Raw genomic sequence first — 115,343 nt, 5'->3', positions numbered from 1 at the left:
AGTTAAATGGTTATAAACAAGTTGCTGGTGTATCGTCGGTAGTTTGGTAAAATGCCGAAAAATCAGTACTACTCTAAAGATAAAATTAATCAGGATTAAACATGCTACGTATTTACAATACATTATCCCGCAAAAAAGAAACCTTTAAGCCAATCGAAGAAGGCAAGGTGGGCATGTATGTATGTGGTATCACGGTCTATGACTTGTTACACATGGGACACGGCCGTACATACGTTGCATTTGACGTAATGCAGCGTTATTTCCGTCATACTGGTTATGACGTCACGTTTGTTCGTAATATTACTGATGTTGACGACAAAATCATTCAACGTGCAATTGAAAACAATGAAACGTGTGATCAACTTACCGATCGCACTATCGCGATGATGCACGAAGACTTCGAGTCATTAAAAATGTTACCAGCGGATATCGAGCCGCGCGTAACAACCCATATGCCAGAAATTATCGACGTAATCGAGCGTTTGATCAGTAAAGGCCATGCCTATGTTGCGGATAACGGAGATGTTCTGTTTGAAGTGTCTACTTTTGAAAACTACGGCGCGTTAGGCAAACAAGACCTAACTCAATTAGTTGCGGGTGCCCGCGTCGACGTTGAAGAGACAAAACGCGATCCACTGGACTTTGTATTGTGGAAGCTTGCTAAACCAGGTGAGCCAAGCTGGCAATCGCCATGGGGCGACGGCCGTCCAGGATGGCACATTGAATGTTCGGCGATGAACTCAAAACATTTGGGCACGCACTTTGACATTCACGGTGGTGGTTCAGACTTGACGTTTCCGCACCACGAAAACGAAATTGCTCAGTCATGCTGTGCATTTGACACGCCGTACGTTAATTACTGGATGCACACTGGTATGGTACAGGTTAATAACGAAAAGATGTCTAAATCTTTGGGCAACTTCTTTACCGTGCGTGAAGTTTTGAAGACTTACGATGCGGAGACAGTTCGTTATTTCTTATTGTCGGGGCATTACCGCAGTCAGTTAAACTATTCGGATGACAACCTAAAACAAGCTAAGTCGAGCTTAGAGCGTATGTACTCTGCGCTTCGCGATGTTGAGCCAAACTTATCAGTGGATTTATCGACGCTGCCACAATCAGCGGACTTTTATGCTGCAATGGACGATGACTTTAATACACCAGAAGCTCTGGCGGTATTATTCGATTTAGTGAAACAATTGAATATCGCAAAATCTGATTCTGCAGAGCAAGCCGCAGACTTAGCAGGTGCGATTGTATTGTTTGGCGAAGTTTTGGGAATTTTACAAAGCGCGCCTGAAGCATTTTTACAGGGTGATCAAGACAACGACGAAGTTGCTAAAATCGAAGCATTAATCGTGCAACGTAACGACGCCCGTGCAAACAAAGATTGGGCCGCAGCTGACCAATCTCGTGATGCTTTAACGGCATTAGGTGTTGTGTTAGAAGACGGTGCGAATGGCACGACGTGGCGTAAAGTGTAGGACCTTTTAGTTTTTGCACACGAAAAGAAAAGCCGACGGATGTCGGCTTTTTTTTGTGCTTATGTCTTTGCAGACGATTTATGAATTAGTGTCTAAATACTGGTGCGTAACCTGAGCTCCAGAACATAGCGAATGCCGTCATAATACAAACCAGTAGAATAAGACCACAAGTCACTACCGAGCTTGCATAGATAAATCCACGCTCTTCAGGAATATGCATGAGAATTGGAACGCCAGCATAGAGTAAATAAACAGAGTAGGTCAGTGCCGCAAGTCCAACACACATTACAAACCAAACTTCAGGGTATAAAGCAGCAAAACCAGCCATGTACAGCGGCGTTGCGGTATACGCAGCGAGTTCAAGGGTTTGGGTATAAGTTGGCTCAGCGCCAAACGTGTGTGCCATCCAGTGGGCTAAATAACCCAGCATAAATACACCGCCAATTAAGGCAACATAGGTACCCGAAAAAACAATTAATGCTGCGTCAGAGGTCATACGCAGGGGTTCACCCGCGCCTATACTCCAACCCAGTTCTGTTGCAGAAAAATATCCACATATTGCCGGGATCAGTGCAATGATCATGATGTGGGACATTGAGTATTTGAAGCTTTCATGACGGTTGTCAATGGTATGCCATTCTTCAACCGGATGCGCGTACAGACCCCATAGGTGGTTTAGTATCATAATTATGTTCCTTACTGTCTAGTGACCGCTTAATTGCGCAAAAGTTACACAACCTTGAATAAGTTATGATCAAAATTTAATCAGAGATCAAGAATAGAATTGCTTAAAAATTAACCCATTTAGATTATAAGGTTATATAAAAATTAATTAACCATAGAGTAAAAATTCTAAAAATATCAGTAACTTCAACAAAACCAAACACCTACCAATATCTTGTTAGTTTTGACGTCATAGCTAAGATATGGAAATTTTTTGTACAAATATTAATCATTTGAGTGGTGTCTGCGGAATCTTAGGATAAAAACCGTTCGACACGTTCAAAGTAAATAAGAACAAATCGCAACAAGGGTTGTTAAACAGGCAACAGAAATATGCTAATCTTGCGCATTGTTTTTATTCCTAATGACCAAAGTCAATTTACTCAATACCATGACAGTGCAGTTTCAATCTTTACTTGAGCCAATTAATCAATTTTTACAATGTGAAACCCCAGATGATTGGGTCACCGCAGCAGTAGATGAGAAAAACCTAGAAGTGTTACTCATTGACCATATGATTTGTGAGTTAAAAGCGGCTCAAACGGCAATGTGGTTGATCCGTAAATATGCCGTGGATAAAGAGAGTGGCGAGCAACTTTTGGCTTGGTTAAAACCATACGAAGATTTTATTTACCGCCGAGAGGGCAGTTTGGCTGACCTTGGTAAATTGAAAGGCTTGAACAAGAAGCTGCAAGTAAAATCGGGCAGTCGTTATGGCCAAGACTTAGTCGATAAAATGGTATTGCTGATAAAAGAAGAGCTTCATCACTTTTACCAAGTTTTAGAAATTATGGAAGAAAAAGGCGTTGAGTATCGCAACATAACATCGAGTCGTTATGCTAAAGGAATGATGCGTCATGTGAAAACCCATGAGCCAGAAACACTTATCGACAAGCTGATTTGTGGCGCTTATATTGAAGCGCGTTCTTGCGAACGTTTTGCCAAACTTGCCCCTCATGTTGATCAGCGTTTGGGTGACTTTTATGTTTCTCTATTGCGCTCTGAGGCTCGTCACTTTGAGGACTATTTGACGCTTGCGGGTAATATCGCAGGCACTGACATCAGTGAGCGGGTCAGGTATTTTGGCGAAGTTGAAGCTGCCCTAATCACCGAGCAAGATAACGACTTTAAATTTCACAGTGGTGTACCAATTACTTAGTATTAGGTACAAGTCGCTGAATTTAATAAATTAATTGCAAATTGCGTCTTTTTTCTGTGCAGCAAATGGCGTATGATTGCGCGTCTTTTTTTTGAGCGCCTTATCCGGTTACCTAAAATCGTTAATAATAAAAACAATAGCTTACGAATATGAACTTTGCACAGAAAGCCAAACATTACACTCAAGAAATGGAATACTTGGGGATCTCAAAGGACATCGCCGCTCCGTTGCTCTATCGGATTTTGTGGGCGTTACATGTAGAAGAAATCCCGCCGTTGTTTGCGGCTCGTAATCGAGTTTTTGGTATTTTAAGTTTTTATTATTTGAGTTTGTTGACCACGGCTTATGCGGCAATTTCGATGGTTGTGGGTTTTAAGGCACTAGATTATTGGAATATTTACCTTTTGGTTGGCTTGTTGTCGGTACTCTTAGCTTTTTTAAAGTCTATTCGTTACGAACAAGAAGCTGACGCACTAGAACTGCCCGATTGGGACGTATATTTGTCAAATCGGACAGAGCAACAATAAAGCTTATAACGCTAAAAAATATCATTCACCGCGATACCCAATCCAAACTTTTGTTGTTTGTGATTGTAGTCAATTAAGCTCTCACCATAGCCAGTAAAATATTGAGCAAATCCGACTAATCGTGACGAGCCCGGAAAAGGGAAGGTGTAGTTTAGTTCCAATGCGCCTTTACCTGTAGCAAAGTTCTGGCGGATCAGTGCTGATAACTTGTGCTGGTCGTTAAACGCATAGGCTGCCAAAATTTCATAATGGCCCAAGTAATCATCAATATCTGGGTTGTCATCTCCCTTGGGATCTAGAGGGTACTCTTTTGGTTCTTCTTCAAAGCGATACCAAGGTTTGAATGCAAAGGCGTAATCATTCTTTTCGTAAATCACCGAAAATAACAGGCGGTTCCAGCTTCTAGAAAGCTCTTGTGATTGGCCGTTTGATTGATGTTCTAAATGCACGGCAAACGCCATGTTTCCGTCGAATGGGTTAAACGGCAGTGGCGCAATATAGAATATCTCGGGGGTGTAGTTGGTTTCTCGGAATGGTTTTGAGATTTCATCTGCGTACAATTGCCACCAAGCTTGAATTGTCATCGCAAAATACAATCCATCGCCAGGAATGAACAACGAGCTACTTCTCAATGGTACCTTGATACTCACTTGATACTTAGCTTCTACGTCTTTCATTTGTTCGGCACGTTCTGGTTCAAACATGTAAACGTCCCGGTTAAAGCTATCAGTGATAGTTATCGGCAGGATGTAACTTTGTTTGTGTGGCGTGATAACAAACGGGTTTAGCTCAGTGGTTCTTTCATTCAATATTCTTTTGGCAAGTCGCCCTGGGACGATACCACGGCTGAGAATACGTGTTTCACAGTATCGATAGATTAACTTGTCTTCACCCGTTACAAACCCAGTTTCTTTTAGGGTTGCAACACAAGACTTAATCTTTTGCTCCAGAGCGAGTTGCTCGGGTGTTTTGATTTCTTCAAGTGGTTGGTCTAAATCATCCTCTAAAGCATGAGCTGTGGGAATTAGGCTTAGAGAAAGGAATAATAAGGTGGCTAAATATTTAACATTAAAATACGACATTCGTCTCTCTTTTATACTAGAGCTTCCAAACAATTGGAAAAATCAATTAGTTAGAAATAATTAAGATGAACCCCATTGTAGTGAGTTATGAAAAACTTGCACAGTGACTGTGAAAAATTTTTAAATCACAAGCCTTAAAATGTTATTTAAATCATCATCGAGTGACCACCAAGTTGAAAAGGTTGTGGTTTAAACTGTTAATAATCAATGATTTTTTGATTTTTTTCTGACTATTTTTAGGTTTTGGCACAAGCTTAGCAACAGACTAAAGGACTAAACTTAAAACGGAGGTCTCTATGTTAGGCTGGATAGTAACATTTTTATTGATTGCAATTGTTGCCGGTGTTTTAGGTTTTGGTGGTATCGCCGGTGCTGCGACGGGAATAGCGAAGTTTTTATTCTTTTTGTTTTTAATTGGATTAATTGTCTCAGTTGTTATTGGCATGACAAGGGGTCGCAAGCCGAACGTGTAAGGCAAGCGCTCTATTTCAACAGATTAAACAATCAAACAACAACTTTTTGGATTTTAGGAGAAACAAATGAAAACATTTAAGCTACTATTAATGACGTTACCATTGGTATTTTCTGCTTCGTTTTTAACAGCATGTGGTGATGGAGAGGCTGAAGAAGCGGGTGAGAAAGTGGACGAAGTATTGACTGATGCAGGTAATGCAGTAGAAGACGCCTGTGAAGAAGTGAAAGAAAAAGCAGATGCAAAAGACACAGATTGTTAATCTTGTCTCTTTGTTAGTGTGACCAAATCCTCTGGCATCCTACCGAGGTATTAAGAGAATCGTTTAATCCAATAACGATGTGAATGCGCTGTATGGATTAAACGATTTTTTTATTGTCTGAAGCCTTTTATATCACTAAATAACCATTTGTAGCGTTGCCACTGTCCAACGTACTTTTCGGAAATACCTTCTCTGACTTGCTGTGCGCTGGCCGTAGAATATATAGGTGCAGAATAGATTGCTGTTGAAGTACTTTTTTTTGCTGAATTTATGCGATTTTTTAACCCTAAAAAAGCATAAACATTGGTTAATTCAGCTTCTGTATTGGCAACGAACTGTTCGTATTCAACTTCTATAATTCTTTGTGGAAAATGAGCTTTGAGCCATTCAACTTGTTGATGGTAGCAATCTATGTATGACTGAATATTTTGTAAGTCGTAGGAATAAAAAAAGCGACTATCCTGTGGGTTAAATAAGTATTTGTAATTGCCCCAAGCTAAATCACGGTCGTTTTTCTTAACGGCTATGATTTTGGCTTTTGGGAACAACGCCAAAATCAGCGGTGTATACCAAATGTTGAGGTGCATTTTATCAATGGTATAGGTTATGCGCTTATTCTCTTCGGTTAGAGAGTGCTGCGCATGAGCGCAAAGTTCCAGTCCTTCTAAACGTGCGGACGTTAAGTCCTGGTAGTTGACCAAAATGCTTTGTAACCGTCGAACTAACTCAGGTGATGGCTGGTCAAAATACTCCTTATCTATTGCCTTCTGTGACTTGAGTATTGGCGAGATTAAACGTTCTATGTCGTCACGCTCACCCAAAGAAACAATCTGCTGATGTTGGGTTAGTTTTGAATCTAGTAGCGTAGAGCCACTTCTCGGCAGACCTACTATAAACAACTCAGATGGTTTACTTGCGTCGTTGTCGATAATCAGCGACGTACTTTCTGTTATTACTCTGGCGAGTTCTCGAATGACCTCGATGTATTTACAATGAGCCTGTAAAGAGAATGCTTTGTTGGAGGATTCTAACACCTCTTGATACATGGCGTTCGCTTTGTGAAGAACATTACCAGCTTGTGCATAGTCCTGCTGTTTTTCTAACTCGTGAAATAAAGCATTAGCGCAGTACAAAGCGTCATTGTCTTGTTCGCCCAATGGCGAGATAAGTTGGGGTTCAAGAAACGTTTGTAATTGCGCGACTCGCTTTTGCTCTCCAGTAGGGTTGAGTCGTGATAAGGCTGCATGAGCTTTTCCTAACCTAGGCTCACAACTCAGAGCTTTTCGGTAGTATTTAATTGCATCTGAGATCGTACCTTGATACGCACAACTCGCTGCGACATTGCAATAAAGATTAGCTTGTTGCTCTGAGGTTAAATTCAAAAAGGTCGGTGTTTTAACTGAGCGTTCAAAAATTGGCAGGGCAAGTGCGTGCCATTCAAAGCGAGTTAAAGTAACCGCGATTTTTTCTAAATCGAGGCATTCCAACTGCGCTGTATTGTTGGAATGGGGTAAAAAAACACTTTGTTTAAATAACGCCAAGGCATCTTTGGCTTGGCCAGTTATTCCAAAACATTGCATTAGGCGCGCAACAATGGAGCCAACTAGCGCCTCGTCTGGTTTACACAAGCTGAGGGCTTTTTGTAGGATGGGTATGGCTTTGTGAAATTGTTGAGCCTGCATTGGTATTTGGGCTATGTAAAAATAACCGATAGGCTTATTTGGGCTCTGCTGGATCAACGAAAGGGCCCAATAATGAGCCCCTTTTAAGTCCTGTTGTTGGAGCGCAGCTCGACACTGCGCGCTTAAGTGTTCAATGTCCACTAAAGTCTCATTTCCTTTGCCTTTGCTTTTTCCTTTTTATTTAAAGGACCGTGCTACGAGTTTACATGTCAAATTCGTAGTTAACTCTGACCCCTATGGTTCTTGGCTTGGTTACATAATGACCATACACTCGGCCCAGCTCTGGTAAGTCTTTGTTTTGACTTTCGAACTTGGCTTGTCCTGCCCATGATTTATCACGACGAGTTGACGTATACGAATACTTGTTGAACATGTTATCAACGTAAGCGGTCACAGACCAGCTATCTAACATCAAGGTCGCTGAGAGGTTACTTAGCGCATAACCTGGTAATGTTTCACCGTCTGCACGCAGGCCTACTTTAGTGATCACTTCATCCTGCGCCGTTAATCCATAATTAATCGATAATGGCAGATCGTCCATCACATCAGTTTGATAAGTAACACCTAATGAGAACTGTTGCTGTGGTGCGCCAGGTAGGCGATCGCCACCTTTACCATCATAAAAGTCTTGAAGGGCAGTGCCAGCGTCATCTTTAACGCCAAACAAGAAAGGCGCATCTTCGGTAAGTTCGGCCTTTGCGTATGAATAACTGGCAAAAAGTGTCCAGTCTTGAATCAAGGTCGTACGACCTGACAATTCGATACCTGTGGAATTTGCTTTACCAGCATTAAGGGTGATCAATTCTGCACCATTAACCGATGCGGCACCAATTTGTGCATCATCCCAATCAACGCTAAACAAGGCAGCATTGAGGTGTAACTTGTTTTTCATCCAGCTACTTTTAATGCCCAGTTCGGTGTTTGTTGTGGTATCCGGCTTATAATCAATCTCGTTTGGCAATGCGCACACTTGTGTCGTCAATGGATTGGTACAAGCGACAAGACCATTACCACCACCAAGTCTAAATCCTTCGCTAATAGTAAAGTAGGTCAAGACCTGTTTGTTGGCTTGGTAACTAAGGTTAAATTTAAACAGGCTACCGCTGTCCGATGCACTGACCTCTTCGTAATTAAGTTCATCTGTACTCGCGATTTCACCATCGTAAAACGGTGCGGTTGCCGCTGACCAAGTTGCTACGTCGTATTCGTAAAAACGGGCACCGAGGACCATGCTTAATGAATCAGTAAACTGATAACCTAGCTCACCAAAAATGGCCGACTCTTCGTCTTCGGCCCAACCCTTAGCAATGTACTCTAGGTCGTACTCAATGTTGACGTACTCACCATCAAACCAGTCTCGAGTCGCACCTGGCGTGTACTCACGGTCGTCATTTTGAGATTCAACTTTGTTGTAGTACAAGCCAACAATCCAATTAAAATCAGAATCAGCGTTTGATACTAATCTTAACTCCTGACTGATGGTTTCTGAACTGCCAGAGTCGCCCGTGTATGCCGGGTAATCGGCATAACCAGACCAAATGTCCTGCATTAACAAGTCGGTCTGGTCACGTTGGCCAGCTTGTTCGTATTCAGCATAACCTGTTGCTGAAACTAAATCGGCAAACCCTAAATCCAACTCCATTTCTAAGCTAAGTAATTTGTCGGTTTTTTCATTTGGCTCTTCATAACGGGACGCATTTTGGTATTGGCCAATGAGTCCAGAAATAGGGTTGTCTTGGCTTAGAGATTGATAATTATCAGTCGAGTTACCGCCATTTTTTTGATTTTGATAGAAGTAGTTAAGCGTCGCACTGAAAGTATCATTAGGCGCCCACTTTGCTGCTGCTCTAAACGTTAACACCTGTTCATCGTTGGCGTCACTTACCTGTCGTAAATTGGCTTGAACCGCACTCGGGTCGTCCCAGTTTGGGTCAGCCTGAGACACACCAGGTTCGCGAAGAATGTAGTTGTAATCAATAAATCCAGGGGTGTCATATCGGTTGATACTGACGCGCAAGGCAAGTTCATCGTCAATGATTGGCGTGTTAAATACTGCGCCGAGCTCATTACCTAGGCCACTGCTATGCGCTAGGCTAAACAGATCCGCTGACAGACTTGCACTGGTGTAATCTAATTCGGGGTCATTTAGGATATATCGAATAGCACCACCTAACGTACCTGCGCCGTATAATGTCCCCTGAGGGCCAATTAACACTTCTACGCGTTTAATATCAGTCAATCTAATGTCAGACTTTAAGGCAATTTCGCCGATATAAGTCGCAACGGTACCGCCATCGGCGATACGGTCTGAAGTATTGGTGTTTAAGCCACGAACGATAATTGCAGCGTCTTCTCGTCCACCTTGGTCAGAAATGGTTAAACCAGGAACCCAACGAGCCACGTCCTCTTGTGACAAAATGTTTTGAGTTTTCATGATATCGCCATCAAGAGCGGAGATATTCATTGGCACTTCTTGTGCTGTGCCTGTGCGTCGAGTTGCAGTGACCTCGATTGTTTCAATCTCTTTTTCGACTGCGGCTTGTGGTGCAGATGAAACTTCGGCAACACTACTCGCGCTGTGCATCGCTGCATAAATAGCAAAAGATAAAGCAGAAAACTTAAACAGGGCAGTGGACTGTGAATCCATGAAGGTGGCTCCTCGGTATTAAAAACGTGTAAATCGACGAAATTGTTAATTAAATTATTAAAATAGGTTGAATATTCATAAATGCCCAATATATCTAACAGCCTAAGCTATATTAAAAACAACCGTTGAATGGCGCTTATTTGTTCAAAATGACTGGGTGAATAAGTATTTATAAATTTTGCATATTTATATTGTTTTGTTGGTTCTTCGTCAAGTAAAAGGCGGTTGTATACAGGCTAATTTTTTTTATCGGTTGAATTAGTTTTATTAACAATTAAAGGAAAGGTTATGGCTAAAAATGTTGCGCTTCATCTAATCAAACGCCCATCGGGTGGTCCCATCAATCACGACATGTTCGAACGCAAAGAAAGCGAAACTCCGGCGTTGAAGGACAATGAATTTTTAGTCAAACAAACTCATATGTCATTAGACCCTGCAATGTTTGGCTGGATGACGGATGATCGCGAAAGTTATATTCCTCCTGTCGAGCTTGGTGACGTTATGCGTAGCTCTGGTGTTGGCGAAGTAGTCGAGAGCAACAACCCAAACTTTAAAGTTGGCGACCGTGTAATGGGGATGATGGGTTGGCAACAATATGCTATCAGCAATGGCCAAGGCTTAAACAAAATCGAAGCGCCAGTTAGCGATGAGCAAGTATTGTCGGTATTTGCATTACCTGGGCTGACTGCAACACAGGGCTTGTTAAAAGTAGGTCAGCCAAAGTCAGGTGAAACACTAATAGTGACTGGTGGTGCGGGCTCAGTGGGCTCAATTGTGGGTCAACTAGCCAAAGCAGAAGGCCTGCGCGTCATTGGTGTTGTCGGCTCCGATGAAAAAGCAGATTGGATAGTCAATGAGCTGGGATTTGATGCGGCGATAAATTACAAAACGGACGCCTTAGAGGCCAAACTGGACGAACTGGCACCAGATGGTATTGATGTTTATTTTGAAAATACAGGTGGTCCTATTCAGCATCACATTTTTAGCAGAATGAATGCCCATGGTCGCATCGTTGTCTGTGGTTTAATCGCTGATTATTCAAAAGCAGAGCCAGCGCCGGGCCCAAGTTGGTTAAACGTGATCAAAAAGCGTCTTCGCATTGAAGGTTTTACCATGCCAGACCACTTTGGTGAGATCCCTGAATTACTCCAGCTTCTTACGCCATATGTTATGTCGGGTAAAATCAAACACCGCGCACATGTCCTAGATGGTTTGGATTCGGCAGTCGAAGGTTTGAATATGTTTTTTACTGGAGAAAATAAAGGGAAGTTGATGGTTAAACTGTAATCATCGTTACTAATTTTAACTAACTTAGTTAATAACTCAGTAAAAAAGAAAAAGGTCAGTTTTAAAAACTGACCTTTTTTGTTGTTCTTAACAAATGTAATTAAGAGCGTATTACCAAATTCGAACGCGTTGTTCTGGTGGTAAGTACAATGCGTCACCTGGTTTAACATCAAACGCTTTGTACCAAGCATCGTGGTTACGCGGCGCAAGGGCACGGAACTGACCTGGTGCGTGAGTACCGGCACGTAACTGCTGAAGCATGCTTTGTTCGGTACGTTTTTCACGCCATACTTGTGCCCAAGCTAGGAAGAAGCGTTGATCGCCAGTTACACCGTCGATTACTGGTGCTTCTTTACCGTTTAGGCTTAGCTTGTATGCGTGGTAAGCCATTGCTAGACCACCTACGTCACCAATGTTTTCACCTAAGCTGTTACGACCGTTAACAAAGTTACCCGGTAGTGGCTCGTATTGGCTGTATTGATCTGCAAGCATGTCTGCTTTCGCTTCAAATGCTGCACGGTCTTGGTCTGTCCACCAGTTGCGCTGAACACCTTCTGCATCTGATTTAGAACCTTGGTCATCAAAGCCGTGGCCCATTTCGTGACCGATAACCGCACCGATAGCACCATAGTTAACCGCTGCATCTGCGTTTGGATCGAAGAATGGTGGTTGTAAAATCGCAGCAGGGAAGGCGATTTCGTTAAACGATGGGTTGTAGTAAGCGTTAACCGTTTGTGGCGTCATGCCCCAACGGTTGCGGTCCGTTTTCTTCATTTCGTTAGCGATGCTGTCTTCGCGGAAGAACTGACGAATATTGCGCAAGTTACCGACTAGGTCGTTTTCGGCGATTTCAAGGCCGTCAAATGTGATCCAGACATCTGGGTAACCGATCTTTGGCTTAAACGCTTTAAGTTTTGCTTGCGCTTCTTGTTTGGTCGCTTCGCCCATCCAGTCAAGGTTGTCAACGCGTTCGCTCAATGCTTTACGAAGGTTTTCAACAAGCTCTGCCATTTGAGTTTTAGAGCTTTCAGGGAAGTAACGGTCAACGTAGATTTTACCAATGGCAAAACCAAGAGACTGAGTACCTGACATAGCCGATACTGCACGCTTCCAGCGTGGACGAGGTTCTTGCTGACCGCTTAGTTTTTTACCAAAGAACTCAAAGTTAGCTGCATAAATCTCTTCAGAAAGGGCACCTGAGTTATTCGAAATTGCGTGGTAAGTTAAATAGTCTTTCCAAACGTTCAGCGGCTCGTTGTTGATGATTTCGATTGCATCTTTAACTGGCTGAGGTTGTGACACGTTCAAGTGTGGAACTTTGTAACCTGACTCAGCAATGAATACGTCCCAATCAAAGCCAGGGTATTCTTTATTTAAGTCTTCGCGCTCTAATTGGTTAAGGGTAAGATCACGGTTGCGGCGCTTTTCACGAGGCCATTGAATTTCTGCAATCTTGGTTTCTAACTCAAGAATGGCTTGTGCTTTTTGATCGGCATTTTCAACATTGGCAAAAGACAACATTTGCGCGATGTGCTTCACGTATGCGTCACGAATATCTTTAAAACGATCGCTTTCTTCCAAGTAGTAAGAACGGTCAGGTAAGCCTAAACCACCCACGCCTACAGTCATTTGGTATTCGTCAGGGTTTACACGGTTAGAACCCATATAGCCATAAATCGGTGCTGTTGTGCTGTCTAACCAAGCGCTACCAAATACTTTTGTTAGTGAAGTAACTGAATCAACCGCAGCAATTTTATCCAAAATTGGTTGAATAGGCTTGATGCCTTTTGCGTTTAGAGTTTCTGTGTCCATGTATGACGCATAAAAGTCAGCGACCATTTGCTCTTCAGCGTTAAGTTCTTTGGCCGTCGCTAAGCTATCAATGATTTCTTTAACTTGTTTTTCAGAGCGCTCGCGAAGACTATCAAAAGCACCGTAGCGCGTTTTGTCTGCTGGCATTTCAAAATTGTCGTACCAAGTACCTGACGCATACATAAAGAAGTCGTCGCCTGGTTTTACTTGTTCGTTACGCGCAGATAAATCAACACCAAAGCTACCAAGCTCAGCTTGACCCTTAACTTCAGCTTGTTGAGCAACTGGTTCTGCGTTTTGGGCAGTGGTCGATTTTTCACAGCCTGTAAGTGTGACAAGCGCACTTAGTACTGAGACCGCTAATAGTGACTTTTTCATACATTCCCTAATTTAGTTTATTGTTATTAATTGTTGGAATACGGAAGCGTTCGTCCTCGATAAAGACAACACGTCCATTTGGGTTACGATAACCTAGCAAATTCAGATTGGTACTGGAACCTGTCCAGCACAAAAATCGACGAATCAAATGAATTGTCTGGTTATTCGCACTTACATTAATTGAGCAATAACAAGGTTGATAGCTTGAACCCGCTGTCATATGTACGCTCTAGGAGAGTTGTTTGCTGTAATTTACTTACATAGGTTCTAGTTCATGATGATTTTTTGTTTATTAATTCATCGAAGTCTGGGCGAAAACTCGAAATTGTTGGTTTTTCTTGATAGGTTAGATTAATAACTCTACCTTGTTTTGTAATTTTATTTCACGTTTGGGTTGGTTCAATGCGATGTTTTGTTATTGATGACAAGCAACGTACAACAAATTGAACTATAAAGAATAATGCACACAAACGTGTCGCAACAAATCAAGTCGAGACGATTTAAAAAACAATAAAAGGGAGCAAAAATGGCTACGTTTTCTGATCCAGCGTTACAACAACGAATTCGTGATTTAGGTAACACCTTAGGTGAGACCATCGCAAACGAACTCGGTGAGGACTGGTTATCCCAAATTGAAGAAATTCGCCTAGCGGGACGCAGCTCGGCAGAAGGAGAGTCGAAGGCGACTCAAGCACTCCAGGACAAATTAGCGAGTCTCGACGAGTCCAGCTTGTTGATTGTCGCTCGAGCCTTTAGTCAATTTTTAAACTTAGCGAACATTGCAGAACAAGAATTTAATAGTTCGCATGTAATGACAGACGTGCTAACTGAGCTATCGACTAAGTTAAATGGCGAAAATATCGCTCCAGAACAAGTTAAAAAGGCGGTTGATAAACTCAATATTGACTTAGTACTTACCGCCCACCCAACGGAAGTTATCCGTCGAACCTTTATTCACAAATACAGTGAACTAACGGCTTGTTTGGCAAAACTTGACCACGGTCAGTTGTCTGAATTTGAGCGCGAGCAAGTTAGTCAACGCATTGCGGTATTGATAGCACAAGCTTGGCATACGGATGAAATCCGAGCTGCCCGTCCAACTCCTGTTGATGAGGCCAAGTGGGGCTTAGCGGTAATCGAAAAAAGCCTGTGGCACGCAGTCCCTAAATTTATGCGAGAGCTGGACCGCCAGCTAGACAAAAACTTTAATGTTTGTTTACCGATTGACTCAGTGCCTGTGCAAATTAATTCTTGGATGGGCGGTGACCGAGACGGTAATCCTTTTGTGACGGCAAAAGTCACTCAAGAAGTTCTCTGGTACGCAAGGCACAGAGCGGCAGAGTTATTCGCTCAAGATTTAGAAACACTTTGTGCCGAATTATCTATGTCGGCCTGTACCGATGAGTTGAAGGAATTAGTTGTAAAACAACAACTCAAGCAAAACAACAAAGACAACAAAGGTAATGCAAGCAAAGAATACGACTTAAAAGAGCGCGGTTTAAAAGAACCCTACCGGGCATTGCTTAATCCTTTGCGCAAGTCTCTACTAGAAAGCCAAGCAAGTTTGGCTGAGTGCTTAGCTGAATTAAACGAAGAAAACACGCACCTTTCATCGACAAACCTAGAAGATGGTGTATCACCAGAGCGTCAACCTATCTTGATCAGTCAAGAAAAGTTACTCGAGCCACTGTTAGTTTGTTACCGAAGTTTAGTTGCGTCAGGCATGGCGTCGATTGCCAATGATCGATTGCTCGATACCATTCGTCGAGCCTATTGTTTTGGTGTTCACTTATTAAAGCTAGATATACGTCAGGATTCTGAACGTCATGCAGATGCGATTGCAGAAGTGACTAAGTATCTTGATATTGGTGATTACAACGCTTGGTCTGAACAAGAAAAACAAGCGTTTTTGGTCAAGGAGTTACAATCAAAGCGTCCTTTATTTCCAAGCAAATGGCCATGCTCTGAAGAGGTACAGGAAGTACTAGATACCTGTAAAACAATCGCACAAAACGAAGCGCATGCGTTTGGTATTTATATTATTTCTATGGCGACTTATCCATCTGATGTGTTAGCAGTGAAGTTACTGTTAAGTGAAGCAGGTGTTGATTGGCCAATGCCGGTAGCACCGCTGTTTGAGACGCTCGATGACTTAAATGGTGCCGAAGCTACTATGGCCGCTTTATTTGATATTGATTGGTACAAACAGCAGTTATCTGCTGAAACCAGCTTTGCCAACACCGAGCTCGACGCGAATGCTAACAACAAAGCCAAGCAGTATGTCATGATTGGTTATTCAGACTCAGCAAAAGATGCAGGTGCATTAGCGGCTGGTTGGGCTCAATACGAAGCGCAAGAAAAGCTGATTGCCCTTAGCGAACGCAACAATATTGGTCTGACCCTGTTCCACGGCCGAGGCGGTACGATTGGCCGCGGTGGTTTACCGGCGTATGAAGCTATTCGCTCACAACCTCCGGGTTCGTTGACCGGTGGTTTTAGGATCACAGAGCAAGGTGAAACCATTCGCTACAAATTTGGTAATTCTCATTTAGCTAATCAAAGTCTGACTTTATACGCTAGTGCTATTTTAGAATCGATGTTGCTGCCGTCACCTAAACCAAAACAAAGCTGGCGTGATGCAATGACTGCTATGGCAGCAAAGGCCAGAGACAATTATCGAGGGTTTGTCCGTCACGATCCTAATTTTGTGCCTTACTTCCGAACCGCTACGCCAGAACAAGAGCTTGGTAAATTACCGCTAGGTAGTCGACCGGCTAAGCGCAAACCACAGGGCGGGGTTGAGAGTTTACGTGCTATACCTTGGATTTTTGCATGGGCACAAACCCGATTGGTATTGCCATCCTGGTTAGGTGTTATGCCAGCAGTACAAGACTATATCGACGAAACGAAAAACCCAGAAGGCCAATCACTAGGACTCGATACCATTAACGAAATGCTTGATGAGTGGCCGTTCTTTAAATCTCGATTGTTAATGCTCGACATGGTATTTAGCAAAGCGAACAGTGACATTAGCGCGGCATTTGATAAACGTTTGGTTCCTGATGATCTACTGCCAATTGGTGAGACTTTACGTGCTCAATTAAAGGACAGTATGAGTTTGTTGTTAACCTTATTGAAGCAAGAAGAGGTTATGGAAAGCGATCCTAAGGGTAAAGAGTCGATGCAAATAAGGTCCGCATATTTAGAACCATTACATTATTTGCAAATCGAGTTATTAAGCCGAATTAGAGCGAATGATGAGGAATTACCGATAAGTTCTGACCTTGAGCAGGCTATGATGGTAACCATTGGTGGCATAGCAATAGGCATGCGAAATACAGGTTAATCACTTTGCTTTTGGAACTTTTGTTTTAAGCATCAGTCAGAAGGCTCTATGAAAATAGAGCCTTTTTTATCAGATACGGAAATCAATAATACTGACCTCACTGACACAGAGGCAGTAAAGCCCAATGTGCATAAAAGAGGTGTATGGCGGTATGTTCCGTTTGTTCTGGTTTCATTAGTGATCCATCTTGTTGTTGTCTATGTCATGGCATCAAGTCAGGCTAGTTTTGAAAATAAACGTGATAGCAAACCGATTATTCAAAGCTATTTGATTCAGGAGCTGCCAAAAGTCACAACAGAACAACCAAAAATAATGCCGGTTGTAGCGTCAGGGCAAACTACACAGCCAGAATTAAAAGCAGAGCCCAAACCAGAGCCCAAACCGTCGTCAGACGTAGAAAAGTCATTAGAAAAGCCACTTACACAACCTTCAGAACAATCACTTCAGCAGCTTGAGCCGACAGAAGTTTTACCCGCAGAGCCTTCACTCACAGAACATTCGAGTCAAACTAAGACAACTCCTGTCGAAGCCTATTTACAGCAACTCAACAACAACGCCTTGGAACAAATGGCCACTGATGCCGCTCGAGAATATCGTTTTGGCTCACCTGCACCTATTTCATCATCATCTCAGCGCTCAAATAATAGAAAGCGACAATTGCAACACAAGCCAACCCCGGATAGCGCGGCGCTCGATAATATCGAAGAATTCGAGACGCCTTTTCACAAAGAAAAGATCGTCAGCGTAAACGGCCAGTGCTTTTTACTGAAGAGCAACTTTTTTGAGGCGAGTCATTCGACCGGCGAAAAGGTAGGTGCACAGTATTGGCAACCTTCAAGTTGTTATGGAGGAGTCTCTAACGGCGAGCTGTTCCGTCAGATACTCCACAATAATCTAAATAAAAATGTAAACAAAAAAGACAATAAAAACAGACTGTCCCAACAAAATTAAGTTAGACTTTTAGGACAAAATACAGTCACGGAACGAATAATGATGCAATTAAATTCAAAACGACTAAAGATGATCACAATTGGGCTGCTGTTGGGGCTAGGTGGCAGTTCTGTTGCAAGTGCTGAGGAACAGACGAGAATGACCGACGTTACACCAAAATCTGCAGCTAACCAGGTACGTGTTGCGACTTTTAATGTCAGTATGGAGGCAGATAATTACAAGAGTGATAATCAAAAAGTGACTAGTAGGGAGCCTGCGGCTGCATTAGTTGCAGCCTTACAATCTGGGCAACATCCTCAAATCAAAAACATTGCCGAGATCATTCAGCGTGTGCAGCCCGATGTCATTTTATTAAATGAATTTGATTACATTAGCGATCCTGATTTGGGCATTAACTTGTTTCAAAAGGATTACTTAGGTGTATCGCAAAATGGCCAAACGCCAATCCAATATCCTCATGTTTACTTAACACCCGTCAATACGGGTGTTAAAACGGGGCTTGGTGAGCAGCCAAACCAGAGTCAAAAGGTACGTCTGAGCCATTATGGTTTTGGTAAATACCCTGGCCAGTACGGCATGGTCCTGTTGTCAAAGTTTCCAATTGATACAGAAAACACGCGTACGTTTCAGACGTTTTTGTGGAAAGACATGCCAAATAACTTGATGCCCGTTGAGACAGATGGAACTTCTTGGTATCGCCCAAATGAAGTTGAAATAATGAGACTCTCGTCAAAGTCACATTGGGATGTACCTGTTAAAATTTGTGATACTACGTTGCATGTATTAGCTAGCCATCCAACACCGCCAGTGTTTGACGGTAAAGAAGATCGCAATGGTCGCCGTAATCATGATGAGCTTCGATTTTGGAAAGATTACATAAACGCCAAACCTGACAGCTATCATTTTGATGATAAAGGCAAAAAAGGGGGAATGAGCTCAGCTGATGCGAAGTTTGTCATCGTCGGTGATTTAAACGCCAGTGCAGTAGAAGGTGACGCTTATCCAGGTGCTATGGAGCAACTTTTGTCGCATCCAAAAATTAACAATTACCCGGCCCCTTTGTCAGTTGGTGGATTAGAAAACAAACCTAAAACTCGCAACAACAGTGACTTTGCGGCGACACATACGGCCGGCTGGGGCATGAGAGCGGATTATGTATTGCCTTCAGCCAATTTAGACGTTGCCAACAGTGGCGTGTATTGGCCAAGTTCTAACAGCGATCAAGCAAGATTGGTCAAGGGTAGGTCGGCATCATCCGATCACCGTTTGGTTTGGGCGGACTTAGTTTTTCCTAAAGATATAAGCTGTAAAAGTCAGGAGTGAAGTCGTTTCGCGTGGTGGTTCCCAGAGTGCCGATGAAAACCGAACCCTTGAACAACCGACGTGTTCAAGGCGGATGCCATATTCCCACCGTAGGCTTCTCGATTCGTGCCATAAGGCAAGCCGAGCCTGCGCAATAGTAGGAAGGATGGAATCCTTACAAAATAGTATCGGCTCAGGGATATAAGTTCTCTGTCAAACACCCCAGGTAACCATTGCATACGACTTTAAAAGATAGTCCACAGTGCGGTTGAACTCCAATAATATCTGGGTATCGATCGCTAACTATCTAATTCGCTGCGAAATATAACAGCTTTGTCAGACAGTACAACGATAAACCCAAATTAGATCGGTCGTTTGCCCAGAAATTTTACGAACTGCAGAAAAATTAGACTTTTACACCGATACCCTTGGTCAAAACGACCGCAACACTTCTGATTTTATCTAACTTCTATTACACTGACGTAAAATACAATTTGCCGAGCTTTTTATGACCCACCAAGAATTGATGCAAGTGCTAAACGAACACGACTTTACCTCAACCGCTAGTGAACTACATGGTTTGTTAACCGGCTTAGTTGCTGGTGGTATGTTTCGCGGTTCAAATGATTTTTTAAATCACATGGAAGAGTTGTTTAACAATGGTTTAACCATTAAAGGGTCGCTGAAATCAGCATCGACCAAGTTAGTTGACGAGATATTCTCAAAGCTAGAATCCGATGAATTTGGCTTTGAGTTACTATTGATTGATGAAGACGAAAGCCTCAGTGACCAAGCACAAGAGTTGATCAACTGGGTTCAATACTTCTTGGTTGGTTTTGGTTTAAACAAGCGTGATTTAAAAATGGCGAGTAATGATGTTCGCGAGATCATCGAAGATATGACGAGTATTACTCGCATGGAACCGGAGATGGAAGACAACAACGAAAACCAAGCGGACTTTTATGAAGTCGTTGAGTTTGTACGTGTGTCGGCCATTTTGTGTTACCAAGAGTTTGGCAAAAAGACCCAAACTGCAACCGAATCGAACAAAACACTTCACTAAAATCGATTGATTGAGAAGTACCAAACGACCGTAGTGATCTCTAGGGGCGTTTTGAACATGGCTAATATGACCAATTAAACAAGAGGTGAAAATGAAACTGACTATTCCTATGACTGAGTTTGTCGCTCGCAGAGAAAAGCTTTTAGAACAAATGAAGCCAAACAGTGTCGCTGTTTTTCCTGCATCAAGAGAGTTAACCCGCAGTCGTGATACTGAGTTTCCTTTTCGCCAAGACAGTGATTTTTTCTATTTAACTGGTTTTCCAGAGCCTAATGCTTATTTAATCATCGAGAAGTTGAGTGACTCGGCAGTGGGTGCTGAACAAGCGAGCATCACTACCTTAGTGTGTCGAGTAAAAGACAAAACGGCCGAAATTTGGCAGGGCCGTCGTATTGGCAAAGACAAGGCCAAAACTGAGTTTATGTTTGACCAAACGGCAGACGAAACTGAGTTAGAGCAAACCTTACAAACGGCAATTAACAACAAAGCGACCTTGTACTTCGGACAAGGTGAATATGATTATGCTGATGAGTTGGTGTTTAAAACCCTACAAACTTTGCGAATGGGTCCTAAAAAGGGCTGGTCGGCACCAACAGAGTTATTGGATGTTCGCCCAATTGTTCACAATATGCGCTTGTTTAAATCTGACGCCGAAATCGAAGTGATGCGCCAAGCCGGCAAAATAAGTGCCGAAGCACACGCTCGAGCAATGAAGTTTGCTGCACAACAAAGCCAAAAAGGCGAGCCCGTATTTGAATATCAACTCGAAGCCGAAATTCATCATCACTTTGCGATGAATGGCGCACGTTATCCTGCATACGGTACTATTGTCGGTGGTGGCGAAAACGCCTGTATTCTTCACTACACCGAAAACCAAGATGAAGTGAAAAGCGGTGATTTGGTATTAATTGACTCTGGTTGTGAACTACAAGGTTATGCAGCAGACATCACCCGAACGTGGCCAGTAAACGGCAAATACAGTGAAGAACAAAAGGTAATTTACGAAGTAGTATTAGACGCACAACTTGCTGTACTAGAGGCGATTTCTCCAGACGCATCGCTAAAGTCATTAACTGACATATCTATTCGTAAAATCACCGAAGGCTTGGTGAGACTTGGGATCATCAAGACGCCAGAGTCGCAAAACGGAGTGACACCAGAACAAATTGATGATCTTATTGCGAACAACGCACACCGTGCGTTTTATATGCACGGCTTAGCACATTGGTTAGGCCTTGACGTCCACGATGTGGGTGATTACAACCAAGCCGGTGCGCAACGCGGATTACAACCAGGAATGATCTTTACGGTTGAGCCTGGTATATATATCGACAGCGAAGCCGACTGCGATCCTAAGTGGCATGGCATTGGCGTTCGTATCGAAGACAATATTTTGATCACCGATAATGGCTACGAAAATCTTACAGCAGACGTACCAAAAACCATTGAAGAAATTGAAGCTCTGATGCGTTAGTGAGTTGACGCGTCAACAAGACACAAGATAAAAGTAAAACAGAGGATAAAGCGGTGGGTTTGACGGGCAGCGCTGACGTTACTAGTGATAAAGTGCAAGACCAATGCGAAAGCCAAACTAACATGGCATGTTTTGATGTCGTTGTGTCTGGTGGCGGTCCAACGGGGCTGTTAACTGCGATTGGGATCAAAACAGAATGCCCACATTTGTCCGTTGCTGTTGTCGAGCCATTTCAAGACGCCAAGCCTCAAAAAGGCAATTTAGGGTCAGCCATTCAATCCAACTTTGACCAGCGTTGTCTCGCATTGTCTTACGGTTCACTAATGCTTTTAAACCATTGGAATATTTGGTCAAAGTTAAAAGCGAACGGTTGGCCCATTCAGTCCATAGTGACATCGGATCGTGGCCATATCGGTAAAACCATAATGCGAGCAGCAGATTATGGGCTACACGCCATGGGCCAGGTCGCTTCAATGCACAACTTGGGTTTGGCATTAAAACAGGTCGCAGTGGACCTAGAGATTAACTGGTTTTGTCCAGATAAAATTGACAAGCTTAGTAACAACAATACGTTATTGACCTTAACCTCGGGTCAACAGCTAACAACACAGTTGTTAGTTGTTGCCGAAGGCGGCCAATCAAACACCCGAGACTTGTTAAACATTAGCAGTACAACCAGCGATTACCAGCAATCGGCTGTGATCGCCAATGTAAAAGTCAAAGGCGGGACCAAAAAGCTACAAAGCCAATTTGATCAGCCAAATAACGTGGCATTTGAGCGTTTTACTTTAAATGGCCCAATCGCTTTTTTACCCATTGGTGAGCAAGAATATAACGTCGTTTGGACTCAAACCCCTGAGCAAGCCAAAGAAGTGCAAGGCTTGTCTGACGAAGCCTTTTGTCAGCGTTTACAAAACGAGTTTGGTTTAGCCGCAGGTCACATCAACCAAGTCTCTAAACGCGCATGTTATCCCTTATCAATGACAAGAGTGGAACGTTTAACTGCCGCAAATACAGTATTGTTAGGAAATACAGCACACACAGTACACCCGATTGCAGGCCAGGGTTTTAACCTTGGGGTTCGAGATATTGGTGTGTTGGTGTTTGCTTTAAAAGCTAACCTTAGCGAAAGTAACGAAGACAATAAAATAGAATCAATACTGCGCCATTACGAACAAAACCGCATTGAAGACATAGATAGAATCGTCACGTTTACTGACTTTTTGGTCCGTATGTTTGGTTTGCCAGGTCGCACTGCGGCATTTGCACGAACGACCAGCTTAATGGCACTACAAGCATCAGACTTTTTACAGCAGTGGTTGGCACTACACTTTATGGGCAGTCACAAACAGTTTAATTTAGGTAAAGAATTAAACCGCCCGCTCAATAGCAGTTCACAAAAGATCAAAGAAAGAGTAAACGGATGATTAATACCGATGTAGTTATCATTGGCGGCGGAAGCGTTGGCCTGACTGCAGCTTTGGCATTAGCCAAAAACGACTTTAAAGTCACTGTTATTGACCAAGCCTCAGGAGTTCAGCCATTAGAACAACCGCAGTCTCGCGTCAGTGCGATTTCGTTGGCGAGTCAACAGGTATTAACTCAACTCGATGCATGGCAGCACATGGACCTATCTCGTTGTTTGGCTTATGACACCATGCACGTATGGGAAAAAGAGAGTTTTGCCGACATTACTTTTGATGCTAATGACCTAAACGCGCAACAATCCGTTGGTCACCTTGGCCATATTATCGAAAACCACAATATTCGAAATGGTCTTTTAAAAGCAGCACAGCAACAAGACAACATTACTTTACTGCTCGAAACTGGCGTGACTTCCATTCACAATGACGACGAACAAGTGCTGTTGACCCTAAACAATGGTCAGCCGGTTATCGCAAAGTTATGTATTGCTGCAGATGGTGCAAATTCTTGGGTTAAGCAACAACTGCGAATTCCTACTACGTTTTCTGATTATGATCATCACGCCATCGTGGCTAACATCAAAACGACAGAACCTCATGGGCAGTGTGCTCGACAGGTATTTTTGCCAAATGGGCCGTTGGCATTACTCCCTATGTATCACTCTTCATCAAAGACAGCATCGGTAACTCCAAATAGAGAGCCGGGGTCTATTTGCAGCATTGTCTGGTCTACCGAACCACAACACGCAGAGCAATTGATGGCAATGTCCGACAGTGACTTTAATAAGGCGCTTACTGCAGCGAGTGACAGTGTTTTGGGACCACTAGAGTTGACGACAGATCGTATTAAATTTCCACTTACTATGCGATACGCGCAAACATGGCTCGAACAACGAGTTTTATTTATGGGCGATGCAGCTCATACCATCCACCCACTTGCCGGACTGGGGATGAATTTGGGCTTAATGGATGCCGCGAGTATAGTCGATTGTATCGACCTAACTGACTTGCAAAATCCAGCAAAATTACAAAAAGGACTACGCCATTTTGAGCGCTGGCGCAAAGCTGAGGCACAAACCTATATTGTGGCAATGGCTGGATTAAAGAATTTGTTTGACGGTAATCATCCTATAAAAAAATTAATCCGTGGTGTCGGACTCAAATTAACCGATAAAGCAGGCCCAATTAAACGCCGAATTACCGAGCAAGCCGTTGGTATGCAAGGTGAGCTACCAACTCTAGCCAAACCAGTAGATCCTCTAAGATAATCTAATCACTGGCCTTGGTTAAAATTACTCTTTTAATCAAGGCTCTTTCCAGCCTGACTCGCACAAATTTGGTGCTTTTTGATATTAGAATTACTAATCGTTATGGCGTAGAGATATGCCATTCTTTGCGATATACTCACGGCCACTTATTTTGGGTCCAGGCTAAAAATTGCACGATCCAAACGATAATCGCACCAATAAGCGAACAATTACTAAAAAGGTAATGCTATGAGCAACAGAACGGTTCTTTTTGATAAGCACATCGAAGCCGGCGCTAAGATGGTTGACTTCCACGGTTGGGAAATGCCAATCAACTATGGCTCTCAAATCGAAGAGCATCACGCGGTTCGTCAAGACGCGGGTATGTTTGATGTTTCACACATGACCATCGTTGATATCAAAGGTACCGATGCCAAAGCATTCCTTCGCAAATTAGTCACGAACGACGTTGCCAAACTTCAAGAAGAAGGCAAAGCCCTGTACACAGGTATGCTAAATGAAGAAGGTGGGGTGATTGATGATCTTATCGTTTATCACTTCAACGAAGAGTTTTACCGTTTGGTTGTTAACTCTGCAACGCGTGAAAAAGACCTAGCTTGGATCACTAAGCAATCTGCAGCGTTTGACGTAACAGTTACAGAACAGCCTGATTACGCGATGATTGCGGTACAAGGTCCAAATGCTAAAGAAAAAGTCGCAAAGGTTATTTCAGCTGAACAACAAAAAGCAGTAGAAGGCATGAAGCCGTTTTATGGTGTTCAAGCGGGCGACTTATTTATTGCAACAACAGGTTACACAGGTGAAGCCGGTTACGAGATCATTCTTCCTCCTGAGCAAGCCGCTGATTTTTGGCAAGCACTAGTAGATGCGGGTGTTAAGCCAGCTGGCCTTGGTGCACGTGATACCTTGCGTTTAGAAGCGGGTATGAACTTGTACGGTTCGGATATGGACGAGACTGTTTCTCCTCTTGCTGCAAATATGGGCTGGACGATTTCTTGGCAGCCAGAAGACCGTGATTTTATTGGTCGTAACGCATTAACTAAATTAAAAGAGCAGGGCACAGACAAGTTAGTTGGCCTTGTAATGGAACAAAAAGGCGTTTTACGCGGCGGCCTTAAAGTGATCACAGACGCAGGCGAAGGCGTAATCACTTCGGGTACTTTCTCTCCGACCCTTGGTTTTTCAGTGGCGATGGCTCGTGTGCCAGGTGGTGTAGAGCTTGGCAGCACAGTGCAAGTCGAAATGCGCAAGAAGCTAGTCGAAGTAAAAGTCGTTAAAGCAGGCTTTGTTCGCAACGGTAAGTCGGTACTGTAATCGCGTAGATATTGATTTTTTGGTGAGCTGGGTTGACCCCTGTCTAAACTGCCATTATCTTTTTGAGTGGCTAAACAGACAATCACCCCGTTCATCGAACGGATACACCAACATATAACATTAATAAAGAAAGATCCCTTAAGGAACTTAACATGAGCAATATTCCATCGGACTTAAAATATGCTTCTTCGCACGAGTGGGTGCGTAAAGAAGAAGGCGGCATCGTAGTGGTAGGTATTACCGAGCACGCTCAAGAACTTCTTGGCGACATGGTATTTGTAGACCTTCCAGACGTAGGCGATGCGTTTGCAGCGGGTGACGACTGTGCCGTAGCGGAATCTGTAAAAGCCGCTTCTGACATTTACGCGCCTGTAGCCGGTGAAGTTGTTGAAGTTAACGAAGACTTAGAAGACGCGCCTGAAAACGTAAACTCTGACCCATACGGTGACGGTTGGTTATTCAAGCTTAAAATTGAAGACGAGTCAGAATTGGACGACTTGTTAGACGCGGAAGGTTACGCGGAATCTATCGACGAAGACTAAGTCGAACATCTTAGAAGCCTCGCAGGTTAGCCTCTGCGAGGTTTTGTCTATTTAAACTGTAGGAAGTCTGTTAGCCATGTCAGAAAAATCGAGCCTAACTCAACTAGAGCAAAACGAAATTTTTATTCGCCGCCACATCGGTCCTAGCCAAGAAGAACAGCTAGAGATGTGTAAGACCCTTGGCGTAAGCTCAGTTGAAGAACTTATCGACCAAACGGTTCCAGGTAAAATCCGTTTAGAAAGCGACTTAAACATCAATGACGCGCAAACGGAAGAACAAACCCTTGCGTACTTAAAATCAGTGGCCAGCGAAAACCAAGTCGCTAAGTCATACATTGGTTTAGGTTATCACCCAGTTTCTGTTCCTAACGTTATTTTGCGTAACGTATTGGAAAATCCAGGTTGGTACACGGCGTACACGCCATACCAGCCAGAGATTGCTCAGGGCCGATTAGAATCACTGCTTAACTTCCAACAGTTGACGATTGACCTTACTGGTCTTGACTTAGCAAGTGCCTCGTTATTAGACGAAGCGACTGCAGCAGCAGAAGCGATGGCACTAGCAAAGCGTGTTTCAAAAGCTAAAAAAGCTAACACCTTCTTTATTGCTGACGACGTATTCCCACAAACAGTAGACGTAGTTAAGACTCGCGCTGAGTTATTCGGTTTTGAAGTTGTTGTTGATAAAGCAGAAAACGTAGGTCAACACGATATATTTGGTGCCTTGTTCCAGTTCACGGGTCATGAAGGTCAAGTAAATGACATTCAACCGTTGGTAGAACAAGTTCATGAGAAAAAGGCCATCGCTATTGTCGCGGCTGACATCATGAGTTTGGTGTTATTAGAAGGCCCAGCTAAATTTGGTGCAGACGTAGTACTTGGCTCAGCACAGCGTTTTGGTGTACCTATGGGTTACGGTGGTCCACACGCTGCATTCTTTGCAACAACTGATAAGTTTAAGCGTTCACTACCTGGTCGTATTATCGGTGTTTCTAAAGACCGTCGCGGTAACAAAGCACTTCGTATGGCAATGCAGACTCGTGAGCAACACATCCGCCGCGAAAAAGCCAACTCAAATATTTGTACGGCTCAGGTGTTACTAGCTAACATGGCGTCGTTCTATGCGGTTTATCACGGCCCACAAGGTCTTAAAGCCATCGCACAACGCATCAACCGTTTCGCTGACATCTTTGCATTAGGCCTAAAAGAAAAAGGCGTTGAGTTAGTTAACGACACTTGGTTTGACACTGTGACGTTTAAGACTGACAGCAAAGATGCAATTTTGGCAAAAGCCGCTGACAAGCTTGTTAACTTCCGCGCTGATTTAGACGGTAAATTAAGCGTATCAATGAACGAAGCGGTCACTCGCGCTGATATCATTGAACTATTTGACCTAGTACTAGGCGAAGGTCATGGTTTAACTGTTGAAGACTTAGATGCAAAAGCACAAGGTTTTGATTCGTTACCAGCTGCTTACACGCGTAAGACAGACATTCTGACTCACGAAGTATTTAACTCATACCAGTCAGAAACTGAAATGTTGCGTTATATTCGCAAGTTGGAAGGCAAAGATTTATCGCTTAACCACTCAATGATCTCGTTGGGCTCTTGTACCATGAAACTAAATGCTACGGCTGAGATGATCCCAGTGACGTGGCCTGAGTTTGGTAACATGCACCCATTTGCGCCGATGACGCAAGCACAAGGCTACCGCAAAATGATCGGTGAGTTGTCTGACTACCTCATCGAAATCACAGGTTATGACAACATCTCAATGCAGCCTAACTCTGGTGCACAGGGTGAATATGCAGGTCTACTAGCAATTCGCAAATACCACGAAAGTCGTGGCGACCATCACCGTAACATCTGTCTGATCCCTAGCTCTGCGCACGGTACTAACCCTGCATCAGCGCAAATGGCAAGCATGAAAGTAGTTGTGGTTGACTGTGACACCGAAGGTAACATCGATATGGCAGACCTTCGTGCCAAAGCCGAAGAGCACAAAGACGCCTTGTCGTGCATCATGGTTACGTACCCGTCAACACACGGTGTTTACGAAGAATCGATTCGCGAAGTGTGTGACATTGTTCACGAAAATGGCGGTCAGGTTTATATGGACGGAGCCAACATGAACGCACAGGTTGGTCTAACTGCACCTGGTTTCATCGGCTCGGACGTTTCACACCTTAACCTACACAAAACATTCTGTATTCCACACGGTGGCGGTGGTCCAGGCATGGGCCCAATTGGTGTTAAGTCTCACTTAGCTCCGTTCTTGCCAAACCACCAAGTGACAAAAGTAGAGTTCTTTGGTGACAACGCAATCGAAAATGTCGGCTTAGATAACGGCGCGGTATCTGCTGCACCGTACGGCTCTGCAGGTATTTTACCGATTTCTTGGGCATATATTGCGATGATGGGTAAACACGGCTTACGTCAAGCAACAGAAGTTGCAATCCTTAACGCTAACTATGTTACTGAGCGTTTGAGTCAACACTACCCAATCTTGTATCGCGGCCGTAACAACCGCGTTGCTCACGAATGTATCATTGACTTACGTCCACTTAAAGAAGCCTCTGGCATTTCAGAAATGGACATCGCTAAACGTCTAAATGACTATGGCTTCCACGCGCCGACTATGTCGTTCCCAGTTGCGGGCACACTTATGATCGAGCCAACTGAATCAGAAGCAAAAGTAGAACTAGACCGCTTTATCGACGCAATGATCGCCATCCGTGAAGAGATTGCAAAAGTCGAAAACGGCCAGTGGACCCTAGACAACAACCCGTTAGTCTTCGCACCGCACACAGCCGAAGACGTACTTGACCCAGAGTGGGACCGCGCATACGCACGCGACTATGCCGCATTCCCATGTGAAGCTGTGAAAGCCAACAAGTTCTGGCCAACAGTTACTCGTATCGACGACGTATACGGCGACCGCAACCTTGTGTGTAGCTGTCCTACGATTGATACGTACAGGGACGAGTAGGGGTATTGTCTACGTTAAATAAAGTTTGTGACAGAGTTAATTAAGATTGTGACAGCCTTACCAAGGAAATGCGAATCTACTACGGTTCGCATTTTCCTATGGTTGTACGGAGAGTTTTATAATTCGCGATGTTAATTAGGTATAAATTTACTATTAGTGCGTGCGATATAAACGAGATTAAAGTTAGTTTGTGTCCGATATATGCTTTATGTGAAGGCTTATAGGTTTCATTTGAATGGGGGGCGTCACCTCAAAATTTTTAGATACTCTTAAAACTAATTTTCTCTTCATCGTTAATTGGATGTGGCTCGAGCTCTGCGTAACATTTTACAATTTTATTTTCAGGGTAAATGGCGATGGTTTTTGTTAATTTGCATGTTTCACATGCACTTCTCTTGTAGTCCACATAATTCTCTTTAATTTTTATACCATTTCCTATCTTTTCCAGCTCACCCTTCATTTTTGCGAGTGTAGGCTTGTTTAATTCGCTGATTACTGTGTTTATCAAAACTCTATGTCCATCTTCAACATATTTGTAGATGTTGTTTATGGTCTTTTTGTAAGTTAAACTGAGCCTCTATAAATTTCATGCTCTTTTTGAAGTCCATCCACACTTATATTGATGGACTGGATGCTATCTAACATGAAACTAGATAGTTTTCTTTTGTATATAGTTCCATTACTTGATACTGATATTTGAATGCTAGGAAGTTTACTTCTAATAACTTTCACGAAGTCTTTAAACTGCTTGTGCAAAAGTGGTTCCCCTCCAGTTATGTTAACTTCTTCAAGATTTGGGAACGCGCGAATTCAACTTCGAAGTGCACCACTCTCATTTAGGCGGCCTGTCGTAACTCTTCGAACACCACTGCAGGATGTCTGAACCCGAGGCATTTCCTAGGCCTCAGGTTAATTGCTCTCTCTATTTCGGCCAGTTGCTGGTTGGAGACCGTTCGCAAATCCGTGCCTTTACCGATGTACTGACGGAGCAAACCGTTGAAGTTCTCGTTCAATCCGCGCTCCCAAGATGAGTAGGGATTGGCGAAATAGATATCTGTTTTCAATTGCTTAGCTACCCGCTCATGGTCTCAGAATTCAGCACCATTATCGGCGGTGATGGTGTGCACATGGCGGCGGTATCGCCACAACATACCAATCATGGTTTTGCTGACGTCTTCGGCGCTTTTAGCGGCGGCTTTACGCACTAGGAACAGCTTACTTGTGCGCTATACCACGCTGACTATCGCACCGGTTCCCTGCTTACCGAGCACTGTGTCCACTTCCCAGTCACCAAAGCGTTTCTTCTGAGCTACGACTATCGGCCGATACTCAATGCCAACCCGGTTAGGGATGATGACGCGCTTAACTCGGCTACCTTTGCGGTACTTTTTGCGCCCATGGCGTAGCTGCTTATATAGCTGCCCGCCACGTAACTTATCTCGCTGTACGTGCACGTAAATCCACTCGTGGCTGACGTCCTGACCAATTTGTTTACCAACACCTGCAATCTGCTCAGGACTCCACTTCTGTGAGAGGCCAAACTCGACGAGCGTGATGGTAGCCGCAGAGATACGCTTCTTGGCTGCCTGGCAACGTCGCTTTAACGCGTATGCATGGGCAAACTCAGGCATATAATGACTGCCCCTGAGGCGGTTTCTGCGCACCTCACGGCTAATGGTGCTGTGGCTTACTCCTAACCGTTGTGCGATTGCACGGTAACTGAACCCCTCGCGCAGATAGGCGTCAATCTGGTATCGTTGACCCTCGGTCAACTGCTTGTAACTCATGGTAATACTCTAATTGTTTGGCGACTTTAGAATACCACCTACAGGCAGTTGATCGTCTGTGACCCATTAACCATGAGTGGTGCACTTATTATCTGAATTTGCGCGTATTACTTTGTAAAAAAAGCTCAAGCTCGGTAATAGTGAGCTTTTCCTTCCTAGTGGGGGACGATGAGACATTGCAATGAATACATTTTAGGTTACAGTATAACCCTATATAGACTTAAACTTTCTTAACGTTTGGGTAAAAATATTCGTCATACATGATTGGTTTGCAGTTCAAAAATATTACATAAGCCATAGATTTAAAAGGAATGATAAAATGAAAAATATAAGGTTTTTCATAAATACAACTGCATTTCTAAAGTACACTTTATTTTTATTTTGCGCAACATTCTCAATGCTTGCATCATCCCAATCACAGATTATCAGTGCCGATTCAAGGAAGTTAAGAGAATGGACTATTACTAACGAAAATTATGAGGCACTGAATCAAAGTAAGCGCCTTAAGGTAAGTGAACGCGCACGACGTCTGTATGAAAACCCTCATTTTTACAATCTATTTAGGGTCAATTTTAATGGAGGACCTCATGCTGGAAAGAAAGTTTTAAAGGGTTATCAAAACAGCGTTAAAGGAATAAACGAGCGTGATATTGCAGTGCTATTACTTAATAAAGTCCCAATATATGGTGAGGGTTTGGCGCTGGCCCAGAGGTACCATAGTAACCCTGATAACTTCAGTGTAAGCTTTGGTGAAGATGAGTACGACTCTTATGCCTATTTTGGTAGTCATACTAGATTTGGGAAAACGAATGGAGCTTACCAAGAATATTTGTTAAGACCCGAAGGAGCAGCTTCACTTGCAAGAATTGCGTACTTTTCAATCGAATTAGGAATTTTATCATCTAAAAAGCATTCAACAAATTTCGATACCTTATCACGAAAATTTGCGAACACATTTAAAATTGATGAAAGTGAAGTTAAAAATCTGGTAGCCAATTATGATGAGGCAGTGAAAACTTTACCCAACGGTGACCAAATAAGATCTACTGATATTGAAATACTCCCGCCCCAAGACAAAACAAAAAAACATAAAAGAAAGACTACCGAAAATTCAGACAACTTGGAGGATGCGTTTAATGAGCTATCAGACGACGATAAAGCTAAAGTCATAGATCCTAAGATACCAACTTGGCAAAAGAAAAGATTACTTAATATAGATGATTCAAATTCCGGCAACACTCTTCAAAAACGAGCAATTCGCTTGTTGCAGTTGGAAAAGAAGGTAGATGATTATCACAAGGATTTAAATGGTTTCGTATCGATTGTTGCGTTGGTTGATCAGGAATTCGCATTTAAATTTAATCGTGCAGGGAAGGCATATGGAAAAATAATGAGTGCTTTCGGACAATATGATATTGAAGGTGAATTGAATGTAAGGATGTTAGGCGATATGGCGAGTGGTATCGGAATTGTACTTACTTTAATGAGTAAAAATAGTGGCCCCACTGCCGATGAAGTTATTATGGAAATGCTTGGGGAAGTGCTTGCTAATCAAAAGTTGATTCTGGAGCAGTTAGCAGAAATAGAACACAAACAAGCAATTTTAGAGTCCGATTTATCCTACATAATCAGTATTTCAGCACAGCAACACAAAGAAACCTTAAGAGAACTTACCAATATTATAGAGCGACTCGATAAAATAAGCGCCGCCAGATATCAGGAGATGAACTATACAAGAGAGTTATTTGAAGAGGGCATATTAAACGATCTGAAGACTCGTACAAACGTTTTGACTAAACGCGTTTTAGACCCATCCTCGGCGATTTTTGAAGATATAATTTCGTGCAAACAAAATAAGGGGATGTGCAGCAAGCAAGCGGTAACTCACCAAAAAGAAGTGTTTGACCAATTGAGTAGGATTGTTTCATATGCAACAGATCCTGACATTTATAGAGGTAAAATATTTTCGAGTCCCACGCCCATTAATGACACTAAAATTATGGATTGGGATTACATCTTTAATGAAGTTTCAGCGGCAGCGCGTATTGACCAATTAGAGGAAATTAGCAAATGGATGAATTCTGAATACTTGAAAGATGATACTCTACGACAAAAATATAGAAATCCTTCAATCTCATATGTACGGACCGTAGATACAGATGTTTACGAGAATCTGATTAATCCAAATTTATTTATCAATGTATTACTGCCTGAATATCTAAAAATGGCGGTATTTTACGACAGATTTGATGAACTATTCATCGATTCCGCACGACTGAAGGCACAGTTTTCAAAAATAGAGGATTCAGCAAGGGAATCCCGTGAAGCCATCCCTTTGGCGAGAGTTCTTTTGGAAAAATACGGTAATAAGGTTTATGACCACATGATGAATTACCTAGAACTTGAACCACTAGCTATCGAAGGTCACAAAAATCTTTTAGAATTTATCCAAAAGCGAATTACAAATAGTTTATATCGAAAACTCGAACAAAAAGAAAAGGTTGTCAAACACTTAGATCCGACTGCCAACCAAGATACATTTATTGCTCAAAACTTCCCCTTACTAATATCATTGGCTGCTGAAGACTTAAACCAGCTTATCGATTTAGAATTAATGAAAAACTTATCAAACGAAAAGAATAAAGACATTGTTCAGTTAGGTGAGCACTTTGGTCTTTGGAGAAAAGTAGAGGAAGGTAGACCTCTAAGTGATATATATTATTCATCACGCACTGTTTTTAAAGGAAAAATAGAAGATAGTTCAATCTCATGGGGGGGGCGACTTTCTCAAACTCGGCACGTCACCTATTTAGAACTTAGCGCTAGAGCAAAAAGCTTAATCCCTAAATCAATTAGATATATTCCAGAAAAAACAATTGAAATTAAGGCCCGCTACTCTATTAAGGCACTAAAACCAAATGACTTCTTTATTTTCCTAAACAAGGATAGAGAGAACTTTATCTTCACATATAAAGATGATTCGGATATACGTTTTAGAACCAAAATCGATGATCCTAATTACATGGGAGATAAACCGGAAGAAAGACCTCTTCAATCTGAACGAAATTCAGCCATATTAGCTCTAATATTATCACGAGAAATTGTAAAAAGAATTGATGACTGGATAAATGAATTTGGTAAAAAAATACAGGGGAATGAAAAAACTCATCAAGACTTTGCAAATTGGGAAAAGGCTAGAAACGCTCTTTTATGGCATATAGATAACGGTTACGGTAATTGCATAAACCAATACAGCGGTGGAGTTAATAAAGTACTTAATACAAGACTTATTGAGCTTGTGTATCAGAGTGCAAAAACTATTAAATATGAGCACTTGATGCGAAAAATGAGCCATAAAGAGTTTATTGATGCAAAAAGAAGCGTCATTAAGACCTTTAGAATCTACTTCCCCTTGATTCCTCAGCGCCCTTATACTGACAAAGAGAAAAAACAACTATCGCGTATGGGTGTAACATTGGTTTCCGATATTAAGCCTGCACAAACAAATCCAATAGAATATACAAAGAACAAATGGGGCGACTATTATGGTCAATTTCTTGATGCAGACGAGTTACCAAGACCTGTTGACCCAAATATATATGGTGTTACTTGCGATCTAGGGGCTGGGAATTTATCGCATGCCAAAAAATTAGTAAAGCTCCTTCCTAAAACATAGAATATTGATTAGGTTGTATTGAATAATTCCATCGGGTAAGTAAAAATTTTTCTTAGGAAACGCGTACACCACGTAACAGAAATATAAGCTAGAAGTATTTTTACAAACGCTCTGTCAGCAATAAAAAAATAAAATGCAAAACAATGTTCTTAATCTTCCTCTCCCGACCAATTCGAATTATGCATGCCTGAATAATTAGCGGGATAAGCAGGCCATATCTTTTCAGTGGTTTATAAGGCTACTATAAGGTACGTTATTAGGATGAGTCGAGTCAATAACTGCCCATTTTGATAAAAGGAAGAAAACTTTAGAAGCTGTCTTAGTAATACCTAGCGCTAGTGTAGTGGCATAGTGATTCGCTGTCTGCCTGGGAGATTGAGAGGAAATTTAGAAGTTATTTGGCTGACCTTGGTATCATGCCTGCTAGTGGTAAGAAAGATCACTTTAACCAATACTTTTCAGATGTATTGAGCCTATTCGACTGCTTTATCAATAGCTCCCCTGAAGTAGAGCCTGCTTGGTCACACTCATTTGTATGTGCAGACTACGAATATACTCTGTAGAACCTGATATAGAACTCATCTAGCTAACCAGCCTTCTTCGTTGGAACCTATCATTCGCTGCATGGGTGCGACTTAACCAGTCACAAACTTAATTAATTTTTTTAAGCCTCGACTTCATCGAAAACCTCAGTTTGTCACAATCTTAATTAATCCTTAGGTCAGCGCTAGCCCTTGAGTGGTGCGGGTACTTGTCACAAACTTTATTCATCCTAGTCACTTGTGTGCACGTTAAATAAAGTTTGTGACAGAATTAATTAAGTTTGTGACAGGTTGATGCTAGAGAAGCGAACTAGAAATGGTTCGCTTTTTTGTTTTTACTTTACTAGTGTTCCAAGTGCCAACGAAGTAGAAGAAAATTTGGTTGCTTTTAGCAAAGTGCCTATATTGACTGTTTTTACCTAAACAGGCAGGTTTAGACAAGGAGTGGATGGTGACGTTTCTTTACTAGGACTGCCGCTTTAGGACGGTCCAACCAACTCATTTTTTGCCCCTTTTCGTGCTAGCCCCAATTACTCTAAGTTAATATTTGTTCACTATAAACTTTTCGAATTTTAGAATGCGTAAACTTAGTAAATAAGTATAAAGAGACAATTGTGAAGTTAAAAATTTGTTAAATAAACATAATTTTTAGTGTAAAACGCCGTTTACTTAAAAGAAATATTGATCCATCAAGTAACCTTAATAGGTTTATGCTTATTTCCCTTCTAATACTGCTCTGTCTGAAGCTTTCCCCCTCAAGTATGACAAAAACTATAGTCGCTCTTTAAGCTAACTACTTTATAATAGGTACTATTTTATTAATCGTTTGGTTATACTCAAACATCTAAAAGAAAAAAGCGATTTATTTATATTGATGAAAATAGCGATTATAAGTGATCTTCACATAGGTGATTATGCTCGAGCAAAGGACTTCACCCCCAATGATAGTGAACACTCTATCATTGATGATTATCTAGGTTCGTTTTCCAAAAAATTTTCAGACGACGAATATAAATGTGATGCCTTGTTAATAGCTGGTGATATAACGAATAAAGCTCAGTATGAAGAGTTTGAGTTAGCGGAGGAGAGAATTAAAGATATCGCTGATATATTGAAAGTCCCACATGATGCAATTTTTCTTACTCCCGGCAATCATGACTCAAACTGGGAACTAGGACGTTCAATAAAAAGCCAAGGCGTAAGTGACGAACAACAAATAAGAGAGGCTCGCTATCAACTTTTCAACGGTAACAAATTTATTAAAGACTTAAACAACCGTGCGACGTTTGGTCAATTTCACGTGTCGCCATACTGTGTACTATGGTGTAATAAAGATTTATCTGTTCTATCCTTCAATACTTCAGCCAATGATAATGACGAAAAAAACATTCATCATGGAGAAATTTCTCTTGAGTCAATTCAACAAATTAAAACTGAACTAGAAAAACACAAATCACTCTTTGAAGACAAAATAAAAGTTTTACTTTTTCATCACCATCCAGTTAATTATATAGAAAAAACTTTTTCAGATGTTGATCATAGTATTATGGCCAATGCCAATGCCTTGATTGAATTAGGTGCAGAGTATTGTTTTGATTTCTTAGTACATGGACATAAACATATTCCCCGATACAGCCACTTAATAACTGACGTTAGACATCCTATGAATATATTATGTGCCGGTAGTTTTGTTGCTAGATTAGATGATCGGTGGTTTGATGATGTAGGTAATGCGTTTCATATAATTGAAATTGATCAAAACTGTGCGGAGCAACAAATTCCGCAGGGAAGGATTTTAAGTTGGAGTCACTTTGTACAACACGGGTGGATTCAGAACAATTCAGAACGAGATTCTATCCCTCATGAATCAAGATTTGGCAGTAGCTATAACCGAAAGACACTAAAGCTGAAAATAAAGAATATAATTTTAGAGCTATTTTCAACAGAGCCGTATATAAAATGGACCGAAATCGAGTCACGAGATAAAGATATTAAATACAGTTCTTCTGTTGTGCTTTCATTAGTGCTCGAGGAACTAGAGAACGAATTGGATTTCATAGTGTATAAAGAACCAGAAATCATTTTGTTGAAGAAAGAAGGAGGAAAGTAATGAATAGAAATGTCTTCGAGTCGTCAAATGCAAGAGATATGACTAGCAAACAATTAGCCTCCGAGTTTATCTGGACTAACACATTTGAACGATTATTCTCCAAAAGAAACCATATAATTTTAGGTGCACGAGGCACTGGAAAAACAGCATTTGCAAAAATGTTAGCGTTTGATTCACTGTCACAATATAAAGACGATAGAGCCCAAAAGCTGATTAAAAAACGTTCCTTTGTTGCAACCTTCGTTTCTTTTAAACCTGAATTTTTAGCAAAGTTAAACTCCATAAAGGATGATAACCAGAAAAGCAATTTCTTTTTTGTCTGGGGAGTAAATTTATCTTCATGTAGTCGATTTTTAGAAATAGTTAAGCATTGTATAAAAAGCTATTCAAAATCAAATGTAGACGCAGTAATACACGAAAGAAACATATCGTTGAAACTGAGTAATCTATGGCTGGAAACTGAGCTCGAGTCTCTAGATAGACTGAGTGAGGCATTAACATCTTTAGAGTTTGAAAAGAATTTTTGTTTCAATAAAGCATCATTGGGCTTTGAATTAACAAATGATGATTTAAATATAGGAAAAAAGTTCCACACAGATCTATTTTCCCCAATAAAAATGGGGATAGATATATTGAAAAAAGAGTTGGAGTTTTCAGATGATACGACGTGGGCTGTATGTTTAGACGAGGCTGAAGTTCTTACCGAAGAACAATGGGTTTTAATCAATACTCAATTGAGAACATACACTGAAATTGTTTTTAAAATAACCACCATGCCCTATAAGCATAAAACTTTAAAAACAAATGTGGATGAATACTTAAACCCGAAGCATGATTTTGATTATTTGTATTTAGATAGATTGGGTACGATTGATAAGTCACAAAGGGATGCCGACAAAATCATTTTAGATTTTGCGGAGAAGCTTTTCAATAAAAAAGTCTCTAACTCTAAACTTTCTGGTTCCGGTATAACTTTGAAGTTTTTATTAGGTAGTTCAGATTTAACCGATAATGCATCAGAAATTATACCCAAGGATAAAATTATGGATTTTATTCGAAGGTATTGTAACCCTTCAACGATTGAACGAGCAGACAGGCTTTATAAAAGAAATCCAAATGGTAAAAGTTTTAGTGACGAGATAGAACGGAAAGTTAGACCTTTGCTTGTAATTAAAGATTACTTTGAGTCTACAACAGGCCAAGCTTATGCGGCCCCAAAGGTTTTTTCTGGCTTTGATGTTGCAATAAAATGTTGTGATGGAAATCCCAGAAAGTTAATTAACCTTTTTAATCGATTTATAACGTCGCAAAACAGTATGACTAGTTTCTTGCCAATAGAAAAAGGGAAGCAAGGACGGATTATTAAAAATTTCTCAATTTCCGAAATTGATTCGATAAGAGCTGAAGAAAATGGATTAGCTGCCGCCACCTTTTTAACTCAAATAGGCAATTATTTTAAATGGGCATTGCATAATGAAAAAATTGGAACAGAAATTAACATGTCCTTTGAGTTTGATATATCCGATAGAACAATATGGGAATCAATTAGAATTGCTGTTGATTTAGGGTTGCTCATCCCTCACATTACGACTGCAGATGGTGATGATAATATGCCTGTAATGTCAGGGCGCTTTCATCTATCAGGAAGTATAAGCCCACAGTTTTTCTTACCTCCAAGACGTGGTGGAGTTTTAAAATTGAGTACTATTTTAAAGAGAGTATCCAATAGTTCTATTAGGGCCATTGACCTAAAACCGATTGATCAGATGGAAATGTTTAATGAATGAATTTAGATTAAGTGATATATCCAGAAGAGACTTATTAGAAAGTAAATATGACTTAGCTATATTTTGCTGTGGCTATGAGCCAAGATGCACTTTTTTATCAGAAATATTAGATATTTCAAACATAAGTGATGCTATAGTGTTTTCTTATAATGAACATTCCGAGATGGCTCATCGAAAGTCTATCGATAATTTTTTTCTTAGAACTTACAGTAGTAAAAAGGTTTATTCAGTATCTTCGCTAGATATTCAAGCACAATTTACTCAGTTGAAAGATTGGTTTGAATCGAAAAAATTTGATTCACAGTCAAAGTTAAGGGTTTTGATTGACTATTCGTCAATGACCAAGTCTCTTTTATCTATAAGTGTTTTCTTCTTCTTGAAATTTATTCAAAGGAAATCAAAGCTTTCAGTTACAATAGACTTTTCTTATTCAGTAGGTGAATATCCTGATGTCAAAGAGCATAAGAATTTCTCTCAACCTATTGTATTGCAGGGCTGCGAAGGTTCGCCTTTAACTTATACAAAAAAATCAGCACTATTTTTACTTGGCTTTGACTCAGTTGGACCTCAAGTTATTTTTAACTCTTTAAATCCTGACAACAGCTATGGAATTTTTGCTTCACCTAGTGCAAAAGATAGCTATATTGATAACGTTCTTGCTTACAATTCAGAATTTATAGATTCTAATTTAGGAGGTAAGACTAAGTTGTTAGGACTTCCATTACCAAACGTGACAGTTTGTTTTGACTATATCAATCAAATAATCACTCCATTGAAAAAAGAAAGCAATATTTCTATCGCCTTGTTTGGACCTAAACCCCATGTTTTAGCTTCTATCCTAACAGCTAACTATCATCAAAACGTTACTTGTTTGTATTGCAAAGCGTTAGACGCTGAACCTAGGTTAGTGCAAGGTGTAGGTGAACTGGTGTTGACTAGGTTGAACTACGTATAGTTCTCGACTTTTTGCAGTCTGATGTACTGCATAAACCTCTACAACCCCGTCCGTATTAAAATACCTTTAATTGACTATTGAAATTTAATTACTTCAAATCGCTATTTGCCTATATTTAACATCGCAAAAGTCGTTTACTTTGTGGCTATAGCTAAATCTTATGAAAAAGTTCACAATGGATTTTCTCTCTACTTCAAGCAGTGCGGCGCAATTTACTTTCCTCAGAAACCTGTGCCTGTTAATATACAAAAAGCAAACCAAGGTAGAAAAATCAACTATGACAACAAACGTACAACTAATAAAAGCGATCCCCAAAAAGCGTCATTTTGAAGCCATCAGATCAATGATAGATGCGCAGCCCACACCTGAACCAATATTCCTATACAAACCGGCACATTGGTAAGACTCTAATTATCTAGACAGATTCCAGCTCCTGAAAATAACGTTTATCATATTCGTTTGGAGAAACGCCACCATTTGTACCATGATTTCTTTTGGGATTGTAGAAGTACTCAATGTAATCAAATGGATATCCGGATAGGAATACTCTACCTGATTATAGAGTTTTGCCAGCGCAAGTGTTGGTAAATGCGTCGAATGGCGCGTATCGAGCCACGGCACAGCATATTTCAATGGGTCACTTAGAAGAGGAGTATAGGTCGTCTTTAGAAACTGCTAGGATGGATAAGTCGTTGGATGTTCTTGATAGGTTCAGTGAAAAAATAAAGGTAAGCTGCAGGCTCATATTCCAAAGGAAGCTTACAGTTTATTTGGTAAAGGACTAGGAAATGGATATCAAATCGAAAAAGCTTGTTCTGATATAAGCATTGATTCAGTTTTGCAGATTATCACTCAAGTTCGCTCTCGATTATTAGATTTTACCCTTGAACTAAAATATCAGTTTCCTGAAGAGCTAACTGAACAGGAAGTCTAATGCACGACATACATAATGGTTCTAAAAACGCCCTAGTTTATCTAAAGTAACGCTTTGAATCTTTCATAGGCCCTTAAAAGCTCAGCGTCATTCATATAGTAATTCATTGAGTTTATTGAAAATAAAATGTCCTTCAACTTTGATAACTGGTGTGAACTCAAACGAATGTTAATCATTTTCTCCACAATCCGTCTATCGGAGCATATTGAGAATAAAAGGTTCTTACTTGGTGAATCTTGTAGGAGATATTGAGCGCCACTTGAAATTTTTTCTTTGCAAAATATAGAGGACACTCTTGAATATATATTACCGAAGTCTCTCTCATAGGACTTTAAGAAATCGTCAAGCGAATCTAAATTTGGTTGCGAATGAAAACTTATACTATCGGGCAACGTTCCTCTCTCTGACGCCCTCGCCAAAGATGTCCCTACAAAATCAACCTTACATGCCAAAGCAAGCTCACGGACTTTGTTTTCCTCAAAAGAATCCGCGTGAATGTGAAGTTCACACTCTCCAAATTGTTTCACTTTCGACGTTATTTCGATTACCTTTTCGGGATCAAAATTTGTTCCTAAAGAGTTGCATAAAATTACAGAGCGGAATCCAATTTGAAGAGCAAATGAGGCAATGTTAGTCGAATTTTCTATCCAGCCAACTTCATCGGAAATAGAGTCCACAAGAGCCAAATCAATCGGGACAGAGCTAAGCTGTGAAGACCAATACGCAATCAACTCTTTTAGCTGAATCTTTATAGATTCTAGGTCGCATCCAAGCAATCGTTTACTTAATCTTTCGCTTGAGGGAATCCAAATGTTAGCTGATGTAAAGCGAGTATAATCATTAAGTGTTGAGATTAATATATCTAGGCTCTCCCTGGAAGCGACTCCAGTAACACACATCTCCTCAGTTCCGTAGCATTGCTCAATAATATCTAAACATTTAGCCTTTTGGCCTTTAGATATAGAGGGATAACCGATATTGAATCTAGCGCCGCTAAATGTTTCTACAAGATGTTTATAGTGTTCGCCACAAAGTTGTGGATGTGCAGCAAGTCCATCACGTCTGAATTCCTCACGAATCTTGAACACCAGCGTAAACCCTAAGCATTTGTTGAAGCTTTTCTAGACCATCAACTTTGTTGACGATAGTATCGGATTGGTTTCTTAGGTATTCGATTTCGTTTTTTAAACAAGTATTGTACCCTTCTAATCGGTTCATTTTACCTTGAAAATATTCAAGTGAGTTGTGAAAACACCATCGCCAAGCATAGTCAATAAATTGGTCAAGGCTTTCACCTTCATTGACTGGAACAGGGGTATAACGATATGACATTTTACCACCAAACTCGCTCCATTTTCTTCCATCGAGTGTCCTCGTACGAATCCTCTCTAAACAATAAGATACGCCATAATTGCCATCTATTAGTTCATTAATTTTAAATTGTTCTACCGTCAGGTAGTCAGATAAACTGCCATGAAAATCTAGGTGTTTGTTGAGTCTGTCTCTACTTGAAAATGGTGAACATTGATTAACTGTAGATGCGTCGTGAATCATAACTTGGATAGGAAATGAGTAGTCACTGTTCGGTTTCACAGGTGCCGCCAGGTCATATAATTCAAAATTAGTTTCTTTAAGAGAAAATATTCCAATAATTTCATCAATCTCTGCGATACATTTGTTATATACCGCTTGAGTAACCTCATCAAAAACAATCACCAAATCTAGGTCATTCGGTATGCAGTCTCCACCATCTAAAACACTTCCTATTACTGAAAAGCAACGTAGGCGAGCTTTCAGTTCAGGAGTTCTTCTGAAGTTTTTTGAAATAGCATAAGCAATTGATAGCAAGTACCTTTTTTTATCTTCCCAGAAGTGTTCTTTTGCAGCCTCTAAACGCTGCTCAACAGAGTCAAAAGCATTTTTATCAAGAGTTGATTTTTGAATTTCTGCTAAATGTTCTTTAACCATGGATGCTAGCTCTGAGTTTTCTTTGATAGATAACCCAGTAGTAGATGAGGGAACCTGGAGTCCATTTGCAATGTGATGAAACTGAGGTAGTGTAACCACTACATTATTGTCAATAACGGTATAGTTTGTTGTCGGTGAGTCTACAGCGTCATTGTATGATTGAAAGACATATAAATTGAGATTAGCGCCATACTTTTCCTTCAGCTTTACGCAATGTGTACAAAAGTACAAATCAACAGGCGAACTTATTGGTAGAATCCTGTCTACTTTTGGGCGTTTTTCCGCGGCAAGTTCTAACCAACTATTTAAATGGTCTTCATTGCCCGCAACTAGGTTAGTACCCATATAAGTTTGAGATAACTTTTTTGGAATCTTGGCCAAAATTGAGGCAATTTCCTCAGTGACATCATCTGAATTATGAAGTAATTTATATCCATTAAAATTACCTAAAACCCCTGAGTCAGGTTGGTTATCATTATCATTCAAGATTGGAATTGACTTCTTGGGTGCTGCTTTACCAGACAACTTGAAAACCCCCTTTAAGAGGTCAATATCAAATTCCGATATGCGGTCCTTTAGTACATAAAATATTACTAAGGCAGCTAGCACCACGAGAGAAGTAATGATTACCCAGTTATCATTAAGGCTTAAATCTTCCATTATTTTTCCTTCTGAAACCCATGAGCACTGCACTAGTTTTTAGAATAAACTGCGAATCATGTAAATCCATCGAGTAAGTACTACCTTGCCTAACTTTGAGTGAAAAGGCAATGTCGCAACGAAATTTTCGTGCCAATTGAAAACTGTTCTGAGCGCGATGGTAGGTCAGAATATAATCACGCGAATTAACCACCCTTCAGGCTAGTTAATTTCGGAACAGGTGTTTCTCGACGACAAACCTACGAACTCTCGCTTTGCTACTATATATGAGTATGTATACAGTCTTTCATATGAATGCCAGCAAGCTAGTAAAGCGACTCTGTATGCAAAGTAGGCAAACACCGCCAAATTATTGAAAGTCCATTGTTTGTCTGAAACAGTATGTCAGGTCAAATCATAATCAGTAGCATACAATGTCAGATTTGATATGTTTTTTACTAAACATTATTCTGTTAACAACAAGCTATTTTGTAGCGATATGTCTCTGCAGGCCCTGTCACAAACTTAATTAATTTTTTCAAGCCTCGATCTGATCGAAATCCTCAGTTTGTCACAATCGTTATTAATTTTTGGCTCCGAGCAAGCCCACTAATGGCCGAGTTCGTTGTCATAAACTTAATTCATTCTGGTCAGGATTGTTGATCTCATGAAATAAGTCGTTTAATACTTAATATCGTAGCTAAAAATAGACAAACTTCGGTTTGTCTATTTTTTATAATTAAAAAAGTTGTCTGATCTTTTGGATCTGAATCAAAAATACCTAGTGTTGCTTGTTAATGCCGGTGGAGTTTAAGTACTTAATTTCCTGAGGACTAAAACCTTGCCGCAACAAACCAATGTCTGTTATTGATATGTGACTTTTTACCCCTTCACCTAAAAGTCGATAAATATTACCGCTAACAGTTTCAATTAACTGGTTGTGAGATTTTACGATCCGAGATGTACGAATGTAATCTCCCTTAATGAATCGTCTCGTCGAGTCATCAACACATATTCCCCATAACACTTCTCCTACGATAGCACCATTGTCTAAAACAGAAACTATTTGCCAGTCTTCTACATTAGTTTTCATGTTTATGCCTTTAAAGAACGTCATAGATAATAGTAGCTAGAAACGGTTTGAAACTGTACTAGAAGCTTGCTAGAAAGCTTATTGATTCTAAATGAATGGCCAAGAGGAAGTCATAAGCCATTGTTTTTATTGAAATTGTAAAAAATGAAATTTTTCCGCCACATGGATTACCGCGAACATCTGAGTTGTTAGTTAAAGTTGGGATCGTCCAATGTCGGACGGAAAACAAAAGGTGATTAACAATGTCATTAGTAACAGTATCAAATAACTCAAATCAAAGCTCTGGTAATAATCGTGGCCCTTCTTCACATCCGGGACCGGGCGGCAACTGGCCCAGCACAACAGGTGGTAAGTCTGGTGGTGGTCGTGGGAATGCGCCAGTAAAAGGTGGTAAATAAGAAGGAAGCGAGGGCGTGTTAAACGCCCTCTATTTATTTATGAAAAAATACAGTAGCGATAAAGATATAAATAAATTAGTTACCAGAATGTGTAAAATAGGCTGGCGATTTATTAATAGAAAAAAGCATGGGGCTTTGATAACCCCAAATGGAAAGAAAATAACAGTACCTTCATCACCAAGTGATAGAAGAGCATTTAAAAATTTCTCCAACGATATTAGAACCATTATTTGCAGGGAGCGCAACTATGTCTGAATTTCCGTATCCAACTCACATAGAGACTTTGAGAACCTTTGCAAAGGTTTTAGGTGTAAAAGCTGGTAATAAATATCTTGATGATAAAGCCAAGGATAAAACCGCTGATTATCGTTTGATAGATGAATTTTCCAAGGAGGTTTTTGATTACTTATCAAAAACATTTGGCAACGAAATTAGTGCAATATTCAAGCAAGGGTTTCATGGGTATTTAACGGAATACATGACTCATGTATCAATCATTAGCGCTGACGGATTATCTCGAACAGACATAGGATTATCGCTTTGTAAGACGTTACTAAGCAAACATGTCGTAAATACAATCGATAGTGCGTTGAGATTAGTTTCAAGTAAAAAGCCATTAAGCGTAGTCTTCTTTTCATATCATGAAACCTGTACATCACAAATACTCAATTGGTTAGAAGAAAATGAAAGAGGTTGGGAGTCCTTTTACAAGTCTCTGGAAAAAGAAAACAAAGCAAAAGTTAAAGCTTGGAAAGATGGTGAACATAAACCAGACGTTCAATCATTAGTCTTCCTGCAATCATGGTCACAAGGTCCTTGGCCCGAACATATTGACTGGCAAAAAGTGAGAGTACTACTTTTTATTGCGTCAATTATTGACCGTACAGCTAAGGAAGAAGGCAGCTCTTTGTTGATAGATGAGTGCCGATTGTTTTCGTGGGGAGCAAAGCCCACCTATGAATTTAGTCAACTAATTCAATCACATCAACAAGACTATAAGGATAGGATTAGTTATTTACTGCCATTGGTCGAAGAAATTCAACAGGGGTTGAAGCGAACTATTGTTAAAAACGAAGGACAATTCGAATATTTTAAAACCGCAATAGATAAACTTGAGCAACAACTATCTCCCGAAGAGCATAAATCTCACTTTGCATATTGGGTACAGTGGCACAAAGCTAGGATGTATGTCTTGAATGGCCAGCTTGAAGAAGCTAATGCGCTTTATAAATTAGGTTTTGATGGGGGGTTATATAGAGCTGGTATTAATCAAAAGTATATAATTGAAGAGGCAATAGTTGTCGCGGCAAGCCAAGAAAAGCCGGATAAAGTCTTTTTAAAACACTTAAAGAACGCATTGCTGATGTTCAACTATGATATTCCTTCAGTTCAAAGTTGCGAATCATCGAATAAATTTTCTGACATCATTGAAGATTGGGAAGTACAAATCTGGAGATCTTCGTTTTATAAAGTTTTCCCCAAAGCCGGAATGTTTCCAGAAGCAAAGACTCCAGAAATTGCGGCTAAAATTGGAATTAATGTTGTTACAGATATTGATGAGATAAAACCAGATTATCGACACCCGAATAGAAAGCTGAAAATTGGAGAAACTTGGAAGAAAACATACCCTCAGTTGGTTTGGTTTGCTCAAATGGAAAAAAGTGATGTAGTCAAAAAGCTCCTAAAGCAAGGTGCTAATGTTAATCTTACCAGTAGCTCAGGTGATACTGCTATTTTAATGGCTTTGGAGGCTTTAAACTTAAGAGCGGTGCCATTTAGATCTTTAGACGACTCTCTGTTTAATCTACTATCAGAATATCCTCACAGTGAAGAAACTATGAACCGTTGTACTGACAAAAAGCGTCTACAGCCTCTTATATCGGCGGTTCAATCTGGTAGACCTGATATTGTTGATAAAGTTTTAGCTATGGGGGCAAACGTTAATAATAGAGGTTTAACTGACAATCAAACCGCATTGAATGCCTGTATAAAGATGATTGGTATAGCTAAGGACCCAAAGCGTTATTGGTCCAGTGTTCTTCAAATGCAGTTAACTCCGGAGGTGTTAGATTCGATTAGGAGGGAGAACTCAGGCATGACGGGTTTCACTCTGGAGGATCAGCTACAATTTCTTTTAACTCAAAACTCAAACCCTAAGTTTCGACAAATGTCACACTCATTAATTGGATTAATGTCAGAGAAGCTAGATACGAGAATCGACATTGCAAAAATGAGATTGATTGCGAGTCAATTAATTGAAGTTGGTGCAGATGTTAATGCTGAACACGTTGCACCGATCAAAGGTTATACCCCACTGATGCTGGCCGCAGAACTGGATGAAGTCGATTTATTCAACAAAATGCTAAGTAATGGAGGGGAACCAAGGAAAACATATTATGTTAACAATACAGGCGAAGATGTTGATTGCTGGCGAATCGCAGAGCACTTTGGTAGCAAAGACGTACTAGCTACTTTAAAAGATATTGAGGGCTATTTTCCAGAAAACATTAGTCAGTGCAATTATCATTAACGTTGCTACTTTGTTTAATTTTAAAAAGTCTTTATTCAAACAAAAAACTCAATTCTCTTTTTCGTGAAAAGCAATAGGTAATTACCAACAAAATATATAATAGATAAGAGCTTTGGAGGTCATGGTTGGATCACTAAAGCATTAGTAAAGATGCCATTGTGTTGGCGTTACTACCGAAGGCTAAAAGCGAAATTTGAAATCAAAGAGGGTAATAAAGATGTATAAAAAAATGAAAGCGATACCACCATCGAGATAGACGATGACTTAATTTCATCTGCGAAAGCATATCTTGAGAAACTACCTAAAACACCAACTCAATTAATCGAGTATTGGACGTATCTTGGTAAAGCTGTAGCTGAACAGTTGACGGAACATGAACAGTTGTTGTTGATGTCGGGGGCGGCCGACGTAACTTTAGAGAATAAAGTGGGAAAAACCTAGTCAGAACGTCAAGATGTTTTTCTACTCATCTTCACTTATTGGCTATCTGACGGATTAACCTACTATTCGTTCAACCCCGCGTTTATCGCAGCGCATACAAAAAGGAGAATAATTGCTGCAACATAGGGAGTATAGAAGTGGAGTTTTTTATAAAATGAGCCTTCAAAAACTTCTTTTAAAAAAAGTTTGTAGCACAAAATAGCTATCAAAGAATAAATACCTGCCACGTATAGCTTATTAACGAAGATGATTGGGTATGCAAAGAAAATGAATAAAGTCAGGCTTATAAGCGTTATTTTCGTAAGATCTTTCCATTCATATTTTAAATCCCTGTCATATGCCCAACTTCTTAAAATAGAGCTACAAATAACGGCTAATAATGTAAGGCCATTTGCACGGCTTTCTGAAACGTTTATATCAAATGATGAAAAAGCAGCGATGAGAGGCTCAATGAGTATTGTGCGATAAAATTCAAAACCATCTTTTAAGAACCCTTTCCACTGAATAACTGAATGTTTGATTCCGGCTATACTATTTAGAGAGAGAAAGGTAGATAGAACGAGAAAAAGCCTTCCAAATGAAGATAATTTCCCCCAAGCATGCTTAGCTGCTTTAACGTCGTCTATTAACGCCAAATTGTTACCTCCTTTCTTTAGACTTGTTATCGAAATTAGTTTTACTTATGCTGTTCAAATACACATTAATAAAAATAGGAAGTAGAATCGCCAGAAAGTATTGCCGTTACCACCCAACTCGTTAAACGGTTTATTATAATGATGGCTTCCTATAGTATTGACTATTACTCCTTCTGATTAAACGACTTATATCATTGGATCAATTGTAGTTGCTTAATTATTAATTGAGTAATTTCATAATTAGAAAAGCGAACCATTAAGGTTCGCTTTTTTGCTTATATAGATGCGTAACTGTTAAGTTTCATAACCTTTATGCTTTTGTGAGATAAATTGTTAATTAAAAAAATAGATATGAGAACGTAACTCCCCACACCTTATCATCTATTAGTTTTAATCCTTCGGGTGGTTTACCATACCATTTTTTGTAGATATCTAACTTCAACTGGTCTGCAACGTAATATGAAAATGACCAGCCTTTATAACTGTGAGTGTCATTAATCGAATTACTATTCGATATGGAACCAAAGCTTGCAAGATCAGCGTATTTGACAGTTGAATCTGTGGTTTGTCTTAATTCCGAGTTTATAGTCTGCTCTAGCTCTATATGCGTTCTACCTCGGGTAAAATTTAAATCAAAATTGGCTATTTTGTCTTTAAACCATCCGCGCTTATTGAACCAGGGTATACGCTCATAGTTTTCTCTGAGAAACCCAAGCACCTTTATGTTTAAGTTCGCATCAAAGTCGACTTTGTGTCGCCAGTCAATGGTAGATTTTGCGAGGTATATAGTCGGTTCTAACGCAGGTTGGCCATCTTCAGGTGGTGGACCTTCCACTGATATTGATTGGATAGGGAGTATAGTTTGATAAGACTCATCTATATTGGGTATCGTTAGATTCAAATCTAAATAGGCCATTGTGATAACAATTGAAGGGCTTAAATCTTGAACGTCAGGCAACATTTCATTAATTTCAACTGAAAGGCTGGGTGAATCAGGTCCCAATAGTTCTTCCAGAAGAATATCATTAGAAGAGTTATACATCAGCTTGGGAGTACTGAACATTGTCAAACCAAGACCAACGTTAAACCTTGCTGTCGCGTTATATTTAGCAAAAAACCGTTGACTGTGTTGCATAAAGTTTGTGCGTTTGGCTCTAGTCTCAACTGGATCAGAGTTCGGGTTTGTAATGATTCCATTTAATTCTCGTAGTAGTTGATCGATATCATCAATTTCAACTTCAAGGTTTTTATTCTGAAACCACGAGTCGTCATAGGTTTTGTTGAGTGTTGTTTTGACCGTATCTTCAAGTTGAGGTAGTTTTTCGCAAAACTCAATATCTGAGGTTGATAAATTGTTGTAAGCAATTTTTAAAGTAACAAGTGAATTATATTCCTCATTAAGTGCTGTAAACTCCTTGTTGAGAGTATTGTCAGCTTCAATGTCTTTCTTTTTAATTTCTTTTTCAACTTGTGTTAATTTTTCTTTAATTTCATTTATATTTGGATCTAGTGAGTTACTAAAGAAACCAGTCTTTTTTTGAACTTCACTCACGACACTACAACTCATTGTTGGCGCTTTTAACATCTCAATAGCAATATTAGTGTTTCGTTGTAACACTTTGAGCTTTTGCCTGAATATTGCAATTTGCGTTGAACGTTGATCAAGTATGTCTTTTATGACTTTTGCGTTAGCATTCATAACGCCGCTGTCATCAATAAACTTATCCAGAATTTCTTTTGGGCTTGGAGATTTTTCTAGATCAATTTTCGCAGGCATTAGCTTTTCTATAGAATTTAAATCGGCAAGTACGACATTGCTTATTGACTCTAATTTTTTTACATCACTAATGAATTCAACTAGGTTCTCCCTCTCTCGAGTTAGTTCAGTATGCAACGCAGTTAGGCACTTCACCTTATTTTCTTTGTTAAGCTCATTGTTTATTAGACAAAGTTTATTTAGTTTTACTTTTGTCTTATTTACTGAAGTGTTTAGTGCATCAAGTGACTGCTTGGTAGAAGATTTTTTGTCTTTTAAACCAGCCATTTGCATTTCTTGTTCTGCTATTGTTTGCCTGACACCTTTTATTTCCTCTGCTTTTTCTTGAGTGGGTGAATCTAGCAACTCTTCCATAAGTTTGGCAGAGTTACCTTCAAGCTTTTTAATACTTGACTCTTTGGTCTCAATCTCTTTTTCAAGATTTGTGATAACGCTCTTGTAGCTAGACTCTAACTTAAATAAAGAATTATCTTTTTTACATTCTATAGCACGACTAACTTTATTAAGATGAGTTATTGCAGACGTTAATTGGTCTACCGTTATTTCTTTTCCAGTTTCAAAAAACGGCTCAGTTCTATTTTGATAAATATCGGTTTGGCAGAGTTGAATTTCTTCGGCTTGAGCTATGTGCGTGACCCCGAGTACTATAAAAACTATGATTTTGCAGATCTTCATATAACGTCCCTATTATTTGTTTACACAATTGGATTGTATAAATAATATACAGGTCCGTCATTAAATCAACTAAGTACTGGTGAGTTTATTTGCCGACTGGATCACACCATAATGAGTGGAGGAGCCCGAAGTTTATTTTCTCCTTAAAGTTGCAACTTCATCCACAGACTCTAAAACCTTAGCCACAATAAAATCGGGGGCGTCTGCAGACATATTGTGGGTAGAACCTTTTACGACGATATGAACCGAGTTTTTCGAAAGTGCAGCGATGCTCGCTTGCATTTCAGCCCAATCTTTGGAAACTGCAGAAAGGCGAGGGTTGTTTGCATAGGCTTCGGGATCGTGGCTAAGCACAACAAGCTTTAAGTCTCCAAAGTCATAGTTAAATTCTGAAAGTGGCGTGTAAAAGCCTTTTTCGTTTCGGTAAGTAGACAAAACATGAGCGTAGCGAAAGCTCGAATAATAATGATCTACACGCTTATCCGTCGCATTGTCGTAGTGTTTGAACAGGTTTTTAATAGCAGTAAAGCCGACTAATGCATTGGCGTACTGCCAGTTTTTGACAGAGTCAGAAATAGGGTCGAGTTTACCGCGCATAATACCATGTTGGTTTTCATGGGCAGAATCCAACAAAATTAGGCTTTGTAGATTTATCTGGTGATTTAGTTGATTGCGAGCGAGTGTGCGCCTAGCAATGATTCCTCCGTATGATTTGGCGACTAACACGACCGGTTGGTCTTTGGCGATGTGTTTTATGAGGGCTTGTTGTAATTGTGATTTGTCGTCGGTGGTAAAATCCGTTGGTACGTCAGCACTGCCACCGTGACCCAATCGGTCGTAATAGCAGGCTGTGAAGGACTTTGGACTTTCTGCAAGCTTGTCAAATATCGGTGACCAGGTTTGTTCTGAGTCTGAGCCAAAGCCGGTTTCAAAAATTACAAAAGGCGCATTTTGTCCCTGACAAACATATCTAACGGCATAGTTTTGATAGTCAAAATATTCACCCGGTGTTTCAAAAGTTTGTGTTTGAACTGCAGTAAGTCCCCTTAGCACTCCGTAAATTAAAATCAAAAGGGCAATTGATAAAAGAAGTTTATTGCTTGTGAGCCGTTGTCGAAGGGAGACCATGTTAATCCATTAAATTATTATATTTTTCATATTGTTAACATTTTCAAGTTGGGTCGTCAATTTACTATCAATTTGACAACCAACAACTTTTTATAATTACGCATCACCTACAAGAGTCACTATGCAAGTTTTTGAAACTAGCAGTAAATAAGGTAAAGGAAATCTAATTCTAGTTAAGCGCTTTATCTTATCGCGTGTGAAATAAACTCATTGATTTTGTCATTCTTAACAGGGTTGAGAATTGCAGGACTTATGTGTTTGGGTGCACTTAAAAATCCTTTATCAATTAATCGAGTGATTAACGGTAAGTGTTCAAGCGACACTTTACCAGCGAGTAGATAATTAAAATTGGGTTCGTTTTCATAGGCGTTAAGCATGTTATGTAGACCTTGCAAGTACAAGTAGTCTTTGGTGAAACCGCCGCCTCGATAGGCCCTAGCTGTAATAGTGAAGGCAAGATTTGGATCTACTCTGTATTGCTCAAGCAGCATGGTAAAAGTGCGTTTGAAGTCGCTGTCTTTTAACATTGAATCCACGGCCAAAACTCTTAAAGCAAGTACTTTAAGACGAGGTAAAGACACACAGCCTGCTAAGTATTCACATAAGATGGCGATGCCTTCTTGCGTCATGGTGTTGAGTGGACTACCCAGATTTAAAGCTCTTATAGGTTGGGCGCGAGAATTCAAGGTGGTGACCAAGTGCACACCAATTTCATGGTGTGCAAGCGCCTGCGCTTCGACCAAAGCGATCTTGGCATTTGTGTTCACTTTAATCGTTGTCCCAGTGACCAAGGCATTAGCAATCATAGAGTCATCAATCACTATTTGATGCTGATAGCCGTGCTGGTTAGCAAAGTCACCCATAAGCGACACCACAGCTTCTGCATTTAATGGCTCTTGTTCAAGCTCACCTAACTCACCTGGCAAGTGCAATAGAAACTTCGCATTTGCGATGTCTTTTTGGTTTGGCTCACCGTAATAACGCAAACAGTTGTAGACAAAATTAGGTGTGCCAACGGAGTTAAATTGATCAATTTTATCTACGTAAGATTCAATAACATCTTTATAGAAAGTGACTAAATCTTCATCGCCTAACGAATCTATGGGAAGATTGAAAAGCTTGCGCTTTCTCTCGAAACAATCGAGGCGTGTATCTGTATACACAAATTCCGGATTTTGAGTAAATTTGGATTCAAAGAACGCGCTTTTAGCCTGCTGAAAATTAAGCGGGGCTACTGCACTCAGAATATTGATCCCTTGCACTGTATCATAGAGAGCGTCGTCAAGAGCCTGAACTTGTTGAGAAATAGGTTGCATACGTGATTAAAAGGCTAGATTTTGTTCATCAAGTTTGAATCAAAAGCCTTAAAATTACTACTAATAACGTCAATAAACAGGCAAATAGGTCCCATGCCTACTTACACTTCCTTGGCACTATATTAAGTGGACATTGTTCATTACGCTGAGATTGAAGTGGTGTGTTTAATTTAATGATCTAGATCAATCCATCCTTATTTATTTTAATTTCCTTTAAAAATCATGTTTTTAACTGAATTTACAATGCAATAAAGTCACACTATCTTTAACAGAGGACATTGCTTCTATTGCTCAGGTTGAAAAGCCTGAGCTACTTTTTAAGGACATCACTGCAATGGTTTGATCGCTATTGTGTTTATTTTTGTATTTATCGTGGCTATGGCTGTGGCGGCCTCGGTGAAGAGTTACGTAAGAGGACTCGCTATGAAAGACGCTACAAAACTCGATACTCAAGCAATCGACCCCATATCTGATAAAGAACTCGGATTAACTCACGATTTATGGCGGGCATGTAATTACTTAGCGGCCGGGATGATTTATTTAAAAGACAACCCTCTACTGCAAATCCCCTTGAGCAAAGAGCATATTAAAAAGCGTCTATTAGGGCATTGGGGTGCAAGTCCTGGCCTATCTTTTATGTATGTTCACATGAATCGACTTATCAACAAGTATGATTTAAATGCAATTTTTTTGGCAGGCCCTGGTCATGGCGCTCCTGGTGTTATTGCTCCGGTATATCTGGAAGGAACATACAGTGAGATATACCCTGATGTTGGTCAGGATATAGAAGGCATGACACACCTGTTTAAACGTTTTTCGTTTCCGGGGGGAATCGGCAGTCATTGTACTCCAGAGCTACCAGGTTCTATTCATGAGGGTGGCGAGCTGGGATATAGTATTTCTCATGCTTTTGGCGCAGCCTTTGATAACCCCGATTTAATTGTGACGGTTGCGGTTGGGGACGGAGAAGCCGAAACGGGCCCATTGGCGACATCGTGGCACTCTAGCAAGTACATTAATCCAATTCGAGATGGGGCGGTTTTGCCCATCCTTCACTTAAATGGCTATAAAATTAATAACCCGACTTTACTTTCTAGGATCCCAAATGAAGAGTTAGGTGCTTTGTTTAATGGATACGGCTGGAAGCCAATTTTCGTCGAGGGTGACGACCCTGTTCATATGCACCAAAAAATGGCTGAGGCGATGGAATCTTGTATTCTAGATATTAGAGAGATTCAACAAAATGCTCGTAACGCTGAAAAGGTAAGCCGGGCTCGTTGGCCAATGATAGTGTTAAGAACACCCAAAGGCTGGACCTGCCCAGAAAAAATTAACGGTCATAAAACACAAGGCTCGTGGCGAGCCCATCAAGTGCCTCTCAAAAATGTTCGTGATAACCCTGAAAACCTAGCGACATTAACATCATGGCTTAAAAGCTATGAACCACAAACCTTGTTCGATGAAGACGGTAAGCTGGTGGCCAAGCTACAGGCACTGTTGCCTAAGGGGCAAAGACGCATGAGCGCTAACCCCCACGCCAATGGCGGGTTAGTAAAGAAAAATCTCAGGCTGCCAAATTTTACCGATTACGCCTGTGTCGTGGACCAGCCTGGAACCTCCTTTGCCTTCAACACCAAACCTCTTGGCGCCATGCTTCGAGATGTAATGGTAAAAAACAACAATAACTTTCGGGTATTTGGGCCTGACGAAACCACTTCAAATAAGTTGGACGACATCTATGAAGTCAGCAAAAAACTCTGGTTGTGCGAGTACAAGCCAGAAGATGAAGACGGCGGCCACCTAAGCACTGATGGGCGCGTGTTGGAGATGTTGTCTGAACATACACTAGAGGGCTGGTTTGAGGGGTATGTTTTAACCGGTCGACATGGTTTTTTTGCGACGTATGAGGCGTTTGTCCATGTTATCGACTCTATGTTTAACCAGCATGCAAAATGGTTAGCTATTGCCGAAAGCTTGAGCTGGCGCGCACCTATTGCATCGATTAACCTTCTCATTACCTCTACGGTGTGGCGCCAAGATCACAATGGGTTTACTCATCAAGACCCGGGTTTTCTCGATTTAGTGGTGAACAAAAGCCCTAGCGTGACTCGGATCTATTTACCGCCAGACGTCAATTGCTTGTTGTCGGTCGCGGATCACTGCCTAAAAAGTCAAAACGACATCAATGTCATTGTGTGTGACAAACAATCGCACATGCAGTACCTAGATACCCAAAGTGCCATTAAGCATTGTACTAAAGGATTGGGGATCTGGCCCTGGGCCAGTAACGATGAAGGCCAAGAGCCTGATGTAGTGATCGTCGGTTGCGGGGATATCCCGACCAAAGAAGCCTTAGCGGCAACCGCGTTATTACGAGAAACCTTTGATGACTTAAAGATCCGCTTTATCAATGTCGTCGACCTTTATCGCTTGGCGCCAGAGTACGCCCATCCACATGGCTTATCGGATGCTGACTTTGATAGTTTGTTTACGGTCGACAAACCGGTCATTTTTAATTTTCATGGCTATCCTTGGTTAATACACCGCCTCGCATATCGTCGAGCTAACCATAATAACTTACACGTTAGGGGTTATATTGAGCGTGGCAATATCAATACCCCGCTTGAGCTGGCGATAGAAAATAGAATTGATAGGTTTAGCATCGCCATCGATGTGATAGATCGGGTTGAGAAAATCAAAGTACGAGGGGCTCATGCCAAACAAGCGTTTCGCGATCGTCAACTTGAATGTTGTCAATATGCCCATGAACACGGCGTCGACATGCCAGAAATAGAAGAGTGGGTATGGCCTTACGGCAATAAATAAAGGCCAGTGAAACGTCAATAAAAATAAATGGAGAATGCCTCATGGCAAAGCTTACTTTTTACGGTGCGATTGAAGGGGTCACTGGCTCCATGTATTTGCTTACGACAAAACAGAGTCGAATTTTATTAGACTGTGGGTTGTTTCAAGGTCGAAAAGAAGAAGAAAAAGCCAATAGAAAACCTTTGCCATTTTCTCCTTCACAACTCGATGGTGTGGTCATCTCTCACGCTCACTTAGACCATTCTGGTCGATTGCCCTTATTGGTAAAAGAAGGGTACAACGGGCCTATTTTTATGACCAAACCCACCTGTGACCTAATTGAAATTTTGTTAAAAGACGCAGCTTCGTTGCAAGAGCGAGACGCAGAGTGGGAGAACAAACGACGCAAGCGCTCGGGCAAACAACCTGTCGAGCCCTTATATGTCGAAGAAGAGGTCGACGACGTCATGGAGCTGTGCATTGGTGTGCCTTATTATCACAGGTTTAATATCACCGATGATGTCGAACTCAGGTTTTCTGATGCGGGTCATATCTTAGGCTCTTCGATCGTCGAGCTCATAGTTAATGAATCAGGTAAACAGAAGAAACTGGTTTTTTCTGGCGATCTGGGTAATTCACAAGCTGCGCTGTTACGCGATCCCGATATCATCACCGAGGCCGATATTTTACTGATGGAGTCGACTTATGGTGACCGAGACCACAGGTCCATCGAGGAGACGCTTGATGAGTTTGAAACTGTGATCACAGAAGCATCCGAAAACGGCGGCAACATACTGATCCCGTCTTTTGCAGTTGGACGGACTCAAGAGATCATTTTTCGACTTGGAGAGTTGTATCAAAAAGGCAAACTCCATCAAAAGGCGATTTTTTTGGACAGCCCAATGGCGATTGCCGTCACTGAGGTTTATCACAGGTATCAAGATATTTACAATGAAGAAGACAAGCGAGAGATCATAAAACACACCGAACCTACACGGCGAAATGGCCAGAGCTTACATTCGTATTTACCTGTGCTTAGGTATTCCACCAGTACCAAAGAGTCAATGCGCTTAAATAACATCGACAGTGGGGCCATTATTATCGCTGGTAGTGGCATGTGTAACGGCGGGCGGATCCGTCACCATCTAAAACACAATTTATGGCGAAAACGCTCCCATGTGATCTTTGTTGGCTTTCAAGCAATGGGAACACCTGGAAGAACTCTTATCGATGGCGCAAAACAAATGAAACTAGCCGGAGAAAACATAGCTGTGCAGGCACAAATTCATACTTTAGGAGGCTTCTCTGCTCATGCGAGCCAATCACAGCTATTAGACTGGCTGTCACATATGAAAGAGGCAGACCCAAAGGTCTTTTTGGTACACGGAGAAGAGTCTGCAAAAGTCGTTTTACAACAAGCGGTAAAAGCGAACGGCTTTGATGTGACGATTCCTTCACTTGGTCAAGAGGTTGTGTTTTAACATGGTGGTACAATGAAAAAAGGTAATAAGACTTCCCGATTTTCGACCGCGATGGATGCGGTAGAACAGGCTAAATTGGGTTGTGAGTCGCCATATGCGGCAAACCGACTGGCATTTTCTGATCATGACCTACTGCTCAAAGACGAATTGAGAGGTATAAGGTTACAACTCGAATGGATGAAGCCGGACTTAGCATTGGACGAGCAAGATATTTACTCGACGTTGGTGATTTTTGGCAGTGCGAGGTTCAATACGTCTTCTCAAAGTTGTAATGATACACAAAAAGGGTATTACGACACTGCAAGAGCATTGGCTAAGAAAGTGTCCGAGCTCTCATTGGCGCACGGTGGTAACGAGTATGTCGTGACTACAGGCGGTGGACCTGGGATCATGGAGGCGGCAAATCGAGGCGCTGCTGATGCAGGAGCCAAAAGCATTGGATTAAATATCGTATTGCCACGTGAGCAAAGACCGAACCCGTATGTGTCACCTGAGCTTTGCTTTCAGTTCCATTATTTTGCGATGAGAAAAATGCACTTTTTGAAAAGGGCAAAAGGCTTAGTCGCGTTTCCAGGTGGGTTTGGCACGTTAGATGAACTGTTTGAAACACTAACCTTGTTACAAACCAAAAAAGTCAGCTCGTTACCTGTGATTTTAGTGGGGCGTGCGTTTTGGCAGCGGGTCATTGATTTTGACTTTTTAATTGAGCAAGGCGTGATTGCAGCCGAAGATACACAATTAATGCAGTTTGCGGATAACGCCGACGAAGCTTTTTCTCTCCTCAAAAAGGCTTGGGAGATAAAGTAGCGGCTCGCGATAATGTGTTACCTTTAAAAGAATTAATAAAAATTAGGTGAAAAATGAATAATGTAATTGTTGCTGGCGTAGGGATGACCAAGTTTTGTAAACCAGGTCAACAAGAGCCTTACCGAGTTATGGCCGCCAACGCGATTAAAGATGCAATCACAGATGCAGGGATTAATGTTAGTCAAATAGAACAGGGCTTTGCATCATACATATACGGAGATAGTACTTGCGGGCAGCATGCGTTTTACGATGTAGCTCAAAGTGGTATACCAATCATTAATGTAAACAATAACTGCTCTAGTGGTTCTACTGCGTTGTATTTAGCGAGGCAAGCGATTTTATCCGGCGAGATAGAATGTGCAGTCGCGTTTGGATTTGAAGAAATGCAACCAGGCGCCCTTGGTACACATTGGGATGACAGAGAAAGCCCATTTGAGCGAGTGAATAAGGTTTACGATCAATTTGATATTCCTAATGCACCGATTGCACTTAGAGCATTTGGCGCTGCGGGCCGTTACTACATGGAAAAATACAATGTCTCTCGAGACATATTTGCCCAAGTTGCAGTGAAATCGCGATCACACGCTGTTAACAATCCATTGTCATTGTTTACCAAACCAATCTCAGTCGAAGACGTTCTTAATGATAAAGTGATTTTTGATAATTACATGACCAGAACAATGGCTTGCCCGCCAACCTGTGGTGCCGCTGCTGCCATTCTCTGTAGCGAACGCTTTGCTCAAAAGCACAACATTAAAAATGGCGTAAAAATCTTAGGGCAAGCGATGGCGACAGATACTCAAGCGTCTTGGCAAGATCCAATCTTATCTGTTGGAGCTGGCATGACCGCAAACGCCGCTGAAAAAGCATTTAACATCGCCGGTATTTCACCACAAGACATAGACGTCATTGAGTTACATGATTGTTTTACCACCAATGAAGTGATCAGTTACGAGGCGCTCGGGTTATGTGGAGAAGGAGAGGCGATAAAATTAATCTCTGACAATGACCATACCTATGGCGGTAAATTTGTAATTGGGCCTTCGGGTGGTTTGATGTCAAAGGGTCACCCAATCGGGGCGACAGGCATTGCTCAGTGCGCTGAACTGACTTGGCATTTACGAGGTCAAGCAGGTAAAAGACAAGTTGCAGGGGCTAAATTAGCGCTGCAACACAACGTAGGTTTAGGTGGCGCTGTTGTCGTTACCATTTATGGAAAATAAACAAAAAGTGACGATGGCTATTATTTGTTAGGAGTTAGTTCGGCCCCAAGGGTTAGATGGGGTCGAGGCTTTCTGACGCATGGCACGCTCTCGGTTTTTTTTCTGTTTGTTGTATTTAATACGCTCCGCGTCTTCTAAGCTCAACTCTTTGGGTGCGCGCGGTTTGTCTTCTGGTGGCACGATACGGTCTCGCGGTGGTAGGTCATATTGGTCATCGCTGGGTTTTGGTAAGTTTTTAAACTTATACATATAAAATGCTTCGACTGCTTCTTTTGCCCACTGCGTTTTGTTTAAAAACTTACAGCTAGATGCAATACTCGGCTTGGTTTTAAAGCAATTTATATTAATGTAAGCACCCATAATTTCCCACCCGTAATGGTCAACGAGTTCGTTCAATATGGCTTCGAGGCTCTTGCCATGCAAAGGATTATTTTCGTAAATGTTTGTCATTGTGAGCCCTTAGCCGCAGCACTTCTTGTATTTTTTACCGCTACCACATACACAAGGCTCGTTACGAGAAGGGGTCTTGTCTACTTTGACGGTCGTCGCTTTGTTTAAAATAGTCGTGAGTTGTTCGATGGACTCTTGTGCATTGTCCGACGAATCAATCGTGATATCTGCAAATAGCTGGTGCTCGTTGAGTAGTGCCTCGATTTCTAACTTACGCTGCTCAGAAGTTACGGTAAGCTGCAATGGGTATTTCTTGCTGCCTGCTTTTTTGGTTACTTTTGGTTGAAAACTCTTGATGTGGCTTTGGCGAGCGTCTTGACGCCCCTTGAAAAAAAACTTGTCTGACATTTACACGACTCGTGGGAAATTTAATGGCGTGGATCATACCATATTGAGTTCTATTTATTTCCATTTTCCTTTTCGGTACTCAAAATAGCTGCTTTGTTAAATCATATAGATCAACCTGCTGTTGTAACCATTTATGGAAAATAAACAAAAAGTGACGTTGTTGAATTATTCATTTCACAACTATCAAGTCTTTGTTTATCCTTAGGAACACTTTATGATTTATAGGCTTTAATTGTTATGTTACCTCTGTTTCGAATCTTGGTAATTGAGCAAGATCCTACCGTATTGCAAGAACTTGCAACGAATCTCACCAAAACTGTCGCGAATTTTGAGCGACAGGATATCGATATTGATTTTATTGAATGCTTAGAGCTATCAAAAGCGTTGGAATTTATCCAAGAGGACGGTGATATCCAAGCTGTTGTCTTGAGCTGGGATATCAACAAAAAAAGCGAAGAGCGAACTTACAGCCAGTTTATCGAGCGTTTGAAAGAGACTCGCATTGAGCTGCCTGTGTATGTCATTGGTGATGATACCAAGGGCCTAGAGATCGTAAATGAGTCTGAAGATATTGAGTCTTTCTTTTTTAAAGATGAAGTGATCTCGGACCCTGAGGCCATTTTAGGTTACATGATCAACGATTTTGATGACCGCTCTGAAACGCCATTTTGGACTGCGTATCGCCGTTATGTTGGCGAGTCGAATGACTCTTGGCATACACCGGGTCACAGTGGTGGTTCGAGTTTTAGAAACTCACCGTATATCAAAGACTTTTATCAATTTTATGGTCGTAACGTGTTTGTGGGTGACTTGTCTGTATCGGTGGACTCATTAGGCTCATTGTCGGACAGTACTAACACCATAGGTCGAGCTCAAGAGTCGGCTGCGGCCACCTTTGAAGTCAAACACACGTATTTTGTAACGAATGGCTCGTCCACGTCGAACAAGATTATTTTACAAACGTTACTTCGAAAAGGCGACAAGGTCATCATTGACCGCAATTGCCACAAGTCTGTGCACTACGGTATTTTGCAATCAGCGAGTTTCCCTGTTTATTTATCAAGTATTTTGTCACCTAAATACGGGATCTTTGCACCACCTTCGTTAGCAGAAATCAAACAAACCATTGAGCAAAATACTGATGCTAAGTTATTGGTTTTAACGGGTTGTACGTACGACGGTTTATTGAGTGACTTAAAGCAAGTCGTTGATATGGCTCATGAGCATGGCATTAAAGTGTTTATCGATGAAGCATGGTTTGCTTATTCGTTGTTTCATCCAAGCTTTAGATATTACTCTGCGATACACGCAGGGGCTGATTATGTCACGCATTCGGCCCACAAAGTTGTGTCGGCGTTTTCGCAAGCATCCTATATCCACATAAACGATCCAGACTTTGATGCGGACTTCTTTAGAGAAATTTACAGCATTTACGCAAGTACATCGCCAAAGTATCAGTTGATTGCATCGTTAGATGTTTGTCAAAAACAGTTGGAAATGGAAGGCTATAAACTACTCAACGCCTTGTTAAATCACGTTGAGGAATTTAAACAACAAACCAAATCGTTACAAAAAATCAAAGTGTTGGGCAAAGACGACTTTATGAAGGTTTTCCCGCATTTTAGTGATGATAATGTCGGCCACGATCCGTTAAAAATCTTAATTGATATCAGCGCGCTACCGTATTCGTTAAAAGACATTCACAAGTTTTTGTTAGACGAAATTGGTTTGGAAATTGAGAAGTACACCCACAGCACGATATTGGTTTTATTGACCTTAGGTGGCACACGCTCAAAAATAATCCGTTTGTACAATGCCCTTAAAAAGCTCGATAGCGGCAAGGTTAAGCTGGCCAAATCGACACGTCGTTCGCGTTTGCCAGAAAAGCTACCAAAAATCGACTTGGCGTGTATTCCAAGTGAAGCGTTTTATGGCGACAGAGAGTCGTTGCCGATAGACAAGTGTAATAATCGCATTTGCGCAGGTCTGGTGACGCCTTATCCTCCGGGTATTCCGTTGTTGGTTCCTGGACAGAATATCACTCAAGAGCACATCGACTATTTAAAAGAGTTGGCAGGGCAGGGTTTGACCATTCAGGGTAGTTTTGATGGTGAAATATACGTCCTGAAAAAACCAAGTTAACCTGACGAGTTAACTCTGATTTTTAAATCAAAAAATAAGGCTCCTTGGGAGCCTTACTCATTTTATACGGTGGGTTAACTCACTTGTGAGCTGTCAATTGTTGAGTCTGACTCAGGCTCACTCAACCGAGTCACTAATAACTGCTCCACTCGGATCCCATTAATATCTATCGCTTCGAACTTATAACCGGCATGGTTGATGTAATCTGTGCGTTTAGGGATACGCTTGAGCATGTAGATCAGAAATCCAGCAACGGTTTCGTATTGATTGTCATTTGGAAACTCGGGAATATCGAGTAACTTCATGATATCTACAATCGGTGTCGCACCATCGACCAGCCATGAATTGTTGTCTCTTTGGACGATTTGTTGTTCGCCTTGAAACGTCACCAAATCCCCCATAAAACTACTCATCAAGTCCTTTAACGTAACGATACCGACAACCATTGCGTACTCATTAACCACAACAGCAAAAGGCTGAGCCGCTGATTTAAATTCATTGAGCGCTTCTGAGAGGGTTAAGGTTTCTGGCAGGTAAAACAGATCCTTGTCGATTAAGCTGTCAGTAAGTTGAGTGGATTCGCCCTTTAACAACTGGCGCAATAATTGTTTGGACTCGACTAGTCCAACAAGCTTATCCAAATGCCCATCGCACACCAGAAAATGGTTGTGAGGGTGCTCTAAAATTTTGGCGCTGATGGCGGCGTTATCGTCTTTGATGTCAAAATATACAATAGCATCTCGAGTTGTCATGGCCGTACTTAGCGTTCGCCCTTCAAGCTCAAAAACATTGCCTAACAATTGATATTCTTGTTGCTGCAGTGAGCCGTGCTGAGCACCAGCTTCCATCATGGCCACTATGTCTTCGGTCGTGACAATATCTTCCCGAACGGTTGGAACATTAAAGATTCGTAATACTAAGTTAGTAATACTGTTAAAAAACATGACAAAAGGCGTAAGCGCAAAGGTAATGCCGTTCATTAATCTGACAACTCGTGCTGCGACCGCCTCCGGCATGATCATCGCGATGCGTTTGGGCAGCAAATCAGCAAACAGAATAAACAGAGAGGTTATCGCTAAAAACGATAACACAAAGCTAATTTGCCCAGCTAATGGACCAGAATAAACCAGTGCAACCAATTGTGAGGTATAGGGCGTGAGAGTTTGCTCGCCGATAATACCACCTAAAATAGCAATGGCGTTTAAGGCGATTTGAATCATCGCGAAAAACCGACCGGGATGATCTTGAAGCCGAATTACCGCTTCAGCTTGATCATTGCCTTCGTCGGCCATGACTTTTAATTTGATTTTGCGAGATGCTGCGATAGAAATCTCAGCCATTGCGAATAAGGCACCAAATAATATCAAGATAATAATGCCCAGTGCATCACCCATAAGTTACTCCGACTCTCAGTGTTGTTTCTATGCCAACCATAGACTTACTCAACCTGAAAGGCGCGCAATTATTGTTGAATATTTGCCCTTCAGCAACATTTTTGTTACATGGTCAGCTTGAGATTTTACGATTTGGTTTAGGTCATAGGGATATTATAGAAGTTCTGTTGTAACTCATCTTATCGTTTACTTTTTTTGGAAAATGTCATAGCCTTTAGCTCAATTCAATATCGAGATTTTTATGGTTAATTCACTTTCAAAAGTATTAGTTGTTGCGACAATGCTAATTGCCTTAGTAGGGCAGGCGTTTGCGTATTCGGCTATGTCTTGTGAAATGACCGGTGCGTCACACGGATCTCATATGAATATGGCGGCGGATACTCATTCTGATATGAACCATGACGGAATGCACCATGGTGTTGTAGATCATATTGTTGTAGATCACAGTCTTATGAATCACGATACCGCAGACCTATCAAACACAGATGAAGATTGCTGTGAGTCAGAATGTTCATGCCCAGCAAGTGCGTGCACAAACTTAAGTATTGTAAACTCCGAAGCCTCTTCAAGCGCAATGATACAAATTAGCGAAGCTGTTTCTATGCAGCCGACTAGTCAAACCAAATCTATTTCTTCTTCTTTATATCGCCCACCGATATTTGCTTAACACAGGATCAGTCCGTCTGCATTTTAGCAAATGCGCAATGTGACTAACGAGCTGTGTTCTCAAAACCATTTTTTATTTGGTGTTCCTCTGGATTACCAAACCATTTAATTAAAGCCGTTAATAAACCAAGCTTATAAACCAGAGCAATCTGGAGACAAATATGATGATCAAACAGAGTCGTTTTTTATTACTTTTAACGCTGGTGCCTTGTCTTTTACAAGCTCAACAAACTATTACCCTAAAGCAAGCCGTTCAGCTCGCTCAGTCCAACGATCCATGGCTGCACGGTAGCAAGTTAAAGCAAACTGCGATGGAACACAAAAGTGTGGCATCGGGTTCACTGCCGGATCCAAATGTTTCGATTAGCATGGCAAACATTCCCGTCGATTCTTGGGATTTAGATCAAGAAGGAATGACTCAATTTAAAGTTGGGGTGTCTCAAATGTTTCCACGAGGCGATAGTTTGGCGATAAAAGAGCGTCAACTCACCATTGAAGCCTCTGTGTTTCCATTATTAAGAGCCGATAGAAAAGCAAAATTACAAGCAATGGTATCTGAATTGTGGTTAGACGCATTTTTGGCTCAACAAACGATTACATTGATTGAATCAGACCGTGCTTTATTTGAGCAAATGGCGGAAGTAGCGCGAGCGAGCTATTCAAATGCGATTGGTAAAACCAGACAACAAGATGTGATCAGAGCTCAGCTAGAAATTGTCCAGTTAGAAGACAGATTACAAACCGAAAAACTCGCATACGAATCGGCAATGACACGTTTGAGCGAATGGCTGCATCGATATGATCAGACTAACTTTGAATTTAGTACCCAACCAGCTAGTTTTTCTGTATCAGACTCATTGCCACAAATTAAATTGAAATCTGTGGTCTTATCGTCATTTGCAAACACCTATCAATACGACCGTAATGAACTGGCGGCTGCCTTTTCTCAACACCCCGCCATTATGGCGATTGACGTAAAGAGAAAAGCATCCGAGCAAGGCGTTGAGTTAGCAAAACAACAATACAAACCCAAATGGGGGCTGAACGCGAGTTATGGCTATCGCAATGATATGCCGTCAGGCGCTGAGCGTGCAGACTTATTTTCGGTTGGTATTACCTTTGATGTGCCGCTGTTTACCAAAAACCGTCAAGACCAAGTGGTCTCTGCATCTATAGCTGAGTCACAAGCGATAAAAACTGAAAAGTTGCTGGTGACAAAACAGATGATGAGTGCGGTTGAAAAAGAATTAAAACAACTTAACCGCTTGTCGCAGCGCCAATCGATTTATCAACAACAATTACTGACCCAAATGCACGATCAGGCAGAAGCATCCCTGACGGCTTACACCAATGACGACGGTGACTTTGCTGAGGTCGTAAGAGCCAGAATTGCCGAATTAAACGCAAGAATTGCAGCGTTAAAAATCGACGTTGAAACATTAAAAACCGTCGCTCGAATTAATTACTATTTTGCCACTAACACGAGTGCGCAAAATTTGGAGAATGATTATGCCAAACAATAACAACAACAATGGAATGTCACTTAAACTCGTCGCTGCTGTTATTTTTGGAACCCTTGTCGGTGCAGGTGCAATCAGTGCGTTACAAGGCACACCAAGCTCTACAGATGAAACCGAAGCTAGTGCAGAGAAAAAACCGCTTTATTGGGTGGCGCCAATGGACTCTAATTATCGACGAGACAAGCCGGGCAAATCGCCAATGGGCATGGATTTGATTCCTGTGTATGAAGAAGACGCGTCTGGAACGAATGATTGGGGACCTGGTGCAATTACCATTGCTCCACATGTCGTTAATAACTTAGGAGTTAGAACCTCTGAAGTGCAACTTAAAACAATGCACTCAGAAATAAAAACCGTGGGTTATGTACAGTACGATGAAGATCAGTTGGTCCACATTCACCCTAGAGTGGATGGTTGGATAGAAAAGCTCTTTGTCAAAGCGGCAGGTAACCCAGTCGAAAAAGGCCAACCTCTTTACACCTTGTATTCGCCTCAGTTAGTTAATGCTCAAGAAGAGTTGTTAATTGCGTTGAATCGGAACAACAAATCCCTTATTGCCGCCGCAACGGAGCGTTTAAGAGCGTTGCAATTGTCTGAAAAGTTTATCGATGAGCTCGAATCGAGCCGTAAAGTAAAACAAAATATCACGTTTTATTCTCCCCAATCGGGAGTGGTAGATGGCTTAAAAATCAGAGAGGGCTTTTTTGTTAAACCGGGCAATACTTTGATGAGCATTGGTAAGCTGGATCAAGTTTGGGTAGAAGCTGAAGTCTTTGAGCGAGACACTGCCGTTATAAAAGAAGGATTGGCGGTATTAATGAATCTAGACTATTTACCGGGCAAAACATGGGATGGCGTCGTTGATTATGTGTACCCAACACTAAATAGCAAAACACGGACACTGAGAGTCCGATTAAAGTTCGACAACCCAGAGCACCACTTAAAACCGAATATGTTTGCGCAAATCACGATTTTTGCAGACCAAGACAAGGAAGTGATTGTTGTGCCAAAAGAGGCGGTAATTCGCACTGGTAGCCAAGACCGTGTTGTTTTAGCCTTAGGAGAAGGGCAATTTAAGTCAATTGAAGTCACCGTCGGCAGGGTAAGCCAAGAGAGTATCGAAATCTTAGATGGACTGACGCCTGATGACGTAGTCGTCACATCTGCTCAGTTTTTAATAGATTCTGAATCAAGCAAAACCTCAGACTTTAAACGTATGACTCATGATGAAGAGCCTCAACAACTATCAGAGCCGGCAAATGCCGCAACAGTAAACGGCACTATCAACTCGATTGATCTCGCAAATCGAATTCTAAATATCAGCCGAGGACCGATAGCTAAATGGAATCGACCTGCGGTAACCATGGATTTTGTAGTGGCTGACGATGTAGACCTGTCCGGTTTTGTAGTTGGTGATGAAGTTAGATTTACCTTTGAAGTAGGTGATGACTTTGTCATAACAAACATCTCTCTGAAGGATGACAGCCCTGAAGAACATGTTGATCACAGTAATCATGAGTAGCAGATAAGGACGTTTATTATGATTGAATCAATAATTCGATGGTCCGTTGGTAATCGATTCTTTGTCGTATTGATCACCTTGATAGTTGCGTTTGGTGGACTGTATTCGATTAAAAACACACCGGTAGATGCAATACCGGATTTATCCGATGTCCAGGTGATCATCAAAACCAGTTACCCGGGCCAAGCACCGCAAGTTGTTCAAGACCAAGTCACATTTCCGTTAACCACGGCCATGTTATCTGTACCTGGCGCGCAAACCGTAAGAGGTTATTCATTTTTTGGTGACTCGTATGTCTATATCATTTTTGATGATGATACCGATTTGTATTGGGCAAGAAGCCGCGTACTTGAATATTTGAGTCAAGTTACGCCTAACTTACCAGAATCCGCTAAACCTCAATTGGGCCCCGATGCGACAGGTGTTGGCTGGGTTTATATTTATGCTTTGACGGATAAATCTGGCAATCATGATTTAAGCCAATTAAGAAGTATTCAAGATTGGTTTTTAAAATATGAATTACAAACTGTACCCGGTGTTTCCGAGGTGGCAGCTGTTGGCGGCATGGTAAAACAGTACCAAGTGCAAGTTGACCCAGATAAATTAAGAGCCTACAACGTTCCTCTCAGCCATATTCAAATGGCTCTAAAACGAGGCAATAAAGAAACCGGTGCATCGGTTGTCGAAATGGCCGAAGCCGAATACATGGTAACAGCAACGGGCTATATCCAGTCTGTACAAGACATTGAAAAGATCCCACTAGGGATGAATGACCAGGGCACGCCACTGCGTATCGGGGACGTTGCCGATGTTAATTTAGGCCCGCAAATGCGACGAGGTATTGCCGAGTTAAACGGTGAAGGCGAAGTCGTAGGTGGTGTTGTGGTAATGCGCTTTGGCGAAAACGCCCAACAAACGATTAACGGGGTAAAAGAAAAACTCAATTCACTCAAGTCTTCCTTACCTGATGGAGTAGAGATTGTTCCGGTATACGACCGTTCGACCCTCATCGATCGCGCCGTAGATAATTTGTGGGAAAAGCTGATTGAAGAGCTCGCTGTAGTCGCTCTGGTGTGCGTGGCGTTTTTGTTTCATTTGCGCTCGTCCATTGTCGCGGTTGTTACCTTACCACTGGGCATTTTAGTCGCGTTTATCATCATGTACATGCAAGGTATCAACGCCAATATTATGTCTCTTGGTGGCATTGCCATTGCTATTGGTGCTATGACAGATGGTGCCATTGTAATGATAGAAAACATGCATAAGCACATGGAGGCACTGAACAAAAAGGGCATTCCTCTGAATGACCAAAATCGCTGGGAGCTGGTGGCTAAAGCGGCCAGCGAGGTTGGTCCTGCGTTGTTCTTTAGCTTATTGATCATCACGGTGTCATTTTTACCCGTTTTCATTTTGGAAGCTCAAGAAGGTCGAATGTTTTCGCCACTGGCTTATACCAAAACGTATGCAATGGCGGCTTCTGCTGGTTTAGCGATAACGTTGGTTCCGGTTTTGATGGGCTATTTTATTCGCGGAAAGGTCATTTCAGAAAACAAAAATCCGCTTAACCGATTACTGATCAGCGTATACATGCCTGTACTAAAAGGGGTATTGAAGTTTCCTAAATCGACGATTGTGGCTGCTGTTTTAATAACTCTTGTGGGCTTTTGGCCGGTTGATAAAATTGGCAGTGAATTTATCCCGCCATTAGACGAAGGCGACTTGATGTATATGCCGACTACCTATCCGGGCATATCTATTGGTAAAGCGAGAGAGTTGTTGCAACAAACCGATAAGTTAATTCGGACCGTACCAGAAGTCGAAAACGTATTTGGTAAAGTGGGTCGAGCTGAAACTGCAACCGATCCAGCGCCACTAACAATGATAGAGACGTTTATTCAACTCAAGCCCAAGGACCAATGGCGAGAGGGAATGACGACTGAATCACTAAAAGCAGAGTTTGATCAGCTAGTTAAGTTTCCTGGTTTAACCAATGCTTGGGTAATGCCAATCAAAACTCGAATTGACATGTTGGCGACAGGTATTAAAACGCCTGTTGGGATTAAGGTGGCAGGACCAAACTTAGATACGATTCAGCAGATAGGCCAACAGATCGAACAATTACTGCCTAACGTAACGGGTACGGCTTCAGTGTACTCTGAGCGCGTTGCGGGAGGTCGATACATTAAGGTCGATATTTCGCGGGACAAAGCGAGCCGGTTTGGTCTCAACATTGAAGATGTTCAACAAGTAGTGTCAACAGCCATCGGTGGAATGAATGTGACCCAAACTGTCGAAGGCCAAGAGCGATATCCAGTTAACTTGCGTTATCCGCAGGATTATCGAGATTCACCAGAGCAGCTCGCAAGATTACCGGTTGTAACACCAGACGGACAACGAATTGCACTGGGAGATGTAGCAGACATTCGAGTCGAGAGTGGGCCACCAGGGATAAAAAGTGAAAATGCACGCATTAATGGCTGGACCTTTATCGATATTGATGGCGTTGATGTTGGTAGTTATGTTGAAAGTGCCAAGTCTTATTTGGCAAACAATCTAGAGCTGCCAGTTGGGTATTCAATTACCTGGGCCGGTCAATATGAGTATATGGAACGCGCGAAAGAAAAGCTGACCTACGTGTTACCGCTGACATTTGCGATCATTGTCATCTTACTCTATTTAAACTTCCGCTCGTTTAGCGAAGTGGCCATTATTATCGTAACTCTGCCAATGGCGATGATTGGTGGGCTTTGGTTAATGTATTTTGAGGGATTTAATTTTTCTGTTGCCGTGGGAGTTGGTTTTATAGCTCTTGCGGGTGTCGCGGTTGAAATAGGGGTAATTATGCTTGTTTACCTCAATCAGGCATATCAAAGTGCGATGGACGAGTGCAAACAAACGAACACACCGTTTACTGCTCATAAATTAGCACAGGCAATTATGGAAGGTGCCGGTATGCGAATTCGTCCCGTGATGATGACCGTAGCGACAATCATCATTGGTTTGATGCCGATATTATACGGAACAGGGACGGGCTCTGAAGTTATGAGCCGTATCGCCGCTCCTATGGTAGGCGGCATGGCTAGTGCTGTCGTCCTTACATTAATCGTGTTACCCTCGATTTATTATCTTTGGCGTTTAAACAGCCTGAAACGAGAGTCAAGGAGTTAAGTTGTTGAGGTTGAGCAGGAAATACCATAAGTGGTTAATGGCGTTTACAGGGATCCAGTTTTTGTTTTGGTCGATAACAGGCGTATATATGGTGAGTATGGATATTCACTATATTCACGGCGAATCAATAGTAAAACAACAAAAGACAGCGCTTAACCTCGACGATATACGTTACACAATAGACCAATTAGCGGCTGATTTTCCCAACGCAGATCAAATCTCACTTTCTTCGTTGCAGGGATTACCTGTTTATCGTTTCAACAATGGTGAAAGTGGTAAAGTGATGGTCGATGCCGTCAGTGGAAAGGTGGTGCCGCCAATCGATGAAACATCCGCTAAACAAATCGCTAATTATTATTACAACGGCAGCACAGACATCGTTTCCGTCACCCAAATGAGCTCTGTTTCGGATATGCCAGCAGAGTTGTCACCTCGCCACTTACCATTTTGGCAAATCCAGTATCAGGGGTTTCTGACACCCACTTTGTACGTTAGCCAACACAGCGGAGAAATCGTTGCTAAGCGCCATGATTTATGGCGTTTGTTTGATTGGATGTGGCGGTTTCATATTATGGATTATGACGATGGTGAAAATGTGGGTAACTGGCTGTTGTTTTTATTTGCCTTATTTGGAGTTGGTGCGGCGGTGACAGGAGGTGTCTTGACGTTTCATCATGTAGGTGTGGTTAAATACCGTGCTATTAAGGGTCGAACGTCATGATGCCGACACTCAAACACTTCAAAGTATTTCACAAGTGGCTGTCCGTTTTAGTCGGTATCCAGTTGATTATTTGGCTGGTGACTGGCCTTTATTTTAATTTGATGGATGCAAACTTAGCCAGTGGCAATGAACATCGGGTTCGTGTTCAATACGACCACAACTTAGCAGCATTTGATCTCATTTCAATCGCCAACGTGAGTCCGTCAAAGCTGGAAAAAGGTGATAATGATGCTTCTTTTGATGCTCCCATAAAAGTGGAGCAAATCTGGCTACTGGGCAAACCCTACTACCATTTTGTCTATGAAGCTGGCGCTCATGGCGATCAAAAGCGTGACTCCGAGCTGTTTAATGCCGTTAATGGCGAGAACGTTAAGTTATCCCCGCCTCAAGTCTTGACCATCGCTGAGCAGTCATATTCCGGTTCTGGCGAGTTATCAAAACCCATCTTGCGACAACCGCCATTTGACGATTACGTCGCTCAACAAAACCCAATGTGGCAAGTTGACGTCAAAGATGAAAATAATACGACGATTTATCTCGATGAGGTTACGGGCCAGGTGCTTCGACACGTAAACGACGACTCGAGATTAAAGGGTTTGATGCTCAAACTCCATTTTATGGATTATGGTAACACGGGTGGTTTCAATCACTGGCTAATCATATGTTTTGCGGTTGCGACTTTGTTTTTGTCAGTTACGGGTATGGTCTGGCTGGTTGAGTTGTTAAAGCGTGATCTTCACAAACGCCTTGGTTAGATTGAAACTAACCAACTGACGAATTTTTTTGTCTCGATTGCGTTTTTGAGAGTAACTGAGTGTTTGCTTTTTTTGTCTTGAAAGACGACGCTGAACTTGTTTACCGAAATGTTTAAAAATGGTGGGCAAGCACGGATGCTTATGCCGTTATAATTATGAATCATATAGTGTTGTTTGTTCTCGATGGGGCCTTTAGGCAGGATAAAAGGCTAGAAGGGTCTAGCCTTTAATTATATTAGTGTGGCGTTTAGCTTATAAAGCAATCACATTAGATGCTTGTGGGCCTTTTGGGCCTTGTTCAACATTAAACTGGACTTGCTGTCCCTCAGTTAACGTTTTGAACCCTTCAGAAGCGATAGAGCGAAAATGCACGAATACGTCCTTTCCACCATTGCTTTGAGTTAAAAAACCAAAACCTTTGTCTTCGTTAAACCATTTGACTACGCCATTTACAGAATTAGACATATTTGAAACCTTTTTTATTTAATAAGAGTGTGGTGAAAAGATTCACCGGTATTGCGATAGATACATCGAAAAAAACATTTAGCCAGTAAAGCAGAAGTAAACACAGGTCCGACTAAATTTTAAAACTTAATAAAAAAGAAGAACTAGAAGAGTAAAGTGCAGTAGTAGATAAAGCTTTAATTTTTCTAAAGCTAGGGCACTGTACGCTAGTCCATGATGCATGTATAGTTTTTATTCAAATTATTTTATTCGTTGCGTTTCGATACGCTTTACAAGGTCGGTGCAGGGAATGGGTACAGGGAAAGTATGAAGAACAAATTATTTCACCTGATATTTTTAACGTTATCCCTAAGCTATTTGGCTCTCATTGGGCAGGGTGACTATCCACTGCATTATGTTCATAAAGCACTGCCAATTATCACTTTGTTAGCTTGGGCTTGGTGCTCCCTTTCCTCGTCGCCATCATCACGACAGCTCAGAAACATAGTAATAGGTGCTTTGTTTTTTTCGGCTTTAGGAGATGTATTTTTGGCACTGTCGATTGAGCATAGTTTTGTGTTGGGGTTAAGTGCTTTTTTGACTGCTCATGTGTTTTATATTGTGGGGTTTTGGCATTTGAGGAAAGCCAGTCTCACCACTCAAGGTCCAGAGCTTCAGCCTCGAGAGCACGAAGCAAACTTAAAGGGCTCGAGGTTGGATTCTAGAAAGCTATTGATATACGCAACGCTCATTTATTTTATTGGAATGTTGCTGGTGGTACTTCCTAAAACGGGTGACTTGATGATACCGGTTGTGGTGTATATGGCTGTGATATTGGCAATGGCTATTATGGCAATGTATGTGTCACAACCTCAGCTATCATCATCTCTTAAGCTTCAATCGCCACAACTGAACTTGGGATTGGTAGCGGGTGCACTGGTGTTTGTTTTTTCTGACAGTGTGATTGCCATAAACAAATTTGTGACACCCGTTCCCTTTGAGGGCCTAGTGATTATGGTAAGTTATTATCTCGCTCAATGGCTATTAGTCACCTCAATCCTGCGACACGCGAAACTCAACGTCGCCGATTCTTAACTTATTCCACTTAGGTTTTACGATTTCAATTTTGTTTTTCTCAAGGTCAGTTTTTAAAAAGTTCTCTTTGTTTGGATTAAATGACGTCATGTAACGACTGGTCCATTCGTCGTTCTCTTTCAACCATAGATTGGCTGAGGTGTGGTGGTTCTTTTCGGTAATAACGATGAACTCTACCTGGCCGTCATCATTTAGATCTTGAGTTAAGAAGTAATAGGAATTACCACGATAACTTTTCCACTCTGAGTCAGTTTCGCTGTCATAAACAGCTTCCAACAGTGCGTCGGGGTCGTCGAGCTTCTCTTCAAAAGAAGCTTGGTTTGGCCAGTAACTGATGATGGTTTTAAACTCGTCAATGTTTAGCGGATTGGCTGTGTTGTGTCTTTCGGTATACATGCGGTCAATGATCGCTACGTGTTCTGGAGCTGAATCTCCCAGCTCAGTTTTTAACGCTTGCATTGCAAGGTAGCCTTGTCGGCCAAGAGAACGATCAAAATAATAAAAATCGAAATCTTCAATAGTGACAAGGTTCTGATTGAGTCTTGAAATTTGACTATCGGCAGAGAGTCGCTGGAAATTTACTAGCGGTGAATTTACCAGCAGCACACTCAACAAAACCACCAAGCCCATGCGGACATTGACAGTACTTAAGGTTTCTAGCCAAGCATCACGTTTTTTGATGATCCCAAATAAATAACCGGAGCAAAAACATGCCAACAATCCCCACACTAAAAAGGCCCAGCAGCGATCAACTGTCCATCCGTATTGATCAATACGCAGCCACAGACCATAAGCAGAAATAACGCTATAAATTGGTAGCAATGCCACGCCCAGATAAATTAGCCTATGTAGCCAATTAGGGTAAGGGCGCTGGTGGGATTCATTTTGATAGACCGCGTTTAAGAAAAACAAAGTTAGCGCTTGTAACCACATAACCAGCAAGCTTCCCGAACCGGTCTCCCACAATGCCGTCAAGCCAGTAAAAGGCAGAGTAGCTAAAAAGCCCAACGAGACTAACGTCAATGCAGGTAACAAAAATTTAATCAGTGTTTGTAAAATTGTGGCTATGGTGTCTGCGGTGTGGGTGATATTGCGAAATACGATAATGGCAAATCCAAAGGCTAGATTGAGGGTTGGGATGACAAACCAACTCTCTTGCAAAAGCTCTCTGAATATATTGATTTCAAGTACCGCGAATAGAGATGCTCCAAGGTGCAAAATAATCCAGAATATACCAACAAACAACACGCACTCGGCAAATACAATAAAGTTGCGCCAAGAGCGCGTAAACAGACTGCTGTAACTGATTTGGGTTAATTCGCGCTGTTGCGTTAACTCAGTCCCTTGACTGGTAAAATGCTGAAAATACATCAATGCTTTAAACGAAGCGATCAGAGAAGTAACGGCAAAAGAAAACAGCACTAAGCCGTTGTTAAAAAAGCCTGATGGCTGCTGTTGTAAGCCGACATAGGCGCCTAACAGAGACAACAAAAGCGAGAAGGGCAGGACGCAAAGCAAGGTTTTTTTAATATTGCCCTGGTTAACACATAAATAGGTTAATAGTGGGAAACTAATGGCAAAGGTAATCAAAGCAGTAAGCCATACAGAGTCTGTACCCGGCCAAACTTGTTGTTCGACACTTTGATATAGCAGGGTTAGTGTTATGCCCTGAAAAATCGCAAGAATTATGATTAGGGGTCTGGGGATTGCAAAATCTTTATCCATGTTTGTGTTCCTTGCCGTGTTTTTATTATTAATTTCCAGCCTTTGAATGTTATTTAATCATATTGAGCGTAAATAGCGAGCTTAGTCAGACTTAGCGCTTGTCTGTGGGATTTTTTGAAATATGCTATGGGCTTAGTTACCTTTTTTAATTCTTTGTTGGAGCCTGTATGAGCTTATTGTTTGCCCTTATTGTTGCCTCTTCTAATACGCTTTATGAAATACCGGATTTGCCTGAACCCGTTGCGAATAACGCGGTGGCGAAGGTCACTGTGAGTACTGAGGAGGAAAGCAAACAGGTCTACTTTTTGAGTTTTATGGGCTTAGGGAAAGGCAAAAGCCATAGTGATGTACACGACAAAGTGTTTGCTTTAAAGCTTGCTAAAAATCTCAGTGACAGTCAGTGGCAACAGAAAAAAAATGTGCCCTCTAGTTTGAGTTTAACCGGAAGGTTAGCCTCGACTGCTGTAGGCATAGGTGCAGATGCGTATTTGTTTGGTGGTTATACGGTTGCCGAAGATCACACCGAAATATCTAGTCCAGATGTGTTTAAATATGAAGTCACATCAGACACGTATACACGCCTAGCATCGATGCCAGTACCGGTAGACGACAGCGTGGCATTGAGTTATCAGGACAGATACATTTATTTGGTTAGTGGCTGGCACAATGATGGTAACGTGAACCTGACTCAGGTGTATGACATCGAGACTGATTCTTGGTTTCAGGCCTCACCTTTTTTAGGTAAAGCGGTATTCGGTCAGGCGGGAGCTATTAGTGACAACGTGATGGTTGTGTGTGATGGTGTCGAGACGGTCGCCAATCCTAACCGACGCCGCTCTTTTGGTGACGTAGCTCAATGTTTAAAGGGCACTATAGATAAAAATAACCCTGCAAAAGTTGACTGGCGAACCATCCCACACCCAACGGCAGATGCGCATTACCGAATGGCTGCAGCAAGTTATAAGGGGGCGATTTATATGATTGGTGGCTCAAACAACCCTTATAACTACGATGGTATGGGATACGACGGTAAACCAGCCCCTGCGAGTAGTCATGTATGGCGTTTTGACGTTTCAAACAATCAATGGCAAATTATTCAACCGTCAAAAACATCGACCATGGATCACAGAGGCTTGTTAGAGCACAACGGTATTTTATATCGAATCGGTGGTATGGATGCTCAACAAAACGTGATGGGTAAAGTGATTGGCTACTCTCTTAAGGAATGACGGATATAATCTAGCCATGTCGTTTTGGCCGTTTCGCCCATTGTTTTGAGCTCAGCCTTAACAAAGTCAATAAATGCCCTCGACCGTTTTGGTAAATACTGACGTTTAGGATAAACAATAAAAACGCCAGAATTGGCAAACTCGTCTATTTTGGCGAGGACTTTTATGTTTCCGGCCTCTACCTGAGATTTAATCGCAAAATGAGGGATCATCGCTAAACCGACGCCCTCTGCACATAATTCTACAAATGCACCGCCATCATCAACAATAGTGGTAGAGCTGGGCTTTATTTGGATATGTTTGCCCGAATATGAAAAGTCGATGGGCATACATCGCCCCGTTTGTCGGAACCGAAATTGAACCCAAGGTAGAGCTCGCATTTTTTCTTCGTTTAACTGGTCACCGTCAAATATATCTTGGAGGTCCAGTGATTGTTTGGCCGAAGCGCATAGAACAAAGGACATAGGACTGAGTTTTTGAGCAACTAAACGACTGTCGGCCAATGAGCCACTGCGAATAGCAACGTCTACGCCTTCGCTGATCATATCGACATAGTGATCGTTAAAACTGACATCAAGCTCAATAAGTGGGTAGGCTTTTTTGAATTTGGCTAACATGGGCAAAATATAGTTTCTGCCATAAGCAACGGGTAAATTCACTTTCAAAGGGCCTTGTGGTGTGTCATTGTCAGAAAGGAGCTCGTCTTCAACCGTTTGCAGTTGAGCGACTATATGACCGACAGAATCCGCGTATTTTTGACCCGCAGCGGTAAGGCTTAATTTGCGTGTTGAGCGATAAAAAAGCTGAACTCCTAGCTGCTCTTCCAGCTTTTTCATTGCTTTACTGACGTTGCTCGGGTCCGTTGCGTGTTTTTTTGCTGCGGCGGCAAAACTGCCAGTTTCTACCGCTGACATGAACAGCGACATACCTTTAAATTTGTCCATTTTGTCTCGTACTTTTTTATTCCATTTATTTACTCAACGACAGAGCATACAAAATCTTTGCGTGAAAGTTATTCATTAATATAGGGAATTCTAGTCACTTCTACCAATTTAAAATATAGATACATTGTATGGAGTTAAATAACACACAAGGAAAACCTATTATGACAATACAAACTCATACCATGTCAGACACAAAAAATGCCGCGGGTGCCCAGCCCAATTGTAATCAGGCCAACAAAGCCACAGAGTCAAACATCGCCAAAGAGATACTGAACCTTCCGATAAGCTTAATTACCGGTGAAGTCCTAACGTTAAAACAACTACAAGGCCAGCGACCGGTCTACGTCAAATTTTGGACCAGTTGGTGTGCGCCTTGTCGCGAACAAATGGCCCATTTCGAGCAAATAAAGTGGACCTATGGTGAAGACTTGATGGTGATAGGCATCAACCTAGGTATCAGTGACGATGTGAAAACGGTTCATCAGGCCCAGCAAGAATTTGGCTTAACTATGCCTCTGGCCATTGATTCAGATGGTGCATTGACTCATGCATTTAAAGTTAAAGGCACGCCTTATCATTTGTTATTCGATAAGCAAATGAATCTGGTTTTTACAGGGCATGATACAAATACAACGCTCGACAAAAATATCGCTGCGTTAACTCAACCTAAATGGTGCTCAGAAACTACCAATGCTTCATCACAAGTTTTGACTCAAGAGTCAATAAATGCGTTAACGGTAACGGCAAAGACTAACGACGATTTGATACATTCAGCGCTAGGTGGTGACCAAACACACCTGATTTTATTGACGTCAACTTGGGCACATTGGTATATCAAAGAAACTCGCCCAGAAACTGCAGCGCAGGCTATTAAAGCTCAACAATTAATGAATCGCTTGGCAAATTTGGGGCCTAAACTTAACACTCAAACGGTCGTGTCTCGACTATGGACTGGGGATAACGAACTTGCGGCATTTACCAAGAAATTTGATGTCCAACATTCGATTCAAATTGATGTGGAAAATGACTGGTTCCATCATTTTAAAGTGACCGATTTACCTGTGCTTGTCGTGGTTAGGAACGGCCGAGAGCGTTTTAGGTTGACTGATTTTACCGATACAGACTGGTTTGAATCTTACGTTAAAAGCATTTAATACGGAGATTTAATTTTTAGTCCATCCCACAAAATCTTTCGTTTACCTTTTTGATTGCTAGGCATTAATTGCGAATGCCTAGCTTTTCCGCAATGATGGAAGGTTAGATCAAACCGTATATAAAAATAATTCTAATTAAATATAGGCAATACTATGAAAAAACTGGCAACAAGCTTGTTAATTTCGGTAGCTTTAGGTGCAAATGCGAGTACAGACTCAGCATCGAGTCCACTGATTTTACAGCCTGAAATTAGTCCGGACGGGACTCAAATCGCATTCAGTTATCAAGGTGATATTTGGACCATGCCACTAGATGGCAGTCGAGTGAACCGTTTAACCATTCACGAAGGGTATGAACGAAGCCCCAAGTGGTCAAAAGACGGTTCGCGTATTGCCTTTAGTAGTGACCGTTTTGGTAATGATGACGTTTTTGTAATGCCAAGTATCGGTGGTCGTCCGGATCGTTTGACGTACCACAGTGCGCCTGACCGAGTATTAGGTTTCAACAATGACGGGCAGGTTTTGTTTAATACTCGTCGTTTATACGCAGAAGTAGAGCGAGAGTGGGAAATTTTTGGTGTTGACCAAACTGACGCAGCCACTGAATTCCGTTATATGGATGCGCTGGGTTTTGATGCGGTTGTATCACCGGACGGCAAGAAGATTGCCTTTGTACGCGGTACTTGTCGAGTTGCACGTGAAGATTACCGTGGCCCGGCAAACCGAGACATTTGGATTTATGACGTTGATACCGGTAAATATGAGCAGCTAAGTGATTTTGATGGCAATGATTTTATGCCACAGTGGGCGAGTAACGACGAGCTTTACTTCATCTCTTCACGTGCCGGTAAATACAATGTATTTAAGCAAAAAGTCGGTTCGAGCAAAGCGCAACAAGTGACTAATGAGTCTGAGTTTGGTGTAGAGCACTTCAGTATTGATAACTCTGCTAATACTCTGGTTTATCAAGCCGCAGATAAAGTGGCTATGGTCAAAAATGGCCAGACTGAGTCGCTCTCAGTAGCAATACCGACAGACTTCAGATTTGATCCTATCACCAACAAAAAGACTACAAACTCAATCAATGAGTTTAGTGTTTCACCAAACGGTAAGTTAGTGTCTTATGCCGTACGTGGTGATTTGTTTGTTAAACGCAATGACAAAAAAGACAAACGTTCGGTTCGTTTAACAACGGGGGCGGCGCGTGACCGCGATGTAACTTGGTTGGATGATAATACGCTTGTATTCGTATCAGATCGCGATGGTCAAAATGATTTGTTCAAACTGACATCTGCTGACGATAAAGAATCTAATATCTTTAAGTCTTTAAAGCATCAAGTCGAACCGTTAACTCGAACCGCAGCTCAAGAGCGTAATCCTATCGTATCGCCAGACGGTAAAAAGCTGGCTTATCAGCAAGGTCGCGGTATCTTAAAAGTAGCCGAGTTTACTGAAGAGCAAACCCTCAATAATGAGGTAACTTTAGTTGATGGCTGGGCGACGCCGAGTGGTATTAGTTGGTCACCCGACAGTATTTGGCTTGCGTATTCAAAAGCAGACTTGTCGTTTAACAACGAAGTCTTTATTCATGCTGCCGATAATTCAAAAGAGCCAGTCAACGTAAGTATGCATCCTAAAGGGGATTACAACCCAGTTTGGTCGCCAGACGGTAGCAAATTAGGTTTTGTCTCTATGCGTAATAATGGCGATTACGACATTTGGTTTGCATGGCTAAAAGAAAGCGACTGGCAACGCTCTAAAGAAGAATGGAAGCGTGATGAATTTGATGATGAGCCAGCAAAACCTGCGAAAGCCAAAGTTGCTAAGAACGAGTCTGACAGTGACAAGCCGACTGAAGAAAAAGACAAAAAAGACAAAAAACAAGCTGAACCATTGAAAATTGACTTGGATGATATTTACAAACGCCTCGAACAGGTCACTCGATATGCAGGTAATGAGTCGTCGTTTGCCTTCGATAAAAAGGGTGAATATGTATATTACGCGATTGGTGGTGCTGGTCGTCAAAACTTCACAATGGACCGCGAGCTGTTCAAAATAAAATGGAATGGAGAAGAGAACAAACGCGTTTTAAAAGGCAATAAAATGCCGCGCAATTTAAGTTTGAGCAAAGACGGCAAGAGCCTGTTCGTGCTTACCGGCCGTGGGGATTTAGAAAAGATCAACACTAAGACTGACAAAGCTGAAAAACTGACCACAATCTCTAATCAAAGTATTGAGCACATGGCTGAACGAGCACAAATCTTTGATGAAGCATGGCAGGCATTAAATGAAGGGTTTTACGATCCTGACTTTCACGGTAATGACTGGCAAGCACTTAAAGAGCAATATCGACCTCTGGCTTTAAAAGCGTCGACAAAAGAAGACTTTCAATATGTATTTAACCTGATGCTAGGCCAAGTAAATGCAAGTCATATGGGGCTTTATCGAGGTGAAAACCAAAAACAAACGCAGCGCACACGAACAGGCTTGTTAGGTGTTGAAGTGTTCCCAACGGACAAAGGCTTAATGGTGGCCTCTGTTCTGGACAACAGTCCTGCTGCTCGTGAAGACAGCACGCTAATGGTGAATGATGTTATTACTCATATTAATCAGGTTTCTGTTACGGACCAAAACCTATATGCACTATTGAATGAGCAAGCGAACCAGCCTGTTTTAGTCGCAATAGAGCGCGCTGGAGAAGCTCAAGAAATTGTTGTTTGGCCAACAGCGTCATTGAACAATGAAAAATACGACAATTGGGTCGAAACTCGACGTAAGTTAACCGAAGAATATTCAGGTGGCCGTTTAGGTTACTTGCATATTCGCGGTATGAACTGGACTAGTTTTGAACGTTTTGAACGTGAGTTAATGGCAGCGGGTTACGGTAAGGAAGGCATCGTAATTGATGTTCGTTATAACGGCGGTGGCTGGACGACAGACTATTTGATGGCAGTATTAAATGTTAAGCAACACGCTTACACGATTCCTCGTGGCGCATCAGATAATTTAAAACGCGATCAAAAGAAATTCAGAAATGAGTATCCATATTCAGAGCGTTTGCCGCTTTCAGCTTGGACTAAGCCTTCAATTGCAATGAGTAATGAGTCGAGCTATTCGAATGCGGAGATTTTCTCTCATGCATACAAAGCCTTGGGACTTGGCAAATTAGTTGGTCGACCTACATTTGGTGCCGTAATTAGTACTGGTGCACAAAGCTTAGTAGATGGTTCAATTGTGCGTATGCCATTTAGAGGTTGGTTTGTAAAAGATTCGGATGCAAATATGGACTTTGTCCCTGCGCAACCAGATATTGAAGTCTTTAATCCGCCAGCGTACAAGGCGAAAAACGTTGATCCACAGCTAAAACGAGCAGTGGAAGAACTATTGAAGTCGCTGTAGCTTTATCTTTAGCTCAATACAACAAGGGCGTTTATGGCGGTCGTAAAAATGAATGAAAGCAATGAGTACCATATTATTGGTGATATCCATGGCCATGGTACTGAATTAGAAAATTTGCTTTTAAAGCTTGGGTACAAGATGACTGAAACAGGTTACTCTCACCCTGAGGCGACCGCTATTTTTGTAGGCGACTTTATTGATCGAGGTGAAGACCTCGTTGAGCATGGAAAAGTACTCGATATAGTGATGCCAATGGTTAAACATGGTCATGCCCGCGCTGTTATGGGTAACCACGAGTTTAATGCGTTGGCGTTTCATACTGAACATCCAGGTGAGCCTAACTGCTACCTGAGACCTCACACCGAAAAAAATAAAGCACAACATCAAGCCTTTTTGAATGAGTTTCCGTTAGGCAAAGCCAAAACAGAAGCTGTGCTTGAGTTTTTTATGACTCTGCCTTTGTTTTTAGAACTAAAAACGGCAGTCAGTAACAAGCCTTTCAGAGTAGTACACGCATGTTGGGATCCTGAACAAATATCATTTATTAAACAGTCGTTACAGAATAATAAACTGACACGTGAGTTTTTGGTTAAAGCATGTGATAGCTCTTCGAAAGAACACTTTGCCATCGAGCGAATATTAAAAGGTGTTGAAGTAAAGTTGCCAGAGGGACTGTACTTTAACGACAAAGATGGTCACACCCGAAATGCAGTCAGAGTAACCTGGTGGTCTGACTCTGACAGTAAATTAAATGATATTTCTCGACAGCGAGATCTAGACTTATCACATATTGACATGGACTTGACTCAACAAGTGCCATTTTATGGTTTAGATGAACCTTTATGTGTGATTGGCCACTACTGGATGCAGGGTAAACCTAAACCTATGAGCGACAATGTAATTTGTGTCGATTTTTCTGTAGTCAGCGGCAACGGTTTAACGGCGTGTTGTTTAGACTCAGAACTCAACGTCGAATTTGTAACGACGTAAAGATTTGAAACACAGCCACTAAATAGTAACTCTGTTTTTATAAAAATCGATAACAGGCCATGGTTCCCCAACCTATGGCTAGAGCAATGGTGTAGCTCAACAAAGTTCCAATCAACATATACTCAGTTAGCTGTCTGTCGTTGTTTTTGGTGAGATCACCAAATCTAAAAATTGTTTTTGCAGCTACTAAAAAGCCGATACCAGAAAACTGGCCCATAAATAAAAACGTGAGAGTTAAACACCGTTCAATATAGCCAATCCATCTACCTGCTGCTTCTAGCCCTATGTTGGGGTCCGAAGGAGTTGTTGAGGAGGCTTGTGCTGAAAATAGTGCCGCTGTATGTCGTTTTAAAATAATACTGATCAAAATAGAGGCGGGCTTACACGCTAAAATATAAGCAAGGACAATGATTAATACATGTGGGTTAGTAATTGTTTGAATTAAAAACTCCAAGAGCTGTATGTGCGAACCGTTCACATATACCCACAAGCTGACAATAACAGCTATGTGTAATACTTGATCGATTAAAAAGTACGGTGTTGTGGCTGGTTTACCAGCTTTCCAAAGGTCAATCGTAAAGTGACTTAATCCAATCCCTAACATCATAACCAGAGCGTAAGAAAAACTCGGAGCATAAAACAGCAAAACCAATCCGACTAAAACACAATGTACCAAGATATGTTTATACAAACCTCTTGAGCGAACTTTATTGTCGAATCGACAGTCAATCCACTCCTTTGGTTGTAAGTAAAAGTCTGCAATGAAATGGGTAACAATGAGCAAAATGAGTAATTCCATGGCGACCTAACTGTCCTATCTAAGCTTTTGGTTAATCAGTTGAATATAATCCCGAATTAAATGAGCACCCATACTCGATAGGCGATTACTTATATTCTGTCGACTTGTGCCTAATTTGTCAGCAAGTTTTTGATGTTCAACAAAATCGCTGTCGATATACATATGCAAGAGCTCAGCTTGAGATTGAGTTAATTTGTTCAGTTGGTGGCTAATACAGCTTGTTAAAAGTGTAAGGCTTGGGTCATTTTGGCAATCACTGAATGTAACAACAAGAGCTTCTCTTTGCGAAGTGTCTAACTTACGACCCGAGTCGACATAAACAGGTCCTGTTGAGGTGCCTGGCGAAGCGTCCATAACACTGTGTTGGCCGAAGGCTAAGGACAAGGTACAGTGAATTGGCGTACTAATCACAGGAGATGTAATTAACAGCAACTTTAATAAAATAGTCTGTTTTATTGCAAAATCAGGGTCAGGAAAGTGAATTTGAAACTCATCCCCTCTATAGACTTGCCCTCGAGCTTGATAAGAGTTGCTCAGAGTAGAAATATGCTCGCGTAACAGCTGTATCAAGTCTTGGTATTGTCGTTCCGACATTTTAGTGGAACGAACGATATCTCCTGTAAGAACTGCAATCATTTTTATCTACCTAATTAGGATTTTAAATGCAACTATATTTGATTGCATTTAATTGTGCAATTAAATTTAATTGCATATTATTAAGCAACTAAATTTGATTGCCTACCTGTGGTTTTATGTTCTTGCTAAAACAGAAGAATAGTTGATCTTTATCAATCTCTTATTTTTATGGCTGCCTAAAATAACTGTCAAATTGTAAATAAATTCAGAATGCCTGAAGTTAATTAAAGAACCTCCTATGACAGTAAACAAACTGAGTGCTTTATTCGATAATGACATGTTAAAAAAATATGATAGTCGGGGACCTAGATATACTTCCTACCCAACCGCATTGGAATTTGAGGAATCTTTTGAAAATGATGAGTTTGAGGCATGCATCAAATCAAGCATCAATCGAGATTTGTCACTGTATATCCACATCCCATTTTGCCATTCACTTTGTTACTACTGTGGTTGCAATAAAATCGTTACCCGTCACCCAGAAAAAGCGGATCGCTACTTAGATATGCTCATACAAGAAATGGCATATAGGGCATCACAATTAAAAGACAGAGAAGTGAGTCAAATTCATTTAGGAGGTGGCACACCAAGTTTCTTGAGTGAAGCTCAGATAAGCCGACTAATGTTATGGGTTAGGCGCTTATTTAAGATTAAACAACGTACAGAAGTCAGTATTGAAATAGACCCTAGAAACCTAGACTTAAACTATGTTGATCACCTAGCAAACGAGGGATTCAATAGAATGAGTATTGGCGTACAAGACATTACAGCTAAGGTACAGATCGCCATTAACCGTCAGCAGTCGTCTGGATTTATAAAACAACTTATAGAGCGTGCTCACTTGGTTGGTTTTGACTCTGTAAATATTGACCTAATATATGGCTTACCCCATCAAACTGAACAAAGCTTTGCTGAGTCATTGAAGGTGATTAATGGGTTTAACGCTGATCGGATTTCACTATTTAGTTATGCACATTTACCAGATAGGTTTGCTGCTCAGCGAAAAATCAAAGATACGTGGCTACCTAGTGCTGCGGCCAAACTTGGATTAATGCAAATGGCGATGGCGCATTTTCTAGCAACAGGCTACGACATGATCGGCATGGATCATTTTGCAAAGCCAACGGATGAGCTTGCGATTGCTATGCGATCTGGACAGCTACACAGAAATTTCCAGGGTTATACCACGCAAGGGGATACGGATTTATTGGGCTTGGGTGTATCGGCGATCAGTAGTTTAGGCCACTGTTATAGCCAAAACCATAAATCTTTACGAGATTATGACACCGCAATTGCTGAACAAGGTCACGCGATAGAAAAAGGCAAGGTGTTAAGTGAGGATGACATGGTCAGGCGATATGTAATCGCAGAGCTCATGTGTAACCTTAATTTAAGCAAACCCAAAGTAAACGAGTATTTTGAAGTAGATTTTGATCAATACTTTGCAGATTCGATAAAAGTACTACAACCGCTAATAAAAGATGGTCTGGTAAACAACGACTTGACTCATTTATCTGTAGCTCCTGAAGCACGACTTATCATTAGAACAGTATGTATGGCTTTTGACGCCTATTTACCAGAAGCGGCACAAGCTCGCTATTCAAAGGTGATATAGGATTGAGTTTCTAAACATAAACTTAAATTAGAGAGTAGTTATTGTAATTGCGCAAAAATTGGACAAAACTGGTTGTTAGGTAACTCAACATACCAAAGGAGTTGATATGTTATTTATTACTAACCGATTACCCAATCAATCTGCACGAAGCAAACGCAATCGCAGTGTCACCTTTAATTACCAAAACACCACAGTTTCGCAGAATCTTTATTTTTGCCGCCGCAATGGTATTGGTGATTACACCGAAATTACCAGTGAGCCTTTTTTCAATGAGCTTAAGAATTGGCCTGATGACGTACAACTATTGTTATACATTCATGGCTTCAACAACAACATGGAGCCTGATATTTTTAACAATGCGGAAGTATTACAAAGGCAATTTGATCGTCAGCAGGGGAATTTGGTTAGGGTAGTACCGGTAATTTGGCCTTGTGATGATGACTCACCTGCTGCTTTTATAGGAGATTACTGGGACGACCAAGATGCAGCTGATGCTTCTGGGCCTGGCTTTGCAAGAGCGCTACTTAAATTCAACAAATGGCGACATTCTCAAGACCAATTGCTTCACCCGTGTTTTAGGCGAATTAATGTATTGGCACATTCAATGGGAAATAGAGTGTTAGTAAACGCACTCGAACACTTTGCTAAAAAGCTACCAGGAGGTGAAGTACCGCAGTTATTTCGCAACGTTTTTATGATGGCAGCGGATGTCAAAAATGAGATTTTGGAAAATAATCAGCGAGGTCATCATGTAGTTTCATCGGCAAGGAATACAGTTGTATATTACGCCAACGATGATTTTGCGATGCCCGCTTCGAAAGTTGCTAATGTTAAAAATATGACAGCTTCAAGGCGGCTGGGTATGACTGGCCCAGAACACTTAGAGCGATTACCAAAATCTGTATTTGAAGTCGATTGTGACGAATTTAATAATAAGTTTGACCGGAAGGGCCACTCTTATTTTTTGGTTGACGGCGAAGGTAACCCCAGTCCTGTTATAGGCCATATGGCCCATGCCATTAAAAAAGGACGGGTAGAGCCAAATCAACGGTCAGTAATACTTAGCTGATGGCGCTGTGTCAGTAAATACCTATTTAATCGAGAAGTGAATTGATAGTTGGGTTACTTCAGTAAGACAGATTTACACTTGAAGAGCGGTCGTATTTTATAGTAAAACATTGGTTTTCAAGCCTCGTGCCGAGATTTCGGCTCGAGCTTTTTTATATTAAAGGAAAATTAAAGGAACTAACACATGGACTTATCCAGATCATCTAAAGCAAATGAAGCCACTTCAAAAGCTAATTCTTTTTTTAAGGCGGGCCTTGCAAAAAAGGTTATTCCTGGATTGATTTTGCTTGTCGTCATTTTTAACTCTTATTTTATCGTTGTTGAAGGTCATGTTGGTGTTGTAAAGCGTTTCGGTGAGGCCAAACACCAAGAAAACCCTGGATTACATTTAAAAATACCGTTCATCGAGACGGTCGAGATGATCGAGGTAAGAACTCGTAAAAATGCCGAAAAAATGGCATCGAGTACAAAAGAGCAAATGCCAGTAACGGTTGAAGTCTCAGTAAACTGGACCGTAAATAAAGAAGCGGCTTTAGACTTATTTAAGCGCTATGGTGGCTTAACACAGTTTGAGCAGCGCATATTAGATCCGCGCTTCCGTTCAGCGACAAAAGATACGATTCCTCAATTTGAAGCTGAGCAATTAATCCAAGATCGCGCTTCTGCAATTCAAGGGATTGAACATAGATTGGCTGCAGAGATGGAAGGCTTTCCGGTTATTGTTGATAACATCCAAATAGAGAATATTGTTTTACCTCAGAAGTACATTAATTCCATTGAGATAAAACAAACGGAAAAAAACCTAGCGGCTGCAGAAGAGCACAAACTAGAGCGTCAGAGATTAGAGGCATTACGCGCTGTAAACACGGCTGATGCAAAAGCAAAAGGAATACTTAAGGTTGCAGAAGCTGAGGCTCAGTCGATTTTGCTAAAAGGTAAAGCTGAAGCAGAAGCAATTCAAGCAAAAGCAAAAGCATTAAAAGAAAATCCATTAATTGTTAAGTTTACAGAAGCACAGCAATGGGATGGTAAGTTACCAACAACCATGATGGGCGGTCAGGGCGTTATGCCAATAATGGACTTACGCCAACCTTCGAAAGACTAATTGTTCAAATACAAAAAAGGCGCTGAATCAGCGCCTTATTATTGGAAAAATGAGTATAGAGTTAGGCATCAATCTTCTTAATCCAAGACGCCAATTCGTCTATCTTTGCTACCGTTTCACGGATGAGTTTGTCAATCTCGTTACTAGACTCTCTTGAGTTACCTGCTAATGTCCTAACTTCATCAGCAACAACTGCAAACCCTCTACCAGACTCACCGGCTCGAGCCGCTTCGATAGCTGCATTTAAGGCTAACAAGTTAGTTTGATCTGAAATAGAATTGATTGTACCAACGATTGAACTGATAGTTTGACTCGTTGTAACAAGCTCTTGAGTTGCAGCCTGTGTTTCATTTACTGCCTGCTTTCTTTGGGTTACGTCGATACCAAAGAACACGTAACGAGTTACGTTACCTTGGAAGTCTTTAAGGGCACTAAGTCTTGCATCAAATGCAAAGTAGCGACCATCCACATCAAAATCGAAAACCATAGATAAAAAGCCTTTGCTTTCGAGCTTGGTCTTGTTGTCACCAGAAATAAGGGCAAGAACTTCTTGAGCCATTCGTTCAGCAACAACACGGCTGCCTATCGTCTCTATCAGCAAATCGTTAGCATCAATTATTTCGCCGTTGGTCTTCATTTCTAAAAGCACAAGGGCACTACCAATGGCATCGAGTTTACGGGTAAAGTCCAACGCCATTTGCTTGACTCGGGTCACATCAGCTTGAACCGCAATAAAGTTGGTTAACTCACCATCTTCAAACACCGGGTTAATTGAAAGGGCGGTCCAATAAGGAGTCCCGTCTTTGTGGTAGTTAAGTATTTCTTCGTAGAATGGAGTGCGTTCACTCAAGTGATGTCTAATTCGATCAACAGTACCAGTATCGGTCTCTTCACCCTGTAAGAAGTCACCTGGCTTACGGCCAATAACCTCTGCTGATTTGTAACCTGTGAGACGCTCAAATCCCTTGTTAACGTATTGAATTTTGCCGTTAGGTGGGGTGATGATAACGGCATTGTCGGTCTCGTTTGCGACTAGCGAAATCATTTTTTGCATTTCCCTCTGCCGTATTTCTTCGGTAACGTCCCTTATGAACGCTGTATAGAGTGTTCGACCTTCTAATTTAACTTTAGAGAGCGACAGGCGACCCCAAAGCGTTTCGCCATCACGACGTTCTATTTTTACTTCTCTGCTCGTACCGACAATTTTGTCTTGGCCTGTGGTCCTATTGGCATTGACATAATCATCATGCTCAGGCTGTATAGCCTGTGGTACAAGCATTTTAACGTTTTCGCCTAATACCTCATTACGATCGTAACCCCAAAGTTCTTCTGCGGCTTTGTTGAATAAAGTCACACAGTTGTGCTCATTAATACAAACCACTGCGTCGAGTGCTTGTTCGAGGGTTTGTTCAACAATTTCCCGTTGATCTCGCTCTGCCGTTACATCTCGAACTAAGGCTGTGTAGTGTTTTTTGCCATTGAGTTTCACTTGAGAAAGAGAAAGTTGTACCCATATTCGCTTACCGGACTTAGTTTCGAGTTGCACTTCTCGAGAGCTACCAACGATTTTATCTATGTCTGATGTTCTATGATGATTTACATAACTGTCATGGTTACTTTGATGCTCGGTGGGAACTAACATTTTAACGTTCATTCCGAGAACCTCACTTTTTGTGTAGCCCCACAATTTTTCCGCAGCTTTATTAAAGAAAGTTACATTATTATTTTCGTCTATGCTTACGACAGCAACGATTGTCTGTGCGAGTGCTTGTTCTGCGAGAGAGTTTTTGCTAGTAAAGTTAAACATATCAATCTCTTGTGTTTATAGTTTGTTTGTTACATCAAAATATCCGTCTAATCTATTGCGCTAAAACGGGAACGTTTGGCGAAAAGCGTGTATTTAATAAGTAGTAGACTCTCGGGAGTTGTCAATAAACTCAAGGCAGACATAGGGTTAAAAAATTTCGGCTTTTTCTGGATCGAACAAACTCCTTTTTGATTTACATCAATGTGTAATTAGGTATTCAATAGCAACGCTTTTTTTAATTGTGGAATTAATTATAATAGCGGCAAATAAACACCATGTTTTGAAGGGTAAATAAGATATGTCTAATTGTTTGCATCTAGCTATTCCTGCAGGTGACCTGGAAGTTGCAAAGAAGTTTTATTGCGAAGTTATGGGTTGTCGTTCGGGTAATAGTGAGGAAGGCCGTTGGATCGACATTGATTTTTGGGGTAACGAACTAACAATTCATCAAAGCGAAGAGCGCTTGCCAACAGTAAGACACGACGTTGATATGGGCGCGGTGTCAGTTCCTCATTTTGGCGTACATATGCCAGAAGATGAGTTTCAGGCATTAAAACAGCGTATTGAAGCTGCTGGATTAGAATACCTTGATAAGCCTTACAGACGTTTTGTTGGAACTGAGTTTGAGCAAGAGACGTTTTTTATCGAAGATCCAAATGGCAACGTCTTAGAAATGAAAACAATGGTAAACCCTGAAGTACTGTTCAGAGATGCCAAGTAATCATTTTAAATGACTGCACACATAGGTAGTTAACAAAAAACAAAATGCGAGGCAAGTGCTCGCATTTTTTATTAGATGATTAACTTAAAGGTATAACGACTTATGCTATGGATGCGTTTGTTGAGTTAACCTGGGTTTGATTTATGTTTTTTGTATTATCAGGTTGTTCGTTACCGACCAGCCCTTCGCTTTGAGCAACCACTAGAGCCGTGACTGCATCGCCTGTAATGTTGGTGGCTGTTCGCATCATATCAATAATGCGGTCAATTGCAGCTACAATGGCGATACCCTCCAATGGTAAGCCAACGGCATTAAGTGTAACCGTTAGCATGACCAATGCAGCACCAGGTACGCCTGCAGTACCGATACTACTTATGACCGCAGTCATGGTAATGATACCGTAGTCAACCATATCCAAAGAGATGCCGTAGATGTGGGCAATAAATATCGCCGCTATCGCCGGATAAATGCCGCCACAGCCGTCCATATTGGCACTCGAACCAATATTTGCGACGAAAGACCCAAAGCCTTTTTCGACCTTTAAGTTTTCAGAAATGACTTTAGTAGTTACTGGCAGTGTTGCATAGCTACTGCAAGTACTATAGGCCGTCGCTTGTGCCTCAAAGATGTTTTTGTAAAATGAAATTGGGTTCATTTTACCAAAGGCATATACCAGGCTCGAATAGGTAACCGCGATGTGAATTAAGCAACCTAAGTAAACCGCTAGGATAAATTGACCGAGAGGCAACAACGTTTCAAGACCAAATTGACTGACGGTTGCGGCCAAAATAGCAAAAACACCGATTGGTGTTACTGCCAACACAATACGCATCAGCGAAGCCATAACTTCGTTACCAGATACGATAAAGGCTTTAAATGCGTCAGCAGCAGGACCTGTTTTAAGAACTGCAAAGCCAAGAATTACCGAAAAAACCACAACGGGGATTACTTTACCACTAGCCATTGCGTCTACAATATTTGCAGGGATGAAACCTGAGAGAACTTCCCCAATACTAGGAATAACTCTTATTTTGTCGATTTCTGAGGACATTTGAATACTGTCGGTCCAATTAAACGCCGTACCAACGCCTAAGCCGATTAAACTCGCAATTAAAGCGGTTAACAAAAATACGCCGATTGTTTTAAGTCCCAGTCGTTTTAATTTACTCGGATCTGAAAAATTGAAAATCGAACTTACTATAGAAAAAAACAGCAATGGGATAACCACCATTTTAATGGCATTGATGTAGGCTGTTCCGATAGGTTTAATTGCTAAGGCTGCATCTTTAAATACAAGTCCAAAAGCGATAGCGGCCAAAAAGGCAAATAAGATTTGCTTTGACAGTGATAGTGAGAAAAATCGAGAAAACATAGAGATCACTTTGTGTTGTTCGAGAAAGATCGCGAATTCTACTATGCAAAACGATGGAAGAAAGGACTTGGATTAGAGTGATTAGTAATATTAAATAACTATTTATACAAAGAAGAGAAAGTTGTTTTAAATCAATTTATTTCATTTAATTTAAAGCTACACTTAGAAATATAAAAATCAGTGGTAAACGTGTTTCACGAATAAGGATTAGATAATGTACGATAAAATCTTAGTTGCGATAGAAGCAAGTGATGAAGGCGAGCAGGTTGTTAAAAAAGCTCTGGATATTGCCAAGAAGTTTGATTCAAAAGTGTATTTGATAAGTGTAATTTCATACACCTTATTGCCAAAAGACTACCAAGCTAAGCTAGAAGAAGAAATTGTGCCTAAGATGGAAGCGATTGCCACTAAATATGATGTTAGTCGCAAGCGTACTTCAGTTAAAGTCGGTAAACCATATCGTGAAATTATTGGTAAAGCCGAAGCGATTGAAGCTGATTTGATCATTATGGGGACACACTCTGAAAAGGGTATCACCGGCATGTTGGGGTCGACTGCAAATGGTGTTGCGAACTACGCTCCATGTGATTTGTTTTTAGTTAACATTTAGAAACAAATTACAACGGCTATCTGGTACAGAAATACTGGGATTTATTTTGGCTTTTCTTTAGACTGACTCTTGGTTTTATGGAGCCCAGTCAAAGGAAGGCCAAATTATGTCCAGTATACCATCTGAAGTTTCGTCATCTGAAACTGTTCAAACTATCTCCCCAACTCGTATCCAATACTTAGACTTACTCAGAGGCCTTGCTGTTTTGGGGTTACTGTTTTTGAACATAACTCATATGGGAATGTTTGAACTTGGTTACGTCATGCATGAGCCCGTTTTACTAGCAGATCAAATTATGCGTGGTGTAAACGCATTTTTGTTTGATGGCCGTTTTAGAAGCTTGTTTTGTATTTTGTTTGCGGTGGGTCTTTATATTCAGTGGCAAAATTACCAAAACAAAAACTTACAACCCAAGCCCATTCTTAAATCTAGGCTGTTTTGGCTAGTTCTTTTTGGCACGATTCACTGCGTATTTATATGGCCTGGGGATATACTGCTAGTTTATGCACTATCAGGATTGTTTTTGTTAAACCGCTTGGAATGGAGTGCCGAAAAGACCCTTAAAGTTGGCAAGACTTTCTTTGCTATTGGTATGCTTGTGTTAGCAACACAATGGGCGTTAGCTGGGTATTTTGGAGAGCCGATGGTCCGTGGCTCGGAAGCATTTAATGAGGCTATCTCAACATCACACGCTCCTTATTGGGAGTGGGTTATGGTTTCGCTTTTTATTGCTGTTGCTTATGTTGTTACTTTTCCGATACTAAGCTTGTTTTATATTGTAGGCACTATGCTTATTGGCCTGGGTTTATACAAATCTGGGGCGTTAAAAACCGGCTTTACTCGGCCAGCATTAATCAAGCTACTCCTTGTGACACTTGTTGTCTCTGCAATTGACGCCTTTATCGCAATAGTTCACCCAGATGTTTGGCAAAGTGCGTCAGGTGTGTTGGCATCGTTGTCTGGGTTAAGTATGGCGCTTATTATTTGGCACTTCGTGGTTAAAGCTGATTTAGCCTCTTCTGGCTCGTGGCTTGTTCGAGCGGTGAAAAAAGTCGGAACGATGGCGTTTACATTTTATATCTTGCAGTCATTGGTTATGACCTTGATATTTAGAGTGTATTTTACTGAGCTTTCGGTACAGCTAAATTTATTTGAATACTTTATAGTGGCGCTCGGTTTTGCTGTGATTCAGCTTGTACTTGCGAGTTTGTACAAGCTTAAATTCAATCAAGGGCCACTTGAGTATATTTGGCGCAAGCAAGTACAACGCACTGTTAGCAAAATAAAACGTGAGCAACAAAGCCTGAATATTGAAAAAGCTGAAGCTCAAACTCCAACGGAGCAACAGACGGTTGTTTAGGTTCTGAATGAATTAATAAAAAAAGGAAGGCGAAGCCTTCCTTTTTCCGTTTTGAATCGTTTGTAATAACTAACGATTAACTCGCTGCTCGTTCAGTCGCTATATCCTGGTCCTGAGCTGTGTCGTCAGTTAAATCATGCTTACATAACATGTGTTGACCGTGGGCAGACTTGGTTTGTAAGTAACCTAGGTTATCTTTTTTAATGAAGGTGCCAGTTCGTTGATCAGATACTAGGTTGAACTCAGCAGCCACTGCTTTGATCTTTCTTGGGTTATTGGTCACCAATTGCAATGAACTCACATTTAACGCCTTTAACATGTGAACTGCATCACCGTATTGACGTAGGTCTTCACCAAAACCAAGCGCTTTGTTGGCTTGGTATGTGTTCATCCCCTCTGACTGCAAAACATAGGCATCGAGTTTGTTGTACAGACCGATGCCACGTCCTTCTTGGCGCATGTACAAAATAATACCGCCATTTTCAGCCATGCGTTCTATGGTTTCATCTAATTGATCACCACAATCACAGCGAGATGAGTGGAATACATCACCAGTTAAACACTCAGAATGAATACGGACCAATGGTGCGTCTTGCTCTAAATCTGCGCGCTTAAAAATAACCGCTATGTGTTCGTTACCTTCTTTAAACTCTTTAAAAGTAACAATTTCTGCAGGAATATTGCCTGCTTTGCCTACGTGTAGGCTGACTCGTGAACGTATTTCACTCATTGAAAAGTGCCTTTTGAACCTTTACTGCTTTTGTCCAATTTTAACTTGAACCCCTTTAAACCTCCACACAATACGCAATTAAATTTATTAACGTTCACTTTTATCAATAGCTGCTTTTATAAATGCTTACTTGAAAGTAACGTCAACAAATCAGCAAGTACTCCTGATGCAGTAACCGTAGCCCCAGCACCGGGTCCTCGAATGACTAGTGGAATGTCTTGATAAAACTCACTTTCTATCAAGAACAAATTATCACCTGGTAATAAACCGTGAAACGGTGAGTCAGAGTCTACATCGGTCAGTTCAAGACGAGCGTTGGCGACGATATAACCAGGCTGGTCTGTTTGTATACCGTATTGAAAATCTATTTGTGCCAATGGCACGAGTGCCGTTGGTGTAGTCGGTACCTGACTGTCAAAATACGCATCGAGTTGGTTTGCGTGTTTGTCTATGTCTAGAGATGGCGCATCACAAACGGAATTCGGCAACCAATTGGGCAAAGCAATGTCGTTGAGCTCTAAGTTGGCACCAGCCTCACGAGCCAAAATCACTAATTTTCTTGCGATGTCGATACCAGATAGGTCCAGACGTGGGTCTGGCTCGGTAAAGCCTTTTTGTTTGGCTTGGGCAATCGCTTCAGAAAATCGGGTCCCCTGACTATATTGATTAAATATGTATGCCAATGAACCTGAACATACTGTTTTTATGCTGTGAATTCGATCGCCGCTCTGAATTAAATTTTTAATTGTTTGGATGACCGGCAAACCTGCACCTACCGTTGATTCATATAACCATTTAACAGCGTTATCTCGTGCAACGTGTTGAAGAAGCTGGTAGTTGGTCGAATGTGAAGAACCCGCAACTTTGTTGGCTGTGATGACATGGTGACCATCGCTAAAAAATTGACTGTAATAAGTCGCAACTTGATCACTACCAGTCGTGTCAATGATGACAGACTGAACCGTATCAGTGTGTACTAAGCTTTTTAACTTTTTAGAAAATTGGACTAAATCTTGGTCGGCTGTTTGTTTTAAGCCGGATGATTCATTCAAGGTGCTAGACCATTGCGTTAACTCATTTAAACTTACCTGCTGCTTAGAATTGGCAAGCAATACAAAACGACACCTTTTTGCTAGGTTAGCCTCAGGTTGTAGTGATGCGATTCGATCTAAGACTTCGCCGCCAACTTGCCCAGGGCCGATTAGGCCGACTAGAAGCTCGGTATGCAAATTAGAAAGGGCGCTATGCAACAGTGATTCTATATTGTCTTTAGACGCTGTCGATTGTCCATCGTCGAGTTGCTTGTCGTCGACCAAGGCAACCAATGCATTTGGCATAGTAAGCAACTGTATTGGCGTTATATTATGTTGCGTAAAAAACTGAGCAAACCAATCTTGTAATTGGTGGCTGTTATGGGTAATAACACTGATCAAACTCACGTGTTTAAAATCGGCATGTGTATTGTCGAGAGTAAGTAGTTCTAACTGCGGGTCGATGAGGGCGAGGCTCAATGCAGTGTTTAATGAGTTTGTTTGCAATTGACCAATGTTGTTCTCAAAGTGCAGCAAAATAGGGTATTGCTCAGGTACGCACTCTAAATCAATGAGAGCCAGATCTTTTTTGACATGGACAATCCAATCTTCTTTTTGATTTAAATCCTGGTGGCGAATACTTGAGCCTACTTTTAACTTATTTGTCTCAGTATTATTTTGGTTTGATGCGTACTCAGTATCAAGCCTACGAATGGTCAATTCTATGGCATTGGACTCAAGCGGGCTTAGGGTGCGGTGGTGTAACACAGGAGAACCGAGTTGAGACAAAGTAAAGGCGTTTTGATAAGACAACTCGTCTCGTCGTCGCGCTTCAGACACGCTGTTTGGATCGGCAGAGAAAACACCATCAACGTCGGTCCAAAACGTAACTTTTTTAGCATCAAGTAAACTTGCGATGAGGCTCGCAGAATAATCACTGCCGTTTCTTCCTAACAGAATGGTTTTACCCATGTGGTCTGATGCGACAAATCCTGTGATTACATTGATGTTGCGTTCATGAGTTGTTTTTGTTTGGTTTAAGGTCGCTTGTAACTTGGCGAAACTAGTACTTTCACAAAAGCCATTTTTATTAAATCTAAGTACATTGCGGGCGTCTATCCAACGAGAGCTGGTAAACTTTCGGTTTTTGTTTTGTTCATTCAAAAACTCGAGGGCAAGGGCGAATAATCTGGCCGACCATACTTCGCCATAGGCAATGATATCTGCTCTGGTTAGGTTAGGGTGACCATTGTTGAGCCACCTTGAAATTGAATTTTGATCTTGATGTAAAAGCTCAATATATTCATTTAAATACTTGTCTGATATACATAATCGGGCAAGTTCGGTTTGTTGCTCAATTAACGTTTTTAATTGCTTGGCTAATAATTTTGAATCACCGGTAAGAGCTTCGTCTAATAAGGCTTTATCGTCACACAGTTGGATTAAATGATCGGTGTTATTACCATTAGCAGAAACAACGACAGCACTGACGTTGCTCTCAGCTAAAGTGGCACGAGCCGCCGCTAAAACTCTAGGCGCTGTCCCTAGGCTCGAACCACCAAATTTAAATACCTCGTGGACGCGGATAGGTTCACCAGAGTGAACTTGGATGTTAGGAACTTCGGCTTCAAATGGCATGGCTTACCTCATTGATCTCTGAATGTGAGGCTGATTGTGGTTCGACCCATTGTTTGGCCTTGTCTAATGCGTTGCGCAAGTCGGCAATCAGCTCTTCGGTTTGCTCAAGACCGATAGACACTCGAATAAGATTATTTCGGATACCGGCTTTTAGGCGAGCTGCGTCATCCATAGCGGCGTGGGTCATAGTTGCAGGGTGGCAAATGAGACTTTCAACTCCACCTAAACTCTCAGCCAGAGAGAATAGCTCGAGATGTGAAAAGAAGGCTGCAATTTGTGGTTGAGTAAGTCCGAGTTCGAAACTTAGTACAGCACCAAAACCACTTTGCTGCTCTACCGCAATATGGTGGTTAGGGTGAGTTGGTAAAGAAGGGTGATATACGCGGTCCACTGCGCTGTGGCCTAACAAGAAGGCGACAACCTTTTTGGCTGTTTGTTCATGTTGCTGCTGGCGTACATGTAATGTTCTTAAACCTCGAAGCGTCAAATAACTATCAAACGGTGCTCCTGTGATGCCTAAGCAGTTTGCCCACCAAGCTAATTCTTCTCCAAGTTCTTTTGATTTGGTAATTACAGCGCCACCAACAACATCACTGTGACCATTGATGTATTTAGTCGTAGAGTGAACAACAATATCAGCGCCAAGTTTTAGCGGCTGCTGGTGAACCGGTGACAGGAAGGTATTGTCAACGGCGACGAGGGCCTGTTTTTGTTTAGCGAGTGCACAAATATTTTTGATGTCATATACACGTAGCAATGGGTTTGACGGTGTCTCAACCCAAATCAGTTTAGTGTTAGATTTCAAAGCCGATTTCAATGCGCTTTCATCATTTTGGTCTACATAGTCGATTTCGAATAATCCACGCTCAGCAAGCTTGGTAAATAGTCTATAAGTGCCCCCATAACAATCGTGCGGGGCAATTAAATGATCGCCCGGATTGAGTACTTGAAGCGCCAAATGAATGGCCGAAATTCCTGAAGAAGTAATGATGCCAGCTGCACCTTGTTCTAGCTCAGCTAGGGCAGTGGCAAGATTATCACGAGTTGGATTACCTGAGCGCGTGTAGTCGTATTTACGTGGCTGACCCAATCCCTCAAACGTGTAATTACTTGAAAGGTAGAGTGGGGGAATAACAGCACCGAATTGTTCATCTGTCTCTAGGCCAGCTCGAATCGCTGCGGTTTGATTTGAGTAGTTGCGAGTCATGAGTGTTCTCCTGAAGTTAATGCTTTGGTCTGAGGTGCCGCTTCACTTTTGATATGGCGGTTAAAAATTTTGTTTAGGGCCTGAGTTTCTTTTAAAAATCCATCGTGACCAAAAGGGGTTTGAATTAAATAATGGCTGGATTTGGAACTGGAGTTGTCTGATAACTCCTTTACTAAATGCTCTGGGATCAACACATCGGTATCGAATGCGACAGTGACAATAGGAACCTTAATTTCCTCAGGGTTGATCTCAAACAAGTCGATTGATTGACTTAAGGTGATATAGGCATACGGACAAAAACGGTTTACAAAATGATCACCAGCTCTGTCTAAATAGTCTTCAAACTCAAAACGAAAGCTATCGTTCCTTTCATACGGTTGAGCCGAAAAGCGACCGTCAAACTCATCGTCGGCGCGATAAGACAGCATAGCTAAGGAGCGTGCGAGCTTTAACCCCTCTTTGTGGTTCGGGCTTTCAAGTGTCAGTTTGATGATTTGGCGCTGTATTGCACGATTCGCTTTTGCCTTGTTTGGCGTAGTGTGTGCACAGCAGATCACAAAAACTTGATTTAGGCGACTAGGGTATTGAATAGCAAATGCTTGTGCGACAAAGCCTCCATATGAATTGCCTACCACAGCGTGCAACTTGGTAATATTAAGTTTGTCGAGCAGTAGGGCAATGGCATTAGCTTGGTCTTGAGGCAAAATGGTGTTGTTGCGATCAAACGAGAGGGGTGACTTAACTGAAGATGAACGGCCATTGCCACCCAAAAACTCTATACTTAAAATTCGAAACTTGTCTGTCGACAACGCCGGTTCATAGTTAAGGTCATATTCTGTATTTGAATTATCACTTACCGCGGGCCCAGCAATATCATGCCACCACCCTTTTTTTAAATTTATCGTTGAATCATTTGAGTCGCATATATTGAGACTAGACAGTTGCTCCTCATTAGTAACGAACATATCAGCAGAAATCCCGCCCATCACTAAAATGACAGGAGCATTGGGTTTACCAACTAAGCGGTACTCAATTTGCGGAGCTTGGATTTCACCACCTAACGACAATTTCAATGAATTGCCTATGGGCATGATATTAGAGTTATGATTCATAAATTTGGTTTGTCATTGGTTTTGGATGGCTAAACGTCTATTTAGAATAGTGGCTCAATTTAAGATGTCAAGATGTTTAGATGGCTAAATGTAATTTGTTAGCGCTGATACAATGCATGGCTAAAATGTCTAATTTGCTTAAAAATCTTCTTGCAGTTTAATTTGGAGGCTTGATATACTTCTCCCTTCGAACAGCGGGTCCCCTCGACCCGGTTCTTTAGAGGACAAGATGTCCTCTCACAAAGATACGCTGTTTCATGGACTGAGAATGATCCTTCCCACGGAATTGGGCCAGCCCTCTTGGATCATTGAAAATTTCCGGAGTTAGTTGAAATGATTGACATCATTTTTGACGTCATAGGTATGTCTGGCACTTTTTTAGTTGTCGGCGCGTTCTTTTTATTGCAGTTAGATAAAGTCCCACCAACGGGCCTAACTTACAATTTAATGAACTTAACTGGGGCAATTTTGTTGCTTATCAGCCTTTGTTACAACTTCAACTTAGCGAGCTTTGTTATCGAACTATTTTGGATAGCTGCCTCAATTATTGGGCTGTATAAGTACTATCAAAATAAGAACAAAGACGCTGTGTCGTAGCAGAGTAAACTCTAATCCAAAGAGTATAAATTGGTAAAACATAAGCAAAAAGAGGCGAACCTTAGGGTTCGCTTTCTTGTTTTTAGGGACAATAGGTTCTATCCCTTTAAAAAAGCACAAACTTATATCACTCAATACCTTCTTCGTTATATCATTCAATTACTTCCGTCGTATCTTTTCTTTTTTTAATTCTGTTTTTTAATTTGGTTTTTTAGCGTGAGAACACATTTTTTAATTACTATTGTCATTAGTGCATTTTTGTTATTTGTCGTTCAGCCAATGTACGCCAGAATTTTGTTACCTCAATATGGAGGTGGCAGTGCGGTTTGGACGGCGTGTATGGTGTTTTTTCAAAGCTTTTTGTTAATTGGTTATTCGTATGCCCATGGCCTGGTGCGATGGTGTCCGATGAAGCATCAAAAGCGAGTTCACTTAATTATTAGTCTTTTTGTTGGCCTGTCATACCTCCTAATAGGGGCCCTTAGGAGTGACATAGTCTCGACAGTGCAGGAAGGCAGTGATCCTTTTGTAGCGATATTTGTCGAGTTACTTACGACTGTTGGGCTACCTTATTGGCTACTATCAACAACCGCACCTTTATTACAATTTTGGTATAGCCAACAATCACTTAGTGATGACAAGAGTAATGATGTCTACCGATTGTACTCGGCGTCTAATGTCGGTGCCTTTGTAGCTTTGTTTAGTTATCCTTTGTTAATTGAATATCGCTTGTCATTGTCCGAACAAAGTGCGTTTTGGTTAGGTGGCTTTGTTGGTTTTGTAGTGGTTTTGGCTTGGTTAATTACGCGATTGAGCCAAGATAAAGGTGGCGCTGACGAATCAATACCAAAACCAGAAAAAGACGGTGTCGACAGCCCTACAAACTTTGTTTTTGAGTCAATGCGATGGCTAGGTTTTGCTGCGCTCGGTGTTGTTTTACTCATATCAATAACAAGTAATCTAACTCATAACGTCCCACCCATCCCTTTATTGTGGACCGTGCCATTAGCCTTATATCTGCTGTCTTATATTTTGACTTTTAGGTTTCCAGCGTTTTATCAAAGGATCTACTGGAACGTACTGTTTGTCGTTTTAGCGGTTATCGGCCTGTTTTTATTTTATATCGGTTCGCAGTTTAGCTTGGTCAGTCAGGTGGTACTTTACTTGTTATTGCTGTTTGTTGGCTGTGTGATTTGTCATGGTGAATTGTACTTGTCTCGACCGGCTCCAGACAGGGTCACAAGTTTTTATCTTATTCTTGCCTTAGGCGGTGTAGTAGGTAGCTTATTTACTTCATTTGTTGCGACATCCTTGTTTAATCAATATTACGAATTGTTTGTTGCGCTTGTTGGTATCATGATTTTGGTCGGGTTGAGCAAAAATGTTGGCTGGTTAACTCGTAGTTCTTTGGTCGTGGTTTCGTCACTTTATGTTGTTGCAACCTGGACGATTGATAACCAGTTTAATCGGTTTAATATTTATCAAGACCGAAACTTTTACGGCACGGTGACGGTTAAAGATATAGAGTTAGAAGGGCGGGTTGAAAGGCGATTGATCGATGGTTATACCGCTCATGGCAATCAAGTCATTTCTGACTCACAGTTAAAGCCGCTACCGCAAAGTTACTACCGCCGTGAAACTGGGATCGGCAAGTGGTTAAGTAGTGAATGGAATGTAGGTACATCTCGTCGAATTGCGTTAGTTGGCTTGGGCGTTGGTGCATTAGCGTATTACGGTAAAGCAGGCGACCAATATCGATTTTATGAACTAAACCCACAAGTAAAAGACGCAGCCTACAAATACTTTGATTTTTTAACAACGTCATCGGCTCAAGTTGATGTGGTGTTGGGTGATGCTAGGATTCAACTGTCGAGAGAGTTACATAAATCAGACGTAAATAAATTTGATCTCATGGTCATTGACGCGTTTTCGAGCGATGCCATACCTGTGCATTTAATTACTCAAGAAGCAATGCAGCTTTACTTAGACTTATTAAACGAACATGGCGTGCTGGCATTTCATATCTCAAATACCTATCTGGATTTAAGACCGGTTCTGGCGCAAGCAGCAGCGGACTTCAACTTAGCGTCAAGCTACGTCTATACCCCCGCTGATCAACGTCACCCTTACGCATCTGATTGGGTCTTCTTATCTAGGTCAAAGACTGATTTGGATTTGTATTTGGCTGGTTCGTACAATCTTCGAGAGACTACCGAAACGGAGGGGGTACGCTGGACTGATGACTTTTCGAGTATTTTACAGGTCCTAAAATAATGGCTGTGGAGCAAAGTGTGTTATATCACTGGTTGGGTAGTCTCAGCGCAGCATTGTTTTTATTTACATGGTTTGGCCTTTATCAACAAATAAAAGCGATTGAGTCACGCAGATTGGCAGGGCTTGCTTCGACTAGAAGCTTGTCTATGAATCAATTTAGTTCTAGTTATCTCGCATTTTACGCAAATTTCATTTTTGCTATCGCTCTCGAGCCATTTAATCATTATCTATTTTGGACGCGTATCGGCGCGCTACTTTTGGTTTTGTTTGTGATCGTTAGAATATGGCAAGAGCGGTCAAGTCGAAAGAATCAACTAATTGTGGCAGGATCGGTAGGGTTATTGTTACTGGGGCTGGTGTCAATCTTATACCGACCTTATCCGGGTATTGCACAATTAGGTGCGACAAGTTTGATGTTGATTGTCACCGTGATTTTAGTGCAAGGCACATTACACCAATGTTGGTTGGTTTATACCAATAAAACACGAGGTGATTTATCGGCGACCCTGTTTAAAAGCATTTTAATAAAGGATGTTAGTACGTTGGCTTTTGCGCTGACAATACCCATTGAGCAAGCTTGGCCGTTATTGTTGCTCAATGGGATGAGTGTTGTTACTCGAGGATTGTTATTAGTACTGATAAGGCGTTATTAGAACAGCCAATCAAATGAAACCATGAAAGACTTTTCCTTAAAGGACGTAGACTGCTCTGTTGCAATTTTTAAAGCCACTACTTTGTTTCCCTTCAAATAATGAGTCCATTGCGACGACAGTGATGTCCTGTGCTGTCCAATATTAATTTCATTGAATACACGAGATATTTCAAACTGTACTTTGTTTTTGTCACCAACATAAGCAAGCATACCTACACGTGGGGCTAGACTAAAATAGCTGTCTGACAAATTTGTCGCTAAAGTCATATCCAACATTGTATAAACAGTGGACATCAAGGTCCTTTTACTAAGACCTATGCCGTAATTTAACTTTAAATAATACTGTAAATTGGAGTAGCGATCTGTCGATTCAGGTGACTTATAAACACTATCAATACCGACAGAAAAATGACTAGCATTAAATACCTTAGATGGGTTCATTGCTAGGGTTGTAACTGAGTATAGCCCTAACTGCTTGAGTTTAAGACTTTGCTCATCAACGTTTATTAATACGGATAGGTCTAACATTTTTAATTCAGACTCATAACCGTTAAGCCGATTGTCGTATTCTAATTTGTGCGAGGCTGGCAAAAAACCGAGCTCTAATACGGTTTGCTGTGCCCGCTTTCCAATTGCTAAGTAGGCACTTGAATCGGGTTGTAATTGATCCGGAACTGAAAGAGGTAAAGCCATATTCCCCCAGTTAGTTGCAAGCAACACTGACGGAGTGTCCAAAATATTAGCTTGTTGGCTTGCTTTAACCACATCTATTGGCGTAACCCATATATCCTCTTTATTCAGCACTGCAGGTTCAATTAGACCAAGAATGTACAAGGTTAAGGTGGCACAGTTGTATGACTGGAACAAATACCTAATGTCGATATCTTTAAGTTCCCAAAGATGTAGTCTAAGGAGTTGGCTTGCATATTCGTCGGCCTTTATTGGGTAGTGCCACAGGTTACGCTCTTCTTGGGCTATGTATCTATGTTTAACCGCTTGATAAGGCTTGACTAAAAAGTAGCCAGGCATGCCGCTTATCAAGCCGTCATAAGCTAATTTGACAGGGTTGTTAGAAGTTATTTCGTTGTAAAACGAAAGTGCGTGTTCTACGTAATTGTTTCGAGAAGACGTGCCGCTAACCTTTAAAAAAATATGACCCATCATACTCGTTGCAGAATTGAGGTCACTGGAAGCAAAAACTAACTCTAGATCCTCAAAAGGCACATAGTCAATGTAAGTTTTCAGCCCAGTACAGTTAGCTTGAGGAAACGAAACGTTGATCTGGTGTTTAGCAAGCTCTTGCTCGATAAAATACTTACGCGCAGGAAAGCGACAAGATGCGTGATGATCTGAGGTTAGGTTTTCAGTTGATAACAGCTGTTCAATTGTTGCCAATAGTTCACTTTTGTAATCGAATTTTGGCTCGCTAAGTAAAAATTTAGGGTCGTTTATTTGCGGAACTGTTACTGCATGAAGGAGTAAACGCCAGCGTTCTTGTCTGTGTAACTCAATGCTTTCAACATGTGTAGTGATTTGTTCGAAGGAGTTTGGTGCAATTTCAAAACTAGACTCTGTACTTAATACTGAGCTAGTAAATAAAAGCAAAAAAGCGAGTAAAACTCGCTTTTTGTATTCTATCAATTTGTACATTTTTACAAAAATGGATAACTAGATAGAATTATTCAGTACAAGCAATGCTTACTGTTTCTGCGTAGTTCCACATTTTACCAGTACCGGCATCTGTTGAAGAACCTAAAACGCCACCGATGATAACGTTACCGAAGAACATTGGCTCGATCTTCTTAGTAACTGCAGTTGAAGCAGCACAACCTTCAGCAGAAGTTGTGATAACTTTCTCTGAACCGTCACGAGTTACTTGAATAAGACCTGGAGCTTGGAAAGTTTTTCCTTCAACCGTAACTTGAACGTTTTTACCGTTAGAAGTAACAACATTGATGTTTTGGTTGTTTTCAGTCGCGATAGTTGCACAACCAGAAAGAGTTGATACAGCTAGAACAGATGCTAAAGAAAGCGCCTTCATTGTTTTTTCCATGTTGAAATCCTTTTTTACTTTTACAACTTTTTGGAGGGCAGAAAGGTACATGGATTCGTTTTATAAAACAACTGGTTTTGTGATAAATGTTGCTATTTTATCCGAAAATCTAGAATAAACTCTTCACAAGAGCCTTGATAAGCCGTATCCATTAAACTGCCAATTCGCCATTGTTTGTCTGCGTGAACTACCTGAATCGTATTGACACCGCAATGGCTGATTTTGCCGTTGTAATAAAATACGAAGTAAGTCCAAACTGTTGCTAGATTCTCAAAACGTTGAATGTGATAGCGAATGATCCGTTCGTCCATTATATCGTTTTTGCGTTTAGAGATGCTTTCGGCAAATTGATTTACATCAGTGTATTTAAGAACACCTGAATGTGACGCTCTAATAAGGGAAGCGTCTGGTGCAAAGGAGGCAACGATTTTATTTTTGTTGTGCTCTCGCATACCGTCAAACAATTGCTTGATGGGACGTATAATAGCCGCTTTGAGTTGTTCATTGGTGGGCGTAGAGCGGGTTTGATCATAACCGACAATAGTATCGGCTTTGCTTAATTTTTCTCCTGCTGAGACCACGACGTTATCTTTGGTACTTTTGTCGTCATTGAAGGGCTGTGCATATACAGAACTGCACCCTAAAGCGGCAAGCATAATTAATGTAAGGGTAGTAGTGGCTTTGGTCATCATAAGTAGTTTACCTAGTTTGTCACGGCAATGTTGGCAATTACGCATAAACCTAAGTTTACAGTAAAAATCACTGCATTATCAGTGTACTTAACCTGTTGTATTGATAACTTATCGCGCATTGAATAATCTATACTTATCTAACAGACCTCGCTCTGCACTGTGCCTTAGGCATAACTCACCAAGGACCATTATGTATCAACAATATTACCAACAATTTTTAAAGGCTAGGCCAAATGTTCAACATTTTGCTTGTCATAGCCACCACTATTGGCCAGATGTGACACGTGAGGCAATGCTTGAATATTGGGACGATACGGCTCGAATGGTTGATGATAAATGGGAATATATATTTTCTAAAAAGATGCCGTCGACACAAGCTATGATCGCCGAATACTTGGCGATCAAACAGCCAGAACGCATTGTTTTTGCACCCAATACGCATGAGCTTTTGTATCGTATTTACTCTAGCTTTCCGGCTGGAAAAAAACTAAGAGTCTTAACTACGGATAGTGAGTTTTATTCATTTCAAAGGCAATCAGAACGTTGGTTGCAAGAAAATGTGATTGAATTGGTGAAAGTGCCGACAGAGCCATTTGATACATTTGAACAACGCTTTATTGAAGCGGCGAACGAGACAAATTTTGACTGGATATTTTGTAGTCAGGTGTTCTTTAACTCAGGTTATGCCATTCAAAACTTAACGCGGTTTGTAGAGCAATTACCGGAGTCGAGTTTAATTACTATAGATGGTTATCACGGCTTTTTTGCGATTCCTACAGACCTATCAACACTGGAGCAGCGCATATTTTATTTATCAGGCAGTTATAAATATGCACAGGGTGGAGAAGGGGCCTGTTTTGCAGTTGTTCCTGACGGTAATTTTGAGCCTCGTTACACAGGGTGGTTTGCTGAGTTTGGTGATTTACACAATCGTCAATCAGGGTCAGTTGCGTACGCGAAACACGGCCAACAGTTTGCAGGTGCAACCATGGACATGTCGGCAATGTACCGACTGCACTCTGTTCTTGCATTATTTAAAAGTGAAGGGGTGAACATCGCTCAAATCCATAAATTTGTATTGGCATGTCAAAACGCTTTTTTGGCGATCTTGGACGAAATTGAGCACCCAACCCTCAATCGAAAAAATTTATTGCAAACCCACCTCTATGAGAGTTTGTCGGCAGTAGAAGGTGAGTTAAATAAGTCTATACACGGCCACTTTTTGACGTTCAAGTTACCTAAAGAAGAAGTAACTCGACTGGCAAATTTTTTATCACAACACGGCATCAAAACCGATTATCGCGGCGACCGTTTGAGGTTTGGCTTTGCTATGTATCACGAGCCGCATCAGTATGACTTGAGTTGTTTAGAGTCGGACAAGCGCAATTTTACGACTAAGCTTTAGTGATTAACTAATTAAGGGTGTGATTTTATTATGAAAAAAGCAATATTGTACCGAATGGTTACTGATAAACACATTTGTCCTTACGGGATAAGAACTAAAGACTTGTTAAAAAGTGAGGGGTATGAGGTAGAGGATAAGCACCTCACTAGCCGCGAACAAACTGATGAGTTTAAAGCGGAGCACGATGTTAAAACGACCCCACAAACCTTCATTGAGGGTAAAAGAATTGGTGGCTACGAAGATGTATGTCGGTTTTTGGGTAAGGAAGTAAAAGATAGGTCAAAAAAAACGTATCGACCTGTACTTGCGTTATTTGCAGTAGCTGCAGTTTTGGCTTTAGTGACACAGTTTGAAGCAGTATTCGCGTTTGATGGTTACACCTTATTTATGACCTTTGTTGGTTATGCCATGGTGTTATTAGCGGCCCAGAAGTTACAGGACGTTTTTGCATTTGCGAACTCTTTTATGACCTACGACTTGTTAGCCTTAAGGCAACCTAAATATGCCAATTTTTATCCTTATTTGGAAGCCTTTGTTGGCATAGGTATGCTGGCTGCGCTGCCGATTTTTATTATTGCTCCGGTTTCGATTGTGATAGGAACGATTGGAGCTGTGTCGGTGATCAAAGCGGTTTATATTGACCGCAGAGAACTCAGCTGTGCGTGTGTCGGAGGCAACAGTAATGTGCCACTGGGATTTGTATCTCTGACTGAAAATGTTGTTATGGTACTGGCCGGTGTATTGATGTTCAGTCACTGGTTTTAAATATTCATTGGTTATTCAGAAGAAAGGGGCTTTTACTTTCGTACTTGGCTTTCGTAAAATCCCCCTCGAAATATAACAAAAACAATTGGAGAAGTAGCATGCCTAAGGCAAGTGAAATCAAAAAGAACGCCGCCATCGAATACAATGGTCGTGTTGTATTAATTAAAGACATTGAGCGTTCGGTACCACAGGGCCGTGCAGGTGGTAGCTTGTATCGTATGCGTATGTACGACGTAGTCACGGGCACCAAAATCGACGAGACGTTTAAAGATTCGGATATGTTAACCATGGCAGATTTGTCTCGTCGTCCGGTTATGTTTTCTTATACAGATGGCGATGAGTATGTCTTCATGGACAACGAAGACTACACACCATACCACTTGAACAAAGAAACTATCGAAGACCAATTGCAATTCATTACCGAAGAAACTCAAGGGTTAATGGTATTGGTCATAGGTGATGCAGCTGCAACAGTTGAAGTGCCGTTGACGGTAGATTTGGACATTGTCGAAACCGCACCGTCTCTGAAAGGTGGTTCAGCGACTGCTCGTACAAAACCAGCGACATTGAGCACGGGGCTTGTTGTTCAAGTACCGGAGCATATTTCTACTGGTGACAAGATCAAAGTAAACACTGAAGAAAACAAGTTTGTAAGCCGAGCCTAATTACAAGTTTTTCTCTACATTAATTGTGACTGCGATAGTTCTCGAATTACCGTGGTCACTTTGTCCACCAATTTATTAAGACCGACCCGCACTCACTCTATTTGAAGTTTAGTTGGGTATATTTGAGGAGGTCTGCTAGGTTTAAAGAGTAACAGCTATAAGTGGAACTAGTAATCTAACTGTGAGTCAAAAAAGGAGCGGTTATGAGTTATGGAAACGAAGCACTACAAATTACACCTAAACAAACTTCAGATGACCTAATGGCGTTATACAGCCAAACGGTATTTTTATTTCGTACTCTTGAGGATGGCCATTTACCCAACCCGTTTGCCATCATTACTGCATCTAACCCATTGGGACAGATCCTGTCGAAAGATGAAAACGATCAACGAAATAGGCAATTACAAAAAGAACTAAGTCATGTTCTGCATGAAAAAATAATTGGTGCTTCAGAAGATTTAGAACACCAAGAACACAGTTTTATTGTGCAAATATCCAAACCAGCTGCAATTGGTTTGGCGCTCAAATACGACCAAAATGCGATATTTTGGGTAGAGGGCGACGACCTACACATAATCCCTGTGTTGATGTCAGGTGACGAAGTGTCAGTAGGGTCGTTTAGAGATAGGTTAGTCACGTGACGCAATCTCTGAGTTAGTTCTCTTTGGCTGTCACGAGATCTCTTTTAAAGACGACGCCCCTTTTAAAATAAACTTCACCATTTTTACCGTTTCTTCAATGCGCGCTGATAACTCTGTATCTGGTGCATTTAAAGCAATTCCACCCATAGCGAATACTAATTGTGTGATGGCTTTTGCGACAACGTCAGTATCTTGGGTATGATATTTTGGATTGACGTCGTTGGCTTTATCAAGGTCTGTCTTTAGTTCGTTAGCAAAAAAGTCCAATTGGTTTTTAATAGCCGCCTGAAAGTTACCAGAACCGACAGTACCCTCCCGCAAAAGGATAGGTAAAGATGAACCTGGCTTTGTCATTTCATTAAAAAAACATTCTACCGACACCCTTACCACTGACTTTTCGTTGATGATAAGTATTCTAGCGTCACGAATGATCGTACGAAGGTGTTTACCCGCCAATTCAATGATTGCGATATTTAATGTTTCCATATCTTTGAAGTGACGATAAAAGCTATTTGGGGCGATACCTGCTTCACGAGTTACTTCTCTTAAACTCAATGAGGAAATACTGCGGTGAGGGCCAACTAATGCGATAGCCGCGTTGATAATATCTTCGCTACTGATTGAGGCTTTTCTTCCAACTGTTTTCAAAATGGTGCTTCTATGTCTATTTTGCTAGCGCCATTTTTTCACAACTTACTCATTTTTACTAGGTTCAATCCTGTGCCGGATTATTGGGGCGCTACCAAATAGTTAACGACTGTACAAAATAGATAATATACAAATTTATATACGGTTGTATATTTATGTGTATAATGCCCAGTTCAACATGCATATTTTTAAAAGAAGGGTATTTTTCAGTTGTGAAAAATTTGGTACAACGCCTTTGGAGTTCGACTGCTCTACCACAGTCTCTAGATTTTTGGTTGAAGCAATTTAAGGTTAATTTTCAATTTGATACTCCTACGGTAAAAGTTTTAGACAAAGCAATAATCGGTGACGCGGTAAAGTTGGTGTTAAAGCCGAGTAAAAAGTGTCATGCGTTTTTGGCAGGTCAACATATAAGGTTAAAGGTTTTTATTGATGGAATAGGGCACGAACGTTGTTATTCCATTGCGAATCTTCCAAGTTCAAAAGGGGTTATTGAGCTTTATATTAAAGTTCAAGGTCTGGTCAGTAATGCAATTAGACATCAAGTAAGCATTGGTGATGTACTCGATGTCTCTCAGCCATTTGGCGACAATCACTCAAAAAGGTTTGATGGTTTTGTTGCAGGGGGGATTGGAATTACAGCTCTGTGGCCGTTATTTTTGTCGGCAAAAAAAGACAACCCTGATTTAGTTTTGCTCTATTTAACTCGCCTTGAAAGCAATGAAAGTGGCCTACCTAAGGACAACAAAGAATACGTACTATTCAATGAGATCAGACAAAGCCGTGCGTTTACTGAGGGCAAAGTAAAAATACTCGATGGTAGAACAACACTGACCAATGCAAATGAGCTACTTAACCATTTTGGTGACACTAGTCGGTTATTGTCGTGCGGATCGGAAGGGTTTAATCAGCAAGTTAATGAGGTCGTTAAAAAATCAGACAAACAAATTTATGTCGAGTTTGAAAGCTTTAAGACGGCAGAGCCTGCAAATATCTCTGAAGAATATGCTGAACATCAAATAATATTGACCAAGTCAAATCAAACTCTGACCGTCACCAACCAGTCTACTTTGTTAGAAAGCTTGTTAGAGGCGGGTCTCAAACCTCAATATGGTTGCAAACAAGGCATTTGTCATCAATGTACCTGTCGTGTCGCTCCAAGTTCTCTTCTCAACGACAACAATAAATCCATTCAATTGTGTACGACGGTACCTAATCAATCATTGGAGATCGAACTGTGAATTTTGATCAATTAGCCGCTGATATAGATGCGATCAAAACAGAAACCATGGCCAAAGTGGGTAAGGAAGACGCACTGTATATTCGTCGCATCGAAAAAATTGTTCGATATAGTGCAATTGCTGGGCGAGTGTTGTTAATGCTTTCTTGGTTCCCACCGTTTTGGCTGTTGGGCACTGCCTTATTAGCATTCAGTAAAATAATGGAGAACATGGAGTTAGGTCATAATGTTATACATGGCCAATATAACTTCATGAATGACGAGCGATTTAACGGTAACCACTATGAGTGGGATATTGCAGGTACTGCTGATAATTGGCGTAAGACCCACAATTATTCCCATCACACCTACACCAATGTAAAGGGTAAAGACCATGATATTGGCTATACGATTTTACGAATCTTTAAAGAGCAAAAGTGGCATCCGGCGTTTGTTTTTCAGCCTATTTATGCGGTGATATTTGCCTTGTTATTTCAGTGGGGCGTAGCGTTACAAAACCTTAGATTAGGTCGGTTATTCACTGGTAAGGTAAGTTTTAAGGAATTTATTAATGAAGATCGACCTGCGTTCAAAAAAATGTTTGGCCAAGTCTTCAAAGATTACGTGTTTTTTCCTGTGATTGCAGGACCAATGTTTGTACCTGTGATCTTGGGTAACTTAGTTGCGAATTTGCTCCGTAACCTATGGACGTATTTGATCATTTTCTGTGGTCATTTTACTAAGGATGCACATGTTTTTGATCGTTCCGTACTTAAGGACGAATCTAAAGGACATTGGTATTATCGCCAGATTTTGGGGTCTTCAAACATCAAAGGCGGCAAGTGGTTTCATATTTTAAGTGGAAACCTTAGCCACCAAATTGAACACCACTTGTTCCCAACGATGCCGTCATATCGATATGCGGAAGTTGCCCCTAAAGTACAGGCCGTCTGCAAAAAACACGGTATTCAGTACAATAATGGCAATATATTTAAGCAATTTGGCCAAGTTATGACGCGTATTGCTAGATACAGCTTTCCTTAACTTGGTTACCCTGGGCGCTTATACCGATAACGATAAGCGCTCAGAGTCCAAACTTTTTGATGCGGAAACGTCAATACTCTGTGAGTTTTGCTTTGCAGTTCTGCGTTGCCACAGTTTTTCATGAAAGTAATACGCAACGGTATTAATCGCCGGTTCTACCATTGCGACTAATCCGCCAACCACCACATCACCTGTCAGCGCAAACGTTACCCCAAACGCAACAGTAAAGTGCGTTATTGCAAAGGTTGTCGTTTTAGCCATTTCATAAATCCACGTTTGTTAGGTTAACACTTTTGGTAACACAAACCTGGTCACCGTAATAATTGTCCGAATAATTACATTCAGTCATTTCTACCGTCTTTTGTTTTTCGTTTTTGTTTATTTGGTCTAAAGTTTCAATAAGTTGGCTCATAATGTTATCTCCTTAATGCGATAACCTAATGTTCGTTGAATTTCGTTGATTTGTATAATTGAATAAATTTTAAATTACGTTCAATTTATTTGAATTAATATCGGGGCTTGTTGGAGGGTAATGTGACAGTGGTGCATAAACAGCGGTGCAAGCTTATGCTTGGTTTAGCTTTATCTTCCTTTTATTTGATAGTGGTTAGCTTGTTATTACCTTTTAGACTTGCTGCGCAAGAGGCCGAGCAAATTACTCTCGCTTATGGTCTGGAGAGTTATGACTTTCAACACTTACTAGACACTTTTACTCTGCAAACAGGCATTATTGTTAATGTTAAATCGTTTAAAAATAACGAATTAAAATCAGAGCTGATCCAGCGGTCTACGATAAAACAATTACCCGATGCGATAATCGTTCCGTCTGATTTTTTAGGGATTGATGAGCTACGGCCAAGTGTTATTCCCAATAGCTTAATTAATAAAAACGTGAGTAAAGTAGCGCTTAATACAGCGAAGGTAAAAGGAGAACTCAAAGGTATTCCAATTGTGTTTGGTAATCACCTTGTACTTTATTACAACAAATCATTAGTCACTACAGCTCCATCGACTTGGCAACAGCTCATTAAAGAACAATCAAACTTCTCTAAGCCAAGTAATTATATAGCCTGGAGTTATATGGAAATGTATTGGTTTATTCCGTTTTTGGGCGTATATGACAGTGTTCCTTACGAAAATGGCCAAATTAAACTAAATACAAATGAAATGATTTCCGCATTCAAATGGTACAAGTCTTTGAGGGATAACAAGGTCGTGGATACGAATTGCGATTATGAGTGTGCCAACAACCGATTTAAAGCCGGTGAATTAGCCATGACCATAAATGGGGTTTGGGAATACCAAGCAAATCGCACAGCGCTCGGAGACAAACTTGGCGTTGCATCGTTACCCTTAAAAGATAACAAGCATATGAGACCCTACTTTTCATCTCACGTTATTGCATTTCCTGATGAATCTCTGGCGGGCCCCAAAGGTAAAGCGCTGCGCCGACTGGCTGCTTTTTTTCAAACAGAGAATACCCAAGAAACGATTGGTTTAGATTTGAATACGGTACCAACGAACGAAGTGTCTTTGAATTTTGTTAAGCAGCAAAGCCCGGCAGATTTTGATGTGATGTACAAACAAATTCAAAACGCTAACCCTATGCCTAATGAGAGAGAAATGGCTATCGTTTGGGAGGCGCTACTAAAAGGGCTGAATCGTTACTTAGCCGGAGTCTTTGATGCAAAAACAGCGGTAGAGTATATGCAACACGTTGCCGAAAAATCGGTAAATAAAGAGTCAAATGATGAATAAAAAGAGTGTTGTAAACGAACTTAGAATAACGGTATCACTGTCTATTCTTGCTCTGTTGGTTTTGTGTTTAACTATCTTTGGCTACGACAATTACCAACAGTCCATTTCAATCGCAAAACAAGATGTGGCTCGTCATGCCAAAAGCCTAGCGCTAGACATGCAATCAGAGTTAATTAAACAAACTAATTAACTCGCGGTTTTATCGACCAATAAAGTTTTGGCCGAGCTACCACAAAATATTTTGTTTACCCAATATGCATTTCGTGAGTTAAAGCGAACAGTTGAAACTAACCCATTTATTGACGCTGCGTTTATAAGCGATGGCAGTCGCTTTATCGTTGAGGGATTTCCTATTGCAACGTTAAAGTTTAATAATGAGGTGATCAAAGCGTATACCCAAGACCGAGTAAATGCCTTTTATGTGAATACACAAATCAACATGCTTTACTTACAAGATAAAATTGACGGTTTACAGCCTACAGTAAAGGGTAGTGTCGTGCTTGCGATACCACTTCTCAAAAGTAATTCGTCGTTGGTCCGACCCTACGATACAACCGC

General features: G+C 41.2%; 89 protein-coding genes, 1 other RNA gene and 4 pseudogenes (1 of these 94 cut by a window edge). 58 read left to right on the top strand and 36 right to left on the bottom strand.

The features are described from left to right. Positions 1-101 precede the first annotated feature (101 nt). Complete coding sequence (gene cysS, locus J1N51_RS03595; RefSeq protein ID WP_208832619.1) at positions 102-1,484, top strand: cysteine--tRNA ligase; 1,383 nt, start codon at positions 102-104, stop codon at positions 1,482-1,484. Positions 1,485-1,569: 85 nt separating this feature from the next. Here the strand turns inward: cysS and J1N51_RS03590 are convergent, their stop codons facing one another. Further along, positions 1,570-2,169 (bottom strand): Yip1 family protein, encoded by a 600-nt coding sequence (locus tag J1N51_RS03590; protein ID WP_208832618.1) that lies wholly within the window; start codon positions 2,167-2,169, stop codon positions 1,570-1,572. A 402-nt stretch (positions 2,170-2,571) separates the two neighbouring features. On the opposite strand from J1N51_RS03590, the gene miaE reads away from it, so the two are divergent. Together miaE and J1N51_RS03580 are read left to right on the top strand one after the other, a co-directional pair. Continuing rightward, a complete protein-coding gene (gene miaE / locus J1N51_RS03585) occupies positions 2,572-3,366 on the top strand; it encodes a tRNA isopentenyl-2-thiomethyl-A-37 hydroxylase MiaE (RefSeq protein ID WP_232842852.1) in 795 nt (264 codons plus the stop codon). Positions 3,367-3,515: 149 nt separating this feature from the next. Next, entirely contained in the window at positions 3,516-3,893 is a 378-nt protein-coding gene (locus tag J1N51_RS03580) for a DUF6404 family protein (RefSeq protein WP_208832617.1), read from the top strand. 11 nt (positions 3,894-3,904) lie between these two features. Here J1N51_RS03580 and J1N51_RS03575 read toward each other — a convergent pair whose 3' ends face one another. Beyond that, positions 3,905-4,975 carry a phospholipase A gene (locus tag J1N51_RS03575; protein ID WP_208832616.1) on the bottom strand — a complete coding sequence of 357 codons (1,071 nt, stop codon included), beginning with the start codon at positions 4,973-4,975 and terminating at the stop codon, positions 3,905-3,907. 296 nt (positions 4,976-5,271) lie between these two features. Here J1N51_RS03575 and J1N51_RS03570 point away from each other — a divergent pair, with 296 nt between their 5' ends. Both J1N51_RS03570 and J1N51_RS03565 read left to right on the top strand, forming a co-directional pair. After that, the gene (locus tag J1N51_RS03570; protein WP_208832615.1) at positions 5,272-5,448 is read left to right on the top strand and encodes a DUF1328 domain-containing protein; all 177 of its coding nucleotides are present in this window, start codon (positions 5,272-5,274) and stop codon (positions 5,446-5,448) included. A gap of 66 nt (positions 5,449-5,514) precedes the next feature. Next, positions 5,515-5,709: a hypothetical protein gene (locus J1N51_RS03565; protein WP_208832614.1), complete on the top strand. Its 195-nt coding sequence runs from the start codon at positions 5,515-5,517 to the stop codon at positions 5,707-5,709. Between the two features lie 110 nt (positions 5,710-5,819). Here the strand turns inward: J1N51_RS03565 and J1N51_RS03560 are convergent, their stop codons facing one another. Beyond that, entirely contained in the window at positions 5,820-7,532 is a 1,713-nt protein-coding gene (locus J1N51_RS03560) for a tetratricopeptide repeat-containing sulfotransferase family protein (protein ID WP_208832613.1), read from the bottom strand. A gap of 61 nt (positions 7,533-7,593) precedes the next feature. Continuing rightward, positions 7,594-10,038, bottom strand: a complete 2,445-nt coding sequence (locus tag J1N51_RS03555) for a TonB-dependent receptor (protein ID WP_208832612.1) — start codon at positions 10,036-10,038, stop codon at positions 7,594-7,596. A 288-nt stretch (positions 10,039-10,326) separates the two neighbouring features. Here J1N51_RS03555 and J1N51_RS03550 point away from each other — a divergent pair, with 288 nt between their 5' ends. Next, positions 10,327-11,325, top strand: coding sequence for an NADP-dependent oxidoreductase (locus J1N51_RS03550; RefSeq protein WP_208832611.1), 999 nt, complete (start codon positions 10,327-10,329; stop codon positions 11,323-11,325). A 111-nt stretch (positions 11,326-11,436) separates the two neighbouring features. On the opposite strand, the gene J1N51_RS03545 is transcribed toward J1N51_RS03550, so the two are convergent. Then, positions 11,437-13,515: a M13 family metallopeptidase gene (locus J1N51_RS03545; RefSeq protein ID WP_208832610.1), complete on the bottom strand. Its 2,079-nt coding sequence runs from the start codon at positions 13,513-13,515 to the stop codon at positions 11,437-11,439. A 526-nt stretch (positions 13,516-14,041) separates the two neighbouring features. On the opposite strand from J1N51_RS03545, the gene ppc reads away from it, so the two are divergent. The 3 genes from ppc to J1N51_RS03530 are packed head-to-tail and all read left to right on the top strand — an operon-like array spanning position 14,042 to position 19,135. Continuing rightward, positions 14,042-16,861 carry a phosphoenolpyruvate carboxylase gene (gene ppc, locus J1N51_RS03540; protein WP_208832609.1) on the top strand — a complete coding sequence of 940 codons (2,820 nt, stop codon included), beginning with the start codon at positions 14,042-14,044 and terminating at the stop codon, positions 16,859-16,861. A 48-nt stretch (positions 16,862-16,909) separates the two neighbouring features. Further along, positions 16,910-17,812, top strand: coding sequence for a hypothetical protein (locus J1N51_RS03535; protein ID WP_208832608.1), 903 nt, complete (start codon positions 16,910-16,912; stop codon positions 17,810-17,812). A gap of 42 nt (positions 17,813-17,854) precedes the next feature. After that, a complete protein-coding gene (locus tag J1N51_RS03530) occupies positions 17,855-19,135 on the top strand; it encodes an endonuclease/exonuclease/phosphatase family protein (RefSeq protein WP_232842885.1) in 1,281 nt (426 codons plus the stop codon). A 14-nt stretch (positions 19,136-19,149) separates the two neighbouring features. On the opposite strand, the gene ssrS is transcribed toward J1N51_RS03530, so the two are convergent. After that, positions 19,150-19,346, bottom strand: a non-coding RNA gene (gene ssrS, locus J1N51_RS03525) — 6S RNA. 276 nt (positions 19,347-19,622) lie between these two features. Here ssrS and J1N51_RS03520 point away from each other — a divergent pair. From J1N51_RS03520 to gcvP, 7 genes are all read left to right on the top strand, one after another. Beyond that, the gene (locus J1N51_RS03520) at positions 19,623-20,177 is read left to right on the top strand and encodes a UPF0149 family protein (protein WP_208832607.1); all 555 of its coding nucleotides are present in this window, start codon (positions 19,623-19,625) and stop codon (positions 20,175-20,177) included. A gap of 91 nt (positions 20,178-20,268) precedes the next feature. Continuing rightward, positions 20,269-21,651, top strand: coding sequence for a Xaa-Pro aminopeptidase (pepP, locus tag J1N51_RS03515; protein WP_232842851.1), 1,383 nt, complete (start codon positions 20,269-20,271; stop codon positions 21,649-21,651). 53 nt (positions 21,652-21,704) lie between these two features. Then, entirely contained in the window at positions 21,705-23,078 is a 1,374-nt protein-coding gene (locus J1N51_RS03510) for an FAD-dependent monooxygenase (protein WP_208832606.1), read from the top strand. Continuing rightward, entirely contained in the window at positions 23,075-24,343 is a 1,269-nt protein-coding gene (locus tag J1N51_RS03505) for an FAD-dependent oxidoreductase (protein WP_208832605.1), read from the top strand. The genes J1N51_RS03510 and J1N51_RS03505 overlap by 4 nt, the downstream gene beginning before the upstream one ends. A 228-nt stretch (positions 24,344-24,571) precedes the next feature. Then, positions 24,572-25,657 carry a glycine cleavage system aminomethyltransferase GcvT gene (gene gcvT, locus J1N51_RS03500; RefSeq protein ID WP_208832604.1) on the top strand — a complete coding sequence of 362 codons (1,086 nt, stop codon included), beginning with the start codon at positions 24,572-24,574 and terminating at the stop codon, positions 25,655-25,657. A 152-nt stretch (positions 25,658-25,809) separates the two neighbouring features. Then, complete coding sequence (gcvH, locus tag J1N51_RS03495) at positions 25,810-26,199, top strand: glycine cleavage system protein GcvH (RefSeq protein ID WP_208832603.1); 390 nt, start codon at positions 25,810-25,812, stop codon at positions 26,197-26,199. A gap of 76 nt (positions 26,200-26,275) precedes the next feature. Continuing rightward, complete coding sequence (gcvP, locus tag J1N51_RS03490; RefSeq protein WP_208832602.1) at positions 26,276-29,188, top strand: aminomethyl-transferring glycine dehydrogenase; 2,913 nt, start codon at positions 26,276-26,278, stop codon at positions 29,186-29,188. A 564-nt stretch (positions 29,189-29,752) separates the two neighbouring features. Here the strand turns inward: gcvP and J1N51_RS14835 are convergent. After that, the gene (locus J1N51_RS14835) at positions 29,753-29,944 is read right to left on the bottom strand and encodes a hypothetical protein (RefSeq protein ID WP_208832601.1); all 192 of its coding nucleotides are present in this window, start codon (positions 29,942-29,944) and stop codon (positions 29,753-29,755) included. Between the two features lie 80 nt (positions 29,945-30,024). Continuing rightward, positions 30,025-30,975: pseudogene (locus tag J1N51_RS03480) on the bottom strand (IS30 family transposase). Positions 30,976-31,294: 319 nt separating this feature from the next. Here J1N51_RS03480 and J1N51_RS03475 point away from each other — a divergent pair. From J1N51_RS03475 to J1N51_RS03455, 5 genes are all read left to right on the top strand, one after another. Further along, positions 31,295-34,651 carry a hypothetical protein gene (locus J1N51_RS03475; protein WP_208832600.1) on the top strand — a complete coding sequence of 1,119 codons (3,357 nt, stop codon included), beginning with the start codon at positions 31,295-31,297 and terminating at the stop codon, positions 34,649-34,651. 398 nt (positions 34,652-35,049) lie between these two features. Further along, positions 35,050-35,214, top strand: coding sequence for a hypothetical protein (locus J1N51_RS03470; protein ID WP_208832599.1), 165 nt, complete (start codon positions 35,050-35,052; stop codon positions 35,212-35,214). Positions 35,215-36,067: 853 nt separating this feature from the next. Beyond that, positions 36,068-37,303, top strand: a complete 1,236-nt coding sequence (locus J1N51_RS03465; protein WP_208832598.1) for a metallophosphoesterase family protein — start codon at positions 36,068-36,070, stop codon at positions 37,301-37,303. Further along, positions 37,303-39,090 (top strand): ORC-CDC6 family AAA ATPase, encoded by a 1,788-nt coding sequence (locus J1N51_RS03460; RefSeq protein WP_208832597.1) that lies wholly within the window; start codon positions 37,303-37,305, stop codon positions 39,088-39,090. The genes J1N51_RS03465 and J1N51_RS03460 overlap by 1 nt, the downstream gene beginning before the upstream one ends. Next, a complete protein-coding gene (locus J1N51_RS03455; RefSeq protein WP_208832596.1) occupies positions 39,083-40,045 on the top strand; it encodes a hypothetical protein in 963 nt (320 codons plus the stop codon). Before J1N51_RS03460 ends, J1N51_RS03455 begins: the two co-directional genes overlap by 8 nt. 415 nt (positions 40,046-40,460) lie before the next feature. Here J1N51_RS03455 and J1N51_RS14790 read toward each other — a convergent pair. Further along, positions 40,461-40,571, bottom strand: a pseudogene (locus J1N51_RS14790) (IS3 family transposase); the annotation flags it as partial. Positions 40,572-40,623: 52 nt separating this feature from the next. On the opposite strand from J1N51_RS14790, the pseudogene J1N51_RS14830 reads away from it, so the two are divergent. Beyond that, positions 40,624-40,979: pseudogene (locus J1N51_RS14830) on the top strand (AbiTii domain-containing protein). Positions 40,980-41,020: 41 nt separating this feature from the next. Here J1N51_RS14830 and J1N51_RS03445 read toward each other — a convergent pair. The 3 genes from J1N51_RS03445 to J1N51_RS03435 form a co-directional block, all read right to left on the bottom strand. Continuing rightward, entirely contained in the window at positions 41,021-42,067 is a 1,047-nt protein-coding gene (locus J1N51_RS03445; protein ID WP_208832595.1) for a hypothetical protein, read from the bottom strand. After that, on the bottom strand, positions 42,051-43,607 hold the full coding sequence (locus J1N51_RS03440) for a hypothetical protein (RefSeq protein WP_208832594.1): 1,557 nt from the start codon (positions 43,605-43,607) through the stop codon (positions 42,051-42,053). Before J1N51_RS03440 ends, J1N51_RS03445 begins: the two co-directional genes overlap by 17 nt. A gap of 760 nt (positions 43,608-44,367) precedes the next feature. Continuing rightward, positions 44,368-44,679, bottom strand: coding sequence for a DUF6957 family protein (locus J1N51_RS03435; protein WP_208832593.1), 312 nt, complete (start codon positions 44,677-44,679; stop codon positions 44,368-44,370). Positions 44,680-44,921: 242 nt separating this feature from the next. Between J1N51_RS03435 and J1N51_RS03430 the strand changes: the two genes are divergently transcribed. Beyond that, a complete protein-coding gene (locus J1N51_RS03430; RefSeq protein WP_208832592.1) occupies positions 44,922-45,077 on the top strand; it encodes a hypothetical protein in 156 nt (51 codons plus the stop codon). Between the two features lie 247 nt (positions 45,078-45,324). Continuing rightward, positions 45,325-47,607, top strand: coding sequence for an ankyrin repeat domain-containing protein (locus J1N51_RS03425; protein WP_208832591.1), 2,283 nt, complete (start codon positions 45,325-45,327; stop codon positions 47,605-47,607). A 503-nt stretch (positions 47,608-48,110) separates the two neighbouring features. On the opposite strand, the gene J1N51_RS03420 is transcribed toward J1N51_RS03425, so the two are convergent. The 4 genes from J1N51_RS03420 to J1N51_RS03405 form a co-directional block, all read right to left on the bottom strand. Then, positions 48,111-48,683 (bottom strand): hypothetical protein, encoded by a 573-nt coding sequence (locus tag J1N51_RS03420; protein WP_208832590.1) that lies wholly within the window; start codon positions 48,681-48,683, stop codon positions 48,111-48,113. Between the two features lie 337 nt (positions 48,684-49,020). Next, positions 49,021-51,135 (bottom strand): hypothetical protein, encoded by a 2,115-nt coding sequence (locus tag J1N51_RS03415; protein WP_208832589.1) that lies wholly within the window; start codon positions 51,133-51,135, stop codon positions 49,021-49,023. A gap of 132 nt (positions 51,136-51,267) precedes the next feature. Further along, positions 51,268-52,263 (bottom strand): alpha/beta fold hydrolase, encoded by a 996-nt coding sequence (locus J1N51_RS03410; protein WP_208832588.1) that lies wholly within the window; start codon positions 52,261-52,263, stop codon positions 51,268-51,270. Between the two features lie 182 nt (positions 52,264-52,445). Further along, complete coding sequence (locus tag J1N51_RS03405) at positions 52,446-53,579, bottom strand: flavohemoglobin expression-modulating QEGLA motif protein (RefSeq protein ID WP_208832587.1); 1,134 nt, start codon at positions 53,577-53,579, stop codon at positions 52,446-52,448. A gap of 423 nt (positions 53,580-54,002) precedes the next feature. Between J1N51_RS03405 and J1N51_RS03400 the strand changes: the two genes are divergently transcribed. Genes J1N51_RS03400 through J1N51_RS03385 form a run of 4 tightly spaced genes read left to right on the top strand, consistent with a single transcriptional unit; the run spans position 54,003 to position 59,895 of the window. Further along, positions 54,003-56,405, top strand: a complete 2,403-nt coding sequence (locus tag J1N51_RS03400; protein WP_208832586.1) for a phosphoketolase family protein — start codon at positions 54,003-54,005, stop codon at positions 56,403-56,405. 41 nt (positions 56,406-56,446) lie between these two features. Beyond that, entirely contained in the window at positions 56,447-57,865 is a 1,419-nt protein-coding gene (locus J1N51_RS03395; protein WP_208832585.1) for an MBL fold metallo-hydrolase RNA specificity domain-containing protein, read from the top strand. A gap of 12 nt (positions 57,866-57,877) precedes the next feature. Further along, entirely contained in the window at positions 57,878-58,672 is a 795-nt protein-coding gene (locus J1N51_RS03390; protein WP_232842850.1) for an LOG family protein, read from the top strand. A 53-nt stretch (positions 58,673-58,725) separates the two neighbouring features. After that, positions 58,726-59,895 carry a lipid-transfer protein gene (locus tag J1N51_RS03385; RefSeq protein ID WP_208832584.1) on the top strand — a complete coding sequence of 390 codons (1,170 nt, stop codon included), beginning with the start codon at positions 58,726-58,728 and terminating at the stop codon, positions 59,893-59,895. A 27-nt stretch (positions 59,896-59,922) separates the two neighbouring features. Here J1N51_RS03385 and J1N51_RS03380 read toward each other — a convergent pair whose 3' ends face one another. After that, complete coding sequence (locus tag J1N51_RS03380) at positions 59,923-60,345, bottom strand: VF530 family protein (RefSeq protein WP_208832583.1); 423 nt, start codon at positions 60,343-60,345, stop codon at positions 59,923-59,925. A 9-nt stretch (positions 60,346-60,354) separates the two neighbouring features. Then, complete coding sequence (locus J1N51_RS03375) at positions 60,355-60,693, bottom strand: PBPRA1643 family SWIM/SEC-C metal-binding motif protein (RefSeq protein WP_208832582.1); 339 nt, start codon at positions 60,691-60,693, stop codon at positions 60,355-60,357. Positions 60,694-60,930: 237 nt separating this feature from the next. On the opposite strand from J1N51_RS03375, the gene J1N51_RS03370 reads away from it, so the two are divergent. Further along, entirely contained in the window at positions 60,931-62,835 is a 1,905-nt protein-coding gene (locus J1N51_RS03370) for an aminotransferase class V-fold PLP-dependent enzyme (protein ID WP_208832581.1), read from the top strand. 74 nt (positions 62,836-62,909) lie between these two features. On the opposite strand, the gene J1N51_RS03365 is transcribed toward J1N51_RS03370, so the two are convergent. Next, positions 62,910-64,229 carry a hemolysin family protein gene (locus tag J1N51_RS03365; protein ID WP_208832580.1) on the bottom strand — a complete coding sequence of 440 codons (1,320 nt, stop codon included), beginning with the start codon at positions 64,227-64,229 and terminating at the stop codon, positions 62,910-62,912. A 241-nt stretch (positions 64,230-64,470) separates the two neighbouring features. Here J1N51_RS03365 and J1N51_RS03360 point away from each other — a divergent pair, with 241 nt between their 5' ends. The 6 genes from J1N51_RS03360 (at position 64,471) to J1N51_RS03335 (ending at position 72,581) form a co-directional block, all read left to right on the top strand. Next, entirely contained in the window at positions 64,471-64,896 is a 426-nt protein-coding gene (locus J1N51_RS03360) for a hypothetical protein (RefSeq protein WP_208832579.1), read from the top strand. 160 nt (positions 64,897-65,056) lie between these two features. Beyond that, the gene (locus J1N51_RS03355) at positions 65,057-66,418 is read left to right on the top strand and encodes a TolC family protein (protein WP_232842849.1); all 1,362 of its coding nucleotides are present in this window, start codon (positions 65,057-65,059) and stop codon (positions 66,416-66,418) included. Further along, positions 66,405-67,937: an efflux RND transporter periplasmic adaptor subunit gene (locus tag J1N51_RS03350; protein ID WP_232842848.1), complete on the top strand. Its 1,533-nt coding sequence runs from the start codon at positions 66,405-66,407 to the stop codon at positions 67,935-67,937. Before J1N51_RS03355 ends, J1N51_RS03350 begins: the two co-directional genes overlap by 14 nt. 18 nt (positions 67,938-67,955) lie before the next feature. Then, a complete protein-coding gene (locus J1N51_RS03345) occupies positions 67,956-71,105 on the top strand; it encodes an efflux RND transporter permease subunit (protein ID WP_208832578.1) in 3,150 nt (1,049 codons plus the stop codon). Positions 71,106-71,142: 37 nt separating this feature from the next. Then, positions 71,143-71,826 (top strand): PepSY domain-containing protein, encoded by a 684-nt coding sequence (locus tag J1N51_RS03340; RefSeq protein WP_232842847.1) that lies wholly within the window; start codon positions 71,143-71,145, stop codon positions 71,824-71,826. After that, positions 71,823-72,581: a PepSY domain-containing protein gene (locus J1N51_RS03335; RefSeq protein ID WP_232842846.1), complete on the top strand. Its 759-nt coding sequence runs from the start codon at positions 71,823-71,825 to the stop codon at positions 72,579-72,581. Before J1N51_RS03340 ends, J1N51_RS03335 begins: the two co-directional genes overlap by 4 nt. 252 nt (positions 72,582-72,833) lie before the next feature. Here J1N51_RS03335 and cspE read toward each other — a convergent pair whose 3' ends face one another. Then, positions 72,834-73,046 carry a transcription antiterminator/RNA stability regulator CspE gene (gene cspE, locus J1N51_RS03330; protein ID WP_208832576.1) on the bottom strand — a complete coding sequence of 71 codons (213 nt, stop codon included), beginning with the start codon at positions 73,044-73,046 and terminating at the stop codon, positions 72,834-72,836. Between the two features lie 306 nt (positions 73,047-73,352). On the opposite strand from cspE, the gene J1N51_RS03325 reads away from it, so the two are divergent. Then, complete coding sequence (locus J1N51_RS03325) at positions 73,353-74,120, top strand: lysoplasmalogenase (protein ID WP_208832575.1); 768 nt, start codon at positions 73,353-73,355, stop codon at positions 74,118-74,120. Here the strand turns inward: J1N51_RS03325 and J1N51_RS03320 are convergent. Beyond that, positions 74,079-75,845 carry a DUF4153 domain-containing protein gene (locus tag J1N51_RS03320; protein WP_208832574.1) on the bottom strand — a complete coding sequence of 589 codons (1,767 nt, stop codon included), beginning with the start codon at positions 75,843-75,845 and terminating at the stop codon, positions 74,079-74,081. The two genes, J1N51_RS03325 and J1N51_RS03320, sit on opposite strands and share 42 nt — an antisense overlap. Before the next feature lie 167 nt (positions 75,846-76,012). On the opposite strand from J1N51_RS03320, the gene J1N51_RS03315 reads away from it, so the two are divergent. After that, positions 76,013-77,074, top strand: coding sequence for a Kelch repeat-containing protein (locus tag J1N51_RS03315; protein WP_208832573.1), 1,062 nt, complete (start codon positions 76,013-76,015; stop codon positions 77,072-77,074). Here the strand turns inward: J1N51_RS03315 and J1N51_RS03310 are convergent. Next, entirely contained in the window at positions 77,056-78,018 is a 963-nt protein-coding gene (locus tag J1N51_RS03310; RefSeq protein ID WP_208832572.1) for a LysR family transcriptional regulator, read from the bottom strand. The genes J1N51_RS03315 and J1N51_RS03310 overlap by 19 nt on opposite strands. Before the next feature lie 161 nt (positions 78,019-78,179). Between J1N51_RS03310 and J1N51_RS03305 the strand changes: the two genes are divergently transcribed. The 3 genes from J1N51_RS03305 to J1N51_RS03295 all read left to right on the top strand — a co-directional run bounded on the left by J1N51_RS03305 (position 78,180) and on the right by J1N51_RS03295 (position 83,561). Next, positions 78,180-79,172 (top strand): TlpA family protein disulfide reductase, encoded by a 993-nt coding sequence (locus J1N51_RS03305; protein ID WP_208832571.1) that lies wholly within the window; start codon positions 78,180-78,182, stop codon positions 79,170-79,172. A gap of 153 nt (positions 79,173-79,325) precedes the next feature. Next, positions 79,326-82,571: a S41 family peptidase gene (locus tag J1N51_RS03300; RefSeq protein WP_208832570.1), complete on the top strand. Its 3,246-nt coding sequence runs from the start codon at positions 79,326-79,328 to the stop codon at positions 82,569-82,571. Between the two features lie 33 nt (positions 82,572-82,604). After that, positions 82,605-83,561 (top strand): metallophosphoesterase, encoded by a 957-nt coding sequence (locus tag J1N51_RS03295; protein ID WP_208832569.1) that lies wholly within the window; start codon positions 82,605-82,607, stop codon positions 83,559-83,561. Positions 83,562-83,598: 37 nt separating this feature from the next. Here the strand turns inward: J1N51_RS03295 and J1N51_RS03290 are convergent, their stop codons facing one another. Both J1N51_RS03290 and J1N51_RS03285 read right to left on the bottom strand, forming a co-directional pair. After that, positions 83,599-84,360 carry a DUF3307 domain-containing protein gene (locus J1N51_RS03290; protein WP_208832568.1) on the bottom strand — a complete coding sequence of 254 codons (762 nt, stop codon included), beginning with the start codon at positions 84,358-84,360 and terminating at the stop codon, positions 83,599-83,601. Between the two features lie 15 nt (positions 84,361-84,375). Beyond that, positions 84,376-84,996: a hypothetical protein gene (locus J1N51_RS03285; protein ID WP_208832567.1), complete on the bottom strand. Its 621-nt coding sequence runs from the start codon at positions 84,994-84,996 to the stop codon at positions 84,376-84,378. A gap of 238 nt (positions 84,997-85,234) precedes the next feature. Between J1N51_RS03285 and hemN the strand changes: the two genes are divergently transcribed. The 3 genes from hemN (at position 85,235) to J1N51_RS03270 (ending at position 88,784) form a co-directional block, all read left to right on the top strand. Further along, positions 85,235-86,611, top strand: coding sequence for an oxygen-independent coproporphyrinogen III oxidase (gene hemN, locus J1N51_RS03280; protein ID WP_208832566.1), 1,377 nt, complete (start codon positions 85,235-85,237; stop codon positions 86,609-86,611). Positions 86,612-86,717: 106 nt separating this feature from the next. Then, positions 86,718-87,680: an alpha/beta hydrolase gene (locus J1N51_RS03275; protein WP_208832565.1), complete on the top strand. Its 963-nt coding sequence runs from the start codon at positions 86,718-86,720 to the stop codon at positions 87,678-87,680. A gap of 183 nt (positions 87,681-87,863) precedes the next feature. Further along, positions 87,864-88,784, top strand: coding sequence for a prohibitin family protein (locus J1N51_RS03270; protein ID WP_208832564.1), 921 nt, complete (start codon positions 87,864-87,866; stop codon positions 88,782-88,784). Between the two features lie 61 nt (positions 88,785-88,845). On the opposite strand, the gene J1N51_RS03265 is transcribed toward J1N51_RS03270, so the two are convergent. Next, positions 88,846-90,591 carry a PAS domain S-box protein gene (locus tag J1N51_RS03265; protein WP_208832563.1) on the bottom strand — a complete coding sequence of 582 codons (1,746 nt, stop codon included), beginning with the start codon at positions 90,589-90,591 and terminating at the stop codon, positions 88,846-88,848. Between the two features lie 298 nt (positions 90,592-90,889). Between J1N51_RS03265 and J1N51_RS03260 the strand changes: the two genes are divergently transcribed. Then, positions 90,890-91,312 carry a VOC family protein gene (locus J1N51_RS03260; protein WP_208832562.1) on the top strand — a complete coding sequence of 141 codons (423 nt, stop codon included), beginning with the start codon at positions 90,890-90,892 and terminating at the stop codon, positions 91,310-91,312. A 100-nt stretch (positions 91,313-91,412) separates the two neighbouring features. On the opposite strand, the gene J1N51_RS03255 is transcribed toward J1N51_RS03260, so the two are convergent. Further along, the gene (locus tag J1N51_RS03255) at positions 91,413-92,684 is read right to left on the bottom strand and encodes a dicarboxylate/amino acid:cation symporter (protein WP_208832561.1); all 1,272 of its coding nucleotides are present in this window, start codon (positions 92,682-92,684) and stop codon (positions 91,413-91,415) included. A 214-nt stretch (positions 92,685-92,898) separates the two neighbouring features. Between J1N51_RS03255 and J1N51_RS03250 the strand changes: the two genes are divergently transcribed. Together J1N51_RS03250 and J1N51_RS03245 are read left to right on the top strand one after the other, a co-directional pair. Continuing rightward, a complete protein-coding gene (locus tag J1N51_RS03250; protein ID WP_208832560.1) occupies positions 92,899-93,294 on the top strand; it encodes a universal stress protein in 396 nt (131 codons plus the stop codon). Positions 93,295-93,400: 106 nt separating this feature from the next. Next, entirely contained in the window at positions 93,401-94,654 is a 1,254-nt protein-coding gene (locus tag J1N51_RS03245) for a DUF418 domain-containing protein (RefSeq protein WP_208832559.1), read from the top strand. A gap of 76 nt (positions 94,655-94,730) precedes the next feature. Here J1N51_RS03245 and ribA read toward each other — a convergent pair whose 3' ends face one another. The 4 genes from ribA to J1N51_RS03225 all read right to left on the bottom strand — a co-directional run bounded on the left by ribA (position 94,731) and on the right by J1N51_RS03225 (position 100,333). Next, positions 94,731-95,384 carry a GTP cyclohydrolase II RibA gene (gene ribA, locus J1N51_RS03240; RefSeq protein ID WP_208832558.1) on the bottom strand — a complete coding sequence of 218 codons (654 nt, stop codon included), beginning with the start codon at positions 95,382-95,384 and terminating at the stop codon, positions 94,731-94,733. Positions 95,385-95,500: 116 nt separating this feature from the next. Beyond that, complete coding sequence (locus tag J1N51_RS03235) at positions 95,501-98,053, bottom strand: amino acid kinase family protein (RefSeq protein ID WP_208832557.1); 2,553 nt, start codon at positions 98,051-98,053, stop codon at positions 95,501-95,503. Next, positions 98,043-99,260: a cystathionine gamma-synthase gene (gene metB, locus J1N51_RS03230; protein ID WP_208832556.1), complete on the bottom strand. Its 1,218-nt coding sequence runs from the start codon at positions 99,258-99,260 to the stop codon at positions 98,043-98,045. The genes J1N51_RS03235 and metB overlap by 11 nt, the downstream gene beginning before the upstream one ends. Continuing rightward, entirely contained in the window at positions 99,257-100,333 is a 1,077-nt protein-coding gene (locus J1N51_RS03225) for an alpha/beta fold hydrolase (RefSeq protein WP_208832555.1), read from the bottom strand. Before J1N51_RS03225 ends, metB begins: the two co-directional genes overlap by 4 nt. A gap of 372 nt (positions 100,334-100,705) precedes the next feature. Between J1N51_RS03225 and J1N51_RS03220 the strand changes: the two genes are divergently transcribed. The 3 genes from J1N51_RS03220 to J1N51_RS03210 all read left to right on the top strand — a co-directional run bounded on the left by J1N51_RS03220 (position 100,706) and on the right by J1N51_RS03210 (position 103,896). Beyond that, a complete protein-coding gene (locus J1N51_RS03220; protein ID WP_208832554.1) occupies positions 100,706-100,969 on the top strand; it encodes a CBU_0592 family membrane protein in 264 nt (87 codons plus the stop codon). A gap of 216 nt (positions 100,970-101,185) precedes the next feature. Then, a complete protein-coding gene (locus J1N51_RS03215) occupies positions 101,186-103,243 on the top strand; it encodes a spermidine synthase (RefSeq protein WP_208832553.1) in 2,058 nt (685 codons plus the stop codon). Continuing rightward, positions 103,243-103,896, top strand: a complete 654-nt coding sequence (locus J1N51_RS03210) for a hypothetical protein (protein WP_232842845.1) — start codon at positions 103,243-103,245, stop codon at positions 103,894-103,896. The genes J1N51_RS03215 and J1N51_RS03210 overlap by 1 nt, the downstream gene beginning before the upstream one ends. Here J1N51_RS03210 and J1N51_RS03205 read toward each other — a convergent pair. The 3 genes from J1N51_RS03205 to J1N51_RS03195 form a co-directional block, all read right to left on the bottom strand. Beyond that, positions 103,893-105,545: a lipoprotein N-acyltransferase Lnb domain-containing protein gene (locus J1N51_RS03205; protein ID WP_208832552.1), complete on the bottom strand. Its 1,653-nt coding sequence runs from the start codon at positions 105,543-105,545 to the stop codon at positions 103,893-103,895. The two genes, J1N51_RS03210 and J1N51_RS03205, sit on opposite strands and share 4 nt — an antisense overlap. 28 nt (positions 105,546-105,573) lie before the next feature. Continuing rightward, entirely contained in the window at positions 105,574-105,948 is a 375-nt protein-coding gene (locus tag J1N51_RS03200; RefSeq protein ID WP_232842844.1) for an adenosine deaminase, read from the bottom strand. 92 nt (positions 105,949-106,040) lie between these two features. Beyond that, complete coding sequence (locus J1N51_RS03195) at positions 106,041-106,640, bottom strand: hypothetical protein (RefSeq protein ID WP_208832551.1); 600 nt, start codon at positions 106,638-106,640, stop codon at positions 106,041-106,043. A 190-nt stretch (positions 106,641-106,830) separates the two neighbouring features. Between J1N51_RS03195 and J1N51_RS03190 the strand changes: the two genes are divergently transcribed. The 4 genes from J1N51_RS03190 to J1N51_RS03175 all read left to right on the top strand — a co-directional run bounded on the left by J1N51_RS03190 (position 106,831) and on the right by J1N51_RS03175 (position 110,116). Beyond that, the gene (locus J1N51_RS03190) at positions 106,831-108,045 is read left to right on the top strand and encodes an aminotransferase class V-fold PLP-dependent enzyme (protein WP_208832550.1); all 1,215 of its coding nucleotides are present in this window, start codon (positions 106,831-106,833) and stop codon (positions 108,043-108,045) included. Positions 108,046-108,072: 27 nt separating this feature from the next. Then, on the top strand, positions 108,073-108,810 hold the full coding sequence (locus tag J1N51_RS03185) for a MauE/DoxX family redox-associated membrane protein (RefSeq protein WP_208833298.1): 738 nt from the start codon (positions 108,073-108,075) through the stop codon (positions 108,808-108,810). 98 nt (positions 108,811-108,908) lie between these two features. Next, positions 108,909-109,475 carry an elongation factor P-like protein EfpL gene (gene efpL, locus J1N51_RS03180; protein ID WP_208832549.1) on the top strand — a complete coding sequence of 189 codons (567 nt, stop codon included), beginning with the start codon at positions 108,909-108,911 and terminating at the stop codon, positions 109,473-109,475. A gap of 203 nt (positions 109,476-109,678) precedes the next feature. Beyond that, positions 109,679-110,116: a DUF3293 domain-containing protein gene (locus tag J1N51_RS03175; protein WP_208832548.1), complete on the top strand. Its 438-nt coding sequence runs from the start codon at positions 109,679-109,681 to the stop codon at positions 110,114-110,116. A gap of 30 nt (positions 110,117-110,146) precedes the next feature. Here the strand turns inward: J1N51_RS03175 and J1N51_RS03170 are convergent, their stop codons facing one another. Continuing rightward, positions 110,147-110,764, bottom strand: coding sequence for a TetR family transcriptional regulator (locus J1N51_RS03170; RefSeq protein ID WP_208832547.1), 618 nt, complete (start codon positions 110,762-110,764; stop codon positions 110,147-110,149). Positions 110,765-110,976: 212 nt separating this feature from the next. On the opposite strand from J1N51_RS03170, the gene J1N51_RS03165 reads away from it, so the two are divergent. Further along, on the top strand, positions 110,977-112,005 hold the full coding sequence (locus J1N51_RS03165) for a flavin reductase family protein (protein ID WP_208832546.1): 1,029 nt from the start codon (positions 110,977-110,979) through the stop codon (positions 112,003-112,005). A gap of 47 nt (positions 112,006-112,052) precedes the next feature. Further along, positions 112,053-113,027, top strand: coding sequence for a fatty acid desaturase family protein (locus J1N51_RS03160; RefSeq protein ID WP_208833297.1), 975 nt, complete (start codon positions 112,053-112,055; stop codon positions 113,025-113,027). An 18-nt stretch (positions 113,028-113,045) separates the two neighbouring features. On the opposite strand, the gene J1N51_RS03155 is transcribed toward J1N51_RS03160, so the two are convergent. Both J1N51_RS03155 and J1N51_RS03150 read right to left on the bottom strand, forming a co-directional pair. Beyond that, entirely contained in the window at positions 113,046-113,288 is a 243-nt protein-coding gene (locus J1N51_RS03155; RefSeq protein ID WP_208832545.1) for a DUF2061 domain-containing protein, read from the bottom strand. Position 113,289: 1 nt separating this feature from the next. Then, the gene (locus tag J1N51_RS03150; RefSeq protein WP_208832544.1) at positions 113,290-113,439 is read right to left on the bottom strand and encodes a hypothetical protein; all 150 of its coding nucleotides are present in this window, start codon (positions 113,437-113,439) and stop codon (positions 113,290-113,292) included. 122 nt (positions 113,440-113,561) lie between these two features. Here J1N51_RS03150 and J1N51_RS03145 point away from each other — a divergent pair, with 122 nt between their 5' ends. From J1N51_RS03145 to J1N51_RS14825, 3 genes and pseudogenes are all read left to right on the top strand, one after another. Continuing rightward, positions 113,562-114,785, top strand: coding sequence for a sugar ABC transporter substrate-binding protein (locus J1N51_RS03145; protein WP_208832543.1), 1,224 nt, complete (start codon positions 113,562-113,564; stop codon positions 114,783-114,785). Then, positions 114,775-114,975 carry a hypothetical protein gene (locus tag J1N51_RS03140; RefSeq protein WP_208832542.1) on the top strand — a complete coding sequence of 67 codons (201 nt, stop codon included), beginning with the start codon at positions 114,775-114,777 and terminating at the stop codon, positions 114,973-114,975. The genes J1N51_RS03145 and J1N51_RS03140 overlap by 11 nt, the downstream gene beginning before the upstream one ends. 249 nt (positions 114,976-115,224) lie before the next feature. Beyond that, positions 115,225-115,343: pseudogene (locus J1N51_RS14825) on the top strand (histidine kinase dimerization/phospho-acceptor domain-containing protein) (its annotated part continues 649 nt past the right edge of the window); the annotation flags it as partial.

The sequence above is a fragment of the Psychrosphaera ytuae genome (assembly GCF_017638545.1).
In the GTDB taxonomy this organism is placed as follows: Bacteria; Pseudomonadota; Gammaproteobacteria; order Enterobacterales; family Alteromonadaceae; genus Psychrosphaera; species Psychrosphaera ytuae.
Note: the sequence above shows the minus strand (reverse complement) of the source record. Positions and strands in the feature narration are given on the sequence as shown.

Bases quoted from the DNA above. Each gene is read 5' to 3' on its own strand.
- J1N51_RS03455 (WP_208832596.1), top strand. From the start codon at position 39,083: ATGAATGAATTTAGATTAAGTGATATATCCAGAAGAGACTTATTAGAA.
- J1N51_RS03405 (WP_208832587.1), bottom strand. From the start codon at position 53,579: ATGCAACCTATTTCTCAACAAGTTCAGGCTCTTGACGACGCTCTCTAT.
- J1N51_RS03275 (WP_208832565.1), top strand. From the start codon at position 86,718: ATGTTATTTATTACTAACCGATTACCCAATCAATCTGCACGAAGCAAA.
- J1N51_RS03355 (WP_232842849.1), top strand. From the start codon at position 65,057: ATGATGATCAAACAGAGTCGTTTTTTATTACTTTTAACGCTGGTGCCT.
- J1N51_RS03210 (WP_232842845.1), top strand. From the start codon at position 103,243: ATGGCTGTGGAGCAAAGTGTGTTATATCACTGGTTGGGTAGTCTCAGC.
- J1N51_RS03140 (WP_208832542.1), top strand. From the start codon at position 114,775: ATGATGAATAAAAAGAGTGTTGTAAACGAACTTAGAATAACGGTATCA.
- J1N51_RS03270 (WP_208832564.1), top strand. From the start codon at position 87,864: ATGGACTTATCCAGATCATCTAAAGCAAATGAAGCCACTTCAAAAGCT.
- pepP (WP_232842851.1), top strand. From the start codon at position 20,269: ATGAAACTGACTATTCCTATGACTGAGTTTGTCGCTCGCAGAGAAAAG.
- J1N51_RS03580 (WP_208832617.1), top strand. From the start codon at position 3,516: ATGAACTTTGCACAGAAAGCCAAACATTACACTCAAGAAATGGAATAC.
- ribA (WP_208832558.1), bottom strand. From the start codon at position 95,384: ATGAGTGAAATACGTTCACGAGTCAGCCTACACGTAGGCAAAGCAGGC.
- J1N51_RS03375 (WP_208832582.1), bottom strand. From the start codon at position 60,693: ATGTCAGACAAGTTTTTTTTCAAGGGGCGTCAAGACGCTCGCCAAAGC.
- J1N51_RS03385 (WP_208832584.1), top strand. From the start codon at position 58,726: ATGAATAATGTAATTGTTGCTGGCGTAGGGATGACCAAGTTTTGTAAA.
- J1N51_RS03465 (WP_208832598.1), top strand. From the start codon at position 36,068: ATGAAAATAGCGATTATAAGTGATCTTCACATAGGTGATTATGCTCGA.
- J1N51_RS03200 (WP_232842844.1), bottom strand. From the start codon at position 105,948: ATGGAAAAAACAATGAAGGCGCTTTCTTTAGCATCTGTTCTAGCTGTA.
- J1N51_RS03265 (WP_208832563.1), bottom strand. From the start codon at position 90,591: ATGTTTAACTTTACTAGCAAAAACTCTCTCGCAGAACAAGCACTCGCA.
- J1N51_RS03345 (WP_208832578.1), top strand. From the start codon at position 67,956: ATGATTGAATCAATAATTCGATGGTCCGTTGGTAATCGATTCTTTGTC.
- J1N51_RS03300 (WP_208832570.1), top strand. From the start codon at position 79,326: ATGAAAAAACTGGCAACAAGCTTGTTAATTTCGGTAGCTTTAGGTGCA.
- J1N51_RS03260 (WP_208832562.1), top strand. From the start codon at position 90,890: ATGTCTAATTGTTTGCATCTAGCTATTCCTGCAGGTGACCTGGAAGTT.
- J1N51_RS03575 (WP_208832616.1), bottom strand. From the start codon at position 4,975: ATGTCGTATTTTAATGTTAAATATTTAGCCACCTTATTATTCCTTTCT.
- ppc (WP_208832609.1), top strand. From the start codon at position 14,042: ATGGCTACGTTTTCTGATCCAGCGTTACAACAACGAATTCGTGATTTA.
- J1N51_RS03570 (WP_208832615.1), top strand. From the start codon at position 5,272: ATGTTAGGCTGGATAGTAACATTTTTATTGATTGCAATTGTTGCCGGT.
- J1N51_RS03505 (WP_208832605.1), top strand. From the start codon at position 23,075: ATGATTAATACCGATGTAGTTATCATTGGCGGCGGAAGCGTTGGCCTG.
- J1N51_RS03410 (WP_208832588.1), bottom strand. From the start codon at position 52,263: ATGGTCTCCCTTCGACAACGGCTCACAAGCAATAAACTTCTTTTATCA.
- J1N51_RS03155 (WP_208832545.1), bottom strand. From the start codon at position 113,288: ATGGCTAAAACGACAACCTTTGCAATAACGCACTTTACTGTTGCGTTT.
- J1N51_RS03530 (WP_232842885.1), top strand. From the start codon at position 17,855: ATGCAATTAAATTCAAAACGACTAAAGATGATCACAATTGGGCTGCTG.
- J1N51_RS03390 (WP_232842850.1), top strand. From the start codon at position 57,878: ATGAAAAAAGGTAATAAGACTTCCCGATTTTCGACCGCGATGGATGCG.
- J1N51_RS03380 (WP_208832583.1), bottom strand. From the start codon at position 60,345: ATGACAAACATTTACGAAAATAATCCTTTGCATGGCAAGAGCCTCGAA.
- J1N51_RS03350 (WP_232842848.1), top strand. From the start codon at position 66,405: ATGCCAAACAATAACAACAACAATGGAATGTCACTTAAACTCGTCGCT.
- gcvH (WP_208832603.1), top strand. From the start codon at position 25,810: ATGAGCAATATTCCATCGGACTTAAAATATGCTTCTTCGCACGAGTGG.
- J1N51_RS03220 (WP_208832554.1), top strand. From the start codon at position 100,706: ATGATTGACATCATTTTTGACGTCATAGGTATGTCTGGCACTTTTTTA.
- J1N51_RS03565 (WP_208832614.1), top strand. From the start codon at position 5,515: ATGAAAACATTTAAGCTACTATTAATGACGTTACCATTGGTATTTTCT.
- J1N51_RS03415 (WP_208832589.1), bottom strand. From the start codon at position 51,135: ATGAAGATCTGCAAAATCATAGTTTTTATAGTACTCGGGGTCACGCAC.
- J1N51_RS03435 (WP_208832593.1), bottom strand. From the start codon at position 44,679: ATGAAAACTAATGTAGAAGACTGGCAAATAGTTTCTGTTTTAGACAAT.
- J1N51_RS03520 (WP_208832607.1), top strand. From the start codon at position 19,623: ATGACCCACCAAGAATTGATGCAAGTGCTAAACGAACACGACTTTACC.
- J1N51_RS03395 (WP_208832585.1), top strand. From the start codon at position 56,447: ATGGCAAAGCTTACTTTTTACGGTGCGATTGAAGGGGTCACTGGCTCC.
- J1N51_RS03245 (WP_208832559.1), top strand. From the start codon at position 93,401: ATGTCCAGTATACCATCTGAAGTTTCGTCATCTGAAACTGTTCAAACT.
- J1N51_RS03460 (WP_208832597.1), top strand. From the start codon at position 37,303: ATGAATAGAAATGTCTTCGAGTCGTCAAATGCAAGAGATATGACTAGC.
- J1N51_RS03365 (WP_208832580.1), bottom strand. From the start codon at position 64,229: ATGGGTGATGCACTGGGCATTATTATCTTGATATTATTTGGTGCCTTA.
- J1N51_RS03205 (WP_208832552.1), bottom strand. From the start codon at position 105,545: ATGTACAAATTGATAGAATACAAAAAGCGAGTTTTACTCGCTTTTTTG.
- J1N51_RS03545 (WP_208832610.1), bottom strand. From the start codon at position 13,515: ATGAAAAAGTCACTATTAGCGGTCTCAGTACTAAGTGCGCTTGTCACA.
- J1N51_RS03535 (WP_208832608.1), top strand. From the start codon at position 16,910: ATGAAAATAGAGCCTTTTTTATCAGATACGGAAATCAATAATACTGAC.
- J1N51_RS03325 (WP_208832575.1), top strand. From the start codon at position 73,353: ATGAAGAACAAATTATTTCACCTGATATTTTTAACGTTATCCCTAAGC.
- J1N51_RS03295 (WP_208832569.1), top strand. From the start codon at position 82,605: ATGGCGGTCGTAAAAATGAATGAAAGCAATGAGTACCATATTATTGGT.
- J1N51_RS03315 (WP_208832573.1), top strand. From the start codon at position 76,013: ATGAGCTTATTGTTTGCCCTTATTGTTGCCTCTTCTAATACGCTTTAT.
- J1N51_RS03320 (WP_208832574.1), bottom strand. From the start codon at position 75,845: ATGGATAAAGATTTTGCAATCCCCAGACCCCTAATCATAATTCTTGCG.
- J1N51_RS03160 (WP_208833297.1), top strand. From the start codon at position 112,053: ATGGCCAAAGTGGGTAAGGAAGACGCACTGTATATTCGTCGCATCGAA.
- J1N51_RS03290 (WP_208832568.1), bottom strand. From the start codon at position 84,360: ATGGAATTACTCATTTTGCTCATTGTTACCCATTTCATTGCAGACTTT.
- J1N51_RS03475 (WP_208832600.1), top strand. From the start codon at position 31,295: ATGAAAAATATAAGGTTTTTCATAAATACAACTGCATTTCTAAAGTAC.
- J1N51_RS03285 (WP_208832567.1), bottom strand. From the start codon at position 84,996: ATGATTGCAGTTCTTACAGGAGATATCGTTCGTTCCACTAAAATGTCG.
- J1N51_RS03360 (WP_208832579.1), top strand. From the start codon at position 64,471: ATGGTTAATTCACTTTCAAAAGTATTAGTTGTTGCGACAATGCTAATT.
- J1N51_RS03250 (WP_208832560.1), top strand. From the start codon at position 92,899: ATGTACGATAAAATCTTAGTTGCGATAGAAGCAAGTGATGAAGGCGAG.
- J1N51_RS03430 (WP_208832592.1), top strand. From the start codon at position 44,922: ATGTCATTAGTAACAGTATCAAATAACTCAAATCAAAGCTCTGGTAAT.
- J1N51_RS03335 (WP_232842846.1), top strand. From the start codon at position 71,823: ATGATGCCGACACTCAAACACTTCAAAGTATTTCACAAGTGGCTGTCC.
- J1N51_RS03340 (WP_232842847.1), top strand. From the start codon at position 71,143: ATGGCGTTTACAGGGATCCAGTTTTTGTTTTGGTCGATAACAGGCGTA.
- gcvP (WP_208832602.1), top strand. From the start codon at position 26,276: ATGTCAGAAAAATCGAGCCTAACTCAACTAGAGCAAAACGAAATTTTT.
- cspE (WP_208832576.1), bottom strand. From the start codon at position 73,046: ATGTCTAATTCTGTAAATGGCGTAGTCAAATGGTTTAACGAAGACAAA.
- J1N51_RS03310 (WP_208832572.1), bottom strand. From the start codon at position 78,018: ATGGACAAATTTAAAGGTATGTCGCTGTTCATGTCAGCGGTAGAAACT.
- cysS (WP_208832619.1), top strand. From the start codon at position 102: ATGCTACGTATTTACAATACATTATCCCGCAAAAAAGAAACCTTTAAG.
- J1N51_RS03235 (WP_208832557.1), bottom strand. From the start codon at position 98,053: ATGCCATTTGAAGCCGAAGTTCCTAACATCCAAGTTCACTCTGGTGAA.
- gcvT (WP_208832604.1), top strand. From the start codon at position 24,572: ATGAGCAACAGAACGGTTCTTTTTGATAAGCACATCGAAGCCGGCGCT.
- J1N51_RS03305 (WP_208832571.1), top strand. From the start codon at position 78,180: ATGACAATACAAACTCATACCATGTCAGACACAAAAAATGCCGCGGGT.
- metB (WP_208832556.1), bottom strand. From the start codon at position 99,260: ATGACTCGCAACTACTCAAATCAAACCGCAGCGATTCGAGCTGGCCTA.
- J1N51_RS03195 (WP_208832551.1), bottom strand. From the start codon at position 106,640: ATGATGACCAAAGCCACTACTACCCTTACATTAATTATGCTTGCCGCT.
- J1N51_RS03255 (WP_208832561.1), bottom strand. From the start codon at position 92,684: ATGTTTTCTCGATTTTTCTCACTATCACTGTCAAAGCAAATCTTATTT.
- J1N51_RS03175 (WP_208832548.1), top strand. From the start codon at position 109,679: ATGAGTTATGGAAACGAAGCACTACAAATTACACCTAAACAAACTTCA.
- J1N51_RS03190 (WP_208832550.1), top strand. From the start codon at position 106,831: ATGTATCAACAATATTACCAACAATTTTTAAAGGCTAGGCCAAATGTT.
- efpL (WP_208832549.1), top strand. From the start codon at position 108,909: ATGCCTAAGGCAAGTGAAATCAAAAAGAACGCCGCCATCGAATACAAT.
- J1N51_RS03370 (WP_208832581.1), top strand. From the start codon at position 60,931: ATGTTACCTCTGTTTCGAATCTTGGTAATTGAGCAAGATCCTACCGTA.
- J1N51_RS03400 (WP_208832586.1), top strand. From the start codon at position 54,003: ATGAAAGACGCTACAAAACTCGATACTCAAGCAATCGACCCCATATCT.
- miaE (WP_232842852.1), top strand. From the start codon at position 2,572: ATGACCAAAGTCAATTTACTCAATACCATGACAGTGCAGTTTCAATCT.
- hemN (WP_208832566.1), top strand. From the start codon at position 85,235: ATGACAGTAAACAAACTGAGTGCTTTATTCGATAATGACATGTTAAAA.
- J1N51_RS03440 (WP_208832594.1), bottom strand. From the start codon at position 43,607: ATGGAAGATTTAAGCCTTAATGATAACTGGGTAATCATTACTTCTCTC.
- J1N51_RS03555 (WP_208832612.1), bottom strand. From the start codon at position 10,038: ATGGATTCACAGTCCACTGCCCTGTTTAAGTTTTCTGCTTTATCTTTT.
- J1N51_RS03550 (WP_208832611.1), top strand. From the start codon at position 10,327: ATGGCTAAAAATGTTGCGCTTCATCTAATCAAACGCCCATCGGGTGGT.
- J1N51_RS03150 (WP_208832544.1), bottom strand. From the start codon at position 113,439: ATGAGCCAACTTATTGAAACTTTAGACCAAATAAACAAAAACGAAAAA.
- J1N51_RS03590 (WP_208832618.1), bottom strand. From the start codon at position 2,169: ATGATACTAAACCACCTATGGGGTCTGTACGCGCATCCGGTTGAAGAA.
- J1N51_RS03425 (WP_208832591.1), top strand. From the start codon at position 45,325: ATGTCTGAATTTCCGTATCCAACTCACATAGAGACTTTGAGAACCTTT.